Raw genomic sequence first — 113,217 nt, forward strand, 5'->3', positions numbered from 1 at the left:
CGCGGATGTCGTCGAATTCAGCGGGGGTCACGTAACGCTCGACCGGCAGGTGGTGCATGGTGGGTCGCAGATACTGGCCGAAGGTCAGCACGTCCACGCCCGCCGCGCGGCAATCGAGCATGGTCTGCGTGATTTCCTCGCGCGTCTCGCCCAGCCCCAGCATGACGCTGGTCTTGGTGATCACGTCCGGGCGGGCGCGCTTGGCGTGGGCCAGCACCGCCAGGGTCTGGTCATAGTCGGCGCGGATGTCGCGCACCGGGTGGGTCAGGCGGCGCACCGTTTCGATGTTCTGGGCGTAGGTGTCCACGCCGCTGTCCAGCACCAGATCCACGCAGTGGGTGTTGCCGCTGAAGTCGGGCGTCAGCGCCTCAACGCGGGTTTCCGGATTCAGCCGCTTGATGGCTGCCACCGTCTTGGCGAAGTGGTACGCGCCGCCGTCCGGCAGGTCGTCGCGGTCCACGCTGGTCAACACCACGTACTTCAGGCCCATCAGCTGAACGCTCTCGGCCACGCCCTGCGGCTCGTCCAGATCCAGCTTGCCCATCGGGTTGCCGGTGTCCACGGCGCAGAAGCGGCAGCCGCGCGTGCAGATGTGGCCCATCAGCATGAAGGTGGCGGTGCCGCGTGACCAGCACTCGCCGATGTTAGGGCACATCGCCTCCTCGCAGACCGTGTGCAGACGGTGTTCCTTGACGATCTTGCGGACCTCGCCAAACACCTGCCCGGTGGGGATGGTGACCTTCAGCCACTCGGGCTTCTTCTCGCGCACGGGCACGCTGTCCTTGCGGTAGATGCCGTTCTTGATGAATTTGGCCTGTTTTTCGGTGCCCTGGGGTTGTGCGGTCTGATCACTCTGGGTCATGAATTAGCTCCCCGCTCCGGCAAGGGCCGGCAGCGTCCAGTCGTAGGTTGCAAAGGTGGTGACAAAGGCGTCGGACAGCGCCGTGCGGGCCGCGTCCATGTCCGGGCTGTGGCCCAGACCGCGCAGCTCGTATTCACGTTCCACGCTGGTCATCTGCGTGCCGCTCAGGCCGCACGGCACGATCAATTCAAAGTGCTGGAGGTTGGTCTCGACGTTCAGTGCCAGCCCATGCAGCGCCACGTTCTTCTGCACCGCCACCCCAAAGGAGGCGATTTTCTGATGGTAGCTCAGGCCGTTGACCTCGCGCGGATCGACGTAGACGCCCGCGTAGCCGGGATTGGGGCGGGCGTCGGGCAGACCCAGGGTGGACAGCGCGGAGATGGTGGCGGCCTCCAGCAGCCGCAGGAAATCCTGCACGCGCCGGCCCACCGGGAAAATGGCGTAGGCCACCAGCTGACCGGGGCCGTGGTAGGTCACGTCGCCCCCGCGCTCGACTTCCAGCACCTCGATGCCCTGCGCTTCCAGATACCCGCGGGTTACGATGATGTTGCTGCCCTCGCGGGCCTTGCGGCCCAGCGTCAGCACCGGCGGGTGGTCCAACAACAGCAACGCAGGCCTGCCGCCCGCCGCCACCCGCGCGTGGTGTTCCTTCTGCAAAGCCCAGGCGTCGCGGTACGGCACGCGGCCCAGGTCCAGGATGTCGAATGCGGCGGCCTTCATAGCCCGAATTGTACGCCCGGCGCCTCCGCATTCACCGTGTCCTGCGCCGAATTGCAGGCGAAATTGACCAGACGCCGTGGTCAATTCCTGCTGTCAGGCTGGTTATGACGGCCTCTGGCGTGTCCGGCCTGACAGGACGTAACATGCGGGCCATGCCCGAACTTGTTCCCCCCTCCAGCCAGTACAAGCACAGTTTCATCGAGGCCGTGCGCGAGGCCCAGGCGTCCGGCAGCGGACTGGGCGACACCCTGAAGTGGGACGTGGCCGAGATGGAAGCTGACTTTGACCGTGTCCTGACTGAGCTGCGCCGCTACGAGCCGGGCAACGAACTGCCGGACGGCTTTGTGCATTCCGAGGCCCTGTGGCTGGTGGACGGCGAGACGTACCTGGGCCGCGCCAGCCTGCGCCACACCCTCAACGCCAGCCTGCGCGAGTTCGGCGGCCATATCGGCTACGAGATGCGGCCCTCGGCGCGGCGGCAGGGCCACGGCAAGACCATCCTGCGCCTGACGCTGGGGCGGGCGCGCGAGCTGGGCCTGGACCGCGTGATGATCAGTTGCGACACTGACAACCCTGGTTCACGTGGGGTGATCGAGGGTAACGGCGGCGTGCTGGAAGGCGAATTCACGCTGGACTACCACCCCAGAGCGATCCGGCGCTACTGGATCAGGCTGTAACCCCAGCGCTCAGGTCTGGGACGGCATTTCGTTGTCCGCCACCGACGGGGCGGCGCGCAGTTCCCCGACCCGGTCCATCATGTGGTGGGCTGGCCCTTCCAGCAGCGCGGCCGGTGCCGACGGGTGGGTCTGCGCCTGCACGTCCATGCGAGGGGAATGCATGCACTGCTTGCCGCGCCTGCCGGACATCCCGTATACTCCCAAGGTTCGGCCCGGCTGCCAGCGTGCAGCCGAAGTCGGTATCTGGTGTATGAACGCCTCTGCCAGCGCCCGCCCACCGTGGACCGGGAACGCTGGAACGTGGGGTGGTCCGCTCACCTAAGGAGCCTGCAATGAGCAACATCAAAGTGAACCGTGGCGCGATCCTGCGCGCCGTCGAGCAGCCGCACATCAAGACCGACCACCCCGAGTTCCGCCCCGGCGACACCGTCCGCGTGGAAACCAAAGTGGTGGAAGGCAACCGCACCCGCAACCAGGCGTTCGAGGGCGTGGTCATTGCCCTGAACGGCTCGGGCAGCCGCCGCAGCTTCACCGTCCGCAAGATCTCCTTCGGTGAGGGTGTGGAGCGCGTGTTCCCCTTCAGCAGCCCGCTGCTGGCCAAGGTCAGCGTGCTGGAGCGCGGCAAGGTGCGCCGCGCCAAGCTGTACTACCTGCGCGACCTGCGCGGCAAGGCGGCCCGCATCAAGAGCGACCGCAGCCGCGTGATGAAGGACGCCGAGGTCATCAAGGCCGCCAAGGCCAGCAAGCAGGCTGCCGATCAGGCCGCTGCCGTCCAGGCTTCCGAAGCTGCCACTGCCCAGGCCGCTGCGCCCGAAGCCACCCCCGAAACCCAGGGCGAATAAACCCCAGGGTGACGCCTGAAGCGCCTGCCCCTGGGGTGGGCGCTTTTCGTTTGGTCGGCAGGAAGCGGCTGAGAGCGGACGGCAAGAAGACAGCGGGTTCCGGCTGGAAGGCACGGAACCCGCTGCTTTTCGACTCTGTTCTTTGACTCTGTATTGGCTGTCGCCTACCTATGCGCTCAGCTGAACAGGGTGCTCACGCTCGCCCCGGTGTGGATGTTGGCAATGGCGTCGGCGAACAGGGGTGCCACGTCCAGCACCGCCAGCTTGCCGCCCGCCGCCTCGATTTTCTCCGGAGAGACGTGAACGGTATTGCAGCTGGCGACCTGGGTCACGTCCAGCCCCGCGATGCGCTGGATGGCCGGGCCGCTGTAGACGCCGTGGGTCACGGCCACGTACACGTCCCTGGCCCCCATGCTGCGGGCGATATTGACGGTTTCCACCAGGCTTCCGGCGGTGCTGATCTCGTCGTCCACGATAAAGACCGTCTTGCCGTCCACCTCACCGATCAGGGCACGCGGCACCACCTCGGTGTCGGACACGCGCTCCTTGTCGATCATGGCCAGCCCGCAGTCCAGCAGGCGTGCGATGCTGCTGGCGCGCTTGATGCTGCCCGCGTCGGGGGCCAGCACCACGCCCTCGTGGGCATTGTCGACGCAGCCCTGAAAATGCTCGGACAGCACGATATCCGCCGAAAGGTGATCGACCGGCACCTTGAAAAAGCCGTGCACCTGCGGGCTGTGCAGGGTCATGGTCAGCACCCGGTCTGCGCCCGCCGCCTGAATCAGGTCCGCCACCAGACGGCCCGCGATGGAAATGCGGGGGCTGTCCTTCTTGTCGCTGCGGGCGTAGCTGTAATACGGAATCACGGCAGTCACGCGGCCAGCGCTGGCACTCTTGGCGGCGTCGATCATCAGCATCAGTTCCATGATCGAGTCGCTGACCGGGTTGCTGAAGGTCTGGATGATAAAGACGTCCGCCTCGCGCAGCGACTCCTCGTAATGCACGATCAGGTTGTCGTTGGTGAACTTCTCGGTGGTGCTGTGGCCCAGCGGCACCCCCAGGTTGTCGCAGATGGCCTGTGCCAGTGGGCGGTTGCTCTGACCGGAAAAGACCATCAGGGGCGAGCGGCGACTTTCCAGCAGGGTGGTGGGCAGGCGGGGTGAGACAGGCAAGGGGACATCCTCCGGGGATTGGGGGCAGGGCGACAGGCGGCGGCGCAAATCGCCCGAAGCATACCCGCCCGGTATGTGGGATGTCAGGGGCGGGTGTCGTCCCCGGCATGGGAACAGGTGGGCGACGGCGCAGTGTCCGGTTGATTTGGACATCAGGCGGCCCCCGACGCACGCATTAGCATGCGCCCATGACTCTGGACGCCGTGATCGTCGGCGCTGGCCCCAATGGACTGGCGGCGGCCCTGACCCTGGCCCGCGCCGGACTGCGGGTGCAGGTGCTCGAAGCGCACGGCATGGTGGGCGGCGGCATGCGCAGCCTGCCCCTGACCCGGCCCGGCTTCGTCCATGATTACGGCAGCGCCATCCACCCGCTGGCCGCCGCGAGCCCCGCCTTCCGCAAGTGGCCGCTGCACGCCTTTGGGCTGGACTGGGTGCAGCCGGACGCCCCGGTGACGCACCCGCTGGGCCAGGGGTCCGTGACGCTGGAGCGCAGTCTGGACGCCACCGCCGACGCCCTGGGCATGGACGGCCCCGCCTGGACCGCCCTGCTGCGCCCGCTCCTGAACGACTGGGAGGGGCTGCTGCACGACATTCTGCGCCCGCTGCCGCGCGTGCCGTCGCACTTCTTCACGCTGGCACGCTTTGGCATCCGGGGGCTGCCCCCCGCCGGGGCACTGGGCCGACTGCTGTTCCGCACGCCGCAGGCCCGTGCGCTGTGGGGCGGGCTGGCCGCCCACACCGTGCTGCCCTTCAGCGCCCCCGGCACCTCGGCCATGACGCTGGTGCTGGCGCTGCTGGCCCACGCGGTGGGCTGGCCCTTCCCGCGCGGCGGGGCGCAAGCCCTTCCCGACGCCATGCGGGCCTATCTGGAACACCTGGGCGGCTCAGTGGTCACCGGCGTTCAGGTCCGCTGCGCCGCCGACCTGCCCCCGGCCCGCGTGACGCTGGTGGACAGCAGTCCCGCCGTGCTGCTGGGCCTGCTGGGGGACCGCGCCCCCGCCGCCTACCGCGCCGCGCTGGAGAGGTACCGCTACGGCCCCGGCATTCAGAAACTGGACTACGCCCTGAGCGGGCCGGTGCCGTGGACCGACCCGCTCGTGGCCCGCGCCGCCACGGTGCATCTGGGCGGTACGCTGGACGAGGTGGCCCGCTCGGAGGCCGCCGCCCCCACCCATGTCTCACGGCGGCCCTACGTGCTGGCCGCGCAGCACACCCTGTTTGACCGCAGCCGCGCCCCTGCCGGGGGGCACACCTTCTGGGCCTACTCGCACGTTCCCAACGGCAGCGATCAGGATGTTTCAGCCCGCATGGAAGGCCAGATCGAACGCTACGCGCCGGGATTCCGGGAACTGGTGCTGGCCCGCCACCAGACCACCGCGTCCAGCCTGGAGGCCTTCAGCCCGGTGTTCGGCGGCGGCGACGTGAACGGCGGCAGGGGTGACCTGTGGGGGCTGCTGGCCCGCCCGGTGCTGAGTTCTACCCCCTACCGCACGCCGGTCCGGGGCGTCTACCTGTGCTCCAGCAGCACGCCCCCCGGCGGCGGCATTCACGGCATGGCGGGCTACCACGCTGCGCTGGCCGCCTTGAAAGATGAATTCGGCATCCAGGATTCAGAGGGCTGAGGAAGGGCACCTCACCGGCCCAGCTCAAGGCCGCATGAACCCCGCCGCGCCCGGCGTTTCACCGCGCCGCTTTAGCCTGAGCCCCATGACCACACTCAACAGCGTTCCCCTGACCCTCACGGTCAACGGGCAGGCGCACGGGCTGGACATTCCCGTGCAGGCCACCCTGCTGGACGTGCTGCGCGAACGGCTGCACCTGACCGGCACCAAGAAGGGCTGCGACCACGGCCAGTGTGGGGCCTGCACCGTGCTGGTGGACGGCAAACTCCACCTGAGCTGCCTGACCCTGGCCCTGAGTGCCCAGCACCACGAGATCCACACCATCGAGGGCCTGAGCGCCCCGGACGGCGAACTGCACCCCATGCAGGCGGCCTTTATCGAGCACGACGCCTTTCAGTGCGGCTACTGCACGCCCGGCCAGATTCTCAGCGCGGTGGCCTGCGTGGAGGGCGGCCACGCGGACAACGACGCCGAGTTGCGTGACTTCATGAGCGGCAACCTGTGCCGCTGCGCCGCCTACCCGCAGATTTTCGAGGCTGTGAAGAGCGTGGCGGGTCAGCGTGTGGCCGGGGAACGTCCATGAGGCCCTTTGAGTACGCACGGGCGCAGCGCGTCGAGGACGCCGTGGGCCAGCCGGGCAGGTTCCTGGCGGGCGGCACCACTCTGATCGACCTGATGAAGCTGGACGTGGAGCGCCCCGTCCACCTGACCGACATCACACCTCTACGCGACAGTGGGGGGCTTTCGCAGATCGTGGAGGACGGCGCCGGCGTGAAGATCGGCGCCCTGGCCAGCATGTCGCAGACCGCCGAACACCCGTTGATTGCCGGACGGTACCCGGCGCTGCGCGCGGCCCTGCTCGCGGGCGCGTCGCAGCAGATTCGCAACATGGCGAGCATGGGCGGCAATGTTATGCAGCGCACCCGCTGCCCGTATTTCCGTGATCTGGCCTTTGAGGCATGCAACAAGCGCGAGCCCGGCAGCGGCTGCGGCGCACGCGAGGGCCACCACCGCAAGATGGCGATTCTGGGCGGCTCGGAGAGTTGCATTGCCACCCATGCCTCGGACGCTTCGGTGGCGCTGGCGGCTTACGGGGCAGAATTGACCCTGCACGGGCCGGATGGGGAACGCACGGTCAGGCTGGAGGATTTCAACCTGTTGCCCGGCGACACCCCCCAGACCGAACACGATCTGAAAGAGGGCGAACTGATCGTCGCTCTGACATTGCCCGCGCCCATCGCCGGGAACGGCGTGTACCTCAAGGTGCGGGACCGCGAGAGCTACGAGTTCGCGCTGAGCAGTTGCGCCGCCGTGCTGGACGTGCAGGATGGGGAAGTGAATGCGGCCCGTGTTGCGCTGGGTGGAGTCGGGACGAGGCCCTGGCGCTCGCCGGAAGCGGAGACTGCGCTGACGGGCCGGCCCGCCACCCGTGAGACCTTCGAGGCCGCTGCCCGCGCCGCGTTGCAGCACGCGCACCCGCTGCCGCAGAACGCCTTCAAGGTACCGCTGACCGCCCGCGTGATCGTCCGGGCGCTGATGCAGGCGGCGGGACTGGTGGATGAGGCCGGGAATTCAATCGAAGGAGCAGGCGCATGACGGTTCAGAAAGGCCAGCCCCAACACTACGTGGGCCAGCGGGTCAGCCGCGTGGATGGCCCCGACAAGGTGCGCGGCGCGGCGACCTACACCGCCGAATTCGATCTGCCGGAACTGGCGCACGCCGTGCTGGTCAGCGCCACAATTCCCCACGGCAACATTAAAAGCATTGATGAACAGGCCGCCCGCGCCGTGCCAGGGGTGCTGGACATCCTGACCTACAGGTCAGCAGGAATGGAACTGGGGCCGGTCAGGGCGTACCCGCGTGGCCCCGCCGGAACCTCGGTGCTGCCGTTCCAGTCGCCCAAAATAGAATTCCGGGGGCAGCCGGTGGCGTTGGTGGTGGCCGAGTCGCTGGAGGCCGCGCAGCACGCGGCGCAACTGCTGGAGATCGACTATGACGTCTCTGATTTCCGCGCCACCCTGGACCAGGGCCTGCACGGACTACCACTGCTGGACAGGATGCCGATGCCGTCGCTGGGCCACTCGCGCGGGGATGTGGGGAAGGGGCTGAAGCAGGCCGCCAGCACCTTCAAGGCCACCTACGTCACCCCAGTCCACCACCACAACCCGCTGGAAATGCACGCCGTGATTGCCGCGTGGGACGGCGACGAGCGCGTGACCATCTACGAGCCGACCCAATGGATGCAGGCCGCGCAGCACACGCTGGCCGCGATGCTGGGGCTGGAGCCGGACAACGTGCATGTGATCAGTCCCTTTGTGGGCGGGGGCTTCGGCAGCAAGGCCACGTCCTGGCCGCACCTGCCGCCCGTGGTGCTGGCGGCGCGCAAACTGGGCCGCCCGGTCAAGCTGATGCTGTCGCGGGCGCAGATGTTCGCCGCCGTGGGCTACCGCGCCGCGACGAGTTCAGCGTACTCGGTGGGCCTGGACAGCGACGCACAGTTCACGGCCATGCGGCTGGACGCGCAGTTGCAGACCGGCGTGTCGGACATCTACCCGGAGCAGGTGGGCAACATTCCCAAGATGATGTACGCCAACCCAAACATGGACCTGAACTACACCATGATCCGCACCCACGCCGGGCCGAACATCATGATGCGGGCTCCCGGCGAGGCCAGCGGCAGCTTCGGCCTGGAAGTCCTGATGGACGAGCTGGCCGAGGGAGCGGGCCTCGATCCGGTGGAGTTCCGCCGCCGCAACCACGCCCCCGAGAACAGCGACCCGGAGAGCGGCAAGCCCTACAGCAGCAAGCACCTGCTGGAGTGCTACGACCGGGCCGCGCAGGCGTTTGGGTGGGAAAGGCGCAATCCTGAAATCGGCTCCATGCGTGATGGGAACACGCTGATCGGCTGGGGCATGGCGACGGCCACCTACCCGGTCTATGCCAGCGCCGCCACTGCCCGCGCCCGGCTGTGCGCCGACGGGCATGTGGACATCGAGGCGGGCAGCCACGACATCGGCACCGGCACGTATTCCATCCTGGCCGGCATCGCCGCCGATTCGCTGGGCCTGGACATCGGGCAGATCAGGGTAAAACTGGGCGACTCGCGCCTGCCCAAGAACGGCTATTCCGGGGGCAGCCGCACCGCGAGCAGCGTGGGCAGCGCCGTGCTGGCCGCCGCGATGGGCCTGCGCGAGGAACTGCTGGAAGCGGCCACCCACGACGCCGCCTCTCCCCTGTTCGGCGTGGCCGGGCAGGACATTCGCCCGCGGGACGGTGGCCTGTACCTGGGCGACACGGCCCAGGGCGAAACTTACACCGCCATCCTGGGACGCCTGGGCAAAGATCAGCACGAGGTCTACCGCGAGACCATCCCGCATGAGGGCAGCCAGAAGCAGCTGGACCAGCTGAAGGTGGGCAAGGACGGCAGCGTGGCGGCGGTGGCCGAACGCTTCGCCCGGCATTCCTGGGGCGCGGTGTTTGTGGAGGTCCGCATCGATCCCGACTTCATGACCCCGCGCGTCAGCCGGGTGGTGGGGGCCTTTGACATCGGGCAGGTCATCAACGCCAAGACGGCCGAGTCGCAGCTGACCGGCGGCATGGTCTGGGGCGTGGGCATGGCCCTGCATGAGGAAACCCACACCGACCGCCGCACAGGACTGGTCCTGAACAGCAATCTGGCCGAGTACCACATTCCGGTCAACGCCGACATTGGCAGCGTGCAGGCGATTGCGCTGGACCATCCGGATTTCCGGGTCAGTGCCCTGGGCGCACGCGGCGCGGGCGAGATTGGCATCGTGGGCACTGCCGCCGCCGTCGCCAACGCCATTTACCACGCGACCGGCAGGCGGGTGCGCGAGACGCCGATCACGCTGGACAAGCTGCTGTAGCGCCACAGACCAGACTGGAACCCGGCTGTCAGCGCTCCGGCGTGCCGCCCACGCTCTGCTTGGCGCGCGACAGCCACTCGTACAGCACCACCTGCACGGCCCTCAGGCGGTCCGAGGGCAGCGGAAGGGTGTAATCGAAGCGAGTCTCCGGGGCGGGAACGCTGACAACGTTCAAGCCCTGGGCGGCGAAGATACCGGCCGCCCGGCGCGAGTGGCTGGGACTGGTGACCAGCAGAATCCGCGTCCAGTTCCGCTGGCCCGCCAGCTCACGCACGCGCGCCGCCTCGTCGCGGGTGGTGGTGACGCTGGTCAGGGTCAGGACCTCGGGACCGCCCTGCGGGTACAGCGCCCGGATAATCTCGCGTTCAATGTCGCTCATTTTGGGACAGGTGGCCGAAAACACGTCGGACTGTTCGGACACGGTCACCACCGGGGCAAACCCGGCCCGCCACAATTCCAGGCCGGCCAGCAGCCGTGCCTGACTGCTGCCTTCCAGCGTCCGGGTGCCGCACTGCACGCCGCCGCCGAGGATCACAATGGCGTCGGCCTGCTGCGGCAGCTGCGCCAGCACCAGCGCGTTCAGCGGTCCGCGTGACACCGGGGTCAACAGGCACAGCGACAGCAGCAGTGCCAGCCCGCCCGCCCCGACAGACAGGATTCTTCGGCCAACCGCAAAGGCTCCGGCCAGCGCCCCGGCGACAATCAGCAGGAGCAGTAAACCCTCAGGGGCGCGAATCTCGCCCAGAAAGGCGGCCAGCGTGCCCAGGGCTGCGCCGATGGCCGCGCCACCCCGCACGCCCGGCCAGACGGTCTGCTGCCTCAAGGTCCTGTGGGGTAAGACAGGCCGGGTCAATCTTCCTCACGCCGGGGCCGGGCCGGACGCTGCTGCGGTGCGGCAGGCAAGAACGCCTCCAGCCCCTTTGCGCCGTCAATGTGCAGCTGAAGATGCGGAAAGGGAATGTCCATGCCGCCCGCCTGGAGGGCTTCCTTGGCCGCCTCCTGCATTTGCATGGAGATCACCGGATACGAGGCGATACTGGCCTCGCTGACCCAGAAGCGCATGATTACGTCCACACTCGACGCATTCAGCTCTTTGACCAGCACCTGTGGGGCCGGGGATTTCTCTGCTTTGGGGTGCGCGGCCATCACCTCCAGCAGAATGCGGCGCACGTCGTCCACCCGCTCCCTGTATTCCACTCCAACCACCACATTGAGCCGCAGCGGTCCGCCTGCCGAAAGGTTGACAACCACTGCGCCCGCGATGTCCTTGTTGGGAATGGACACGAATTCGTTGTCGCGCGTGCGGATGCGTGTGGTCCGCAGGGTCAGGCCGCTGACCTGGCCCTCCTGCTCTCTGACCCGGATCCAGTCGCCAATACGGAAGGGCCGGTCCAGCAGCAGGGTTATCCCGCTGATCAGGTTGGCGAGAATGTCCTGCGCAGCAAACCCCACCGCCAGCCCCAGCACACCCAGCCCCCCCAGAATGGGCAGCAGGTTCACGCTGAACTGCTGGAAGACCAGGTAGATGCCGGTCAGCGCCCAGACCACGCGCACCACGTTCTTGAGCAACAGCTGCAGGCTGGCGTCCAGGCTCCAGCGTGCGGTCTGGCGGTGCAGCAGGTAATCCAGTACGTTCCAGCCCACGTACAGCAGCAGCAGCAAAGCGTACACCCGGAAAATGGCCGGGCCATACCTTGCCAGCGGCCCGAACAGCGCCGTGACCGAGACCAGCACCAGCATCAGAAAGGTCAGTCGCAGCACCAGGCGCAGGCTGCGGTGCGTGATGGCCCGCGCGTCGGGCGGCACCATCCGCCTGACCGCGCCGTGCAGCAGCCGCGAGAGCGCCCAGAAGATCAGCGTGTACAGGACGGTCAATGTCAGCGCCAGCAGCAATGCCGGACCGTACTGCGCGGCAGTCTGCAGGGCGTCGTTCCACGCGTTGATCACGGTGCCGGAGATGGTGTCCACGCCCAGCAGGCGCGAGGTATCCACTTCGTTCACCATTGTCCGCAGTGTACGGCGGGGGCCATAAGCCTGTGGACACGATTCCTATACTGCCGAGCATGTCCTGGCCTGCCGTCTTCCGCAACCCAGTCATGGCTGCCGCCCTGGCCCTGCTGGCCCTGATCCTCGCGGCGCTGCTGATCGTTCCGCGCCTGACAGACGGTAGTCCCACCGAGGGCAGCCGCGAGGTGCGCTTTGTCCGGCAGATGATCCAGCACCACGCGCAGGCCGTGGACCTGTCCACCCGCGTGCGCGAGCGCGGCAGCGATCCGGCCATACGCACGCTGGCGCTGGACATCATGCTGTCGCAGCAGGAGCAGATCGGGCAGATGCACGGCTGGCTGACCCTGTGGAACCGGCCCTGGGGCGGACCCAGCATGTCCGGGGAACACGCCCGCGCCATGGGCATGGCCACCCCGCAGGAGGCGGCGGGCCTGGACACCCTCCCCCCGGCGCAGGCCGAGACCGCCTTCCTGCAACTGATGATTCGTCACCATCAGGGAGCGCTGGTCATGGCCGCGCCCGCTCTGGAGGCAGGCGTGCGCCCTGAGGTGCGGGCACTGGCCCGGCAGATCGGGGCCAGCCAGAGCGCCGAGATTAAAGCCATGACCGACCTGCTCAAGAGGCGCGGCGCCGAACCCCTGCCCGCGCCGGAGATGACGGATATGACCCACCACTGACCCCGAGCAGCGGCCCGCAATCCGCCTGCCCGCGTCCAGCCGTGTCCTTTGGGTCAGCTGGCTTGAGGGAAAAGACCGCTCAGGCCTCGACGCCTTCCTCTTCCTCCTCTGTTTCCAGCGGAGCGAACAGGCGGTCGAGGTCATGGGCCGTGAGCTGCGTCGCCTCGCTGAGGCCGCCGTCCAGGATGCCCCGCGCCAGACTGGCCTTGCGGGCCTGCAACTCCAGAATGCGTTCCTCCACGCTGCCCGCGGCAATCAGCTTGTATACGAACACCGGCTTGTCCTGCCCGATGCGGTACGCGCGGTCGGTGGCCTGGTCCTCGGCGGCAGGGTTCCACCACGGGTCGTAATGAATCACGGTGTCGGCGGCCGTGAGGTTCAGGCCCACGCCCCCGGCCTTCAGGGTAATTAAAAAGACGTGCGTGTCGCCGCGCTGAAAGGCGTCGATCTGCGCCTGGCGGTCCTGGGTCTGCCCGGTGATCATGGAGTACGGAATGCCCTGATCCTTGATCCACATTTCCAGATGACCCAGCAGCGTGGCAAAGCCGCTGAAGATCAGCACCCGGCGGCCCTCCTCCAGCATCTGCGGCAGGTTGCCCTCCAGCCAGTCGAACTTGGCGTTGCCCTCCACCTTGCGGGCCGCCTCCAGCTTGACCAGCCGCGGGTCCGTGACCGCCTGCCGCAGCTTGAGCAGGGCGTCGAGGATGGCGATGGTGCTGCGGGCCAGTCCGCGTGCCTGCAGTTCCTCGCGCACGCGGCTTTCCATCGTGACGCGCACGGTCTCGTACAGGTCGCGCTGATCGCCATCCAGGGTCACGCGCACCGGAATCTCGGTCTTGGGCGGCAACTCGCGGGCCACGTCGCGCTTCTCGCGGCGCAGGATGAAGGGGCGCACGCGGGCGGCCAGCGCGGCGCGGCGGCCCGCATCCCCGCGCTTCTCGATGGGCGTGCGGTACAGCTCGCGGAAGGTCTTCTCGTCGTGCAGCAGGCCCGGCGACAGGAAGTTGAACTGCGACCACAGCTCGCCCAGATGGTTTTCCAGCGGCGTGCCGGTCAGGCACAGGCGGTGCCGCGCGTCCAGGCTGCCCGCCGCCTTGGCCGCCGCCGTCTTGTTGTTCTTGATGTTCTGAGCCTCGTCCAGAATCAGCAGGTGGTAGCCGAACTGGCGCAGCTCGTCCAGGTCACGCGGCAGCAGCGGGTAGGTGCTGAGGATCAGGTCATGGTCCCCGATCTCGTCGAACAGGTCGCGGCGTTCCTTGCCGTGCAGCGTCAGCACTTTCAGCTGCGGCGCAAATTTGGCCGCCTCGGCCTGCCAGTTGCCAATCACGGAGGTGGGCGCGATCACCAGACTGGGCCGGTCCGCGCGGCCCGCATCCTTCTCGATCAGCAGGTGCGCCAGGGTCTGGACCGTCTTGCCCAGGCCCATGTCGTCGGCCAGGATGCCGCCCAGCTCGTACTCGCGCAGGAATTGCAGCCACGCCAGCCCCTGCAACTGGTACGGGCGCAGTTCGGCGTTCAGACCGGTGGGCGGCTCGACGGGCCGGATGCCGCCAAAATCGCGCAGCTTGCGCCCCAGCTCTAGCAGCCGCTCGGCGCCCACCCAGCGCGCCTTCAACGCCCCTTCCAGCTCGGCCAGTCGGGCGGCGTCCAGCAGCGGCAGGCGCAGCGGGCCAGCCGGCAGATCACGCAGGTTCAGTTCCACCAGCACGCCCAGAATGGCGCGGATGCGTCCAGCGGGCAGGGCCACGCGGCGGCCGTCGCCCAGCGCAGCAAACAGCGTCTCGTCGTCTTCCAGGGCGGCCAGGGCTTCGGGGGAAAACAGCTCCGGCTGCCGGGCGATCAGGTCCGCCAGAACCGGAATCAGGCTGACCCGCTCGCCGTCCACCACGATGCCCAGGTCCAGCGTGAACCAGCCGCCGAAGGAGTCGTCGGCCTCGCCATACCAGTCGCTGATCTCGGCGAAGTTCAGGGGAAAATCCGGATGGATGTGCAGGGTAAAGCCCTGCGCTTCCAGGTCCCCGCGCCCCACGCGCATGAAGTCCATCCAGGATTCCTCGTCGCCCAGGGTCAGCAGGTCGCGCAGCTCGGGCGCAAAGGCCCGGTCCAGAAACGTTTCCCTCAGGGTGTCGAAGCCGGCCCGCCCCAGGGCACGCCCGGCCTCCAGTTCCAGCGCCCGGTCACGCGGAATGCGGGTCAGCACGCCGTCGCGGTACACGGTGGGATTGGGTGTCTCGGACAGGGTACCCACCGCGTCGGGCACCAGCAGGCCGCCGTAGGCGTGCTTCAGCTCGGCCACCGCCAGGGTCTGTTCTTCCTCGCGCATCATCCAGCGGTCCGGCATCTGCACGGTCCCGCGGCGGCCCATCAGATGCAACTGCGGCGTGTAGGGCAGGGTTTCCTCACGCACCTTCACGGTCTGCGGAATCGGCAGCCCCAGGCCCGAGGCGGTGATGGCGTGGGCCAGCGCCGTGGCCTGCGCGGGCTGCAGCGTGGGACCGGACAGAAAGCGGGCGGCCTGCTCGGGCGGGGCGTCGGCCACCACCCGCGACAGCAGGCCGGTGGCGGGCCGCACCGCCCAGGGTTTGGGGGTGGGCAGCAGCGCGGCGTCGGGCGCGCCCGCCATGTCCAGCGAGGGCGACTGCGCCCCCCGGTCATCGGAGGCCCAGGTCAGCGTGCCGCTCAGCTCCGGGCCGCGCTGCAACGTCCGGTCCGGGGTTTCCCAGCACAGCCGTCCACTGTCCAGCAGCGACTCGATCAGCAGGTCTCCCGCCGGATGGCCGCCCAGCGCGTGCAGTTCCTCGGCGTAGCGGCCCGGTTCGCGGGCGGGGGTGGTGGCCAGTTCCAGCAGGCGCAGCAGATCGGCGTCGCGGCGCACGAAGGCGGGAGCGGTGGACAGGCTGCGCGGCACACTGTAGGTCTCGGCGGCGCGCACGTCCGGCACCTCGCCGCGCACCGGCAGACGCATCAGGCGCACCGCCAGCCGCCGCGACGTGGACGTGCCGTTGGAGGGCGGCAGCAGGCGCAGCACGTAACGCAGCTCGAACTGCCGCCCGCGTGACGGGCTGCGCCCCGACGCGCCGAATCCCGACAGCCACTGCTGGGTGCGGGCGTCCAGGGCTTCCTCGGTCTGGGAGGGAGCGGCAGCGGTGGCAACAGGCCGGGGGCCGTCAGGCGGATCGGTGGACAGCACCAGCGCGGCCACGTGGCGGCAGCGGTACCGCCCGCAGGTGCACGACGACGCCCGCAGTTGCGGGTCCGGCGGCGGCAGCAGTTCCACCATCGCCTCGTAGTCCACCCCGCCCTCGGTGACGGTGCCCTGGGCCCGCCAGCCCGCATCGGTCCACTCGCGCCGCACGTTCTGCACCGCCTCCTGCCGCAGCGCCAGCCCCTGCGCCGCCGTGTCGAGGCCGAACCCCGGCGGCAGGCGACTGAGCTTCACGCCTTCACCCGCCACATGGCCCACCGGACCTCAACACCTACCGCAAAGAAAAACACGCCCTCAAGTCTAGCGCATGTCAGAAAAGGGCGCAGGCGAAACCTTCCAATGCAGGCGGTGGCGGGTGCAGCAGCCAAAAAACCCGAACCGCACAGGGGCGATTCGGGTTTCTGCTCGGGCCTGGGCTCAGCCTGAAGTTAGCTCAGGGGCAGACGTTCTTGGGCGAGGCGCTGTTGCGCGGCGGCGAAGTGATACAGCGCAGATACCTGAGCGCTTATTTTGCCGTGACAGCCAAGGTGGCCGTTTCAATCTCCTTGTCGTCGTTGCGTCCAGCCTTCACGGTGATGGTGAAGCTTCCGGCCTTCTTGTAGGTGTGAACGTGCGGGCCGCTGGCCGCGATGGGAATCAGGCGCTCGAAGCCGCCGCCGTCGCCCCAGTCGGCCACCAGCGTGGTGGGGGTCCCGCCAGTGGTCACGTTGATGGTGTAGACCTGATCCACGGTGGCGGTGGCCGGACCCGTCACGCCCACGGTCAGCGGAACGGTGGTTGCGCCGTCCGCGGTGAGCTCCAGGCCCACCAGCACGGGGTCATGGTCACTGCTGCGGTAGGCGTCGGGGGCGTACAGCTCGGCAACCTGGGCCGGCGTCTTGAACTCCGTGTTGTAGTCCAGCACCACCGGCTCGTCGGAGTTGATGTGCCACTCCGTGATGCCCTTGACCTGATCCTTCATCGACATGGTGGACAGGGCGTGGTCCAGATAACCAAACTGGCCGTCGAACTGGTAGGAATAGCGGTCTGCCAGCGGAATGCGCTTGTTCAGGCTCTCGAAGCCGCTCGCCTCCAGCGTCTTGATCGGATCTTCCTCGCCGTAGGCGTTCAGGTCTCCCATCAGCAGCACGTCGGGATCGGTGAGTTTGAGCTTGTCGGCAAAGGCCAGCAGGGCTTTGGACTGCTCGACACGCAGCGCATTCCAGCAGCCCTGACCCTGGTCCACGTCACCTGTGGTGGGGCAACTGCCCTTGCTCTTGAAGTGGTTGGCGACCACCGTGAACACGCCCTTTCCGGCAATATCACGGAAGGTCTGGGCCACTGGCTTACGGGCCTTATCGAAGGCGGGGTTGTCGTCGATGCGCGCGTTGCCCACCGTTTCCACCTTGCCGGGACGGTAGATGATCGCCACGCGGATGGCGTCGGTGCCCACCGTTCCAGTCTTGACGCTGGCATATTCGGTTTTTCCGGCAGCGCTGTTCAGGGCAGCCACCAGATCATCCAGGGCCATTTCGCCGTTGTTCTCGATCTCCATCAGGGTGATCACGTCGGCGTCCAGGCCGCGCAGCCCGGCCACGATCTTGTCTTTCTGGCGCTTGAACTCGTCGGCGCTGTCTGCCCCACGCGCACCGTTCTTGCCGTCGTCCAGCGTGGTGAAGTAGTTCAGGACGTTTGCGCCCGCCACCCTGAGCGTGCCGCCCACCGGCTTGGGCGCGGCGGTGCGGGGGTTGGTATTCGCAAACACGGGCGCCTGGGTAGGCTCGAGCTTGAAGGCGTTGTTGGCGTAATGCATCACGCCCACCAGCCCGGTCACGGTATCCCCGGCACGGCGGGTCTTGTTCGCGTTCAGGTAGGGAATAACGGCCGGGTTCTGCTTGCTGCTGCCGTCATCCAGAATCAGGGTGCGGTTCCGGTTGGCCTCCAGGGTGGCCCCCTGCCCGTTGGTGGGGTTGAACAGCCGTCCGTCACTGGACAGGCCCAGTTCGCCGTAGCGCCCCAGGGTAAAGGTGTTGGTCACGGTCATGGGGGTACTGACCGACACCAACATGCCCTCCACGTTTTCCAGCGCGTCCGGCGAGGACAGCGGATAGGTCAGTGCGGTGGCGGTAGGCAGCGTCGTCTCGCCGCAAGAGGTGACGGTGGTGACGCTGTCCAGCTGGGTGGAGTTGAAGAATTCCTTGACCGTGCCGGTGACCTCCAGCACCTCGCCCACCTTGACGGTGTTGGGCGCGGCGGCGGTGAAGACGAAGACGCCCTCACTGGTTCTGGGATCGCTGTCGGGCTTCAGGTCCTGCACGAAGAATCCGCTCAGGCCCGCCTGCGCGTCCTGCGTCACCACGCCGCGAATGGTCACCACCTTGTTCACCAGCGGGCTGGCCGCGCCCGTGCCCTGCACGGAGGAAATCGGCGTGACAACGGTATCCACCGGGCAGGCGTAGGTGGGAGGTTTGGGCGTGGTGTCGGGGGTGTTGCAGGCCGCCAGCAGCGCAGTCAGGCCCAGCAGCAGTGCGCCGCCTTGCAGGAACTTCATGGTCATGGGAACTCCGTGTGAATAGGGAGAGGGGGTGAAGGATTGTGACGGAGAACCAGTGTAACGAGTTTCTCCCCACGCCGTCATGAGGTACGCGGATGCGGTCCGGGGCTGCGGAGCTTCAGCCCCATCCTGCGCTCACCCTGTCATGGACATTTGCAGGTCATGGACGTGTGCAGTGGGCCAGCGCCCCACGCACCATCCCGGAAGAGACGCGGCCGGCGCCCCATACCTTCAGCAGCAGTTCCAGGCGTAGCCGCCAAAGCAACCCCGTATCGAGTCGCCCGCCCCAGCGGGCCAGCGCGGGTTCCACATGGTCCAGCACGGCGCACTCATGTTCCAGGGTGGCCCAACCCGCGTTGCCCCAGTCCAGCAGCCCGGCGTAACGGCCCGCCGCGTCGGCCAGCAGGTTGTGGCGGTACACGTCGCCGTGCACGAATACGGGCGCGGTCAGCGGATACGGTGTGGACAGCACCCGCCGTAGGGCGGCCCGCTCGGCAGGCGGCCAGTCCGCGCCGCCCGCCAGTAATCTCAGGTCGCCCGCCCACCACTCCGAGGGGCGGGGCAGGTGCGGTTCGGGTGGGGCGGCATGCAGGCGCTCCAGATCGGCCAGCACCGCGTTCCAGAAAGCAGGGGTGAGCTGGGCAGGCGTGGGCATTCTACCCGGCAGCCGTTCCCACAGGCTGGAGTCCGCGTCCCAGAACAGCGGTCTGGCCGTGCGAATCCCCGCCGCCAGGGCGCCCTGCGCCACCGCCGCCTCCCGCGCGTGGTCCACAGCAGGGCCGAGGCGCAGCACCGCCGTGTGGGTCAGCCAGACCTCGTTGGAAAACCCGGCAGCGGCGCGGTGCAGGCCCGCGACGCTCAGGCCGTGGCGAAGAAATTGGGCGGCAGGATCAGCGGTCATGGAGTATTCACGGGACAGTGACAGAAGCGGCCCGGCATCGCCGCAGCGCCATTGCGCTCACGCCGCCGGGCACAGCCATTCGTCCCCCGGAAAACATCCATAGGTAACAGGAGGCCCGAAAAACCGTCGCCCGATGGACTACCCTACCCCGTATGACGCCGCCCATTTCCTCCACCTCCGCGGGACAGGGTCAGGCCCAGGCCCGCCCGGTCAAGCCGCTGTGGGTGGCGCTGGGCTTTGTGCTGTGCGCCTTCGGGTTCCTGGGGCTGGTGCTGCCCGGCTTTCCCGGCACCGTGTGGTTCGTGCTGGCCGCCGCCAGCTTCGCGCGTGGCGATCCGCGCTGGGAGGCGTGGTTGCTCTCGCGCCCGGTGGTGGGCCAGCTGGTCAGCGACTACCGCGAGGGCCGGGGCATGCCGCTGCGCGCCAAGTGGTTCGCCTGCATCTGCATTGTCGTGGCCGTCAGTTTCAGCCTGGGGCGCATCCCGGTACTGGTGGGACAGGTGGGCTGGGTGCTCGTTGGCCTGTTCGGGCTCTACTACATCAGCCTCCGGGTGCCAACGAAACGCTGAGCGGGGCCTTGGCACGCCGTCAAAAACCCCCTCTATCGCAGCAGGGGGTTTGGATGGCCTGCGGTTTTGCGACTAGCGCGCCCGCAGCACCTGCGTCACCCAGGCGTCCACCAGCCGCTGCGGGTTGGCGGTCAGGCCGGGCTTGACGGCGGCCAGCTGCGGCTGATCGGCGAACCTGAACACCGGATCCAGCGGCGTGCCTCCCACCGCCGGGTAGATCCACATGCGGGTAGGAATGTCGGCCTGCACGCCTTTACCCAGCATGAAGTCCACAAATTTTCGGGCCAGGGCCGGCTGCTTTGCACCCTTCAGGATGCCCACTCCTTCCAGTTGCAGCCAGGTGCTGCCGGGCAGGAACAGGTTGGCGGTGGGGGCCTGCGCGGGCAGTTTTCTGGCGTCGTAGTTATCCGCGTAGAACACCTCGGCGGCGGGGCTGCTGGCGTACGACAGCACGATGGGGTAGCGGCCACCGTTGCGCGTGAACTCCTTGTTGTAGGCGTCGCTCCAGCCGCGCGTGACCTTCAGGCCGTTCAGGCGGGCGTCGCGCCACCACTGCCACGCCCCCGCCTCGCCGTAGTGATTGACGGTGGCCAGCAGGAAAGCCAAGCCGGGGCTGCTGGTGGCCGGACTTGCCACCACGGTCAACTTGGCGTATTGCGGGGATTTCAGGTCCTCCAGCGATTTCGGCAGGGCCAGTCCCGCCTTCTGGAAATACGCGCGGTCATAGTTGAGGGCCACGAAGCCGTAGTCCACCGTGTTCAGCAGGCCTGCGTCGTCCAGGCGGTAGGCCGGATCCACCCCCGAGAGTGCGGGCGACCGGTAGGCCTGCAACAGATCGGCGCTGCGGGCGCGGCCCAGCAGGCTGTTGTCCAGGCCGTACACCACATCGGCCAGCGGAGCGCGGTGGGTCAGGATCAGGCGATTCAACAGCTCTCCGGCGTCGCCGCCCTTCACGAAGCGCACCCTGGCGTTGTTGGCCGCCTCGAAAGACGCCACGAGCTTCTTGTCCACGTCGAAGGAATCGTGGGTGATGACCGTCAGGGTGGTCTGGGCCGAAGCCACGCCCGCCACCAGTAAAGCCGCCGTCAACACACTCCTTACACGCATACTGTTTCCAAACACACTTCCAAACATAAAAAAGCCCCCTCGCGTCACGAGGGGAAGCGGGGCCAGACGCCGAACTCTTCGGGGCTGGCCGGTCACGCTCCCTCCGCCGGTATGACCCGGATCAGGTTCGTTGGGGTGTTTCTCAGCCCGCCGGTAAACGGCAGGCACCCCCGGTGACGCAGGCCCAAGGTAGCAGAGCGGCGCGGGCAAGAGCGTGTTTCACTCTGGATTGTGGCCTTCACTCCTGGTCAATGGGCACAGCCGCAGTGGTGGGTGGACGCGCTAGGGTTGGGGGCATGAGCCGTCCTGACCTCGCTGCCCCCGAGTCGCTGGACGCGAACGAACAGACCACGCAGCGCCGCAAGCCCACCGCCGCCCCGCTGCTGATCCTGGGCCTGGTCGTGGTGGCGCTGAACCTGCGCCCGCCCATCGCCGGCTTCGGGCCGCTGCTGTCGCAATTCCAGGCCGAGTTTCAGGTCAGTGCGGCCACCCTGAGCCTGCTGACCACGCTGCCGCTGCTGTGCTGGGGCGTGCTGGCCCCGCTGGCCCCGCTGCTGAGCCGCCGCTACAGCAACGAGACCATCATCCTGCTGGCCACCGCCGTGATCGGCCTGGGCAGCGTGCTGCGCATCGGCGCAACGCTGCCGGTCATCCTGACCGGCACCCTGCTGGTCGGCGCGGGCATCGCGCTGAACAACGTGCTGCTGCCCAGCCTGATCCGGCGCGATTACGCCACGCGGGTGGGGCCCATGACCGGGCTGTACACGCTGGCGGTGGTGGGCGGCGCGGCGCTGGCCTCTGGGGTAGCGGTGCCGCTGATGACCGCGCTGGGCGGAGAATGGCGCTCGTCGGTGGGCGTGTGGATCGGGCTGGCCATGGCGGGCGTGCTGGCGTGGCTGCCCGCCGTGTTCGGGCGGCAGACGCACGCCCGCCCGCTGAGGGGCGAGGGGCCGTCGGTGTGGCGCAACCCCTACGCGCTGTCGGTGACGCTGTACATGGGCTTTCAGTCGCTGGTGTTCTTTACCTGGCTCACCTGGCTGCCCAAGGTGCTGCAGGACGAGGGCTTCACCGAGGCGCAGGCCGGACTGCTGCTGGCCTTTGCCAACGTGGTGCAGCTGCCCTTCACGCTGGCAGTGCCGATGCTGGCGGCCCGGCCCCGCCTGCTGGTGCCGCTGGCGGCGGGCACGGCCCTGATCAGCGCGGCGGGCATCACGGGCCTACTGCTGGCGCCGCTGACGCCGCTGCCGTGGCTGTTCATGATGGGTGCGGGCGCGGGCAGCATGTTTCCGCTGGCCCTGATGTTCATCGCCGTGCGCGCCGCCAGCGTGACGCAGGTGCCGCAGCTCTCGGCCATGGCGCAGGGCTTCGGCTACGTGCTGGCGGCGTCCGGCCCCTTTATCTTCGGGGCGCTGCACGACTGGACCGGCGACTGGCAGGTGCCGCTGCTGTTCCTGCTGGCCATGACCGGGGTGGTGCTGGTCACCGGGGTGGCGGCGGGGCGGGCGCCCCGGGCGTAAGCGGGGGCGGCCCGCCCCACGCCGCCCCCACCCCAGGCACCCACCAACCCGTCACCCCTTCCCGGCCCCGCGCCTACACTGACCCATGCCCCCTTCCCCCCACCGGAGCCGCCCACGTACCACCTGACACTGGGGCACCACCACTTCAGCTTCCCCGACCTGCGGCGGGTGATGGCCTGCGCCAGCCCGCCCAAATCCGGCGACGGGCTGGCCGGACTGGCGGCAGGCAGTGCCCAGGAACGCGAGGCGGCGCGGCAGGTGCTGGCTGACCTTCCCCTGGGCCTGTTTCTGGAAGACCTGCTGATTCCCTACGAGGCCGACGAGGTCACGCGCCTGATCGTGGACAGCCACGACGCGGCAGCCTTCGCGCCCGTATCCCACCTGAGCGTGGGCGGGTTCCGCGACTGGCTGCTGGGCGACGAGGCCACCCCAGAGGCCCTGGCCGCCCTGGCCCCCGGCCTGACGCCGGAGATGGTGGCCGCCGTGAGCAAACTGATGCGCGTGCAGGATCTGGTGCTGGTGGCGTCCAGGGTAGAGGTGGTCACGCGCTTCCGCACCACCCTGGGCCAGCGGGGCCGCTTCAGCACGCGCCTCCAGCCCAACCACCCCACCGACGATCCACGCGGCATCCTGGCCAGCACCCTGGACGGCCTGATGTTCGGCTGCGGCGACGCGGTGATCGGCATCAACCCGGCGCTGGACAGCGTGGACAGTTGCGTGGGCCTGTTGCGCCTGCTGGACGACTTCCGCCAGCAGACCGGCGTGCCCACCCAGAGCTGCGTGCTGACCCACGTCACCAACACCCTGGAGGCGCTGGGGCGCGGCGCCCCGGTGGATCTGGTGTTTCAGAGCGTGGCGGGCACGCAGGACGCCAACAGCGGTTTCGGCGTTGATCTGACGCTGCTGGACGAGGCGCACGCGGCGGCGCTGGAGTTGCGGCGCGGCGCACCGCTGGCCGGGGGCTTCGGCGACAACGTGATGTACTTCGAGACCGGGCAGGGCAGCGCACTGTCGGCGGACGCCCACCACGGCGTCGATCAGGGCACGCTGGAGGCCCGCGCCTATGCGGTGGCGCGGCACTACCGCCCGCTGCTGGTCAATACCGTGGTGGGCTTTATTGGCCCGGAGTACCTGTACGACGGCAAGCAGATCATCCGCGCGGGGCTGGAAGATCATTTCTGCGGCAAGCTGCTGGGCCTACCGATGGGCTGCGACATCTGCTACACCAACCACGCCGAGGCCGACGGCGACGACACCGACACCCTGCTGACGCTGCTGGGCGCGGCGGGCGTGACCTTCATCATGGGCGTGCCGGGCGCGGATGACATCATGCTGAACTACCAGTCCACTTCCTTCCACGACGCGTGGTACCTGCGCCGCATGTTTAACCGACCGCCCGCGCCGGAGTTCGCCGCGTGGCTGGAAACGGTGGGCCTCAGCCGGGATGGAGGGCTGACCTTGCCGGGACGGGCGCAGGTGCGGGAACTGATGAGGGCGGCGGGCGGATGACCGACGAGCTGACCCCCTGGGCCTCGCTGAAAGAGTTCACCGACGCCCGCATTGCGCTGGGCCGGGCCGGAACCTCGCTGCCCACGCGGGAACTGCTGAGGTTCAACGCGGCGCACGCGGCAGCACGGGACGCCGTTCATGCGCCCGCCGATTTTGGGTCACTGGCCGGGGCACTCACGGCTGCTGGAGAAGTGGTTCTGCATGTTCACAGCTGCGCCGCAGACCGCGCCGAGTATCTGCGTCGCCCGGATCTGGGGCGGGCGCTGTCACCTGAATGTCTGGCGGAGCTGGAGGGGCAATCCCCTTGCGACGTGGTGATCGTCGTGGCGGACGGCCTCTCGGCGGGGGCGCTGGCGCATGTGGGGCCGCTGCTGGCGCTGCTGCTCCCTGAGCTGCGCGCCGCCAGCCTGAGCATCGGCCCGGTCGTGCTGGCAAGGCAGGCGCGGGTGGCGCTGGGCGACCCGGTGGCGCAGGCCCTGAACGCACGGCTGGTCCTGGTCCTGATCGGCGAACGCCCCGGCCTGAGCAGCCCCGACAGTCTGGGGGCGTACCTGACCTTCGATCCGCAGCCCCAGACCCGCGACTCGGCCCGCAACTGCGTATCCAACATCCGCCCGGCGGGGCTGGACGTGCGCGTGGCGGCGTGGCGGCTGGCCCACCTGATCCGGCAGGCGCTGCGCCGGGAACTCAGCGGTGTGGCCCTCAAGGACGAGGGCGGCGGGCCTCCACCGGATTTTGCACCCCTGCCGCGCGGCTAGACTGGCCCATGACCCTTCCCCCAGCGCCCTTTTACCTGATCGCCTGGCTCGTCGTGCAGGACGACTCCGGGCGCGTGCTGCTGGGCCGCCGCGACGGCACCGGCTACATGAACGGGCTGTGGGGGCTGCCGGGCGGACGGGTGGAACGCGGCGAGACGCTGGTCACAGCAGCTGTGCGTGAGGTGGAAGAAGAACTGGGCCTGCGGGTGGAGGCCGGCGCGCTGACCGCGCTGGGCGTGTCGCGCTTTGACATCGGCGGAATGCAGGGCACCGATTTCCTGTTCCTGACCCGCGAGTGGGCCGGGGAACTGGCGCCACTGGACAAGACCTCTGAAGTGGGCTGGTTTGCCCCGGACGCTCTGCCTGACGACTGCCTGCCCTGGCTGCCCGCCGTGCTGGAAGCCCACCTGACGCGCGGCGCGTGGCTGACCGAGCAGCTCGACGGGGTGGAGGGAGTCCAGATTCTTGGCCCCTGAAGCCCGCTGTTGGGCCTTCCATCATGTTCCCCGGTCAGGGACGATTTCCGCTTGCCCCCTTCTCTTTCATCTGAAATACTTCCAGATGAAATGAGTTTACCCACCCCCCCCATGGCCGAGGCGCAGACCGACAGTCTCTACGAGATGATCCGGCTGACCCTGCGGCTGTCGCGGCGCTTCCGGCAGGCGCTGGACGAACCGCTGGAAACCGCACTGGGCCTGAACACCAAGGAACTGCTGGTGCTGGCCGCGATCATGGACGGCGAGCAGACGCCGGGCCGGATTGCCAGCAAGCAGAATCTGCCCGCCCCCACCGTGACGCGCATCGTGTCCAAGCTGGTCAGGAACGGTCTGGTGGAACGGGTCAGTGATCCCGCCGATCTGCGCTGCTTCCATCTGCATCTCACCCCCCAGGGCCGGGCCACCCGTGCCCGCACCCGCGAGACCGGGCAGGCCATTGTCGCCTCGCACTTCGGCCACCTGCCGCCGCAGCGCGTCGGGGCGGCGCTGAAGGCCATGCAGGACTTTCACGATGCCCTGAGCCTTCCCCTTCCTGAGGAGGCCAGCGCATGACTGCCCCCGGCCACTCTCATTCCGGCCTCAACGAGCGCGACCGGATCATGGCCTTTGTAGGCATCCTGACCGTGCTGTTCCTGTCCAGCCTGAACCTGACGGTGGTGGGCAGCGCCATGCCGCGCGTGATCAGCGACCTGGGCGGCTTTCACCTGTACGCCTGGGCCTTTACCGCGTACTCGCTGGCCACCACCATCACCATTCCCATCGTGGGCACCATCAGTGACCGCGTGGGCCGCCGCCCGCTGATTCTGCTGGGCATCGCGGTGTTCGCGCTGGGCAGCGTGGGCCTGGGCTTCGCACACAGCATGGATCAACTGATCGTGCTGCGCGCCCTGCAGGGGATCGGCGGCGGCATGCTGATGGCCATGAGCTTCACGGCCATTGCAGACCTGTTCACACCCCTCGAGCGCGGGCGCTACCAGGGCTACACCGGCGCGGTGTGGGGCGTGTCCAGCGTGGTGGGGCCGCTGGTGGGCGGCTTCCTGACCGATCACCTGGGCTGGCGCAGCGTGTTCTTCGTGAACCTGCCGTTCGCGTTGCTGGCGGCGTATTTCATCTGGCGCTACTTCCGGCTGCCCAAACCCGCGCAGACCACGCAAACGGGCCGCCGTTTCGACGCACCCGGCGCGGCGCTGCTGGCGGGCACCGTCACCACGCTGACGCTGGCGGTGTCCTGGGGCGGCGGCACCTACGCCTGGGGCAGCCCGCAGATCCTGGGCCTGCTGGCCGGGGCGCTGGCGCTGGGCGTGGGCTACGCGCTGCACAGCCGCCGTCAGGTGCGGCCCATCCTGGACCTGGGCCTGCTGAAAGACCGCAGCATTGCCACCGCCGCGCTGGCTGCCTTTCTGGTGAGCGCGGGCATGTACGCCGCGATTCTGTACCTGCCGCTGTACATGCAGGGCGTGCGGGGAAGCAGCGCCTCGGGCAGCGGGCTGGCCCTGGCCCCGCTGATGGGCGGCATGATTCTGACCAGCACCCTGGCGGGCCAGTTCGTGAGCCGCACCGGGCGCTACAAACGGCTGATCGTCATCGGGGCGCTGGTGGCCGCCGCCGCGCTGACGCTGGCCTCCACCCTGAGCCTGACCACCCCGATGTGGCTGGCGGTGGGCACCATGGTCCTGCTGGGGCTGGGGCTGGGGCCGGTCAACAGCCAGCTGGTGCTGGCGGTGCAGAATGCCGCCCCCCGCGAGAAGCTGGGCAGCGCCACGGCCGGCAACCAGTTCTTTCAGCAGATCGGCGGCACGCTGGCGGTCAGCCTGTTCGGGGCACTGGTCAACGCGCAGCTGGCCGGCAAGCTGGGGGCCCAGCTGCCTGCCGCCGCCAAGACCCTGCCCGCGCCGCTGCAAGACGCCATTGCCAGCCCCAACCTGCTGACCAGCCCGGACGCCAGCGCGCAGCTGGGCGGGGCGCTGCAACAGCTGGGGCAGCCTGAACTGCTCGCGCAGATCACGGCAGCCCTGAGAAACGTCATGGTGGGCGCCATCAACGAGGTGTTCCTGGTCTCGGCCGCGCTGGTGGGGCTGGCCTTTATCGCGGCCCTGCTGCTGCCCGAACGCCCGCTGCTGGGCCGCCAGCCCCACACGGTGGAAGTGAAGGGGGGCGGTCAGGTCAGCGTTCAGGCCACCGACTGAGCTTCAGGCGCAGCAAAAAGCAAGCCCCCGCCAGTGCCGGGGCTTGCTTTTTGCTGCGTCAAATGATTTGACTGACGTACCAGAGAGTGTTCAGCACCCCCAGGCGCTGACGCCTACTGACCGATCCAGTCAATCGTCTGCTTCGCGTCGCGCAGGTTCTTTACCTCGCCGGTGGGAGCGGTTACCGTCAGCGCGGCGGCGGTACTGGCGGCGGCGTTCAGCAGCAGCGTCACGGTGCCGTCCGCGCCGGTCACCGTCTCATATTTGGCTGTGCCGTCCGGCGCGATGGTGGCCGCAATGTCGGTCATCTTGCCGTCCACCATGCTGGCAATCACGAACACGGGGTTCTTGCCGGTGGTCTTGACCTCCCAGGTCACGGCCACGCCCGCCACCGGATTGCCGTCCTTGTCGGTGGCGAGCACGGGAATCATCACCTCGCCCACATCATCACTGGCCACCGTGGGAGTGGCGTTTGTGCTGACCGGGGCCGTGATCTCCACATCCTGAATCTCCACCCTGGCGACGGGACCAGCCTGGGCAGCGGGGGCCGCAGGCATGGTGGGCGCAGCCGCCGGAGCCTGCGCCGTGACCCCCGGCGGCAGGGCGGGAATATCGGACACGGAGATCTGGGCGGAGGCGAGAGGCAGCAGCAGGGCAGCGGTCAGCAGCAGGTGGCGCATGGGGAAACTCCTTGTGGGCAGGCGAAGAGGGAGACCGGGGATCACGCGGGCAGGATGTACAGGCCGTTGCTGCGGAAATCCAGGTGGATGTCGCTGCCGTTGGGCAGGATGGTGGACTCGGAGGGCGGGGCGATCAGCACTTCCCCGGCCGACGTTTCGATGGTGTACTCGGTCATGGCCCCCAGGTACGCGCCGGAGGTGATGCGCCCGGCCAGCCCCGTCTCGCTGAACGAGATGGATTCGGGCCGCACCAGCACGCGCACGTCGCCGGTGGGCGCGCCGGGCTGGGTGTAGGGCAGAAACACATTGCCGAAGCCCAGTTGCTGGCCGTCATAGGTGGCCTGCAACAGGTTGGCCTCGCCGATAAAATCGGCCACAAAGGCGTTGGCAGGGCGGCGGTACAGGTCCTCGGGGGTGCCGATCTGCTCGATCCGGCCCGCACTCATGACCACCACCACGTCCGAGATCGCCAGCGCCTCGGCCTGATCGTGGGTTACGTATACAGCGGTGATGCCCAGCTGCTGCTGGATGGCGCGAATCTCATTGCGCATCTGGCGGCGCAACTTGGCGTCCAGGTTGGACAGCGGCTCGTCGAACAGCAACACCTTGGGTTTCATCACCAGGGCGCGGGCCAGGGCCACACGCTGCTGCTGCCCGCCCGACAGTTGCGACGGCGCGCGGCTGCCGTAGCCGCCCAGCCCCACCAGCTTCAGGGCCTCCTCGGCGGCCTCGACGGCGTCGGGGCGGCGGGCCACGCGCAGACCGTAGGCGACGTTTTCCAGCACGCTCAGGTGCGGGAACAGCGCGTAGCTCTGGAACACCATCGTCACGTCGCGCTGCGCCGCCGAGAGCTGGGTCACGTCCTCGTGGTCAATCGAGAGTTTGCCCTCGGTGATGGTTTCCAGCCCGGCGATCATGCGCAGGATGGTGGTCTTGCCGCAGCCCGAGGGCCCCAGCAGCGTGATCAGCGTGCCGGGCTGTACCTCCAGGTTGGCGCCTTGCACGGCGATGGTCTTGCCGAAGCGCTTGGTGACACCCTCCAATTTGACCGGAGCGGCCTGACTGTTGGGGGCAGGGTGGGGGGGGCGGGCCTGGGTGGCGGTCATGGGGTCCTCTCAAGAGTGGTGTTCATACGCTTATGCCTGCCTTTGATCCGCCCATCCTGCCCACGCCCCAGGTCATCAAGGCGATGACCACGGCCAGCGTGAAGACCAGCAGCGCGGACAGTGCCGCCGCGTCGCCGAGTTGCCCGCGCTCCACCATGCTCAGCACCTCGCTGGTCACGACCTTGTGGTCCGGCGAGATCAGGAAGATGATCTGCGAGATGGCGGTCATGGCCCGCACGAAGGCGAAGATCAGCGCCGAGATCAGCGCGGGGCGGATCAGGGGCATCACCACCCGCCACAGCGTGGTCAGGCTGCCGGCCCGCAGGGTGGTGCTGGCTTCCTCCAGCGCCGGGTCGATCTGACGCAGGTTGGCGACAGCCGAGCGGATGCCCACCGGCATGTTGCGGAAGATAAATGCGACGATCAGGATCAGCATGGTGCCGGTCATGTACGCAAACCCGCTGTTCAGCGCCAGGATGTACCCGATGCCGATCACGGTGCCGGGCACGGCGAAGGACAGCAGCGAGCCGAGTTCGATAAAGCCGCGCCCGAAGAACTTCTGCCGCGTGATCAGGTAGGCGATCACCACGCTCAGGACCAGCACCGGCAGACTGCTGATGGCCGCGATCCTGAGGGTGTTGAAGAACACGCCCAGCGACCCCACCGACAGGTTGCGGATGTGTTCGGTGGTAAAGGTGTTGTCGAAGCCCCACAGCTTGACCAGCGCGCCGAAGAACATGCTGCCGTACACCGCGCCCACGAACAGCACCCAGACCATGAACACGAACAGCAGGACGCGCTCCAGACTGGCAGGCAGCGGCGTCACCATGCCCGCAGCAGGCTTGCCGGTGATGGTGGTGAAGCTGGTGCGGCCCAGCCACGCCTGCTGCGCCAGGAACGCCGAGACGCTCAGGGCCAGCAGCACCGTGCCGTACACCGACGCCTCGGCGGGGTTGAATTCCACCGCAAAATACACCTGCGTCGCCAGGAACGAGCCGCCCATCACGAACGGGTTGCCGAAGTCGGCCAGGCTCTCGATGATGGTCAGCAGGAAGGCGTTGGCCAGACCAGGGCGGACCAGCGGCCAGATCACGGTTCTCAGGACGTGCCAGCGGCCCGCGCCCAGGGTCACGGCGGCTTCCTCCAGCGTACCGTTCAGGCTTTGCACCACGCCCACCAGCACCAGATAGGCAATCGGCGTGTAGGCCAGCGTCTGCGCGATGCCCACGCCCAGCGGCCCCAGCAAGGCGTCGGTGTCCAGCCCCAGGATGCCGCTGGTGATCAGCCCCTGGCGGCCCAGCAGGAAGATCAGGGCGAAGCCGATCACGAAGGGCGGCGTGATGATCGGCAGCAGCGAGAACACCCCCAGCAGTTTGCCTGCCGTGATGCGCCGCCGGGTCAGCCACCACGCCAGCCCCACCCCGGCCAGCACCCCCACGGCCTTGAACAGCAGGCCCAGGGTGGCCGTTTGTGGTGTGCTGGCCGCCAGCGAACCGATGGCGTATCCGGCCAGCGCCAGCGGCACGAACAGGTACGGCCCGAACGGGGCGCGGCTGCGCGTGCCCAGCAGCGCAAAGGCCAGCGCCAGCGCGGTGGCCGCCGTCGCCACGCTGACCGCCAGCAGCACGCTGTTGCGCAGCGCCCCGAAGCCGAAGTACAGCGCGGCAAAGACGCCCACCCCCAGCGCCGCCAGCACGGTGTTGCGCAGCGTGGCCCAGACCGGACGCCGCCGCCACAGCGACAACCCCAGGCCCGCCACCGCTCCGACACCCGTGGCCACGAGCGCCAGCGCCGCCTCGCTGCGGGCGGTGGTCTCGTTTTCCAGCACGAAGAACGCCGGGGAACTCAAGACGCTGCGGAACGCTTCCAGCGAGAACCCCGTCTCGCCGAAGGCATTGCGCAGCACCCGGAACAGCGGGAACATCACGAACAGGATCAGGAACAGGCCCACCCACAGCGTGGAACTGGCAATAAAGCGGTCCGCCTTGATGATGCCCGTGTCGGACAGCGCCATGCCCGTGACCGACAGCAGCGCCAGCGCGGTGATCAGGGCGCCCAGATCGGCCGGCTCGTTTCTGAACACGATGAAGAAGGCCGTGACCAGGAACCCGACCAGCGCGGCGACCAGCGTGGGCATGGCACGGGCAGCGCGGCCCACGAAGCTCAGGGCCAGGGTGGCGACCAGCGCGGCCAGGGGCACCCACAGCACGGGCAGGCTGCCCAGCAACTCCAGGCCGCTGGGGCCACCGGCCAGAAAGACCCGGCCCTCACGCGCCCAGGGCAAGAAGGCGAAGGCCAGCAGGCCCAGCAGCGGCCACAGCAGCAGCGCTGCCTGGACTCCGGCCCGGTTCCTCTGCGAGGCGGGAGGGGTTACCGCCGTGGTAATGGAAAGACCTCCTTGGTCCAGCGCGAGATGATGCGGGCGCGGGTGGCGCCGTCGCCCCACTTGCCAAAGTCGTAATCAATCAGCTTGATCTTGTCCAGGTTGGGCGAGGCGGCGGCCACCGGCGTCTTGGCGTTGGACTGGATCTGGAACGATTCCACCGTGGCCGCCAGTTTCTGCGTCTCTACCTTCAGCACGAAGTCGATGAACTGCTTGCCCGCCGCCGCGTTGGGGCCGTCCGTGACCAGGCTGACGCCGCCGATCTCGGTGCCTGTGCCGGCCCTAGGCGCCACGGCGCGCACCGGGAAGCCGCGCACGTTCTGGGCCACCGCGTCGTGCAGGAAGGTCACGCCCACCGCCACCTCGCCGCGCGCCGACAGGAACGCTGCGCCGGAGCCGGGGCGGGTGTAGCCGTTGCGCGGCACGTTGTTGTGGATCTTCTTAAGCAGGTCAAAGGCCTTGTCCTCGCCGTAGATCTGGATCAGGGTGGTGATCATGGTGTACGCCGTGCCGGACGTGTTGGGGTTGGGCATGGCGATCAGGCCCTTGTACTTTGGATCGCCCAGGTCCGGCCAGTCGGTGGGGGCGGGCAGGTTGCGCTTCTTGAGCACCGTGTCGTTGACCGCCAGGCCCAGCGCTCCGGTGTACAGCGGAATGTAGGCGTCCTTGACCTGCTTGCGCAGTTCGGGGTACAGCTCGTTCCAGGCCTTGGGCTTGTAGAAGGTCAGCAGGTTTTCCCTGGTGCCGGCCTCGTGGACGTCGCCGGTGCCGCCAAACAGCACGTCGAAACTGGGGTTGGCCTTCTCGGCCCGCAGCCGGGCCAGCGACTCGCCCGCCGACAGCCGCAGGAACTTGGCCTCGCCGCCGGTTTCCTTCTTGTAGGCGTTGGCCACCACCTGACACCAGTCGGCCTGCGCGCCACACACGAAGGTCAGGTTCCCCTGGGCACCGGCTGTGGCCGCCGTGGCAAGAAGGGTCAGGGTGAGCATTCGTCTGGTGGATCGCTGCATGGGGCCTCCTGGTTAAAGCAAGGGGCGAAGACCACGGACGGTCTTCTGGGCGGAAAAAGTAACAGTTGTGCCATTCGAGTCTACGCCACACCGCCCGCCTGTCTCCCGCCGCCTGTCCAGTACCCTGTGGCCCATGCACGACACAGTGGTGGTGGGCGCGGGCCTGGCGGGATTGACGGCGGCGCGGATTCTGGACCGGGCCGGGCAGCGGGTGCGGGTGCTGGAGGCATCGAATGTGCTGGGCGGGCGGGTGCGTTCGCGCGTGCTCGACGGTTTCACGCTGGATGCCGGTTATCAGGTGCTGTTTCCCGGCTACCCGGCCGTGAGGCGCAACCTGGACCTGGAGGCGCTGGATCTGGTGGCCATTCCCCCGTCGGCGGCGGTGCGGCGCGGCGCACGCGAGGATGTGCTGGGCGATCCCCGGCGCGACCCTGCCGCGCTGCCGGGGACCCTCACCACCGGCGTGCTGGGCGTGGCCGACAAGCTGAGGGTGGGCCGGCTGGCGCTGACGCTGCTGGCCCCACCACCCCACACCCTGCTGACCGGCCCCGACGAGACCACCGAGAGCTACCTGCGCCGAGCGGGCTTCAGCGAGGCGGCGCTGAACCATTTCTTCCGCCCCTTCTTCGGCGGCATCTTCCTGCGGCGCGAGCTCGACACCTCGGCGCGGCTGTTCCGCTATTACTTTCGCATGCTGATCGACGGCGGCGCGGCGCTGCCCCGCGCGGGCATGGGCGCCGTTCCCGCCCAGCTGGCGGCGGGACTGGACATTCAGCCCAGCGTGCGCGTCACGGGCCTGAAGGCGCACGGGCCGCACGTCACGTTGCAGACCTCAAAAGGCGAGCTGGACGCCCGCAACGTGATTGTCGCCACCGATCCCAACACGGCAGCCCGGCTGCTGGGCCGGGACGTTTCACGCGGGAGCCTGGGCAGCACGTACCTGTACTACGCCGCCAACCGGCAGGTGGACCGCCAGCCCCGCCTGCTGCTCAATGCCCGCCCCGGCCTGATCAACAACGCCCAGTGGCTGAGCCATGTTCTGCCGGAGCGCGTGCCGCCGGGGCAGCACCTGCTGACCGTCACGGTGCTGGGCCTGCCCGACATGGATGACGGTGAGCTGGACGCCCGGGTGCGCGGCGAACTGGAAGACTGGTACGGCGAGGCGGCGGTGTCGGGGCTGCGGACGCTGGCCACCGAGCGCATCCCGCACGCCCAGTACCCGCAGCCGCCCGGCTACGCGGCCACCCTGCCCGGCCACGCCACCGGCCTGGGCGGCGTGCTGCTGGCCTCGGAGGTCACGTCCATGAGTGGCATCCAGGGCGCGATGGAAAGCGGCGAGAAGGCGGCGGCCATCGTCCTGAACGATCTGGCCGCGTTGAGCCGCCCACGCGGCGGCTGACTGCGGACGCGCTCAGGCTTCCAGGAACTCGGTCACGACGCGGTTGAGCAGCCACCAGCCCGCAGGCGTGGCCCGCAGCCGCGCCCCCTCCAGTTCCAGCCAGCCGCGCGCCACGTTGGCGGCGATGGCCCCGGCGTAGCGTTCCCGCACGTTCAGGCCGCTGCGCCGGGACAGGTCTTCCAGATCCAGCCCGTCCCGCAGCCGCAGTCCCATGAACAGCGCGTCGGTCACATACTCCTCAGCGCTGATGGCCTCAGCCTCTCCGCTGTCGCCGGTCAGCCAGGTGTGCAGGTGCGGGTTGGTGCGTCTCGCGGTCAGCGCGGCCTCAGCCCCCGGTCCAGCCACAGACGACATGGCCGGGTAATGGCCCGCCGCGCCCGGTCCCAGGCCCAGGTACGTGCGGTTGTTCCAGTAGGACAGGTTGTGGCGCGACTGCTGACCGGGGCGGGCGTAGTTGCTGATCTCGTAGCGGGCAAAGCCGTGTGCGGTCAGCAGTTCCTCGGTGCGCTCAAAGCCGGCACGTTCATCGTCCTCCCCCACCGTCACGCCGCGCCGGGCGAACTCGGTGCCGGGTTCGACCGTCAGGGTGTAGGCGCTGATGTGGTCCACGCCCAGCGCCACCAGCCCATGAATATCGCTGTCCAGCGGCTGCCCCGGCACGGCGGTGATCAGATCGCCCGACACGCGCAGGCCCACCCCGATCAGCGTGGTTACGGCCTCGCGCGCCCCCGCCGCGTCGTGTTGGCGGCCCAGGAACTTCAGCGTGGCGTCGTCCAGGCTCTGCACGCCCACGCTGGCGCGGTCAAAGCCCAGGTCCCGCCACAGCGCCGCCCGCGCAGGGCTGACCGTGCCGGGGTTGATCTCCAGGGTGTTTTCCTGGCGGCCCCAGCCCAGATGCCGGCGAACGCTGCCCACCAGCGCTTCCACCTCGGCGTCACGCAGAAAACTGGGGGTGCCGCCGCCCAGGTATACGGTCTCCAGATCGACATCGTACTGGGTGGCCAGCCATGCTGCCTCCTGCTCCAGCCGCTCCAGGTACGCCTCGACCTGTCCGCTCTTGCGCGTCAGGACGTGGAAGTCACAGTACGGGCAGATGCTGGGGCAGAACGGCACATGAACGTAGAGGTGGCGCACCGTCCGGTCAGGAACAGGCACATTGGGCGCGGCAGGGACGGGGGCAGGACGGCTCACTGCCCCGAGTGTATGCGCGGGGGTGGGTTTGGGACCGTGAGGCAGGACGGCGAGGCCCGGACGGTTCAGCGCCCGTGCGGCGTGGCGTCCATCCACTCTTCCAGCATCTTTCGCAGCGTGGCCGCCGTGGTCACCATCACCGGAACGTCCAGCGAGGCCACCGCTGAGGCCGCCGCGCTCTGGCCCTTGCGTTTGCCCGCCCTGAGTCCGGCGGGGGCCGTCCAGGCGGGAAAGGTGCCGCCCTCAGCGTACTCCACGCCCCCAGCGTCGGCCACCACGGCGTCAGGCACCGTCACTTCCGGCCCGGCGGCCAGCGCCTGCCTCCCGATCACCAGCACGCCGCGCGGGGCCGCCTGCTGTACGGCGGCCACCAGCGGGGTCAGGCCGTCGTGAACCACCAGTTCCACGCCGCCCTTGCCATCCAGTGCGGCCAGGGCGGCAGGCAGGTCCGCGGCCAGTTCGGCGGGCGCGGCCACCAGCCAGGGGTGTCCTCCGGCACGGCCCTCGAAGCTGGCGTGGGCGCTGCCGTAGATGTCGGTCCAGGTGCGGGTGTGCTGCATGACGTTCAGGATAGGCGGATTCCGGCCTGCCTTTTACGCGCCGCTTTCCTCACCCAGCGCCACCGCCCGCGCGTCGTCGCTGACCCAGTCGCTCCACGATCCGGCGTACAGGCGATTTGCAGGCCCCAGCGCCGCGCCCGCCAGTTCACGGGCCAGCAGGTTGGCCGCCGCGCTCACGCCGCTGCCGCAGTACGTGATGGTGGGCGAGTGGCCGGTGTCCAGGCGGGCGGCCTGCTCAGCGCCGCCGCGCCAGCGCCCGGCCGCGTCCAGCGCGCCGCTCCAGTCGCGGTTGACCGCGCCCGGAATATGCCCGGCCTTGCGGTCCAGCGGCTCCGTCTCGCCCCGGTAGCGGGCGGGGGCACGCGAGTCGATCAGCAGCGTGGCCGGGGCGCGGCCTGCCACGTCCCCGGCCTCTGCCAGCATCCCAGCCTGCACGTCCGGCGTGAAGGTGACGGGCGCGTGGGTGGGGTCCCCCGCGTCCACCGGGCCGCCCGCCGCCAGATACGCGGGCCAGCCGCCGTCCAGCACGTACACCTGCGTGTGCCCCAGCCAGCGCAGCAGCCACCACGCGCGGGCGGCGTAGAACCCCTGACCCGTGGCGGGATCGTCGTAGGCCACCACCACGCTGCCGTTGCCTATGCCCACGCTTCCCAGCCACGCCGCCAACGCCGCCGGATCGGGCAGCGGGTGACGTCCGCCCGCGCCGTCCTCCCGCACCGGGCCGCTCAGGTCCGTTTCCAGATCAGCGTAGACCGCCCCCGGCACGTGGCCTTCCAGATAGGCAATGCGGCCCACCAGCGGATCACTCAGGGCGTAGCGGCAGTCCAGCACGCGCACATCGGCGTCGTGCAGGTGCCCAACCAGCCAGTCGGCGGACTTCAGCGGCGAGGAAACGTTGGTCATGGGGGCAGGCTACACTGTCCGCCCGCTCGCTCCTCGAGAGATATAAAAAAGAAAAATCCGCCCTTTACGGACGGTGATAGGTCAACTATAGCGTGGCATGCAGCCGCTGTCAAACTCATGCACCGATGTCCATAAACGTTGTACTGGGCGGCATTCCCTGGACATGACGGGAGGTCTGGCTGCATAGCCTGTGGGCTGTACCGGCTCCCGCACTGCCCCGGCCATATTCCCATCGCGCCTGGTCAACCAGACTGTAGACAGGGGAAGGGCGCAACCATGCCGAAGGCGGTGCAGGCGGGCAACTCCTGCACCGGGCACGCGGCGGCGGCACCAGGCGAGGCCAATCCTGAACCCATCAGACAGAGCACTGGACGGGACAAATAGTGGAAATGAGCTATGTCTTTTTCACCGCAGGCTGCTAGACTCTGCTTGTCGGTGAACGCCGACCAACACCTGGGGGTGACCCGGTTTCGACAGGGGAACTGAAGGCGATGTTGCGTGTCGAGGATTCCGTTGGCCTCGTAAAAAAACGGAAAAGCCATTAACTGGCAACCAGAACGAATTCGCTTACGCTGCATAAGCTAAGCCAGTGACCGTGAAGCCCCGCCTTTGGCGTCGCGCGAGCTGAAACAAAAGAAGGCTAGTCCGGGCGATGTTCTGTAGCTCAGGGCGAAACTAAACGGAACTAAGGAAAGGGAAAACCCGCCCGCTGGTGGGCCCTGACCCGACAACTAAACAGCGGGATACACACGTAGACGCACGCTGGATGAACTTTTGGACGGCGGTTCGACTCCGCCCACCTCCACCACACAGAGAAGACCCCGCCCACCCGGCGGGGTTTTTCTCTATATTGGGGCGGCCCCGTACAGGGCACAGGCCGGGATGGCGGAAGGGTAGACGCATTCGACTTAAAATCGAACGGGAAACCGTGCGGGTTCAAGTCCCGCTCTCGGCACCAGACCAGCCTGCACAGGGCTAAAGGCCCCGCCTGACGCGGGGTCTTTCTATTGTCCAGCCCTGACCACAAGCGGACGCCGACCGTAACCCAGGTGCCGGGCATCCGAAAAATCAGGGCCGCAAGACCTGCCCCCCATTGTTCTTGCTGGCCCTGACCGACCTCCCCTGAGGCGGAGGGCCACTGTCCTGGCAGAAATTCAGCGCACCAAGCGGGTCAGAGCGGGAGCGTCCGGCTTTTCCTGCCGGTGGTACCGTAGCCCGCCTGACCTAGGCTAGCGCCACTGCTCCGGCAGCCCGTAGACATGCCACAGGGCGTCCACCCGCTCCACCACCGCCGGGTCCATCGTGATCTTGGGGGGCCAAGGGCGCACAAAGCCTTCCTCGGGCAGTTTGCGGGCGCCGTCCCAGGCCAGCAGTTCGCCGGACTGCACGACATCACGCTCCGGGTCGATGTTGTTGAGGATGGTCCACCACACGTCCTGGATGTTGCCCACGTCGGTGAATTCGTCGCAGATCAGCAGGTGACGCACTCCTGCGGCGGCCGGGTGGGCGGCGAAGACCCGCGCAAGTTCCTGCGCCTGACCGGGCCGGGTCTTTTCCAGGGCGACCAGCCAGTAGCCGTCGCCGGTCTGCCGCTGGGCCACCACGCCCTCAAAGTCGGGCAGTCGTGCGGCGGCATGCGGCACAAAGGTTGCCTCGTGGGCCAGATCGCCCGCCTGAAAGTCACGGCTGGACTCGCCCCCCCCGATTTCCTCGGGGCGCTTGGCCGTGGCATCGATGATCAGCTTGCCGCCGTAGCCCCAGCCCCGGCTGCTGTGGTCCAGCACATCGGTGGGGCCGCGCGTGGTCAGGGTGTCGCGGCCCGGCACGGCCCTGGCGGCCACCTCGCGCCACACCGCCTCAAAGTCGCTGACCGGCACTCCCTCGTCCACCACGACAATCACCTTGGCGAACATCATCTGCCCCAGCCCAAACATCCCGTTTGCCACCTTGTACGCCTGACCCGGATAGCCCTTCCTGATGCTCACGAACACCAGGTTGTGCGCCACGCCGGCGGGCGGCATGTGGTAGTCCACGATCTCGGGAAGAATCAGCTGTGCGGCGGGCAGGAACAACCGCTCGGAGGCCTCGATCAGGTAGGCGTCTTCCATCGGCGGGCGGCCCACGATGGTGGCCGGGTACACCGGCTGACGGCGCATGGTCACGGCGGTGACGTGGAACAGCGGGTACAGGTCCGGCAGCGTGTAGAACCCGGTGTGGTCCCCGAACGGCCCCTCCATCACCCAGTCCTCGGACGGGTCCACGTAGCCTTCCAGGATGAATTCGGCGTTGGCCGGCACGTCCAGATCCACGGTGAGGCCCTTCGTCACCGGGTATCGCTGCCCGCGCAGGTAGCCGGCCAGCGCGAACTCGTCCAGGCCGGGAATGGGGGGCAGAGGCGCAGTGGACGCGTAGATCAGCGCCGGATCGCCACCAATGGCCACGGCCACTTCCAAACGCTGCCCCAGCTTCTTGGCCTTCTCCAGATGCTTCGTGCCCGTCTTGTGGCGCTGCCAGTGCATGCCCGTCGTGTTCCTGCCCATAACCTGCATGCGGTACATGCCCATGTTGCGCTCGCCGGTTTCGGGATCTTTGGTGATCACCAGCGGCAGGGTCACGAACGGTCCGCCGTCCAGCGGCCAGCATTTCAGAATCGGGATGCGCGACAGATCCACCTCGTCGCCGCGCCACACCACCTCCTGCACCGGGCCGGTCCTGACCCGTTTCGGGGGCAGGTTCATGGCGTCTCCCAGCTTGGTGACGTTGCTCAGCAACCCCAGCTTGCTGCCGCCGCCGCCCAGGTCAATCAGGGCGCGGACCTTCGCGGCCAGATCGTCCAGGTCACTGACACCCAGCGCCAGGGCAGTGCGCTCGCGGGTGCCCATCAGGCCGATCACCACCGGAAACTCGCTGCCGCGCACGTTCTCGAACAGCACCGCCGGGCCGCCGGATTTGACCAGCCGGTCCGCGATCTCGGTGATTTCCAGATCGTGGCTGACGGGCGCACTGACGCGCAGCAGTTCGCCGCGGTCTTCCAGCAGGCGCATGAAGCTTTGAATGTCGGGAAAGGCCATACGCGGCAGCATAGGACGGCGGGGGCGGGGCAACCGTACCGGAAGGCGGCAACCAGGAGCCTTGCAAGCATGACGGTTCGCTCAAGGTGCGGTGTGCATAGACACGCCCAAACAGTTGACCTTTCTTGTAAACTACGCTATTGCCCGGACAGGATCCCGGTCCTTCCGGCCCAGATTCCCAACCCCACCCTTTCAAGGAGTCCCATGAAATACCCGTTCCTGATGTCCGCCCTCACCCTCGCCTCCAGCAGCCTCGCCGCACCCAGTAGCAAGGCGCCCAGCACCCTGACCAAGGGCGTGCTGAAGATCGGCATGGAGGGCACCTACGCGCCGTTTACCTACAAGGACGACAAGGGTGTGCTGACCGGCTTCGACGTCGACATCGCCAAGGCGGTGGCGGCCCGGCTGGGCCTGAAAACCGAATTCGTGTTGACTGAGTGGAGCGGCATTCTGGCGGGGTTGCAAGCAGGGAAGTACGACGTGATCGTCAATCAGGTGGGCATCACCCCCGAGCGCCAGAAGAGCATCGCCTTTAGCACGCCCTACGCGTATTCCTCGCCGCAGATCATCGTGAAGAAGGCGGGCAACTCAGCGCCCAGGACGCTGGCGGACCTGAAGGGCAAGCGCGTGGGCGTGGGCCTGGGCAGCAACTTTGAAAAGCAGCTGCGCGACGCGGGCGGCATCAACGTGGTGACCTACCCCGGCGCGCCCGAATACCTTGCGGACCTGGCCTCGGGCCGCCTGGACGCCGCCTACAACGACCGCCTGCTGGTGGGCTACCTGATCAAGTCCCAGAACCTGCCGGTGCGCGGCGCGGGCGTGATCGGTCAGCCCGAGGCAGTCGGCATCGCCCTGAAGAAGACCAACACGGGCCTGAAGACGGCCATCGACAAGGCCCTCCTGCAACTCAAGGCCGACGGCACCTTCGCGAAGATCAGCCGCGAGTGGTTCGGGCAGGACGTCAGCAAACCCTGAGTTGAAATCCATGCCCTCATCAGCGCCGCCCTGCTTCATCAGCGGGCGGCGTTGCTGGTGCTGTCCCCCTTTAAACTCAGGGCGTGAGACAGCACGTTCAGGTTCTGGTGATCGGCGCGGGCGCGGCGGGCAGCGCGGCGGCGTATGCCCTGGCCCGGCGCGGTCAGGAGGTGCTGCTGCTGGAACAGTTTCACGTCGGCCACGAGCGCGGATCGAGTTTCGGGCCGTCGCGGATCTTCCGGCTGGCCTACGAGGAACCCGACTATGCCGGGCTGGCCCAGGCGGCGCTGGCCTCGTGGCAGGCGCTGGAAGTTGCGTCGGGCCAGCCGTTGTACTGGCGCACCGGGGGACTGGATCTCGGCCCCGCCGGAACCCCCAGTCTGGAAGCGGTATATGCCTCTCTGGACGCGCTGGGCGCGGCCCCACAGCGGCTGGCCCGACGCGAACTGGCCCGGCGCTACCCGCAGTGGCAGGTGCCGCCCGACTGGGAGGCGGTCTATTCGCCCGAGGCGGGCATCGTCAGCCCCGAGCGGACGCTGAGGGTCCTGACCACCCTCGGCCGTCAGCACGGGGCGCGGGTGCTGGAAGGCGTGGCGGCGCTGGACATTGAACTGGGGACGCAACCCGCCGTCCGGACCAGCCGGGGGGTGGTGACCTGTGACCATCTGATCGTGGCGGCGGGCGCGTGGCTGCCACGTCTGGTGCCGCAGTTGCAGGCCTCGCTGAGCGTGACGCTGGCGGCCTCCAGCTTCTACCGCCCGGAGGATATATCGGCCTTTGGGCCGGAGCGCTTTCCAGTGTTCATCACCCACGATGAGTTCCAGGCCTACGGCTTTCCCGTCTTCGGCGTGCCCGGCGTGAAGCTGGGCGTGGACGTGGCACGCCCCGTCACCAGCGGCGATGACCGTACGTTCGAGGTTCCGCCACAGGTCAGCGGGGCATCCGACGCCTTTATGCGGCGCTTTCTGCCGGGGGCCAGCGCCGTCATGGAGCGCCATACCTGCCTGATCACCCGTGCGCCGGGGGGCGATTTCGTGCTGGCGCCGCACCCGGCCTGCCTACACATCACGCTGGCCTCGCCGTGTTCGGGGCACGGTTTCAAGTTCACGCCGCTGCTGGGCGAGTTGCTGGCCGCGCGGGCGCTGGGGGAAACGCATCCCTGGCATCTGCCGCGCTTTGCCTTCCCCACCCCGATTGGGCAGACAACGGAGGCCCAGCCGCTGCCCGGAGGCTTATAGTCAATGCTCTCCCTGTTCTGGCCGCTTGACGGGTCTCCGTCGCCACTCCATATTTCGCCCCTTTCAGCGGCGCCTTCACCGGGCCGATCCCAAGGAGAAGCTATGCGCGCATTCCGTCCCACGCTGGTATTAGGCACTGCACTGCTGCTCGGCACCGCCGCGTTCTCGCTGGCCCAGACCGCCACGCCCCCGCCCACCCTGAGCAAGGGCGTGCTGAAGATTGCCGTGGAAGGCACCTACGCGCCGTTTACCTTCAAGGACGACAAGGGCATGCTGACCGGCTTCGATGTGGACGTGGCGCGGGCGCTGGCCGCGAAACTGGGCCTCAAGCCCGAATTCGTGTTGACCGAGTGGAGCGGCATTCTGGCCGGGTTGCAGGCGAACAAGTACGACGTGATCATCAACCAGGTGGGCATCACCGCTGAGCGGCAGAAAAGCATCGCCTTCAGCGACCCCTACGTCTTCAGCCGCCCGCAGATTGCTGTGCACAGCACCAGGGGTCAAACCTACAAGACGCTGGCAGACCTGAAGGGCAAGCGGGTGGGTGTCGGGCTGGGCACGGTGTTCGAGAAAGACCTGCGCGAGGCGGGCGGCATCACCGTGGTGACGTATCCCGGCACGCCGGAGTACCTGGCGGACCTGTCCAGTGGCCGACTAGACGCCATCTACAACGACCGCCTGCTGATCGGCTACCTGGCCAAGTCCCAGGGCCTGCCGATCAAGGGCGTGGGCGACGCCGGGTCGGTGGACAGCATGGGCATCGCGATGAAAAAGACCAACACCGGCCTCAAGGCCGCCGTGGACGCTGCCCTCAAGGGCATGAAGGCCGACGGCACCCTGGCGAAGATCGGGCAGCAGTGGTTCGGACAGGACGTCAGCAAGCCCTGAACCTCCGGCCCGCCCTCCCGCCGCCCCTCCCCGCCAGACTGGGAGGGGTTTGCGCTGGGAGCCTAGAAGCCTGAGTATCCTTGCCTTCTTGCGGGCAGACCGCCGCATTTCTCCGCCCCGGACCGGGCCACCGAAGGAGCCGCCCCCTTGGACACCGAACAACTTCAACTGATTCTCCAGAGTGCCTGGGCCGCCGTCCCCGCGCTGCTCGTAGGGGCGCGGCTGACCATCGGCTTTGCACTCGCGGCGATGGTGCTGGGCCTGCCGCTGGGGTTGATCGTGACCCTGCTGCGGCTGTACGCGCCGGCGCCGGTGCGCGGGCTGGCCACGCTGTACGTGTCGTTTATCCGGGGTACCCCGCTGCTGGTGCAGATCTTCGTAATCTATTACGGCCTGCCCAGTTTCGGCATCATTCTGAGCCCGGTGGTGGGCGGCGTGCTGGCCCTGACCCTGAACGCCGCCGCCTACCTGTCTGAGACCATCCGCGCCGCCATTCTGAGCATCCCGAAAGGCCAGCATGAGGCGGCCTACAGCCTGGGCCTGAGTCGCGCCGAGACCATGCGGCTGGTCATCTTGCCACAGGCTGCGCGGGTGGCGCTGCCCAGCCTGGGCAACAGCCTGATCGGGCTGGTCAAGGACACCTCGCTGGTCTCGGTGATCACGGTCGTGGAACTGCTGCGCAGCGCCCAGCTGGTGATCGCGCGCACCTTCGAGCCGTTCGGCCCGTATCTGGCCGCCGCGCTGATCTACTGGGCGCTGAGCAGCGCGCTGGAAGTGGTGCAGCGCCGGCTGGAGCGCCGGTTCTCACGCGGCAGCTAACGGGGCCTCACGCCGCCCGCCTGCCTCTTCCGATCTTCAATGCCTTCTCGCTTTCCAGCAGGCGCTTGAGGGCCGCCTCGCTGCGGCTCAGCCCCTCCAGTTCAGCGGGCAGACGTCCGGCGCGCGGCTCGTAGTCGTCCAACACCTTGCCCTCCAGATAGCGGTCGAAGATCACCGGACAGATGTAGCTGCCCCGCGTGACGGCGGGCGTGTTGCCCAGGTCCTCGGCCACATGTCTGACGCAGTCCACCAGCACCCGGCGGGCCTCGCGCTCGGTGCCCGCCACCCCCACCTCGGCCAGATACTCGGCGGCCAGCAGTGTGCCGCCCCAGGTGCGGAAATCCTTGGCGGTAAAGGGACCGATCACCTCCTTCAGGTAAGTGTTCAACTCCGGGGCGCGGACGCGGCGGCGGCCCTCCTCGGCCACCGTCTGGAACAGCCACGGACCAGGCAGTTCCAGCAGTTTCGTGATGTTGTTTGCCAGCGTGGAGTTGCGCGTCGCCTTGTTCTGCGTGATGCCGTGCTTGCCCCGGAAGTCGAAGGTGACCAGATTGCCCTCTACCTTCACGTGCCGCTGGCGCAGGGTGCTGAGGCCGTAGGTCTTGTGCTGCTTGGCATAGGCGTCACTGCCCACCCGGAAATGCGCGACGTGCAGCAGCCGGGTCATCAGGGCCATCACCTTGCGCGGCGGCAGACCCTGCAGGCGCAGGTCGGCGGTAGTAACCTCACGTAACGTCGGCAAGGCCGTGGCGAAGCGCGTCAGCCGCTGCCACTTCTTCAAAGCCCCGGCCTGCACGAAATCGGGGTGGTAGCGGTATTGCAGCCGTCCGGCTGCGTCACGGCCAAACGCCTGCAACTCGGCGTCGGCGTCGGGAGAAACGTACACGTCCTCGTAGGCGGGCGGCACGGCCAGACTACTGATGCGCGCAATGCCTTCCTGGTCCTCGTAACGCGTGCCGTCCGGCCAGAAGTACCTGAATTTCCTGGGATCGCTGCCCTCGCGGCGCAGGTATTCCTCCTGCAAGATCTCGGTGCGGCCCGGCATTACTCGACCGCCTTCTCGGGAAGTTGCCAGTCAATCGGCGTTTCTCCGGCCTCCTCCAGCGCGGCGTTCACGCGGCTGAAGGGCCGGGTTCCCATGAATTTGGTCACGCTCAGCGGGCTGGGATGGGCCGATTCCACGATGACGTGGTTGGGGTTGGTGATCAGTTTGGCCTTTTTGCGGGCATACGCGCCCCACAGCACGAAGACGACGCGCTCTTCCCTGGCATTCACGGCCCTGATCACCGCGTCGGTAAACGCCTCCCAGCCCTTGTTCGCGTGGCTGTTGGCCTGCCCGGCCCGCACGGTCAGCACGGCGTTCAGCAGCAGCACGCCCTGTTCGGCCCAGCTTTTCAAATACCCGTGGCGCGGCGGCTGAAAGCCGGGAATATCCGTCTGCAACTCCTTGTAGATGTTCTGAAGGCTGGGAGGCACGCGCACGCCGGGCCGCACGCTGAAGCTCAGGCCGTGCGCCTGACCGGGGCCGTGGTACGGGTCCTGCCCCAGAATAAAGACCTTGACCCGGTCCAGCGGCGTGAAGCGCAGCGCGTTGAACACGTCGGCGGCGGGCGGATAGATGGTCTGCGCGGCGCGTTCCTCCACCAGAAAGTCCTTGAGCTCGTGAAAATACGGCGCGGCGAATTCCCCGGACAGGGCGTCCTTCCAAGACTGTGGCAATCCGGCAGGGATGATGGGTCTGGCAGCTTCGGGGGCGTTGCCGAACAGGTCCGGTTGATCGCTCATGGGGAGTCTCCTGGGGGTGGGGGGGGTGGCGGGTGTCTTTTTGGGGGGTCTGGCGGGCAGTCCTTGCGCGACCCGTTCTGCGCGCATCACGGCCTTCTTGCGGCTGCCGTGCCGGAGGTAGATGCGTCTGGCTTCCGTCTCAAACGCCGGCGAGGCGCGGGCGGCAGCGATGCGGACGCGGGCCAGCCGTCCGGCCCGGTTCTCGTCCACGACTGGCGGCGGGTAATTCAGCCGGGCGGCCCCGCTCCATTCCCAGGGCGCGTGCAGCACATCCCCCGGCACGTCCGCCAGTTCCGGCACCCAGCGGCGGATAAACACCCCGTCCGGGTCCTGCTCCCGGGCCTGCCGGGTGGGGCTGTAGATGCGGACGCGGTTGATGCCCACGGTTGAACTCTGCATCTGCATCTGGGACCAGTGGATGCCGGGTTCGTTGTCCAGCCACTGCCGCGCCAGAAACAGGCCCGGCTGCCGCCAGTGCAACCACAGATGCTGGCTGGCAAAGCTGACCAGCATCGCCCGCATCCGGAAGTTGAGCCAGCCGGTCTGCCGCAGCATCCGCACGCAGGCGTCCACCAGCGGGTAGCCGGTCTGCCCATGCGCCCAGCGGTCATAGAACTCGGGGGTCCAGTCGTCCTCGCGCAGCCCGTCCAGGGCACGGTTGAGATTGCGGAACTCCATGCCGGGCTCGGATTCCAGCCGCTGAATAAAGTGGCAGTGCCAGTGCAGCCGGCTCTCGTAGCTGCGCAGCGATCTGACCCAGCGCGGATCAGCCCAGGTGTCGCCGCGCACGGCGGCCAGCCGCTGCCGGGTGGCCCCCACCACCGTCCGCAGGGACACCGTGCCGAAGGCCAGCGGCGCGCTCAGGCGCGAGCAGGCGTATTCGGCGCTCAGGGGACTGCTCATCTCGCGCATGTAGTTCACGCCGCGCACCGCCAGGAACGAGTCCAGGGTGGCCCGGCCCACTGCCTCGCCGCCCGGGGGAATGGTCTTGTCGTTCGCCGCTACGCCCAGTTCGGCGTGCGACATGGTCCGGCACGGTAAGACCCCGGTGCCGCGCAGCCCTTCCGGCGCAGGCAGGGCCGGCGTGCCCAGCCGCTCCTCCCAGGCATCGGCCCAGCCATCGCGGTTTTTCATGCCGCGCACCACACCGTTTTGCGGCACCTCGGCCAGCGGCAGCCCGCGCGCCCGCGCCCAGGCCCGCACCCGCCGGTCCCGCGCAAAGGACACGCCGTTGCCCGTTTCCTGGTGCGCCCAGATGCCGCCCAGCGGCAGTTCGTGGCTCAGGCGTTCCAGAACCTCCACCGCCTCGCCGTGCCGGATCACCAGCGGCGTGCCCAGCCCGCGCAGGCTGGCGTCCAGCTCGCGCAGACAGTCGTTCAGATACGTCAGGTGCTGCCCGGCAAATTCCTCGTGGCCCAGTTGCTCGGGCTCGTAGATGAACAGCGGCAGGACCGGGCCACGCGCCGCCGCCTCGCGCAGCGGCACGTGGTCCTGCACGCGCAGATCCTTCTTGAACCAGACCAGCTGCACCGGGCCGGGCTGTGCGCCGCCACGTGGCGGGCCGCTGAGTTGTGCAGGGTCAGGCACACCGCAGTCTTATGTACGGCTGCGCCGGGGACGGTAAGAAGAGACCGGTTGGAGCTTTGGGAAACCTGAAGGCGGGCCGCCCCTTTCAGAACGGCCCGCCCGGATGCCCGAAATTATCTGACCCTGACGCGAAACTCCAGTTTCAGGGTCTCGTCCTTCCTTAGCCCGGCGACGGTCCAGCGCACGTGGGTGTAGCTCTCAGGCGGCGCAGGCTGCGACCGGGTCACCGACTTGCCGTTCTCGGTGACGGTCACGTCCTGCATGGGCCTGGGGCTGTAGGTCCGGCCCCCATCCGCGCTGTAGGCTACCGTCCAGCGTGAGCTGTTCGGGGTCACGCCTCCGCTGAAGACCGTTTCGCGCGGAATGGGAATGCCCACGGTCACCTGCGCGATGGTCTGGCCCCGGACGTTACGCACCGTGACCTGCTCTCGCAGAATGTCGCCGGCCTGCACGGCACTGGGACTCTGAATGAACTGCTCGGCGCGCACGCCGTTCTGGACGCTGACCTTTACCAGGTCCTGCGCCATCACGAAGCTCACGCCGTTCCTGATGACTGGCGCCGGTTCGGACGGCCCCTGGGCCAGCGCCGAAGCCGCCAGCAGGGCGGCCAGCAGCGCAGGACGCAGGACGCGAGGGGTGAGCCTCATGCCGGCGTCAGACGCCCAGTCGCCCGGTCAGCGCCTTCTCGGTGGGCGTGCCGGTGGCGCCGTCAAAGGCGTCGATTTCCTCGATGAAGCGGTCAAACAGGTAGCGGCTGTCGTGCGGCCCCGGTGAGGCCTCGGGGTGGTACTGCACGCTGAAGACCGGGTAACGGCTGTGGGCCATGCCCTCCAGCGTGCCGTCGTTGAGGTTGATGTGGGTGGCCACGAAGGCCCCGTTGGGAATGCTGTCCAGGTCCACCGCGTACCCGTGGTTCTGGGCGGTGATCTCCACGTTGCCGGTCAGCAGGTTCTTGACCGGCTGGTTGCCGCCCCGGTGGCCGAACTTCATCTTGAAGGTCTGGCCGCCTGCCGCCAGCCCCAGAATCTGGTGGCCCAGACAGATGCCGAAGGTGGGCAGCAGGCCCATCAGTTCCCAGGCGGTCTTGTGGGCATATTCCAGCGGGGCCGGGTCGCCGGGGCCGTTGCTGAGGAACAACCCATGCGGTTGCAGCGCCATCACCTGCGCCGGGGTGGTGTGCGCCGGGACCACGATGGGCTCGATGCCCACCTCCGAGAGCCGCTCGATGATGGTGTGCTTGATACCGAAGTCCATTAAAACCACGCGCTTGCCGTGCCGCAGCGTGGGAAAGGCGTAGGGCAGGGCGGTGGTCACGTCCTTGGTCATGTCGTGGCCGTCGATGTCCTGATGGTCCAGGGCACGCTGCACGTAGACCTGCTCCTCGGCCGGAGAGAACTCGCCGTAGGCGTCCTCGGGGTGGGTGTACGAGCGGTGGGCGATCACGCCCTTGACCACGCCGCCGGTGCGCAGGCGGCGCACCAGGGCGCGGGTGTCGATGCCCTGGATGCTCACCACGCCGTACTGCTGCATAAATGCTTCGAGGGACTGCTGGGCGCGGTAGTTGCTGTACTCGCCGGAAAATTCGCGCGAGATGAAGCCGCGCACGTAGGGCTTGTTGCTCTCCATGTCGTAGATCGCCACGCCGTAGTTGCCCACATGCGGGTATGTAATGGTCACGATCTGCCCGTTGTAGCTGGGATCGGTCATGATTTCCTGGTATCCGGTCATGGAGGTGTTGAACACCACCTCGCCCACGGTTTCGCCCCGGTGGCCGAAAGCGTAACCCCGGTACACCGTTCCGTCTTCCAGCGCCAGAATCGCGCGTTCTTTTCTGATCATGGTTCTCCCCTCCATCTGCGCCTCACAGGACGCACTTCATGGCGTATGCAGAGCGTGGTGTGTAGCGTAGGGCACGCAGCGCGGCCCCTGGCCCGGTTGCCTATTATCCACGCCTGGCGCTCTTCCGCGCCCGCCCCGGCTCACGTTCTGCCGGGGCGGGCGCGGAAGGGCGCAGGTTACCAGCGGTACCGCACGCTGGTTTTGCCGGCGATCACGTTGCCCTGCACGGCGCTCTGCACAGTGTGGCCGTCGTAGCGGTTGATCAGGTCGGCCATCAGGTCGCTGACGCCGCCGATCATGCCCGACATCATCTCGCCGTCGTCCATCTCGCCATCCTCAGCCGTCATATCCGCGTCCGCGCCGTCTGGCTCCACAGCGTCGGCGATGTCCCCGTCGTCTGCGCCCATGACGCTCAGGATGGCCCGCGACAGCTCCTGGCCGCTGAGGTCTGCGGGGTTGGGGGCGTAGATCCACCCGCCAGAAAACTTCGTGTTCAGCCCGGCGGCAAGAAAAGCCGCGTCCTGGGCCAGCGCCGGGGCAGCGTCGTCCACGGCGGCGTCCAGGGCCGTCTGGCTGAAGGCCGTGACGAGGTACCCGTCTCGGAAGGCGTAGACCATCTTCAGGTGGCCCAGCAGATCGTCCACCATCTTCAGGTGGCCCAGCAGATCGTCCACCATCTTCAGGCTGCCCGCCGCCGCGCCGCCTGCCGCTGCCGCCGCGCTCACCCCGCCGGGCATGACGCGGCCCATGTCGCCCAGCGCGTCGTCCCGGAGCAGCGTCTTCAGGCTGTCCGACGCGCCCGCAATGGCCGCGTTCACGCTGCTGACGTATTCAGGCATCTGCGCCCTGGCAGCGTCCATGTCCGCGACACGCCGGTAGGTCACGGTGTGGTTCAGGCCCGACAGCGGGTTGCTGGCGTCCAACCCCGCCTTGAGGCCGCCTGCCAGCGTGACCTGGGCGCACTCGTTGCCCAGGTAGCGGGCCGAGCGCTCCAGGTGACTGGCCAGCTGGCTGTCGGTCAGGAAGCCCAGCGGGTCAAACAGGTCCACGCGGGTCAGCCAGCGCCCCAGGTACGCGCCGGATTCGGGATGACACGCGGAGGCCACCACGCTCTCGGCGTCGGCAGGAATGACGTTTTGCACGGCGAAATCGGTGCTGCTGGTCAGGATGCGGTACAGCGGCTGGTCCCTGCCCTGCGCGTTGGCGGCGTGCGCGGAGGCGGCAGTCAGCCCCCCGGCGTTGGTGGTGAAGCCCGCCGCGTACTGCCCCAGCGTGTCCAGGGCGTCCACGAGGGGCGACAGCAGGCGCGGCAGCTTGATCGTCTTGCTCAGGGCGCCGCGAATCACCTTGGCGGTGGCCGAGAAGTTGAGAAACAACGACATCTCCTGCTGGCCCACCGCCCGCTGGGGCACGGTGTAGGCCACCGAATTCATCAGGCGGGGGGCCGCCTTGCCGCTCAGGCGGCCCAAGTAGCCCATCAGCAGGTCCTTGTCGGTGGAGACGTAGACCAGCCCGTTGGACATCCCCGCGAAGGCGCTGCCCTGCCGCGAGAAGGTGTAGTTGCCCACCCGGGCGCCTTTTTTTGGCTCCATCAGGTTGGAGAAGAATTCGCCCGACAGTCGGTCCACGCGCGAGACCGCCAGCAGTTCCGGCGAGAAGGTGCCGCCCGCGTTGCCTACCGAGAAGACGCCCGCCACGGCCTCCTGCCCCAGCGAGCCTTTCAGGATCTGCTGAAAGCCGCCGATCATCTGGCTGCCTTCCTCGTCCCCGGCCACGCTGCTGACCACCGAGATCAGCAGCCCGGCGAAGCGGTCGATGGCTCCGCCCGCATTCTTCGTTTCCAGGGTCAGCAACGCCCCGGCAGGCAGTTGTCCGGACAGGGACGCGGCGTGGGCGGTGGAGAACACGCCGCCCAGCAGGGCCATCAGGAGGAATGCGTTTCTCATGGGAACAGCATAAGCACCCTGAAGGGTGAGCGGATCAGCAATTGGGTGGAGGGAACATCCCGCCGGGACCCAACAAGTCGCGGTGCGGCCCTGGCCGGGGGCCACCTGTCTCACGGCAGCACGATCCTCGGCTCCGGCCCCCAGCCGCGTGCCAGACGCTGAACCTCACGCAGGGTCTGTTCCGCGTCCTGCCCGACGTCGTGTTTGCGGAAGGAGGTGGCCAGACTGTGGGCGTCGCGGCGCAGCAACGCCTGAAAGTTGGGGTTCTGGCGGGTGGTCAGTTGCGGAAAGTCAATGATAATCACGGTGTTCTCCCACCACAGCAGGTTGTAGGTGCTGTAGTCGCCGTGCGCGTAGCCCAGCCGCAGCAGATCGGCCAGGCCCTGCACGGCTTGTTGCCACGCGCTCCGGGCTTCCTCGGGGGTCAGGCGGGCGTCGCTCAGGCGCGGGGCCACCTGGTCCTCGGTGCCGATCAGGCGCATCAGCACGGCGGGGGTGGTGGCGTCGTAGTCGAAGGGGCTGGGACCGACCAGGGGCTCGGGCACGCTCAGTCCGGCCCGCCACAGCGCCCACAGGTGCGCGTACTCGGCACTGACCCAGCCGGCTTGCAGCATCTCCAGCCCCTTGCGGCTGCGGCTCTTCATGGCCCGCGCTGCGCGTTCGTCCAGAATGACCTGGCCCTCGCGGTACGCGGCGTCGTTCTTGAAACTGCGGGCTTCCAGTTCACGGTACAGCTTGACCAGCACGCTGCCGCGCGGGCCACGGGCCACATAGGCGGTGGCCTCCTTGCCGCTCTTGAGTTCGGCCACGATCCCGGTGATGTGCCCCAGATCGATCAGACGGCGAATGGTGTCGTCGGCGATCTGCTCCGGGTGTCCAGCGGTCAGGTCATCAAGCCTGCGGCGGCCCAGCAACTTCTTTTTTATGGACCGGCGGCGGCGCTCCGGCGCGGTATCTGCGTCCTCCAGCTCGGCCTCAATCCAGCGGGCGCTCATGGGTGCCTCTGGACGCTAGGCCAGGGTGTATCCGAGGTCAGGGGCGGCACTATGACGTGGTTCAGGACGTGGTTCAGCAAAATTACTCCGATTTGCGGGGAAGAGGATTTCGTTGCGTTGGGCCTTCGGAACATTGATCCTGTTGATTTCGGTCATAGGCGCACCTCCTTTTTCGGTGATGCGAGAAGCGTAGCAGGTCAAGGGCCACAGAGAGACGGCGCTAGGCCATCATGCCTAATAGGCACAACGAAGCCGCGCCCCCTGAAACGGTGGGGGCGCGACCTGCACTGACGCTGTTCTGGTCTATGGAACTGGGGAAGTCGAGGCTTCCTCCGGGCTGGACTGCGAACACACCATCGGCGCTCCCGTTCCGGTGTAAGCATAATACGTCAGAAGCGTAATCGTGTCAAGACTCTCTGTGTATGATGGTTGAGTATAAGCTGGACTGGATACCCAGTGTCTGCGTTCGATGGCGAAGATGATATCTATTCACCCAGCGCATATGCAGGAAGTGCGCCATCTGGCTTACCGGCAACATTCGCCCTAACCTGGCCGCAGGCTCAAGATGACGCCATGAGTGATGCCCACAAACACAGCGCAGCAGGCGGGTTCGCGGTACGCCCCTTCCAGAACGCCGATGCCGCTGCCGTCGCCCACCTCGTCACAGACAGCGTGCGCGGCTGCTGGGCGTAACGCGTGAGGATTTCGGCGAGCAGATGGGGTTCTTCGGGGCGGCAGGCTTCCGCAATGCCTGGCAGTCCTGGGGAGCGCATCTGGACCTGAGCGGTTTCGATTTCACGGCCTTTCAAAGGCTGGAAGAACGCCTCTTCCTGAAGGGATACGAGGTCGAGCAGCTTTCCAATGACGCGCCGGAGGCCGACTGGGCCACCCTATATGCCCTGCACGGGCGCGGGCTGGCCGACGCGCCGCGCAATCCCACCACCACGCCGGACCCCCTGAGCGCCGCCGATCTGCGCGAGATGATCGTGCGTCAGGAAACGGTTTTCGTGGGGCGCTGGCGCGGCGAGATCGTGGCCCTGACCCGGCTGACCCCTGACGGTAACGAGGTCGACAGCGAGGGCACGGTGACCCACCCGGACCACCGCGACCGTGGTCTGGCGACGCTGGTCAAGGCCCGCGCACTGGCCTGGGCCAGGACCGGGGGGTACACGCACGCCGGAACCGGCGGGACGGTGCTGAACCTGCCGCTGCTGCGCGTGAACACCCGGCTGGGCTACCGCGTGGAGCGCATGTGGGTGACCTGGGTGCGGGCGCTGAGGAAGCGGCCTGATGAGGAAGGGATGTGTGATAAATGTAGCGGCGGTCAGTAAGCCCCTCATCTAGGATACGGCCATGCCGGAGACCGCGCTGCGCGAACGCAGGCTCGAGGCCCTGCGCCGACAGGGATATCTGGTGCTGTGCGTGTGTTCGGTGGCGGTTCACGCGGCCATCGCCAGCGGAGAACTGCCGCAGGGCAACTGGCGGGCTGCGCTGGTGGCGGTCCTGAGTGCCGCGCTGCTGCCGGCCACGCTAAGCCGCCGGGTCTCGGCGCACCGGCTGGACATGCTGGTGGTGTGGTGCGCGAACATTGGGGCCAGTTGCTTTCTGTGGGACTTCGCCGCGCGTGGTCTGACCCTGGGCGCACGGGAATCGCTGACCGTGCCACTGTTTTTCGTGATCTGGTTCGGCCTGCTGCCTCTGAAACAGGCCGCCGTGCGCGGCGGCGTGCTGTACGCGGCGCTGATCCTGCTGGTCCTGTAGCAGGGGATGGGCGACCCGGTGCCGCTGCTGTACACGGGTTTTCTGCTGTTCCTGATCGGGCAGATGACTGTGGCCGGGCGGCAGATTCAGCAGGAACTGTCGCGCACGGCGCTGTACGCGGACCTGGCCCTGACCGACCCGCTGACCGGGCTGCCCAACCGCCGCTCGCTGGAACGGCGGCTTGAGGCCCACTACGTCGGTCAGGTGAGGGCGCCACGGACTGGAGCACGGACTGGACCTCCTGCGTCGCCCCTCGGGGTGCTGATGATCGACATCGATCTGTTCAAGCAGGTCAACGACACCCACGGCCACGAGGTGGGCGACCGGGTGCTGGTGGCGCTGGGGCAGACGCTGCGGTCGTGCGCCCGGGCAGGTGATCTGGTGTCACGCTGGGGCGGCGAGGAATTCCTGCTGCTCGCACCGGGAGACCGCGCCCGCCTGACGCGGATCGGCGGGCGCATTCAGCAGGCGCTGGCCGGGCAGGCGTGGCCGGAGACCCTGCCGCGCGTTACCGTCAGCATCGGCGCGGCCCTGTCGGAAGAATCCAGCGACGCGGCGGGGCTGCTGGATCTGGCAGACCGCCGCCTGTACCGGGCCAAACACACGGGCCGCGCCCGGATGAACATGGACCCCGCCGAGACCCTGCACGGTACCGACGGCCTTCACACAAAAAGTGGACGGGCAGGTAGTCACGCCCCCGCAGGGCTCACCCATCGGCCACCGGCAGTGGAGCTGACCGCCTCCAGCTAGCCCCGTGCCGCGCCAGACCACCGCTCCCAGGCCAGCCCTCAGTGGAGTCCGGGAACCCGCGCCGGGTCTTGCCCGTGGGGGCCGCCGGGGGACAATTCAGCCCCCACGGGTGGCCTAGACTGCGCCTGTCTCCAGCAGACGGCCCTCTTTGCTGGCCGCTGCCTTCTCATTCACAAGGAGTTGCCCTATGCCCCAGACCACTTCCCGCCGGACGCTGATCGGCGCGGTCCTCTTGATGACCCTGGGCCTGCCCGGCCTTGCCCAGCACGCAGCCCACCCCATGACCACCACCCCGGCAGCGGGCAAGGCCAGCGCCGCCAGTGCCAGAGCCGGCACGCTGCCGCTGAAGGCCGAGAACGCCACCGTGGTGGCGGTCCCGCCGATGATCAAGGAAACCAGCGTCTTCGGCACACTGACGAATACAGGCAAGACCCCGGTGGTGCTGAGTGGTGTGTCGGCGTCCGTGGCCGACCACGGCATGCTGATGGTGACGCGCAAGGCGTCCGGCGGGATGCAGGGCATGAGCGTGGCCAGGACCCTGACCGTGCCCGCCGGGGGCAGGCTGGTCCTGAGCGACACCGGCGATCACCTGATGCTGATGAAGCTCAAGCGGCCCCTGCGGGTGGGCGAGACGCTGACCCTGATCCTGAGCGCCATGGACGGACGAACCTTTACCTTCCAGGCCGCTGTCAGGAAGCCCTGAGCGTATGACCGAACTGCCCCTCTCCCCCAACACCCAGAGCCCCGAACTTCAGAGCGCTCCGGTCGGGCGCCCGTGGTACGTCTCGGCGCTGCTGGCGGTGGTGGCCGTGGCGCTGCTGCTGGGCGCGGCCTGGCTGTTCGCGCGCATCAAGAGTCCATTTCCCTTCTACGGCACGGCCTACGGTTCCAACACGGCGGCGGCAGGTTTTTCCGGCACCAATCAGGACGGCCAGCCCTACGCCTTCGTGCCGGGACAGGACGGCAAGGTCACGGCGCTGTTCTTCGGCTTCACGCACTGCCCCAACATCTGCCCGCTGACGCTGGCCTACCTGGACCGGGTCAAGGCGGCGCTGCCCGCAGAAGACCGGGACCGCTTTCAGACCGTGCTGGTCAGTGTGGACCCGGCCCGCGACACCCCGGAGCGCCTCAAGGAATACGTGGAGTATTTCGGCAAGGCCACCGGCATCCGTATCCCGGAACCCGCCCTGACCGGGGTGGCCCGCGATTACGGCGTGGGCTACCAGCGGGCCGAGGTCAAGGGCGCGGACTACCAGATGAACCACACCACCGCCACGTACCTGATCGACAGCGAAGGCAGGCTGCGGGTGCTGTGGGACTACACCCAGTTGCCCCAGGTGGAGCGCGTGGTGGCCGACGTGCGCCACGTGCTGGCGACTGCCCGATGAGGACCCGACTGTGAGACAAGTACCGTGAGGACCCCCACCCCCATCAACCTCGATCCCACGCTGCTGGATCTGCTGATCCCGGCCCCTGACCTGCTGTTTCTGGTGCCCACGCTGCTGGTCACGGCGTTCTACCTGTGGCGTCTGTTTCTGGCCTGCCGTACCCCTGAAGGCCGCGCCCGCTGGCCGGTCTGGCGGGCGGTGATGTTCGGGCTGGGCATCCTGCTGCTGCTCATCACCACCCAGAGCCGCGCGGCCACCATGACCGGCAGCAGCATGGCGCTCTACATGGGCCGCCTGATGCTGCTGGCCGAGATCGTGCCGCCGCTGCTGGTGCTGGGCATTCCACGGGGGGTGAAAATCCGTGCGCGCGGCGCAGCGGCCCGGACGCTGGGTGTGCTGCTTGATCCGTGGGTGGCGCTGGCCGTGTGGTCGGCGGTGATCATCTTCTGGAACGTGCCGGCGGGGTTCAATGCCAGCGTGGTGACCAACACCGCCGCCGCCCTGCTGCCCGCGCTGTACCTGCTGAGCAGCCTGATGGTCTGGAGCGTGATCCTGCGCCCCCTGCCGGGCGTGCAGCCCGCCAGCATGGGCTCACGCGGGGGCTTCGGCCTGCTGGCCGCCATTCCCATGATGGCCGTCGCGTCGGTGTGGCTGTACGCACCCAACGTGCTGTACACCCCCTACGTGAACGCGCTGTGCCTGTGGAACCTCTCGCCACTGCAAAACCAGCAGCTGTCCGGCTGGATCATGATGCTGGCCGGGATTCCCGCACTGGCGCTGGCCTTTATCCAGCTGTTTCAGTGGCTGGTGGAGCTGAGCGGGGGCAACGAGGCCGCGCCGCCCACCTGAAGCCTGTCAGAGTACCTGAACCAGCCTGCCCTCTCCCCCATCCGTCAATCGATTGGATGGGGATGTTGATGATGGAAACCCTGTTGTTTAGCCGGCCAATGCGCTGTCATCGGCCCGCGCCCGCAGCCATTCCAGCGCCGCCTCACCGGCCCCCAGGACCGAGATGTGGCCGTCTTCCGGGCAGCACCACAGTTCCGAGGTGGGCAGATGGGCCAGCAGCCACTCGCCGTGGGCCTCCGGCACCACCCGGTCCTGTCCACCGTGCAGCAGCAGGACCGGCGCGCCGATCTGCGACGGCTCAAAGCCCCACGGCGCGACGTAGGCCAGATCGTCGGCGATCAGCCCGCCGGGACCCTGCGCCGTCGCTGGCCCCACCACACGGTGCAGCCACCCCCACGGGCCGGAGAGGGCGGCGTAGTCGGCGGGGGTAAAAGTGTCGGGATCAAAGGCCGGTTCGGACGCCTCGTAGGCCTCCTTGACCGCGCGCCCCGCAGCAGCGACCCGCAGCGACACCGCGCCCGACGGCGTCATGCCCCCGAAGTAATCCAGCCCAGCGGCCCCGTACGGCGCCAACCCGGCCCCGCTGACCACCCCCAGCACCCGCTCCGGCAGCAGCGCGGCGCAGGCCAGCGCGTGCGGGCCGCCGCCCGAATGGCCCATCACCGCGAACTCAGCGATGCCCAGCGCGTCGGCGATCTGCTCGACGTCACCTGCCGCCGAGGCCACATTCCGGTCCGGCAGCGCGGAGGAGCCGCCGTAGCCGGGCCGGTCATGCGACACCCAGCGGATGTTCAGGCGTCTGGCCGCCCCAAACAGCGGCTCGGGGGGCGCACCGATATTGGGCGTGCCGTGATGCCAGAACACGGCCAGTGGGTCAGTCAGCCCCTCCGTGCCCGTGTCGTAGACATGCAGGGTGCGGCCATCTTTCAGGGTCAGGTCCGTTTCGATCATCGGGAAACCTCCTGGTGTGCAGGACAATTCTACATGCCCGGTTCTGCTGCAGGACAAACCGGTCTGGACCACTATTACCTTGATTCTGCTGGATGCGGTGGCCCGGCGCTATCCTTCCGGCATGTCTCAAGCGGCCCCGCACCACAAAACCCTGGCCCCCGCGGCCCAATCCCAAACGGCCCCGCCCTACGCGGTGGTGATTGGCCTGGAAGTTCACCTGCAACTGCGGACGCGCAGCAAGATTTTCAGCGACTGTCCTGCCGACTACCACGGCGCGGCCCCCAACACCTTCACCGATCCCCTGACGCTTGGGCTGCCCGGCACGCTGCCCACCCTAAACCGCGAGGCGGTGGAGCTGGGGATCATGTTTGGCCTGGGCCTGAACTGCGATGTGTCGGGCTTCACGCAGTTTCACCGCAAGAACTACTTCTACCCCGACGCCCCCAAGAACTTTCAGCTGTCGCAGTATGACCGCCCGATTGCGCGGGACGGGTATCTGGACATTGGTGGCACGCGCATCCGCATCAAGCGCGCCCACCTGGAAGACGACGCCGGCAAGCTGATGCACCCGCTGTACGCGCCGTACAGCCTGCTGGACCTGAACCGCGCCGGAACGCCGCTGATCGAGATGGTCACCGAGGCCGACATCACGGGTGCCGAACAGGCCCGCGCCTTTCTGGAAACCGTGCAGGCCATCGCGCAGGCGCTGGGCGTGTCCGACGCCACGCCGGAAGAGGGCAAGATGCGCTGCGACGTGAACCTCAGCATCCACCGGCCCGGCGAGCCGTGGGGCACCAAGTGCGAGGTCAAGAACCTCAACTCGTTCCGCAGCGTGGAGCGGGCCATCGAGTACGAGACGCTGCGGCAGGCCCGCGTGCTGGAGGCGGGCGGGCGCATCACGCAGGACACGCTGGGCTGGGACGAGGGCGGCGGCAAGACCTTTGTCATGCGGACCAAGGAGGGCGAGGCCGACTACCGCTACTTCCCGGAACCGGACCTGCCTCCGCTGGACATCACCCCGGAATGGATCGAGCAGGTACGCGCACGGATGCCCGAATTGCCCGCGCAGAAGCTGGAGCGTTATCTGGCGGCGGGCGTGCGCGGGAACGACGCGGCGACGCTGAGCCTGAACGTGGGCGTGTCACGCTTCTACGACGCGGCGCTGGGGGCCGGGGCAGACGCCCAGAAGCTTGCCAACTGGCTGCTGACCGAGGTGGCAGGCGCACTGGCCGCGTCTGAGCAGAGTCTGGCCCAGTCGGCCCTGCAACCGGCCCACCTCGCGTCCCTGGTGCGGCTGATCGACGCCGGGACCATCAGCGGCAAGATCGCCAAGGACCTGCTGCCCGACGTGCTGGCCGGCCACGATCCCGCCGCGCTGGTGCAGCAGCGCGGCCTGAGCGTGGTCACCGACACCGGCGCCATTGACGCGGCCATCGACGCCGCCATGGGAGCGGACCCGGCCACCGTGGCCAAGGTACGCGCCGGCAACGCCAAGGCCATGAACGCGCTGTTCGGCCCGGTGATGAAGGCGATGGGCGGCAAGGCCAAGCCGGAAGTGGTGCGCGAACGCCTGACCCACAAGCTGGGCCTGTGAGCCTGGGCGCGTGAGGCTCCCGCTTCCGGCAGCGCGGTTGCGGCCGCTGGCGCTGGGTTTCCTGTGGGCGCAGGTGGTGGCGGTGTTCGGCACGGTGGCCTTTGCGCTGTGGCAGGGGCAGTTCGGGCCGCAGGGCTGGATCAACGCCTTCGACGCCTTTCTGGCCGCCCTGGTGCTGACGTGGTGGACGCTGGTGTTCACCCGGCTGAGTGCCGGGCAGGCCACCGCGCCGCAGGACGGCACCCTGCGGGCGCTGGCCCTGGCCTTTCCCTGGCTGACCTCGTTCCGGGCCGCCCTGTGGGGCCTGACCCTGCTGGGCGTGCTGACCGGCGGCGCCCCCGAGGCCAACACGCTGGCCCTGACCGCGTTGATGACCGTGTGGGGCGCGGCGATCCTGGCCAGCAACGCGGTCAACGGCTCGCTGGTGCGCCTGGCCCCGGACCCCGGCGACCCGGCGGGCGCCCGGCGGCTGATGGACTGGTTGAACCTCTCGGCGGCGCTGGCCCTGGGCATGACGGTGCTGAACGTGGTGCCCATCGCGGGCTTTTCCGGAAACGTCACGCTGGCTGCCCAGACGGTGTACGGGCTGGTGGGCGTGCTGGACGTGACCGCCACCGTGCTGGCCCTGTGGGTGCTGCTGGCCCGGCGCGGGCCGGTGAAGGACAGTTCAGTCAAAGACAGCTAGCAGGCCGGTATATAGGCCGTGTGCTCAGCCGCCTGGAGCGTCTCCCGGAATGTCGGGCGTCAGGCCCAGGCGCAGCAGGTAGCGTTCCGGGCCGCGCCGGGCCGCGTAACGGGCGTGCAGTTCGCTCAGCTCACGCTGCAGGGCCTTGGCGTCGGCCGGAGTCAGGTGCAGGGTGTCGGGGATCAGCAGCAGGGCCGGGCGGTCCCGGCGCAGCAGCTCGGCGGAGCGGAACGCCCCGGCCGTGGGGGTCACGTCAACGGTGACCTCGCCGCCCTCCACAAAGACGCGCAGGCCGACGTCACGTTCGTCGCTGACCAGCGGCGCGGCGGCCTGCACCACGGCGTGCAGGAAGCGGGCCGTGAAGTCGCGCTCCTGCACGCCGACAAGCTCCTCCGGGGAACCCAGCGGGGTGGCGTGGTACGGCACCAGATACGCCTGCGAACTGGCGCGGTAGTGCCGGATCGGGCGGCCCCGGCGTCCCTCCTGCCGGGTCTCCCGGACCAGCCCCAGCCGCAGCAGACGGCGCACGCGGTGATGTGTGGCGTTCAGCGGCAGGTGCAGCGAGGCGGCCAGCGGCGCCACCGCCCACTCGCCGGTCATCAGGGCCGACAGCACCGGCAGGTCACGGCCCGACAGAAACACCTTCACGGCGTCCGGATCGGTCACCTGCTGCCAGAACAGGGGCATGGGCCAGCCTACTCGATTCGGGCGCTTGAGCGTCGAGTAGCAGACGGCGCACGCTGGAGCATGACAATTTCCGAGCCCATGAGTGAGGCCCGCGCCGCCGCTGTCGGCAGCGCCATCAACGGCCTGTGGAACCCGCAGGCCGTTGCCGATCCGTACCCCGGCTACGAGCGGGTGCGGGCGCTGGGCGAGGGCGGCGTGCTGGAGGCGCAGTTTCCCGACTGGCAGGCGTTGTTCCTGACCGGACACGCGGCCTGCTCGGCGGTGCTGCGCTCGCCCGCCGCACTGAGCGGCAACGGCATGCAGAACCTGAGCAGCGAGGCGTCCGAGGGCGTGCGCCTGCTGAGGTCCATGATGCTGTTTCACAACGGACAGTCCCACCAGCGGCTGCGCGGGCTGGTCAGCGCGGCCTTCACGCCCAGGGTGGTGGAAGAACAGCGCGAGCTGGTGCGCTCGCTGCTGAACACGCTGCTGGACGACCTGGCGGCGCGTGGGGGCGGCGATATGGTGGCGGACCTGTCCAACCCGCTGCCCGCCCGCGTGATCATGGGCATGCTGGGCCTGGGGGGAGATGACGAGGCCCGCTTCGTGGGCTGGACCCAGAGCGTGGCCGAGCTGATCGGCGGCATGAACCAGTCTCCTGAACTGATGGCCCGTATCGACGCCGACGCCCGCGAGATGCGCGCCTTCTTTCAGGATCTGGCCGAGGAACTGCGCGCCCACCCGCAGCCGGGCCTGCTGAGCGCCATGAGCGCCGCCCAGGACTCAACCGCTCAGCACGGCGGCGAACGCCTCAGCGGCGACGAGCTGCTGTCCAACGCCGTGCTGCTGCTGGCCGCCGGGCACGAGACCACCAGCAACCTGATTCCCGGCGGCCTGCTGGAACTCTCGCGTCAGCCAGACGCCTGGGCGGCACTGGTGGAGCATCCCCGCCACCCCAATGTGGCCGACGAACTGCTGCGCGTGGTCTCGCCGGTGCAGTTCGATGGCCGCACCCTGGGCGCAGACGTGAGCGTGGGCGAAAGAAGGCTGCCCGGCGGCATCCTCGCGCAGCTGATGCTGGGGGCCGCCAACCGGGACCCGGAGGTGTTTGCCGATCCTGACCGCATTGATTGGCAGCGCCCGAACAGTGGCCGCCATCTGGCCTTTGCCGCCGGGCCACACTACTGCCTGGGGGCCAGTCTGGCGCGGCTGGAAATCAGCGAGACATTCGCCGCCATCGCCACGCGCTTTCCCAGGCTGCGCGTCACCGATCCCCACCCGCCGTTCAAACCCAATCCGGTGCTGCGGGGTGTGCAGCGGCTGGACGTGGCGGTGGGCTAAAAAGCCTGCTGGGACCGCACCGGCGGGCACACCCCCACCCACCACTGCAGCTTGTCAATGCCGCGTGTCCAGCTATTCCGGCAGGTTACTGACGCGCCCCCGGACGGACGTTAGACTGCCCGCATGACCAAACAGATGGATTTTGACGTCCTGGTAATCGGCGCTGGCCCCGGCGGCTACCACGCGGCCATCCGCGCCGCACAGCTGGGCCTGAAAGTCGCCTGCGCCGAGCGCGAGTACCTGGGCGGCGTGTGCCTGAACGTGGGCTGCATCCCCACCAAGGCCATGCTGCACGCGGGTGAGCAGATCGCCGCCGCCCGCCACGCCGCCGACTTCGGTCTGACCTTCGGCGAGCAGAACCTCAACATCGCCAAGCTCAACGGCTGGAAGGACGGCATCGTCAAGAAACTGACCGGCGGCGTGGGCGCGCTGTTCAAGGCCAACAAGGTCACGCACCTGATCGGCGAGGCCAGCTTCGTGGACCCCCACACCGTCAAGGTGGGCGACAAGACCTACACCGCCTCCAACTTCATCATTGCCACCGGATCTGAGCCGGCCAAGCTGCCGGGGCTGGACGTGGACCAGCAGGTCATCGTGGACAGCACCGGCGCCTTGGTGATGCCCGATCCGGTGCCGGCGCGGATGCTGTGCGTGGGCGGCGGCGTGATCGGCTTCGAGTTCTCGCACGTGTACAACAACATGGGCAGCAAGGTCAAGGTCATCGAGTTCCTGCCCAACATCATCCCCGGAGCGGACGCCGATGCGGTCAAGGAATTCGCCAAGATCATGAAGAAGCAGGGCATCGAGATTGCCACCGAGACCAAGGCGAACCGGGCCGAGAAGAAGAACGACGGCGTGCATGTGGAGCTGGAAAACGTCAAGACTGGCGAGAAAACCACCGAGGTGTTTGACCGCGTGCTGGTGGCCGTGGGCCGCCGCCCGCGCACCGATGGCCTGAACCTCCAGGCGACAGGGGCCACCGTCACGGACCGCGGTTTTGTTCCTGCCAACACCCGCCAGCAGACCAACGTGCCGCACATCTACAGCATCGGCGACGTGGCCGGCAACCCCATGCTGGCGCACAAGGCCATGAAAGAGGGGCTGGTGGCTGCCGAGGTGATTGCCGGCAAACCCGCCGAGCAGGACGCCGTCGCCATTCCCGGCGTGGTCTACACCAGCCCCGAACTGGCCTGGGTGGGCCTGACCGAGCAGGAGGCCAGGGACAAGGGCTATGAGGTCAAGACCGGCGTGTTCCCCATGAGTGCGTCGGGCCGCGCCATGACGCTGCAAGCCACCGACGGCTTCGTGAAGATGGTGGTGGAAAAGGACACAGATCTGCTGCTGGGCGTGCACATCGTGGGGCCGCACGCCTCTGATCTGCTGGGCGAGGCCGGGCTGGCCCTGGAAATGGCTGCCACCGCCAGCGACATCGCCCTGACCATTCACGCGCACCCCACCCTGGGCGAGGCCGTGCTGGAAGCGGCGGAGGCCGTGCACAAGCAGGCCATCCACATCATGAACCGCTAACCGCCGCCCACCGGGCCGAGCGTAGCGAGAAACGAGAGAACCCCCAGGCTGCCCTGGGGGTTTTTACTGCATTGGCTTACCGGTGAATCCCTGCCTACCCCAGGTACGCCACCAGCAGGTCCACCCCGGAGCGTAGGTCGTCCACGTGCACGGCCTCCACGACGCTGTGGATGTAGCGCGTCGGCAGACTGAGGGTCAGCGTGGGCACCCCGGTCCGGCTGCGCTGGATGGCCGCGCCGTCGGTGCCGCCCTGGGCCAGCACCTCCATCTGAGCGCGGATGCCCTGGCTCTCGGCCAGATCGTAGAACTCGTCCACCAGGCTGCGGGTGGAGATCATGCTGGAATCGAACACCTTGATGCCGATGCCCTCGCCCATGCGCGTGACCGCCTCGTCGGGGCCGACGCCGGGGGTGTCCACCGCCAGGGTCACGTCCAGGCCGATGCCCACCGTGGGTTCGACGCCGTAGGCGGCAGTGTGCGCCCCGCGCAGACCGACTTCCTCCTGAACCGAGAAGACGGCGATCAGGTCATGCTTGGGCGGCGTCTTGCGGAAGTGGCGCAGGGTTTCGAGCAGCATGAAGACGGAGGCGCGGTCATCCATCGCCTTGCCGCAGACCAGCGAGCCGACGCGGCGGGCGACGTGGTCCAGCGTCACCATGTCGCCCACGCGCACGCGCCGCCTGACCTCCTCAGCGTCCAGGCCCAGGTCAATAAAGAATTCCCGGACCTCAGGAATCTTCTTGCGTTCCTCGGGGCTGGCGATGTGCACCGGCTTGCCACCGGGGGTCAGGATGCCCGGCAGCGTGCCGCCGCGCGCATGCACGGTCACGTCCCGCGCAAACAGGTTGCGGGTGTCGAAGCCGCCCAGCGCCTGCACGCGCAGGAAGCCCTTGTCGTCAATGAAACGCACCAGAAAGCCGATCTCGTCCATGTGGGCGCTGACCATCACGCGCTCGCGCCCCTCTTTCTTCTTGCCGCCCTTGCCGCTGCCGGTGCGGGTGGCAATCACGTTGCCCATGGCGTCCACGCGCACGTCGTCGGCCAGCCCGTCAAGTTCGGACAGCACGAAGTCGCGCACGGCGTCCTCCTGGCCGGGCACGCCGGGCAGGTTGGACAGGTGCATCAGTACGTCCAGCCTCAGCTCCGAGTCGGAGGACATGGGCGCTGCGCTGGAAACAGTCTTGGATTTTGCCATGGGGCTCAGGGTAAGCCCTCCACGGGTTTCGCCGGGGAAGGCGCGTCTTGAGGTTCGCTTTCGCTGGACACCGGTTTGCTCAGGGCTGGGGCCGGAGGCCTGGGCCGCAGGTCCGTGCCGTTGAACTGCCCCTGCGCCTCGGCCAGCCCCTGCGCCGCCCAGACCTCTACCGCGTTCGCACCCAGGCGCACCAGTTCGGCCAGGGTGGCGGCCTCGTCGGGGTGCCACTTGCTCAGCACCCAGTCGGCCGGATCGCGGCCCGCGGGCGGGCGAGAAATGCCGATCTTGAGCCGCGCGAAGCTCTCCGAACCCAGCAGGCGAATGATGTCGCGCACTCCGTTCTGCCCGCCGTGCCGCCCGCCCAGCCGGAACTTGAGCAGGCCGAAAGGACTGTCCAGGTCATCTTGCACTGCCAGCAGGGCATTCAGCTCCAGCTTGTAGAACGAGAACAGCGGGGCCACCGCCTTGCCCGATGCGTTCATGAACGTTTGCGGCTTGACCAGCAGCACCTTCTCGCCCGGAGCAGGGCCAATTCTGACCTCGCAGACCTCCGCATCCTTCCCCTTGAGCCACGTTGCCCCGGCGCGGCGGGCCACCTCGTCCACCACCAGCCAGCCCACGTTGTGGCGGGTCTGGGCGTACTTGAGGCCGGGGTTGCCCAGCCCGACAACCAGCTTCACCACGAACCCGGCATCAGGCTTCCAGACTGCCGAGCACTTCGCGCCACTTCGCTTCGGTCTCGCGCACGCGCAGGTCGCCCTTTGCGCGGGTGTACCCGGCACGGAAGTCGGCAAAGCGGGTGTCGCTGTCCGAGAACAGCAGGCCCAGCGCGGCGCGGACGTCCGTGACGTTCTGCCCGGTCAGGGTCCTGTCCCTGGCGTCCAGCACCTCGTCCAGCGTGGCCATCAGGCCCGAGAGCGGGCGCAGCCACTGGAAGTCCGGGTGGTTCATCACCAGCGAGTACAGCTCAAACGGGCTGCCCACCGGGCCGTGCAGGAATTCGTATTCGCCCTTGGCAAAATCCAGCAGCGCCGAGTGAAAATGGCGCAGCGCCGGAACCAGGGCGTCGAGGCGGGCGCGGATGGAGGCGTCGGTCATGGGCCAAGGGTAGCAAGCGGGATGAGGGCCGCCCGTTTGCAGAACGTAGAGACATGGCCTGGAGAGTAAGGTGCCGCGCGCCGTTTCTGCCGCCTACCAGCCCATGGTTCCCGGGCCGCCCTTGAACGGCCCCACCACATCCGGGGTGATCCAGCCGCCGTAGAAGTTGCCTGGCTGCGGGGAGACCGTCTCGCCGTTCACGCAGCATCTGTCCATGCGGCCCGGATAGACGGCAATGAATCCGGCCATGTCGCGGAAGGCGGGGGTGGGATCGTCGTAGCTCCAGCCGGCCGCCTCCGCCACCTTCCCCCCGGCCGAGAGCGTCCAGTACGTCGCCGCACCCTTGAATTCGCAGACGCTGCGGCCCGGCGCAGCGCTCAGGACCCCCGGCGCGAAGGCCCCGGGCGGCAGATAATAGCCCGGCGGGTGGCTGGTCTCCAGCACCCGGAACGCCCCGGTGGTGTCGGCGATCTTCTGGCCGCCCAGCCAGATCTCCAGACGTTTGTGGGTGCGCTCCAGCCGGGGCGGGCGCGGATACTCCCACACGCTCTCCTGGCCGGCACGCGGCGTCTCGGGTCTTGGCCTGGCATGAAACATGGGGCCAGCATCGCGTGAACACGCACGGGGCGCTGTCGGGCAGCACACCAAGCGCGCACCCGCTTGCTACCCTGCACCATGACCACAAGCCTTCCCACGGCGGAGCAGCTCGGGGCGCTGCAGCGGGCCGTCAATCTGGCCGAGATCGAGGCGCTGGGCCGCGCCCGGCTGGACCAGAACGCCCTGGACTACTACGCCAGCGGCGCGAACGACGGCCACACGCTGCGCGCCAACCGCGAGGACTTCTCGCGCCTCCAGCTGCGCCCGCGCATGCTGGTGGACGTGTCGGGGGTAGACACCCGGACCTCGGTGCTGGGCCTGCCGCTGGACTTTCCGGTGGGCATCGCCCCCAGCGCCTTTCACGGGCTCGCGCATCCGGACGCCGAACTCGCCACGGCGCGGGCCGCCGCCGGAATGGGCAGCGTGATGACCCTCAGCACCTTTTCCAACACGCCGATTGACGGGGTGGGACAGGCCGCCGCCGGACGGCTGTGGTTTCAGCTGTACCTGCTGGCCGACCGCGAGCTGAGCCGCGAGATCATCGCACAGGCCGAGGCGTGCGGGGCGCGGGCGCTGGTGTTTACGGTGGACGCGCCGTACCTGGGCCGCCGCGAGACCAACGAGCGCCGCCGCTTTGCCCTGCCCCCGCACCTGAGCGCCCCCAACGTCGCCAGCCGCGAGACGCTGGCGGGAGTGGAGACCGACACCGGCTCGCAGCTGACCAACTACTTCCAGAATCTGGTGGACAAGACCTTCACCTGGGATGACCTGGGCTGGCTGCGGGCGCAAACGCACCTGCCGATTGTGCTGAAGGGCATCCTGACCGCCGAGGACGCTGAACTGGCCGTGCAGCACGGCTGCCACGTCTGGGTCAGCAACCACGGCGGGCGGCAGCTGGACACCGCCATCAGCAGCATTGCCGCGCTGCCCGAGATTGCCGACGCGGTGGCGGGCCGCGTAGAACTCTACCTGGACGGCGGCGTCACGCGCGGCACGGACGTCCTCAAGGCGCTGGCACTGGGGGCACGGGCGGTGTTTCTGGGCCGCCCCGCGCTGTGGGGGCTGGCGGCGGGCGGCGAGGCCGGCGTGCGCCGGGTGCTGGAGCTGCTGCGAGACGAGGTGCGGCTGGCCCTGGCCCTGAGCGGCCGGCAGAATCTGGCGGGGGTAGGGCGCGACCTGCTGAGGCGCTAGGGCCGCCCCCGCCCACCTTCAGGGGCCGCCGAGCCGGGGCAACACCCAGGACGCCGCCTATCTTTGGGCGCTGCCCCGGCTTAGCCTGAAGCCCATGCCCACCCCAGCCCCCCAGTCCCAGGAGGAACTCAAGTCTGCCCGCCTGACCACCCTGGGGTATCTGGACGCGCTGCTGGACGGACCCATGATTGTCCTGAGCTTTGTGTGGCTGGGGCTGCTGGTGCTGGACCTGGTGCAGGGCCTGTCACCGTTTTTCCAGGGCGTCAGCAACGTGATCTGGGGACTGTTCGTGCTGGATTTCGGGCTGTCCATCACGCTGGCCCCCGACAAGTCGGACTATCTGCGGCGCAACTGGCTGACCGCGCTGAGCCTGCTGCTGCCCGCGCTGCGGATTCTGCGGGCCTTCCGGGGCCTCCGGGCGCTGCGCGTCCTGCGGGCCACCCGCGGCACCAATCTGCTGCGAATCCTGACCACCCTGAACCGGGGGCTGCGGACCCTGCAGCGCACGCTGCGCCGCCGGGGACTGGGCTTCGTGCTGGGGGCAACCGCGCTGGTGGCGCTGGCCGGGGCGGCGGGCATGGCGTCGTTCGAGGCGGAGCAGGGCGGCGCCCCGCAGGGCTTCGTGCAGTGGCTGTACTGGGTGGGCATGCTGCTCACCAGCCTGGGATCGGACTACTGGCCGGTCACGGGCGAGGGCCGCACCCTGACCTTCCTGCTGGCGCTGTACGGCTTCGCGGTCTTCGGCTACATTACGGCGGCGCTGGCCAGTCTGTTCGTGGGGGTGGACCAGAGCACGCTGCCCGACGACGACGAGGTCAACAACGAGGCGCTGGGTCGGACGCTGCGCGAGCTGCGCGGCGAGATCGCGGGGCTGCGCGAGGAGCTGCGCCGCGCCCCGTAGGCCTACGCCGCATAATCGGGGGCATGACCTCTCCTGTGGACCGGATGCGTGCCGCCCTTCAGACCACCGATCTGGACGGCTGGCTGATCTACGATTTCCAGAACCTCAACCCACACGCCCGCCGCGTACTGGATCTGCCGGGCGGCGCGTTCCTGACCCGGCGCTTTTTCGTGTACGTGCCGCGCGGGGGCCAGGCCGTGCTGCTGCACAACCACATCGAGGGCGGCACCTGGGGTGAGATCACGCGCGGCTGGGACATCGAGCGGCGGGCCTTCGGCTCCCACGCGGAGCTGGACGCCGCCCTGAAAAAAGTGGTGGCCGGGCAGCGCGTGGCGATGGAATACAGCCCGAACGGGGCCGTGCCCTACGTCAGTCGGGTGGACGCCGGAACGCTGGAGCGCGTGCGGGCGGCGGGGGCCGCAGACGTCGTGAGCAGCGCAGACCTGCTGCAATCCTTCCTGGCGTGGTCTGAGGACGATCTGGCCGCCCACAGACGCGCCGCCGCCCTGCTGATGCGCGCCAAGGACGACGCCTACTGGCTGATCCACGAGCGGCTGAAGGCGGGCGAGGCCATCACCGAACTGGAGGTTCAGGGCAAGATCATGGACGCCATCGCCGGCGCGGGCATGAACGCGGGGCATCCGGTCAACGTCAGTTTCGGCGTGAACGCGGCGGATTCCCATTACGAGCCGGGCGGCGACAAGAACGCCACGCTGGAGCAGGGACAGTGCGTCCTGATCGACCTGTGGGCGCAGGAGCCGGGCCGCCCCTTTGCGGACGTGACCTGGGTGGGTCACGCGGGCCAGCCCTCCGCCGAGTACCGCGAGGCCTGGGCAGCGGTGCGGGCCGCGCGAGACACGGCGCTGGACGTGTTGAACTCAAGGTTCGAGGCCGAGGGCTGGGGCAGACTGCAGGGCTGGGAACTGGACCGCGCCGCGCGCGACGCGATGGGGCCCCACTGGGCGCCGTCCTTCTTCCACCGTACCGGCCACGATCTGGGGGTGCAGATTCACGGCTCCGGCGCAAACCTGGACGACTACGAGACCCGCGACACCCGCACCCTGACGCCGGGGCTGGCCGTCACGGTAGAACCCGGCACCTACCCTGCCGCCAAGGGCTTCGGCATCCGCACCGAGGTGGACGTGTACCTGTCGCCGGACGGCCCCGAGGTCACCACCGACGTGCAGCGTGAGCCGTTCGTGCTGGGCGTGGGCGAGTGGGCGGCGGTGCGGGCTGCCGGGTACGGCGCGCAGTAGGCCCACTGGCACGCGCCTTAGCGTTCCCACAACCCCGCGCGGCCACACCTGCACGCCCAGCGGGTAGGCTGGGGGCATGGCAAACCTCAGCTCCTCGACAGTAATGCTCACGGGGGCGGGCGGGGCGCTGGCCACCGCGATTGCCCAGGAACTTGACGACGCCGGCGCGCAGATGGTGCTGGTGGGGCGCGGCGAGACCCTGGCCCGCGCTGCCGACCGCTTTCCCGCCACCGAAGTGATCGATACCGATCTGTCGGACCCAGCCAGCGTGGCGCAACTGAAGAAGGTCAAGGTGGACATCCTGGTGCACACGGCCGGGGCCTACGCCATGCAGCCGGTACAGAAGGCCACTACCGACGATCTGCGGGCCATGCTGGACGCCAACTTCCTGACGATGTTCCACGCGGTCCAGGGCGTGCTGCCCAACATGCTCAGGAACAAGGACGGCATCATCCTGGGGGTCAGCGCGGCGCAGGCGGCCCGGGGCAGCGGCCCCGGCGCGGCGCTATATACCGCCAGCAAGGCGGCGCTCGGCGCGTACCTCAACAGCCTGAACGACGAGTTGAAGACCAGAGGCGTCCGCGGCTGCGTGCTGTACCCGATGGGCGCGATCGATACCCCGGCCAACCGCGACGCGGGCCTGAAATGGGAAAAGATGATCGACCCGCGCGGCCTCGCCAAGAGTGTGGCCCACATCCTGACCCGCCCGGACCGCGCCCACATCACCGAACTGAAGGTGTACCCGGACGAGGAGGAGTAACCAAACCCGTTGACGCTGAAGACAGTTCCGGATCTCCACACCCACTGTGCAGCGCGACAACTTCGAAAGAATCGGCGCTGGGCAGGCCAGAGAAGAGAAACATGACCACGAAGGCTGACCTGCTGTATGGACCACCCCGGCCACCGTCAGGCTGCTGCTGGCTGACCGCACCGAACATGGCATTTCTGCCGGGGAGTGGACGCCGCTGGTTCAGGCCTTTCTTGGTGGCATGGCGCAGCTCGGAAAAATTGCACAGGATGAACGCGAACCTGAGCGCACGTTCTACCCGCCCACGGCCTCTGCACCCAGCTGGACGGTGGGCTATAAACTCACCATGAGTGTGGCCAAGCACAACGCCTATCATTTCGGGCAGATCGCGCTGGTCCGGCGACTCTTGGGCGCCAGGACCTGACCTGCTCCGTTTCTACTCCAACTTCCCGGTAAAATTTCCCTCCCAGGCATTCAGGATGCGTCCGCCCTGCACCAGCAAGACGGTGGGATAGGCGCTGACCTTCAGGGCGCGGGCGAAGGCGGTGGCCCCGTCGCCGCGCCAGGGGTTGAGACCAGTCGGCGCCGGCGCGGGCGTGCCCTCGGCGTTCACGGCCCGCACCGGCAGGTCGCTGTCCATCACGGCCTGCCACAGCTCGCCCAGGTCGCCGCAGTCGTGGCTGTAGACCACCACCACCTCGCGGCCCCCGGTCCCCTCCGTCCACGGGTGGGCGGGCAGCAGATCACCCAGGCGCACGCGGGCCTCGGCGCTGCTCAGGGAGGGCACTGTTCCCAGCGCAAGAAGCAGCGTCAGCAGCGGGGCATGTCGGTGGCTCATGGGCCGCATCATGCCTCGCCGCCCCGCCCCTTTGCATGACGGGGCGGTGAGGACGGCTCCGGACGATACCCAGCCCAGCCGGAGAGGGTCAGGGGCTGTCCGGCTTCGGGGCGGCTTCCTTGGGCGCGTCCGGGGCAGGCACCTGCGGCACGGCGCTCTGGTTGGTCACAGACCGGACGGCGGCGGGATCGGCCTTCTGATCAGTCAGGGGGACGGGGCTGCTGTCGGGGGCGTAGGCAGGCAGCTGCTCGATGTACACCCGGCGGCGAACGACGTTCTCGGGCGGGGTGAACTCGGTGGCCTGCTGGTTGGTGGTGCGGTCCACGTTGATCAGGACGGTGCGCGGATCGTTGTAGGCCGCCGTGTAGCGGGACTCGGTGTACTGCACCGGGGGCGGAGCGTTGTCCTCCAGCGCCGTGTTGGCCGCGTCGCGGTAGTTGGGGTCCAGCACGGCCAGCTTCACGCCCGGCAGGTAACCGGGGTCCGGCGCGTCGGCGTACAGGATGCCGGGAGGCTCGCTGTAGGCCCGCACCGTCTGGCCCTTGTGCGCCAGTTCCATCATGCGCCGCCAGATCGGGCCGTTCACGTAGCCGGAATAGTAGCCGCGCACCGGCATGTCGCCGCCCTGCTGCTTGCCCACCCACACGGCCCCGGTGTACAGCGGCGTGGTGCCCACGAACCAGAAGTCCTTGGGGCCGTTGCTGGTCCCGGTCTTGCCCGCCACCGGCCAGTCGCCAAACTTGGCCGACCACGCCAGACCGCCCTGCGCCTCGGTCAGGTCGTTGACCACGCCCCGGATCATGTCCAGCCCCAGCCACGCGATCTGCGGGGTCCACACGCGCGTGGCCTTGACCGGATTCAGGCCGTCGTCGTACAGCACCTCGCCGCGCGCCGTGGTGACCCGCGTGATGTAGCGGGGCGCGCGGTACAGCCCGCCGTTGGCAAAGGGCGCGTAGGCCGCCGCCATCTTGACCGGGGTGGTCTCCACCGCGCCCAGTGCCGCCGCCAGTCCGGTGCCGTCGTTGGGCGGAATGCCCAGTTCGCGCAGCTTGCCGAAGAAGGTCTGCAGGCCAATCCGGTCCGCCAGCCGCACGGTGACCAGGTTCAGCGAGCGGTCCAGCGCCTCACGGATGGTCATGCTGCGGTAGGTGGTCTGGCTCTCGAAGTTCTGCGGCGCGTACACGCCGTCCTTGCAGGTGGGACACGGGAAGGTGATGGGCCGGTCTTCCTCACGGTGATCCTGGGGCAGCCCGGTGGACAGCGCCGTGGTGTACAGCAGTGGCTTGATGGTGGAGCCGATCTGCCGCTGACCCTGCGCGGCGTTGTTCCAGGCGTCGGGCGGCGCCGAGCCGTACAACTTCTGCCCGATCATGCCCAGCACCTCGCCGGTAAACGGATCAATGATGGTGGCCCCCAGCGTTGCGCCGGGCGGCAGGCCGGTGGCCTCGCGGCTGGCGGTTTCCACGGCGGCCTGCACGCGGGGATCCACGGTGGTGTAGACCCGCAGGCCCCCGCTGCCGTACACCTTGTCACGCCCGAACCGGCGCACCAGTTCCTGCTCGACCTGGCCCATGAAGTGTGGGTAGAGCACGGTCGTCACGGCCTTCAGCTCTTTCTGGGTGCGGTCCACCAGCTTGGCGCTGGTAATCTGGCCCTGCTTGTCGTACAGCACCTTCCAGCCGCGCGGTTGCAGGTCCTCGGCCAGGGCCGCGTCCATCTGGGTCCGGGTGATCCACTTGTCTTCCACCATGCGTGACAGCAGCGTCCGCATCAGGGGCCGCATGGCCTTGTAGTCGAAGTAGCGGCCCGCACTAGGAACCAGCACCGTCAGGTAGGCGCTCTGGGCCAGGGTCAGGTCCTTGGGGGTGGTCCGGAAGTACGCCTGGGCCGCCGAGTAGATGCCGTACAGCTCCACCGGGCCGCCGTCACCCCAGTAAATAGTGTTCAGGTAGTTCTGCAGAATCTCGGCCTTGGTGAAGCTGCGCTCGACCTGCACGCTCAGCAGCCACTCCTTGATCTTGCGGTCTGGCGAGCGCGACTGCTGATACTCCTCGAGCAGCAGCGTGTTCTTGATCAACTGGTTGGTCAGGGTGCTGCCGCCCTGCACGCTCTCGCCCGCTGCCAGACGCTGCACCTGCCGCCCCAGCCCGTAGGGATCGATGCCGTAATGCTCGAAAAAGCGCCGGTCCTCGTTGCTGACCAGCGCGGCCACCATAAAGGGGCTGATCTCGTTCAGGTTGACCAACGTGCGGCTGATGGCCTGCTCGCCGATCTTGGGAATCAGGCTGCCCAGCGGCGTGTTGTCGCGGGCAAACACCCGTGTTTCGGCCCCCAGCGACAGGCTGTCCAGCTGGCGGTAGTCCGGCAGCTCGCGCCACCACTTCAGGCCGTAGGTGGCCGCCACCCCCGCCCCGGCGAACAGCGCGGCGATCAGAAACGACGACAGGAATTTCAGGAAGCGAACGAAAAAGATCATGGGGAGGACTCCACGGGGGCGGGGGGCGGCTGGGGGACGCGGGGTCAGGGGCGGCGGGCCGCGACAAGCTGGTTGACGCGTCCACGCAGGTTCTTGCCGGACAGCGGCTTGTACACGATGTCGTCGGCACCCACCAGCTTGGCGTGATCGCGCGTCTGATCGTCATCGAAGCCGGTCAGCAGCAGCACCGGCGTGTCGCGCAGCCGCTTGACGCGCTTGACCCGCGAGCAGATCTCGAAACCGTCCATGTGGGGCATCTTGATGTCCAGCAGCATGGCGTCGGGGGTGTGGTCCCGCAGGTAATCCAGCGCCGCCTTGCCGTCGGCCACCGCCACGATCTCGTGTCCATCGGCGGACAGAATGACTTCCAGCATGGTGCGGATGGCTGGCTCATCGTCGGCGACGAGGATCGTATACGGCATATGCCGCCCATGATAGTGCAGCCTGCATGAAAAAAAGAGAACCTGGAGGGTTTCTGACTGCCCTGCCTGCGCAATTGCCGCTCGCCTCACCGCGCCGGGTGGGGGCAGGCTGGTAGGGTCTGTGGTTGGTATGACGGCCCTGACGACAGCATCCCCCAACCCCACCACGCCTCCCACCGGCGAGCGCGTGCTGTGCGCCATGTCCGGCGGCGTGGACAGCAGCGTGACGGCGGCGCTGCTCAAGGACGCCGGCTTTCACGTGGTGGGCGCGATGATGCGCTTCTGGCCCGACGACAAGCGCACCGACACCTTCGACAGCTGCTGCTCGCCCGACGCCGCCTACGAGGCCCGGCGCGTGGCCGAACAGGTGGGCGTGCCGTTCTACCTGCTCGACTACCGCGAGCAGTTCCAGCGTCACATCGTCGGCCCGTTTCTCGAGGAATACGCGCAGGGGCGCACGCCGAACCCGTGCGTGAACTGCAACACCAAGGTCAAGTTCGACGAGCTGGTCAAGAAGGCCAAGATGCTAGGCTGCCGTTACGTGGCGACCGGCCATTACGTCAAGCGCGTGGACACGGCAGATGGCGGCGTGGAATTCTGGCGGGGCGACGACCCGCAAAAGGACCAGACCTACTTTCTGTGGGGAACGCCCAGAGACGCCCTGCCGTACATCCTGTTCCCGGTGGGTGAGCTGGAAAAGCCCCGGGTGCGCGAGATTGCCGAGGAGCGCGGCCTGCTGACCGCCCGCAAGCCCGAAAGCCAGAACATCTGCTTCGTGCCGGGCAAGGTGCAGGACTTCGTGGCCGAACATCTGCCGCAGGCCACCGGCTTGATCCGCGAGATCGCCACGGGCGAGGTGGTCGGCGATCACCTGGGCACGCAGTTCTACACGCTGGGCCAGAAGCGCGGCATGGGGCTGTACCAGTCCCACAAGGTGCGCCATATCGTGCACCTGGACCCGAAGACCAACACGGTCTGGGTGGGCGATTACGAGGACTGCCTGTGGGGCGGCCTACGGGCGTCGGGCGCCAACTACCTGTGCGATCTGGCCGACTTGCCGCGCGAGGTGGAGGTGCAGGTGCGCTACCGCACGAAGCCGGTGCGTGCCACTGTGACCCACGCCGACGAGCACGGCTTCGAGTTGCAGTTCCATGAGCCGCAGTTCGCCGTGGCCCCCGGCCAGAGCGCCGTGCTGTACAGCGGCCCCCGCCTGCTGGGCGGCGGGTTGATTGATGACCACGCGCGGGACCTGCCAGCGATCTGACGCTTAACCGTCAAAGGGGCTCAGGAGGCACTGAAATCTCTTGAGCCCCTTTGACCTTTCGCGCCGTTACCCCTTGACGCTCCCGGCCAGCAGACCACGCACGAAATATCGCCCCAGCACGATGTAGACCAGCAGCGTAGGCAGCGCTGCAAGAATGGCCCCGGCCATCGGCAGGTTCCACGACACCGCCTGACCGCCCGCGAGTTGCGACAGCGCATAGGTCACCGGCTGGCTGCTGGTGTTGGTCAGCGTGGCCGCGAACAGGAACTCGTTCCAGACTTGGGTGAACTGCCAGATGATCACCACCACGAAGCCGGGAATGCTGATCGGGAAAATCACGCGGGCATAGATCTGCCAGAAGCCTGCGCCGTCGATGGTGGCGGCCTCCACCAGCGCATCCGGCACGTCGGCGTAGAAGTTGCGGAAGATCAGGGTGGTGATGGGAATGCCGTACACCACGTGCGCCAGGATCAGGCCCCAGATGCTGCCGTACAGGCCCAGCGACTTGATGAACTGGAACAGCGGAATCAGCACCGCCTGATACGGGATGAACATGCCGAACAGCATTAGCGCGAACAGGGTGTTGGCCCCGCGGAAGCGCCATTTGCTCAGGGCGTAGCCGTTCAGGCTGCCCAGCAGGGCGCTGAGGATGGTGGCGGTCACGGCCAGAAACAGGCTGTTGAGCATGTTGCCGCCCACCTTGTCCCAGGCCTCCGCGAAGCTGGCCCAGTTGAGACGGGCAGGCCAGTGCCACGCGGTGGCCAACTCGATGGCGTTCGGGGTTTTGAGGGCAGTGGCAAACACAAGATAGATGGGCACCAGGAAAAACAGCGCTGCGACGATCAGCAGCAGGTAGGTCAGGACGCGGCCCAGGCCCAGCGAACGGCGCGGGGGGGCGGTGTGCGGAACGGCGGTCATGGGTGTCCCTCCTCGCCCCGGAACTGGTTGGCCAGGTACGGCACGATCACAAAGGCCACCAGAATCAGCAGGATGGTGCCGATGGCCGCGCCCAGCGCGAACTGGTTCTGGCGGAAGCTGGTCAGATACATGTTCAGCGCCGGCACGCTGGCGGCAATGTTGTCCGGCCCGGCCATCGCGTACACCAGATCAAAGATCTTGAGACTGATGTGGCCCAGGATGATCATGGCGCTGAGGGTGATAGGCGAGAGCAACGGGAAGATGACGAAGCGGTACATCTGGGCGTCCCGTGCGCCGTCCACCTTGGCGGCCTCGCGCAGTTCCTCGGGGATGCCGCGCAGCCCGGCCAGATACAGCGCCATGGTGTAGCCGCTCATCTGCCACACGGCGGCGATGATGATGCCGATCATGGCGAGGTTAAAGCCGTGCAGCTCCGGCGCGGCCAGCAGCTTGACATTCGGCCCGACAAACACTGCCCAGCCGATCAGCAGCGCGGCGCAGACGGCGGCCACCAGTGTGCGGACGCGGTTGCCCTCGCGGGCGGCGCCCACCGCCAGAAACAGCAGCACCACGCCCACCACCGAGGCGGTGATCAGCGGCAGGGTGTTCCAGTCGAATTTCAGGACCGAGTCGTTGCTGGACAGCCACGCGAAGGTGGAGGGCGGGGCACCCAGCAGCGTGGGGGCCTGGTTCACGCCGCCCTGCGGCTGCAGCATCCAGCGCCAGATGGTGCCGGTCACGATGAAGCTCAGGCTCATGGGAAACAGGAAGATGGTGCGCCACAGGCCCTCACCCCTGGGGTTGCGGTCCAGGATCAGCGCCAGCCCCAGGCCCAGCCCCAGGCAGCCCAGAATGAAGAACACGGTGAAGAACAGTGTGTTGACCAGTTCCTGCCGGAAGCGCCCCTGCAGGAAGCCGCTGAACAGTTCAGAGTAGTTCTGCAGGCCTACCCAGCGGATGATGGGATCAAGTGCCAGCGCCTGCGCCGGGTCGTTGCCCCAGTCGGTCAGGCTGACGTACACCGTCCGCCCGATGAAGTAGTACACGAAAATGCCGATCAGGATGACGCTGGGCGCCAGCACGGCGACGGCCCACAGGCGGTCTTTGCTCATGCCTTTCAAGAGGGGCCTCCTTTACATGAACGAGAGGCGGCGGTGCGCGGCACGCAGTTGTTTCCACCGCGTGCCGCGCACCGCCTCCGGCGTGCTGAGGGTCTTACTGCCCGATGCCCGCGCGCGTGGCCAGGGCCTGCGCCGCGGCGGCGGCGCCCGCACTGTTCCTGGTGGCGACGAACTGGTCAATCACGGCCCCGAAGGCGCTCATGAAGCTCTCGGGGGCGACGGCGCCGTGGGCCATGCTGCCGACGATCTTGCTGTTCTTCCAGTCGGTGGCCGCACTCTTGGAGTAGGTGTTGTACTTGCTCAGGTCACTGTCGGTGCGCGCGGCGATGCTGCCCTTAAGGGGATTGAAGGCGTCCTGGCCCTGCTTGCTGCCCAGCAGCTTGAGCCAGTTGATGGCCTCGGCGCGGTTCTTGGCGCCCTTGGGCAGACCGAAGGAGTCGGCCAGCATCACGAAGGTCTTGCTGGTGCCGGGGGCAGTGGCCCAGCCGAAGCCCTGACCGGGGGCCAGCTTCTTGGTGGTGGTGTAGTATCCGGCCGCCCAGTCGCCCATGATGTTAAACGCGCTCTGGCCGCTGATGATGCGGTCACTGGCCTGTTGCCAGCTCAGGCCCGAGGCGTCCTTGTTGGCGCAGTCCATGACCTTGCCGAAGGTGGTGAAGGCCCCCACGACCTTGGGATCGGTGAACTTGGTCTTGCCGGCCCACAGGTTTTCCCAGCCCTGCGCGCCCAGCGTGCCGATCATCACGTTTTCCCACAGGTGCTGCTGGGTCCAGTTCTCGCCCACCACCAGCGGCGCGGCCACGCCCTTTTTCTTCAGGGTGGCGCAGGTGTTGATGAATTCCGGCCAGGTCTTGGGCACCGTGACGCCCCACGCCTTGAGTTTGGCCGGGTTGTACCACATCACGTTGCTGCGGTGGACGTTGACCGGCACGCTCCAGATCCCGCCCTTGGAGCTGATCAGCTTGACCACGTCAGCCGGGAACGCCTTGGTCCAGCCCTCGGACTTGAACAGGCTGCTCAGGTCCTCCATGCGGCCCGCCACCACCCAGGTGCCGATCAGTTCCTGGCCGGCGTGGGCCTGGAAGGAGTCGGGCGGCGTGCCGCCGAGCATGCGGGTCTTGAGCACCGCCTTGGCGTTGGTGCCCGCGCCGCCCGACACTGTGGCGTTGTCCACCGTCACGCTGGGGTACTTCTCCTTGTACAGCTTGACCAAAGCCTCCAGGGCGGGGCCCTCGTCCCCGGCCCACCACGAGAAGATTTCCAGCTTGCCGGCGGCCAGCGCACTGGTCGTGGTGGCGAGGGCAGCGGCGATCAGCAGCGCTTTCTTAAACGGTGACTTGCTCATGGGTTCCTCCGTGGTGGCTGAGACGGGAAAAGGCGACAGAAGAGAAAGAGGCGGCGGCGCAGATCGGGTGCGGGAGCCTCGTGGACGAACTGGGTTCGCATGTCTGTCTAACAGGTACGGACCTCATGCTGCGCCAATTGCGACATGTTTGTCAATTGACGTCGACTGGATGACCCTAGGCCGGTTGAACATGGTTCTGGCCAGCCAGAAAAGACTGCGGGCCTAGTCCTGCGCCTCAGCCTCGCCGGAGTGACCCTCGGGGCGCAGCAGCGGAAACAGCAGCACGTCGCGGATGCTGTCACTGTCGGTCAGCAGCATCGCCAGACGGTCCATGCCCATGCCCATGCCCGCAGCGGGCGGCATGCCGTATTCCAGCGCCAGCAGGAAGTCCTCGTCCTGCTCGTGGGCCTCGTCGTCCCCGGCGTCGCGGCGGGCACTCTGGGCCTCAAAGCGGGCGCGCTGGTCCAGTGCGTCGTTCAGCTCCGAGTAGATGGGGGCCAGCTCGAAGCCGGCCACGAACAGGTCCGCACGCTCGGCCAGATCGGGGCGGCTGCGGTGCGCCTTGACCAGCGGGCTGATGGCCAGCGGCACGTCCGTGACGAAGGTGGGCTGGATCAGCGTGTCCTCCACGTAGGTGCCGAACAGCTTGTCCAGCAGCTTGTAATCCGGCACCTTGCGCAGTTCGGGGTGCTTCACGTCCGTCCACTCGCGCAGGCGGGCGAGGTCGGTAGGCTCGAAATCCAGCCCTGCCGCTTCCTTCAGGGCAGTCACGAAATCCAGCCGCTTGAACGGCAGCGCGAAGCTGATTTCCTTGCCCTGGTAGGTCAACGTGTCTGTCCCCTTGACCTCCTGCACCAGCCCGGAAAGCATCTCCTCCACCAGCCGCATCATGTCCTGATAGTCGCCGTAAGCGAAGTAGGCTTCCAGCATGGTGAATTCGGGGTTGTGGGTGCGGTCGATGCCCTCGTTGCGGTAGTTGCGGCCAATCTCGTAGATGCGCTCGAAGCCGCCCACCAGCAGCCGCTTGAGGTACAGCTCCAGGCTGATACGCAGGCTGAAGTCGTGCGACAGCGCGTTGTGGTGGGTCTTGAACGGCTTGGCCTCGGTGCCGCCTGCCACAACCTGCAGCGTGGGGCCTTCCACCTCCATGAACTCGCGGGTGTCCAGATAGTTACGGATATAGCGGATGGCCCTTGAGCGGATGCGGAAGGCCGCGCGGCGCTCGGGATTGATCATCAGGTCCAGGTAGCGGCGGCGGGCGCGCAGTTCCTCGTCTTGCAGGCCGTGAAACTTGCTGGGCAGCGGGTGCAGGCTCTTGACCAGCGGCTGCCACGAGGTCACGCGCAGCGTCAGCTGCCCGGTGCGGGTCACGAAGGGAAACCCGCGCACGCCGACGATGTCGCCCAGGTCGATCTTCTTGGTGGGATCAAAGTTCCCGGTGTCCTGCTTGGAGAAGTGCAGTTGCAGGCTGCCGTGCTCGTCGGTCAGGTCAGCAAAGGCCGCCTTGCCCATGTGCCGCAGCAGCGTGATGCGCCCGGCCAGCGCGTAGGTTTCCTCCGGCCACTCCTGCCCCGGTTCCAGCTTGCCCTCGGCGTCGGCGGGGTGGGCGGCCAGCGCGTCGCGGGTGTGGTGCGTGCGCGGGTATGAGTACGGCGAGGCCTCGAAACCGGCGGCCACCTGCGCGTCCAGGTTGTTCAGGCGGCTGACGGTCTGTTCATGCAGGTTATCGGGGCGTGGCGGCCCAGCGGGGGCAGGCGTGGCGGGAACATCAGACATACGCGCGAGTATAGACGCCGCCCCCCGGACGCGCCGTGTGGCGGGACCGGTTGCCGCCCGTCACATTGAACGGTGGCCTGCGGGCGCTGAGTTCTGGGGTGAAGCTGGGCGGTGGCCCTGACCGACCGTTTCCCGCCGCGTTGCTGAACCGGGCAGGACACTGCCGCCCAAGGGCGGAGGGCAGCGGGCCTGATCACGCGCCCGCTGCCCCCTGTTTTCCCTCTGAGTTTTCCCTCTGCCCTCAGTACTCGATGCTCTTGACCTTGTATTTCATCTGCTTGCCGTTGTCCAGATTGACCACGAAGGCCTCGCCCTTCTTGCGGCCCATCAGTTCCTTGCCCACCGGGCTGTCATCGCTGACGCGGGGCAGGCTTCCGCCGGTGACGCTGGCCTCGGGGGCACTGACCACCATCACCTTCATGTCCTTCTTGGTGGTCTCGTTGCCCAGGACCACAATGGCGCCCAGTTCCACGCGGCCATCGTTCTCGTGTTCCTCGATGATGGTGGCCAGGCTCAGGGTGTCTTCCAGCTCATCGATGCGCGCCTCGATGTTCATCTTCTCGCGCTTGGCGTCTTCCAGGCCGGTGTCCTCGGTGTCGGCGCTGGTTTCCATCTGTTCTTGCAGGATGCGGGTGGCCTCGGCGAGGCGGGCCTGCTCCTGGCCAAGGGCACGCTGCAGGCGGTCGTAGCCTTCGCGGGTCAGTCGGACTGTCTTGTTTGCTTGCGTCACTGTGGGGCCTCCGTTACGCCGCTGGGCTTGACCGGCGGGACTGTGTGCAGATCGGGGATGAATCCATGAATGTGAGAGGTAGCGCGCATTGTGGCACAAGCCCCCGCCCCTGACAATCCATGTTCAGGTGACCGGGACCAGGGGCTGGGCCGGGCGCGTCACGCGCAGGGTCCCCCACGTCACCGCCACGAGCACGGCGGCCAGCGCGGCCAGCGACAGCGGAATGGCGCCGGGGCCGAAACGTCCGGCCAGCACCCCCAGCACGTAGGGCGCCACGATGCCGCCCACGCTGCCCGAGGTCAGCAGGAACGGCACCCAGCGTGCGGGCAGACTGCGGGTGCTCCACACCAGCGTGGTCCCGAACACCGGCCCCAGCACCAGCCCCGCCGCAATGTACGCCGCCGGGGCCAGCGCCGTCTGGGTGGCCGCCAGCCCGGCCACGATGGTCAGGGCCGCGCACCCCAGCACCAGCCGCTCCGGGCGCACCCGCGCGCCGAAGATGCTCATCAGAACGCGGGCCACCGTCATGCCGCCCCAGTACCCGGCGACGATCACGGCGAACGAGGCGTACCCCAGACTTTGCAGGTGGCGCCCCGCCCACGCCCCGAAGCCCACCTCCAGCCCCACGTAGCACGCGATCAGGGCCAGAAAAAAGGCCACCCGCACCCCGGCCCGGCCCGGTGCCGGAGGCAGGGGCTGCTCGTGCATGGCCGGAAACCCCCACACCCGCGCGCTGAGCAGCGTCAGTGCGCACAGGGCAGCAACGGTGAGGAAGGGAACGGACAGATTGCCGCCCGCCCCGGCCACCAGCAGCGGTGACAGGATGCTGCCCAGCCCGAACACGGCGTTGACCAGATTGACCGCCCGCGTGCCAATACTGGCGTAGGCCGCGTTCAGGCCGCCGCTGACGCCGCCCAGACCGAAGCCGCCCAGCAGCGCCCCGGCCACCGCCAGCGGCCAGGTGGGGGCCAGCGCCACCAGCGTGACGCCCAGTGCCAGCGTCAGCAGCGCGGCCACCACCACCCGGCGCAGGCTCAGGCGGATGAGAAGAATGCCCACCAATGGCGGGGCCAGCGCAGACCCCACGAAATGCGCGCTGGCGATGATGCCCACCCCAGCCGTGGATACCCCAAAGCGGTCCTGAAACAGCGTGAAGGCGGGGCCATACATCGCCTGAATGACGCCCAGCGTGAAGAACGCCACCGTGCCCGCCGCCAGCAGGGTCACGGTCAGGGGCGGCGGGCCAGGCGGGCTCTGGGCAGTCACGGGGGAGAAGGTAGCACGCCGTCCCCGCGCCCCCCGCCAGCTATTTGGGCAGCGAGACCAGGCTGATCAGCCAGTGGCTGTCCTTGCCGTCTGGCCCCCACTGGTAGCCGACGCTGGGGCCGAGCATGCTGGGAAGCGCGGAACTGCTCAGAAACACGTCACCGTGGACGTAGGTGTACTTCCCGGTCCAGTTGCGGACCACCCGGCTGCGTACCGCCCCCAGCCGGAAGGCCGAATCCGCGCCGGACAGGCGGTAGGTAATGTTGAGGGTGCTCTGGCGGTAGTGGCCCAGGCCGAAATCGGGAATCGGGGTGCTGCCCGCCGCCTGCCGCTCCAGGTACAAGGTCTCCAGCAGCATGCCCGGCACGGGCGAGTAATTGGCGCTGAGGCTCAGGTCGAAACTGGCCTGGGCGCTCCGTTCACTGGGAAAGGTGTACAGCCGCCCGGTCATGCCCACGGCGGTGTTGATCTTGCCGAAGCGGCGGGGGGCCACGCCGCTGACCTCGCTGTGGCTGTAGGGGGCACTGACCCCCGCCTGCTGCGCCAGCCCCAGTGCGTTGAACAGCCGGAAGCGCCCCGCATTCTCGCTGTGGGTGTAGCCCAGTGCAAAACGCGACAGCGCCCCCCGGCCCTGAACGAGCCCATTCCACTGGAAGCCCGAGGCAAGCCACTGGTTCATCTCGGCCCTGGGAACGCCGTTAAACACGCCCACCTGCACCCCCAGGTTCCCGATCTGGGTGCCAATGCCGTACTCCAGCGCCGTGGGCGTCTTGACCAGCGTGAGGCGCAGGTCTGTGGAAATCGGCATCGGCAGAAAGCGAACGCCAGTGCCGCCGGTGTTGGAGGCCAGCACCTCGATACGGTCAAAGCGGTTGAGGTAGCCGGGCGGCAACTTCAGGCCGAACAGAACGGTGTCCTGGGCGGCGGCGCTGGACACTGCGCCCAGGCCGAGCAGGCAGGACCCCAGCAGGACGCTCTGAACACTGAAGCGCCGTGAGACACGGGAGGGGAAAACCGGGCGGCGGAAAATCACACCCCCCATCTTGCCAACTTCTCCTTGCGGCTGCATGACAGTCTGCGCACTGCAGGCGCAAAAACTCACACCCGGATGTTCACCACAGTCACCCCATGCCCGCCCTGGTTGGGTTCGGCGTCGTGGTAGGACTCCACCTTCTTGTCGTTCTTGAGGTACTCGCGCAGCAGCCGGCGCAGCACACCCTGGCCCTTGCCGTGGACCACCCGCAGCGGCGTTTCCTTGAGGGCTGAGGCTTCCAGGATCGCGGTGCGCAGTTCCTCGACGGCTTCCTCCACACCCAGGCCGCGCAGTTGCAGTTCTGCGGCAAAGTTGCTGGGGGTGGTGCCCGCAAAACCGCTGCGCATGCCCTTGCCCTTGGGGGCCGAGGCCTTGACCTCGGGGCGCAGGCGCACGTCGCGGCGCTTGACGCCCACCTTCATGACGCCCAGCTGCACCACCAGATCGTCGCCGCGCAGTTCCAGCACCTGTCCGCCCGCGTTGTAGGCCGGCACGTCCACCATGTTGCCCACCCGGATCGGATCGCCGCGTTCCTCACGCACAGCGGGAGCAGGGCGGGCCTTCTGAGCGGCGGTTCGCAGTTCGCGCAGCTCCTGCATGACGCGGGGGCGGGCGCTGTCCTCCTGGGCACGCGCCCGCAGGGTCCGGACCCGCTCGATGGCGTCGGCGTACAGCGATTCGGCCTTCTGGGCAGCCTCGGCCAGCATCTCGCCCCGGCGGACATCCAGCGTCTCGCGCTCCTGCCTCACGCGGCCCAGTTCGGCCTCGGCCTCGCGGCGGGCGGCGGCGGTACCCTCCAGCTGGGCAGCCAGCTCGGCCCGCTCGCGCTCCAGGCCCTCCAGCATGCGCTCCATGATGCCGGCGTCCTCGCCCAGAAGCGAGGTGGCGCGTTCCAGCACGTCTTCCGGCAGGCCCATGCGCTGGGCAATCGCCAGCGCGTAGCTGCGGCCCGGCTGTCCCACCTGCAGGGCGTAGGTGGGGGCCAGGGTTTCCAGATCGAAGCCCATGCTGGCGTTTTTCAGGCCCGGCGTTTCCAGCGCGAACAGCTTCAGGGGTGACAGGTGCGAGGTCACGATGCCGCGTGCGTCCTGCGCCAGCAGCGTCTCGATGATGCTCTGGGACAGCGCCGCGCCCTCGTTGGGATCGGTGCCGCTGCCCAGCTCATCCACCAGCACCAGCGTGTCCGGCGAGGCATACCGCAGCACGTAGCGCAGATGCTTGAGGTGACTGGCGAAGGTACTCAGGGACGCCTCAATGCTCTGCTCGTCGCCGATGTCCACCAGCACGTCCGACACGACGGGCAACTTGGCGCTGGCAGCGGCCACGTACAGCCCGCACTGGTGCATCAGAACGGCCAACCCCAGCGTCTTGAGGGTGGCCGTCTTGCCCCCCATGTTGGGACCGGTGATCAGCAAAACCTTGGTCTCGCCCAGCCGGATGTCGTTGGGAACGGGATTGTCGATCAGAGGATGCCGCGCCTCGCGCAGGTCGTAGGTGCCATCCGTCACGGCTTCCGGGCGGTTCAGGCGCCAGTCGCGGGCCAGCCGGGCACGGGCGGCGATCAGGTCCAGCTCGCCAATGGTGGTCAGGGTCATCGGCACGTCGGCGTCGGCGGCCAACAGGCCCGACAGCTCAATCAGGATGCGGCGGACCTCAGCTTCCTCGTCCAGAATCAGGCGGGTCAGCTCGTTGTTCAGCTGCGTGACCGCCGCCGGTTCCACGAAGTAGGTCTGGCCGGTGGCACTGGCGTCCACGATGATGCCCTGCACCTGCCCCACGCGGCTGGCCTGAACGGGCAACACGTAGCGGTCCCGGCGAATGGTGACGATATTTTCCTGCAGGATATCGGCCCATTTTTCCAGCGTGGCGGCCAGCCGCTCGCGGATGCGCCCGCGCAGCGGCTCGATGCGCTTGCGAAGGTCGCGCAGACGGTGGCTGGCATCGTCGCGCACGCCGCCGTCGCGGTCCAGCGCCGACAGCACCCGCCGGATCAGCTCGGAGTGTTCGCCCAGGCCGAGGGCCACCTCGCGCAGCGGGCCGCGTGAATTGGCGTTGATGGCCCGCTTGACGGTCATCGCGCCGTCCAGGGAATACGCCGACGTCAGCAACTCCTGACCGCTCAGCACGCGCCCGTCCTGCGTGCGGGCGTGCAGCTCACGGATGTCCTGAATGCCGCCCAGGGAGAGGCTGACGCCGAACAGGGCGTCTTCCACCTCGTCAAGCTCGCGGGCTATGCGGCCTGGATCGCCGGAAGGCGACAGCGCCCGCGCCCGCTCTGCGCCCAGCGACGTGCTGCTGCGCTCGGCGAGGGCGTCACGGATACGGGGAAAATCCAGGGCGGTCAGGGCACGGGCATCGAACGGCATCTCAGGAAGGAGCATAACAACGCGGGGGCCACCAAATCGTGCGCCTTGTGGCTTAGAGGGCCAGACTGCGCTTTAAGTTGCCGTCATGAAACTGGCCGAGGCCCTGATCGAATGCGCGGCCCTGTAAATAACGCGCCGCCCGGCTTGAGGAGCGCATCGTCAGGAACATGCTGGCGCAGGAAGGTCAGACGCCACCCTAAGACCCGGCCCCCTTGCTTGCGGAGTTCATGGCAATGACGGAGACGCAGGAACTGCTAATTGCGGGCATTCACCGGGCCAACCTGAGCGCCACGCTGCCGGACGGAATGGGGGCCTGACCACCGCCCTGACCCGCCGCCACAGCGTCCGAGCGCCAGGCCCGCTACAGCAGCAGCGAGGTTCGCATTCTGTTCGTGGTGTTCAGTTTCCCCTGAGCCGCTCCGCCAGACTGAAGGCCCCCTGCCTGATCTCGTCTGCGCCCGGCGCACGCCCCAGCCGCAGCAACTCCTCGAAGGCGGCCAGGTCCTTGTCCATACCCATGCCGCTGGCCGCCACGGCCAGGCCGTCCTTGAAGGCAAACTCGATGAACTCCAGTTCGTCCAGATTGCCCCAGAGGTGAGTGTCGTCCAGGCTCTCGGCGTGGCCCACGTAGCGCAGGCTCTTGCCGTGCTGCTGCGTCCAGAAGAACGGCACGCGCCTGTCCATCGGTTCCAGACCAGAAGATTCCAGAATGCTCTGCGCGGCAGTCATGCCCTCCTGCAGGGCCACGCGCCAGTGTTCCACGCGCATCTCGCCCAGCACGGTGGGGGTCAGGGCAATGTCGCCCACAGCGTAGACACCCGGCGCGGCCAGCAACTCTGCGTTCACCGGTACGGCTCCCCTGTCATTGGCGAGGTCTGAGAGCAGCCCCGAATTGGGCTTCACGCCAATGCCCAGCAGTACCAGATCGGCCCTGACGCTCTCGCCGCTTTTCAGGCACACGGCCTCGGCCTTGCCTGAACCTTCGATGGCCGTCACCCTGGCGTCCAGATGGAACTTTACGCCGTTGTCCTCGTGCAGCTTGCGGATGGCGCGGCCCACTTTCGGCGTGACGGCGCGCCCCATAATCTCGGCGTCCAGTCCGATCACCGTGACTGAGGCTGCGCTCTGGGCCAGACTGGACGCCGCCTCCAGACCAATGAAACTGGAGCCGATGATCACGACGTTTTTGCCCTGGGCCGCCGCCTTCAACACTTCAGCGTCGTGGAAGGAGCGCAGATGGTACTGGCCGCCCAGCTCCGCGCCTGGGATGTTCAGGGTGTTGGGCGTCGCGCCTGTTGCCACGATGACGGTGTCAAAGCCCAGAGTCTCGCCGCCCAGCTGCACCTCGCGGGCGTCCCGGTCCAGCCCCGAGACCTTGACGCCCTCGCGCAGGTCAATGTCGTTGTCCTGCGCCCAGTCGGCCCCTCCCAGCGCGAGCCTGTCGGCGGGCCTCCTGCCGCCCAGATACCCCTTGCTCAGGGCGGTGCGGTCATAGGGAGCGCGGTTCTCGGCGCTCAGCATGGTGACCTTGCCCGCGTAGCCGCCGTCTCGCAGCGTCTGTGCCGCCATGAAGCCCGCCGCGCCTCCACCGACGATGACGGTGTGGTGGTCGTCGTGACTGGGTCTGGGCGCTGGCGGTTTGATTTCCTCGTTCAACTCGACGCTCAGGCTCTCGCCGTCACGCTTCACCCGGTACTGCTTCAAGCCTTCCAGGGCAGGCGGCTCAATCAAGGAACCGTCGCCCGCGTGGAAGGTCGCGTGGTGCCACGGGCAGACGATGCGGGCGCCGCAGCGCACCCCCTGGCCCAGATCGGCCCCGGCGTGGGGGCACAGCGCATCGAAGGCACGGACCTCGTCGCCGTCGCGGGTTACCAGGACTTTCTGCTCGCCCAGCTCGAAGGTGTGCATCCCGCCGTCCGGTACGTCACGGGCCTTGAAGGTCAGGGTCATGGTCGTTCCTCCGTGGCTTGAAGAAGCTCCAGCACGGCCTGCGGGTCTTCCAGCGGAATCAGGTGGCCGCTGCCGCGAATGGCCACCGCGCGGGCCTGGGGCCACCGTGCCAGCACTTCCGCGCGGATGGTCCCGGGCGAGATGGCCGGGTCGTCTTCCGAATACAGGACGGTGATAGGCAGATCGAGGCCGCCGAGTTGGCCGGAGATGTCCTCGCGGCTGCCCACGTCGGGCCAGGCCACCCAGGCGTCGTGGCTGGCCCGCAGACCATCCGAGATGAGGTGCGCGAAATCCTGTTCGGGAACGGGTTGGCGGGTGATGTCGTGATACTGGGTGCCCAGGGCAGCGCGGTCCCCGTGGGCGGCGCGGAGCGTTGCGCGGGCTGGCGGGTCCATCGGTTCGGGCGTGGGCGGCGAGGGAGCGATCAGAACCAGTTCGGATATCAGTTCGGGATGCCGGGCGGCCAGCCGCAGGGCCACCTTGCCGCCCATCGAATGCGCCGCCACGCGGTAAGGCCCGCCACCTGCCTCGCGCAGCGCTCCGGCGAGAGCCTGCGCCATGTCTTCTACCGTCTGTCCAGCCTTGCCAGCGTCAGCCGCGTCCCCGAAACCGGGCAGGTCAACGGCCTGCGCCTCCAGGCCTTCCAGCACCCGCCGCCAGACGTGGCGCGAGGTGCCGAAGCCATGAACCAGAACGAGGGGCGTCATGCTACGCCCGATCGGCGAAATCCCGGTTCGGCAGCGGGCCCCGAAAGGCGTCCTTTTTCTCTACCGCTTCAAGTTTGATGGGTCTGCCCTCGCGCGCCGACTGGTAGATGGCGGCCATCAGCCGCTGGTCCTGCAGCCCCTCCTCGCCGGGGGTGAACGGCTCACGGTCCTCCTTGATGCAGGCCGAGAAATGATCGATTTCCAGGGCGAACTGATCGGTTTCAGGCAGGCGGTGTTCGGTGATGGTGTCGGCGCGGCTGACCAACAGGCGCAGGTTGGTGTAGTCGAAAGCGGGGTCCAGCGTCAGGCGGGCGTCTGCGCCGAACACGTCCAGCGTGCGGGCATGCGCCGCGCCGTAGGAGCACGAGCAGTGCGCGATCACGCCGCTGGGAAAGGTCATCTGCCACGCCACCGTTTCCTCGACTTCCGCGAAGCGTTCGTCTCCAGGCGTGCTGAAGGTCTGGGCGTAGACTTCAGACGGCTCCTCGGCCAACAGGAAGCGGATGGTGTTCAGGCAGTACAGGCCCACGTCCAGCAGCGAGCCGCCGCCGGCCAGCGCGTCCTTGAGGCGCCACTGCCCGTCGTTCGGCTCCACCTGCACGTTGACCGAGTGGATCAGCTTGATCTGGCCCAGGTCGCCCCCCTGAATCAGGTCACGCGCCCGCCAGTGGTGCGGGGTGTACTGGCAGCGGTAGGCCGTCATCAGCCGGACGCCGTGTTCGGCGCAGACCCTCACCATCGCCTCCGCATCCTCGGAGGTGGCGGCCAGCGGCTTCTCGCACAGCACATGCTTGCCGATTTTTGCGGCCCGCTCGGTGTACTCGCGGTGCAGGCTGTTGGGCAGCACGATGTAGACGGCGTGCACGTCGTCGCGGGACTGGAGTTCCTCGAAGCGGTCATAGTCGTAGGCGTCGGCGTCGGTCAGGCCGTAGGCGCGGGCCGCCGCCACCGCCTTCTCGTGGTCATCGCTGACCACCGCTGCCAGCCTGGAGCGCTGGCCCACCGCGAAGGCGGGCAGCAACTCGTCGATGGTCAGCGTGCCGATGCCCAGCACGGCGTAGCCCACCTGCTGCGTCCTGGCATCGGGCAGCGGCTGGAGGTCTTTGCGTTCGGCGCCGTTCTCACTGGTCTTTTCACTGGTCATGGGACTCCTTTCTTGGGCTTCTGGAGAGAAGAGGGTGGGGGACCTGGGCACAGGCAGGACGCGAGAGCCGCCCTATCCTTTCAACCCGCCCAGCAGGGCGTCTGCCGTCCGCAGGCTCAGGGCCATCTGGGTCAGGGCGGGGTTGACGCTCAGGGAACTGGGGAAGGTGGAGTTGTCGCAGATCCACAGGTTCTCTATGTCGTGCGTGCGGCCATCCGGGTTCACGACGCTGGTGGCGGGATCGGTGCCCATGCGGGCCGTGCCCAGCGTGTGCGCGGCGCGCGGCAGCGCCCACACGTCCCGCGCGCCAATGCGGCCCCACAGGTCACGCATCAGCGCCTCGGCGTGGACGGTCATGCGCTTCTCGTTCTCTCCAAAGGAGAAGTGCACGCGTGGTTTGGGCAGCCCGCGCCCGTCAAGCTCGTCCGAGAGTTCCAGACGGTTGTGCTCATAGGGCAGACACTCCCCCAGCACGTTGATACCGGCGACGTGGTTGTAGCCGCTCAGGTGCTGGATTAGCTCTGGCCCCCACGTCAGCGTGCCGCGTGCGTACTGGGTGGCGTAGGTCACGGGCATCACGCCCAGCGACTGCAGCAGGTAACCGCCGATCAGCCCCGGCACGCGGTGGGTGTCCTCGCTGATCAGGCCGCCGGGAATGCCCTTGTAGGGGCGCAGGTCATCGTCCACCTGCCCCCAGACCTGCACGCCCACATGCGCCATGAAGTTGCGCCCCACCTGCCCGCTGCTGTTGGCCAGCCCGTTCATCAGCAGCAGGCGCGGCGTTTCCACCGCCCCGGCGGCGAGGATGACCGTTCTGGCAGACAGGTGTTCCAGCCGGTCTCCGCGCACGAACTCCGCGCCGGTCACGTGCCCGCCCCGCATGGTCAGAGATGTGACCTGAGCGCCGTCCACGATCTGCGCGCCAAGCGATTCGGCCAGCGCCAGAAACGTCACGTCCATGCTGGCCTTGGCCCCCACCGAGCAGCCCGCCTGACAGAACCCCCGGTTGGTGCAGGTGTGGCGCGTGCCGTAGCCGGGCTGCTCCTGCGGGCGGCTCAGGGCGGCGTTGGCAGCGGGCGAGGTCCGCATGCCGATCTCGGCGCAGGCCCGCTGCATCAGCCGGGCGGCCCCGTTCAGTGGCAGCGGGGGGTGGCGGTAGGGACGCCTGCGCTGCGGTCCCCAGGGGTACTCGGCTGGACCGGACACGCCCAGAAAGTACTCCAGCTCGTCGTAGTAGGGCTCCAGCTCGGCAAATTCCAGCGGCCAGTCCTCGCCCTGCCCGAACTCGGTTTTCAGCCTCAAGTCGTCCGGCTGGGCACGCGGCGTGTAGGCGGTGTAGTGCAGGGTGCTGCCGCCCACGCCGCGCCCGCTGTTGTTGCGCCCGAAGGACACCGGGTCCTTGCCGGCCGCCAGCCGCTCGTCCATCCAGAACAGCCCGGCCTGCGCGACCTCGTCGGTGGCAATGCCTTCCGGAGGATGGCGCACGCCCGCCTCCAGCGCGGCCACCTTCAGGCCCGCCGACGCCAGCCGCGCCAGGAGCGGTGCGCCGCCCGCGCCCGTACCAATCACCAGCACGTCCAGATCGGTGGGCAGCGCGTCAGTGGGGGCCATACGCAACCTCGCGTGGTTCCAACTCATTGGGGCCAACGTGGGGCCACTGGGGTGCGTCCGCAAAGCCCACGTAGCCAAAGCGGTACTGCGTCAACGGGTGGGCCATGAACGCCTCGGTCAGCTCGGCCAGCAGGTCCTCAAAGGCGTGCGGGTGAGAGGCCTGAACGGCGGGGATGGCGGTGTCCTGGGCCTCGGCGTCCAGCGTCTCAAAACCGTCCGGCAGGGCGGCCAGCAGCGCCCGGTAGGCGTCCCCGTCCGGCGGCGCGTCGGCGTAGCGCCAGCCGTCACCCGCGCCAGCGTGCAGGCGGTGGTCCACCGTTCCGGTCAGGTCCATGTCGGCGGGATCGTGGGGCACGAGGCGCACGGCCAGCGCCCGCAACTGCCCAAATTCCGCCTCGTCAAAAAACTGACGCTCATATCTGGCATCCAATCTTTCCAGCAGCGCCCGCCGCGTCGGCTCCGTGACATGCGCCGAATGCAGCAGGGCGAGCACGGCACTTCGCTCTTCGGGCGTCACCAAGACCACCCCTGACCTTCGGCAACATTGCACATGCCCTCCAGTCTAGGGACGTGGCCCCATCGGTTCGGAATGATGGCCTACCGGGAGGCTTTAGACAGCCTCCACAGTCGCGGCCAGCAAAAAGCCCTCTCCGTGCGGGAGAGGGCCTGTCAACGACACCGGGAAGCAGGGCTGGCCGTGCAGTGCTAGCGCCCGGCCAGCAGCTGCCAGATGGCGGGGTTGGCCACCCAGCCGTACCACACGTTGGGCAGAATGCCCAGTACAGTCACGCCAGCCACGCCCAGCGCGACCGTAAAGGTGGTGGGGAAGCGCTGGCCGTGTGCGTATTCGCGGGCCGGGGTACGGTCGGGCATGAACATCAGCATGGCGGGCCGCAGGTAGTAGACCAGCGCGGCCACGCTGGTGACGGCGGCCAGCACCGACAGCCACACGTACCCGTTCTGGAACGCCGCCTGGAACGCCAGGTACTTGCCGAAGAAGCCCGCGAAGGGCGGCAGGCCCGCCAGCGACGCCAGGCACACCGACAGGGCGATGGCGTAACCGGGATGGCGGTAATACAGCCCGCGCATGTCATTGATCTCAAAGCCGGCCTCGGTGCGCTGCAGGGCGGCCACCACGGCCAGGGCCGCGCCGGTCATCAGGGTGTAGACCAGCAGGTAGTAGCCCAGCGCCGCGCCGCCCAGTGCCGGGGTGCCCAGCAGGCACATCGCCAGGAAGCCGGTGTGGGCCACCGCCGAGTACGCCAGCAGGCGCTTGAAGTTGGTCTGGAACAGCGCCGCCGTATTGCCGATGATCAGCGTGGCCGCCGTCAGGATCTGCAGGGTACTGGCCCAGCCGGGCGCGTCGGTCAGCGCGCCGCCAAACACACGCAGCATGCCGGCAAAGGCGGCCACCTTGACCACCGTGCTGAGGAACAGGAAGGTGGTGGTGGGGGCGCCGCTGTACACGTCGGGCGTCCACTGGTGAAAGGGCACCAGGGCGATCTTGAAGCCGAAGCCCGCCAGCAGCAGCAGGCTGCCGCCCACCAGAATCCCCACGTTGTCGGGGGTCAGGTTGCTCACGCTGCCCACCTTCGCGGCAATGGCGGCGTAGTTGAGGCTACCGGTGGCACCGTACACAAAGGCGATGCCGTAGATCAGGATGGCGCTGCCCACCGCGCCCAGCAGGAAGTACTTCAGGCCCGATTCCTCGGCGCGGCGCGACCCCTGGAGGGTGGCCAGCACGTAGCCCGCCAGGCTCATGATCTCCAGCCCGATCAGCATCACGACCAGGTCACCGGAAAACACGATCAGCAGGCAGCCGGTCACGGCGTACATCAGCATCGCGTCAAACTCGGGAAACGACACCCGCTCGCGCCACGCGGTGTCCAGCGACACCAGCAGGGTCATCAGGGTGCCCACCAGCACAGTCAGGCCCAGCAGAATGGCGGCGTTGTCGGCCTGCAGACCGCCGCCAAAGGAGGTCAGCCCCCCGTTCCAGAGGAACATCATGCTCGCGCCCGACAGGACCACGGCGGCGATGTTGATTACAGTCAGCGTGCGGCGGCCCACCCAGAAACCCAGCAGGGTGCTGAGCAGCGCGCCCGCCAGCACCAGCAGGATGGGCAGCAGCGGCAGAAAGGCGACATCAGGCGGAACAAGTTGAGGCATATCAGTTGCCTCCGAGGGCAGCGAGAACGGATTTCACGGCCGGCTGCATCAGGTTCAGCGCCGGGGCGCTGTAGACGCCGAAGAAGATAGCGACCACCAGCGGCAGCCCCAGGATCAGCCACTCGGTGTGCACCAGGTCACGCACCACCACCCCGCCCAGCGGACGGGCCTGCCAGAAGGTGGTCTGAAAGGCGGTCAGGGCGTAGGCGGCGGCGGCGATGGTGGTCAGGCCCGCCACGAAGGCCAGCCACGGCGACACCTGATACGCGCCCAGCAGCACCGAGAACTCGCCGATGAACCCGGCAAAGCCCGGCACGGCAATCGAGGCGAACCACAGCGCCATGGTCAGGCCGCCCAGCGCGCCGGCTCCGGTCATCAATCCACCCACACGGGTGTCCAGGCTGCCGATGCGTTCCTGCACCATACCCACGCTCAGGAACAACGCCCCGGTGTACAGGTTCTGGAAGGCCAGCAGGTACATCGCGCCGATCACGGCGGTCTCGTTCAGGGAAAAGACGCCCAGCGCCACGAAGCCCATGTGAGACAGGCCCGCGTAGGCCAGCAGCCGTTTCCAGTCCTGCTGCCCGAAGGCGATCCAGGCGGAATACAGGGCCGTGAAGGCCGCCAGTCCCATTAAAATCGGGCGCAGTTCCAGCGAGGCGTCGGGGAACAGCGGGATGGCGAAGGTGAACAGCCCGTAGCCGCCCACCTTGTACAGCGTGCCCATCACGTCGGGAATACCGCTGTCGTGGTTCTGCTCGTGAAAGTCGGGCAGCCACGCGTGCAGCGGCCACAGCGGCAGCTTGACCGCCATCGCGGTCAGGAAGCCCAGGTACAGCCACGTCTGCGCCGGACCGGTCACCAGATTCTGTTTCAGGTCCACCAGGGCAAACGTCGGGCTGCCGCCCAGGTAGCGCACGCCGATGATTGAGACCAGCATCAGCAGGCTGCCGAACAGCGTGTAGGCCGCGAACTTGACCAGCGCCCGCATCCGGTGCGCCTTGCCGTAGATCGCCAGCATCAGCAGGGACGGCAGCAGGGCGTCCTCGAAGAAGACGTAGAACAGGATCAGGTCACGGGCGGCAAAGATGCCCAGCAGCCCTGTTTCCATGGCCAGGATCAGCGCCAGCATGGTGCCGGGGTTGGGAATGCGCCGCGCCGCGTACAGCACGGCGATAAACGACATGAAGGCCGTGACCATTGCCAAGGCCAAGCTGACGCCCGACAGTTCCACGCTGTAGGTGATGCCCAGCGCGGGAATCCAGTTGAGGCTCAGCAGCCCGGAGCCCCCCGCGTACCAGATCATCAGCCCCAGGCCCAGCGTCACGGCAGCCATGAATCCGGCCATCTCGTCGCGCCAGCGGTTGGGGGTCACGAAGATCAGCAGACTGCCCAGCAGCGGCAGGAAAATCATGAGGGTGGGAAGCCATTTGGGATCAAACATGGGGGGCCTCCGGGGCGAGTGGGGCAAGAGACGGGCCGAGGTCAGCGCACTGCGGTGCAGCGCCGGTCAGGCGGCAGGACAAGGTGCGGCTCACGCCCCGCTCCCGATCATCTTCAGCGCCCAGTACCCGATGATCGCCGCCGTGCCCAGCAGCATGCTGACCGCGTAGGCCCGCACGAAGCCGCTCTGCCACAGCGTGAACAGCCCGCCAGGGGCCGCCGTATTGCGGGACACGCTGCCGATCAGGCCATCGGTGCCGCGGTCTACCGTGTCCAGTGCCCCGGCAATCGCCCGGCTGGGGGCACCCACTACACCGTCGTACACGTTGTCCAGGTACAGGGCGCTGGCGCTGAACTGCCCCAGCGGCCCATTGTCCAGGCTGCGGGCGCGGTGCTGCGCGAAGGCCCACAGCAGCCCCGCCACCCCGGCGGCCACGGCCAGCACGGTCAGCAGCCACTCGGTGGAAACGGCGATCTCGTGCGCCTCCTGCGGAATGGCGCGGCCCAGGTAGCTGTCGAAGGCGTGCCCGCCGCCCAGGAAGGTGGGAATGTTCAGGAAGCCGATCAGCGTGGCGCCAGCAGCCAGAATGCCCAGCGGAATCTTGGTGATGGTGTCGGCCTCGTGCGGGTGCGCGACGCCGGTGGCGGCGGCCCCCCGGTACTCGCCGCGCCACACCAGGAAGTACCAGCGGCCCATGTAGAAGGCGGTCAGCAGCGCCACAATCAGGCCGATGGCGTACAGCACCGGCTGGGACTCGAAGGCGGCGGCCAGAATGGCGTCCTTGGAGAAGAAGCCGCTCCAGATGGGGATGCCGCTGATGGCGAGAACGCCCGCGATGGACACCAGATGCGTGAACGGCATGAACCGCCGCAGGCCGCCCATGCGCCGCACGTCCTGTTCGTCATGCAGGGCGTGAATCACCGCGCCCGCTGCCAGGAACAGCAGCGCCTTGAAAAACGCATGGCTCAGCAGGTGGAACACCCCCGCCGAGTATGCCCCCAGCCCCACGGCCAGGAACATGTAGCCCAGTTGCGAGACGGTGGAGAACGCCAGAATCTTCTTGATGTCGTGCTGGTTCAGGGCCGCCAATGCGCCGTACAACGCGGTCAGGCCGCCCACCCAGGCCACCCACAGCGAGGCGTTGGGGGCCAGTTCGTACAGGAAGTGGCTGCGGGTGATCAGATACACCCCGGCCGTGACCATTGTGGCGGCGTGAATCAGCGCCGAGACGGGCGTGGGGCCGGCCATCGCGTCGGGCAGCCAGGTGGTCAGCGGCAACTGACCGCTCTTGCCAATCGCGCCCACCAGCAGGAACAGGCAGGCCAGTTCCACCCCGGCGGTGGCGACGCTCACGCCCTCCACCCGCGTGGCCAGTTCGGGAATGCTCAGGGTGCCGTACAGCTTGTACAGCAGGAACATGCCCAGCATGAAGCCCAGATCACCGATGCGGTTCATGATGAACGCCTTGCGGGCCGCATTGGAGTTGTTGACGCCCTCCTGCTCGCCCGCCGCGCGGATGTCCTTGTCTGAAGACTCGCTGCCGCGCCCGCTGAACCAGAAGCCGATCAGCAGGTAAGAGGCCATGCCCACGCCTTCCCAGCCCACGAACATCAGCGGGTAGGAGTCGGCCAGCACCAGAATCAGCATCATGGCGACGAAGAAGTTCAGGAAGGCGAAAAAGCGCGTAAACCGGGCGTCGTGCGCCATGTAGCTGATGGAATACAGGTGGATCAGGAAGCCGATACCGGTGATGATTAAAGCCATCAGGGCGCTCAATTGATCCAGATAGAAGCCGACGCTCAGGTTGGCGTTCAGCGCCATGTTGGGCAGCCACGTCCACAGGGTTTCCTGCGCGGGCACGTCGGTCTGGCCCAGGTAGCGGATGACGGCCACGACAAAGGCCGCGCCGATGAGACCGGTCGCCAGCCAGCCGCCGGTTTTCCCGGGAAAGAGTCGTGGAAGGACCATCAGCAGGGCAAAGCCTATTAAAGGCAGCAGGGGCAGCAGATACAGAAGAGGCACGCTCAGCACTCAGCCTTTCATCGCCGCGAGATCGTCCACGTTGGTGGTCTCGCGCTTGCGGAAGATGGCGACGATGATGGCCAGGCCAATCGCCACCTCGGCGGCGGCCAGGGTCATCACGATAAACACGGCGGTCTGCCCGGTCAGGTCACCCCAGGAGCGGGCAAAGGCCACCAGCGCGATGTTGGCGGCGTTCAGCATCAGCTCCACGCTCAGGAAGACCATGATCGCGGTGCGGCGGGTCAGCACGCCGATCATGCCCAGGGCAAAAAGAATGCCCGACAGGGCGATGTAATAACTGGTGGGCACCATTACGCGCGCACCTCCCCTTCGTCGTCACGGTGCTGCAAGACAGGTTGCGGGCCGCTCCTGGAAGCCGAGCCCACCGGCGGGGCCAGCAGTTCGGCCTCACTGTCGGGCACGTTGTCCGGTTGCGGCACGGACCGCTGCACCAGCGCCACCGCGCCCACAATGGCGACCAGCAGCAGAATGCTGACCGCCTCGAACGGCAGCAGGAAGCGGGTCAGCAGGGTCTCCCCCACCACCGACGCCGAGCCACCGCCCAGCGCCGCCGTCGCCTCGGCCAGCGGGCGCGGCTCCGTGTAGGAAAAGGCCAGGACCGTGAACGATCCGGCCAGCACCACACCGCCCAGGCCCGCCAGTTCGCGCACGTAGGGAATCGGATCGCGCCCGGTGATGGGCGTGTTGGCGTTCAGCAGCATGATCACGAACAGGAACAGCACCATGATCGCCCCGGCGTACACGATCACCTGCGTGGCCGCCAGGAACGAGGCGTTCAGGGTGGCAAACAGCCCCGCCACGCTGATCAGGGTGCCCACCAGGCCCAGCGCCGCATGCACCGCGTTCTTCGCCGAGATGGTAATGATGCCGCCCACCAGGGAGAGCGCGCCGAGGAGAATAAAGGCGATCATCATGGCCTGTTACCCGTAGCGCACGTGACGGCAGATGGAGCGTTCAGGCCCTCAGACACTTTCACTTTCTGACCCTTGTTCAGGCAGTTCACGGATACTCCACCCCCTCCAGTTCCGCGCGTGGCGGACCGTCCAGCTGAAAGCCCAGGCGGACAGGCTTGCCACTCTTCGCGGCCTCGCGGCGCTGGGGCAGGCTGCCGGTCACGCCCACCAGCATGTCTTCCTTGGCGTACACGAAGTCGCCGTACCGGTAGTCGGCCATCTCGAACTCGTTGCCCATCACCACCGCGCCGGTGGGGCAGGCTTCCTCACACATGCCGCAGAAGATGCAGCGCAGCATGTTGATCTCGTAGACCTTGGCGTAACGCTCGCCGGGGCTGTGCGGGGCGGCCGGATCGTTCTCGGCGGCCTCCACGTAGATGGCGTAGGCCGGGCACGCGGCGGCGCACAGCGAGCAGCCGATGCACTTTTCCAGGCCGGTGCCGGGATGCCGGGTCAGGACGTGCCGTCCCCGGAACCGGGGTTGCAGGGTCGCCCGCTCTTCCGGGTAACTGACGGTCACGGGCTTCTGGAACAGCTTGCCCAGTGTCAGGCCCATGCCCTTGGCAATGTCAAGAACGCCCATGTGGATCTCCTTCGGGGGGTGAGTGAAGCGTGGTCCGGCGTAGGGAAAGCGGCGAGGGGACGCGCACAGAACCGTCCATCTCAATCCCCTCCGACGGGACGCGCAGGCTTGACGGGCACTTTCGGCGCGGCAGGCGCGCTCCACAGCGCCCGCACGCGGTCACTCATCAGGAATAGGCCCAGCAGCCCAGCGAGGCTCAGCAGGCCCAGGAACCACAGGCCCAGGCCAGCGGGCTTCAGGAACGCCAGGTAAAAGGCCACCAGCATGGTGTTGGTCAGCGCCGCCGGCAGCACCAGCTTCCAGCCCAGACGCATCAGCTGGTCATAGCGGAAGCGCGGCAGGGTGGCGCGCACCCAGATAAACAGGAACAGGAAGAAGGCGATCTTGACCACCAGCCAGATGATCGGCCAGCCGCTGATGCCGGGAATCAGCCCGTCCAGAAACACCGGCCCACGGTAGCCGCCAAAGAACAGCGTCGCCATCAGGGCCGAGGCGGTGATCATGTTGACGTACTCGGCCATCTGGAACAGCGCCCACTTGATGGCGGTGTACTCGGTCAGGTAGCCGGCCACGATTTCCTGCTCGGCTTCCGGCAGGTCAAAGGGCGTGCGGTTGACCTCGGCAAACGAGCTGAGCAGGAACAGCGCGAAGGCGAACACCTGAAATAGCACCGTCCAGCCGGCCAGCGCCTGCCACTCCACTATCACGCGGAAGTTCAGGGAGCCGATCAGCATCAGCGTGCCCAGGATGCTCAGGCCCATGCCGAGCTCGTAGCTGATCATCTGCGCGCTGCTTCTCAGGCCGCCCAGGATCGGGTACTTGCTGCCCGAGGCCCAGCCGCCCAGGAAGATGCCGTACACGCCCATGCTGGTCAGCGCCAGCAGCGCCAGCAGCCCGGCGTCCAGGTTGTAGACCCAGGGATCGGCCCCGAACAGGCTGCCGGCCGGGCCCGCCGGAATACCGCCGAAGGCGGTCAGCGCCATGCCAATCGCGATGATCGGCGCCAGGGTATACACCAGCTTGTCGGCCATGGTGACCTGCAGGTCTTCCTTGAAGATGCTCTTGATGGCGTCGGCCAGGGGTTGCAGCAGGCCCATCGGCCCCACGCGGTTTGGCCCCCAGCGAATCTGCATGCGCGCCAGCAGCCGGCGCTCGACTAAAGTCATGTACGCGAAGGTGGTCAGCAGCGCCAGCGCCACCAGCACCGCTTTGAGCAGGGTAATCAGGGCGGCAATCAGCCAGTCGGGCATCAGTCATCCCCTCCTGCGGGGGCCGCGCCCAGCATCGGCAGCGGCTGGAGGGTGGCGGGAATCAGGGTCTGGACCGAGGGTTGCATGCGCTCGGTCCACAGCTTCGGGGTGTGGGTCTGTTCGGTGGGGGCGACGTGGGTGGTGCGGAACGCATGGATCACGCCGCGCTCCGGCAGGCCGCCCAGCTTGATCCCCAGCTTCTGCGCGGCCAGCGCCTGCGCCGACTTCAGGCCGCGTGCGGGGGCGCGCAGGCCCAGCGCCTCGGCCACGGCGGTCAGGGTGCGGATCAGGTCGGCGGCCTCGCCCGCGCTCAGGGCGGCCTGCTCCAGCGGGAGCAGGCGCCCTTCCAGGTTGACGGTGGTGCCGCGCTTCTCATAATTGGTGACGGCAGGCAGCACCACGTCCGCCAGCCGCGCGGTGGCGGTCAGGTGCGAGTCGTGAACGATGGTCAGCCCCCGCGCCCGCACGCCGGGGTCCAGGCGGCTGATGAAGGCGGCGGGCGCCTCGGCCACGCGGGCAAACGGCAGACCGCCGTCACGCGGCACCAGATTCAGCGCGGCCAGCCCCTTGCTGTTGGCCGCCGCAGGAATCGCCATGACCCTCGCGCCGGTGCGGGCGGCCAGTTCGCTGAGCTGCGCGGCAAACGACCCGGAAGCGCCGTTCAGTACGTCGGCCCCCAGCACAATCACGGCCTTCTCGGCGTCCGTGAGCAGCCGCAGCGCGGCGTGCAGTTCGGCGGTGTCGGGCTGGCCCAGCCGTTCCAGGGCGTTGTGCCCGTTGGAGGAGGCGCGGATGCCTGCGTGCGCCCACAGCCGCGATTCCCGGCCGATCACTGCCAGCTTCTGCGGGTTACGGGCCGGACGTTCCACCAGCCGCAGGTCGGCGATGGCGGTGCCGTGCGCGTATTCGGGCGGCAGCAGCCCGCCGCGCAGCATTTCCAAGATGCGCAGCTCCAGAATCGGGGCCTCCTCGCCCAGATCCGCACCAATCACCACCACGGCGTCGGCGGTGGCCACGTCGTCCAGGGTGGCCGCGCCGTTGGGCATGGCGTCCAGCGACACCTCGTAGCGGGGCCAGTGGTCCACATGTCGGGTGCCCAGGGCGTCGGCCAGGGCTTCCAGCGCCACGCCCTCTTCCAGCGTGCTGTCGGCGTTCAGGTATAAGCCCAGATCGGCGACGCTGTGGTGGGCCATGCCGGCCCGGATGGCGGCAATCGCCGCGTCCCAGCTGGCCTCCTGCAACTCGCCGTTCACGCGCAGCAGCGGCACGGTCAGCCGCCGCTCGGAGGCAAACGCATGACCAAAGCGGCCCGCGTCGCAGATCCAGGCCTCGTTCACCTCGCGGTTCTCGCGGGCCACGATGCGCTCCAGGCGACCGTTGCGGGCGTCCACCGTGATCGAGCAGCCCACCGGGCAGAGGGTGCAGGTGGTGGGCGTGTGGTCGTATTCCCAGTTGCGCCCCCGGAAGCGCGCCACGTTGTCCAGCAGCGCCCCCACCGGGCAGATGTCGGCGATGTTGCCCTGAAAGCCCAGAGGCAGACCGCCCTCTTCGGTATCGATGAAGGTGTGCCCGCCCCGCTCGATGAAGTCCAGCACTTCCTGGCCCGGCACTTCCTCGAAGTAGCGCACACAGCGCTTGCAGTGAATGCAGCGCTCCTGATCCAGAATGATGAAATCGGACAGGGGGTAATGCTTGTCGGCGTGGCGGCGGTCAAAGCCGAAACGGCTGGCCCCGTAGCCGTACTCGAAGGCGCGGTCCTGCAGCTCGCATGCGCCGCCCTTGTCGCAGGTGGGGCAGTCCAGCGGGTGGTTCAGCAGGGTGAACTCCATCATGCCGGCCTGCGCTTTGGCCACCACCTCGCTGCTGCGGGCGGTCTTGATGTGCATGCCGTCGGTGGCCTGCATGGTGCAGGAGGCCATCGGCTTGGGGAACCAGAAGATCTTGGGCTGGCCCGTGGCGTCGTCCATGACGAACGAGCCGTCCTTTTCCTTGCGCGGCGAACCGGTTTCCACCAGGCACATGCGGCACGCACCCACCGGGCTCAGGTACTTGTGGGCGCAGAAATAAGGCACGTCGCCGCCCGCCTCGAACACCGCGTCGATGGCGGAGGTTCCGGCAGGAAGATCGAGTGATACGCCGTCTACGTGGACTTTCATGCGTCTCTCCAGCGGTTGCGGGGCGGATAGGTGGGCGTCTGGAGCTGCGCCAGCGAGTCGTATTCCTCGCGGAACAGCTCAATGCTGCTCAGCACCGGCCCCAGGCAGGCGTCGGCCAGCGCGCAGAAGCTGCGGCCCCCGATGTTCTCGGACATATCCAGAATCAGCTGCACGTCGCCGGGCTGGCCGTGGCCGCGCACCAGCTTCTCGTACATGCGGGTCATCCAGCTGGAAATCCCCTCGCGGCACGGCGTGCATTTGCCGCAGGACTCATGGCCGTAAAAGCGCACCATGTTCCAGGTGGCGTTCACGATGCAGTCGGCCTTCGGGATCACCGTCACGCCCCCGGTACCCAGCATGGACCCGGCAGCGGCGATGCTCTCGTAATCCATCGGCGTGTCCAGAATGGCGTCGGTGTACGGAAGCAGCGGGCAGCTGGAGCCGCCGGGGATGATGGCCTTCATTTCCTCCAGGGGACCGCCCGCCCAGTCGTAGATCAGCTCGCGGAAGGTGGTGCCTAGCGGCAGCTCGTACACGCCGGGCCGCGCCACCGGGCCGGACACCTGGAACAGCTTCATCCCCTTGCTTTTCTCGGTGCCCATTTCCGCGTGCCACTCCGCGCCAAATTTCAGGATCTGGGTGGCGGCGCAGAAGGTCTCCACGTTGTTGATGGTGGTGGGCAGTCCGTACAACCCGGCGGCAGCGGGAAACGGCGGTTTCAGGCGGGGGTTGGCCCGCAGGCCCTCCAGGCTGTTCATCAGCGCCGTTTCCTCGCCGCAGATGTACGCGCCCGCACCCCGGTGCAGGTGCAGCTGGAAATCGAACCCGCTGTTCAGCACGTTCTGGCCCAGCAGCCCGGCGACCCGCGCCTCCTCAATGGCGGCCTGGATGCGCTGGGCGGCGTGGACGTACTCGCCCCGGATGTAGATGTAGCCGACAGAGGCCCGCATGGCGTAGGCAGCGATGAGCATGCCCTCGATCAGCTGGTGGGGGTCTTCCGAGAGCAGGTAGCGGTCCTTGAAGCTGCCCGGCTCCGACTCATCGGCGTTGCAGATGATGTAGTGGGGCTTGCCGTCGTTGAGCGGCATGAACGACCACTTGAGGCCAGTGGCAAAGCCCGCGCCGCCGCGTCCGCGCAGGCCGGACTTCTTGACCTCCTCGATCACGGCGTCCGCGCCCATGCCAAAGGCGCGCTTGACGGCCTCATAGCCCCCGTTGCGGCGGTAGTACGCCAGCGTCCAGCTGTCCGGCTGCCCCACGTGAGCGTACAGGGTGGGGGCAAAACGCGGGTCCTTGCCGCTGGTGATGGGTTTGGGCGGGGTGGGGGCCACGGCGGTCATGCTTCGCCTCCAGGGGCAAGAAAGGGCAGCTGGCTCAGGCCGGTCATGCTGGCCCCGACGGCCTCGCCGCTGGCCAGCACCTGACGGCCCTCGGCATTGATGGTCACCGGGACCGGGTTGTCGGGCAGCGGCTGAAGGTCCGCGCGCAGCGATTCCAGAATGCGGGCGCACTTGCCCGGCGTTACCCGCTCGTAATAGCCGTCATCGTTGATCTGCATCATCGGGGCGGTGCCGCACGAGCCCAGGCATTCCACCTTCTGCACGCTGAAGCGCCCGTCCGGGCTGACCTCGCCCGGCTGCACGTCCAGTTGCGCGACCAGATGGTCCCACAGCTCGTCGGACCCGGCCAGCGAACACATCACCGTGCTGCATACCTGAAGATGGTATTTGCCGGTGGGCAGCGTGTGGTACGTGGAATAGAAGCTCATGACGCTGCGGACCTCGGTGGCGGTGGTGCCGCACAGGGCCGCGATCTCGTCCATACGCGAGCCGCTCACGAAGCCCTCGGCGTCCTGAACCTCACGGATCAGGGGCATCAGCGCCGAGCGGCGGCCCTGCGGGGAATCGGGGTAACGCGAGAAGATGTCGGCCACGAGGGGTTGTTTATCGGCGAAGTAACTCAAGCTGTGGCTCCTTACCGGTCCACGTCCCCGAGCACGGGGTCGATGGTGGCGAGAATGGTGATCAGATCGGCGAACTGCGCGCCCACACAGGCGTACTCCAGCGCTTGCAGGTTCACGAAGCTGGGGGCGCGGATCTTGACCCGGTACGGCATGCTGCCGCCGTCACTGACGATGTAATACCCGACCTCGCCGCGCGCCGACTCGGTGGGCACGTAGACCTCGCCCACGGGCGGGTGGAAGCCCTCGGTGACCAGTTTGAAGTGGTGGATCACCGCCTCCATGCTGGTTTCCAGCTCGTGCCGGGGCGGCAGACTGATCTTACGGTTGGGATCCCGGACCGGGCCGGGCCGCAGGCGTTCCAGCGCCTGCCGGATGATCTTGATGCTCTCGCCGAATTCCCACAGCCGCATGTTGAAGCGCGCGAGGCTGTCGCCGTCCTGGCTGGTCACGACGTTGAAGTCGTAGGTCTCGTAGCCGCAGTACGGGTTGTCCTTGCGGTTGTCGAGTGGCACGCCGGACGCGCGCAGGTTCGGCCCGGTCAGGCCCAGGTCCAGGGCCACGTCCGGCGGAATGATCCCGACCCCACGCGCCCGGTCCTGGAAGATGGGATTGTTGGCGAACAGCGTGGTGTACTCCTCCACGCCCTTTTCCATCTGGACCAGAAAGCGCGAGACCATCGCGGGCCAGTCGTCGGGAATATCGCGGTACAGGCCGCCCACCCGGAAGTAGCCCTGGTTCATGCGGTAGCCACAGACGGCCTCGAACAGATCCTGGCAGCTTTCCTTCTCGCGGAAGGCGTAGAAGAACGGCGTCAGCGCACCCAGGTCCAGCAGGCCGGTGCCCACGAACACCAGATGGCTGTGGATGCGCCCCAGCTCGTGCAGGATCACGCGGACGGTGGTGGCGCGTTCCGGCACCTCGGCCCCCAGCAATTTTTCCACGCTGAGGACATAGGACAGCTCGTGACTGAAACTGTGCAGGTAATCGGTGCGCGGCGCGTAGGTCACGCCCTGCTGGTAGGTGCGGTTCTCAAAGGTCTTCTCGAAGCCGGTGTGCAGGTAGCCCATGTGCGGCGTGACCTTGATCACGTACTCGCCGTCCATGTCCACCACCAGCCGCAGCACACCGTGCGTGCTGGGATGCTGCGGCCCCACATTCAGTGACATGATCTCGGTGTGCATCAGGGCGCCGGACTCTCTGTTGAGACGCCCGTCGACAGTGGATTCCTGATGATCGCCGGTCATCTGGCGGCGCGGCAGGGTGCCGGAACTGGGGTCCTGCCGCAGGTCGCGCAGGGCCTCGCGCTCCTTGACGGTGGTGCGGTCCTTGCTGGTCATGCAAACCCTCCTTGCAGATAATGCAGAACGCGTTTGCCCCTCACTTCGGCCCTCCCTCTGGCATCACCGGCGGCAGACGGTCCTCGCCGCGCCCGCGCCGCAGTTCGCCCCGGTAGCCGGTCAGGCCAGACTGCTGCCCGGTCACGCCGGCCCGGAAGGCGGCAGGGTCCAGAAAGCGCCCGTCGCGGAACAGGGTGGGCGTCTCGCCCAGCGGAAAGTCCTTGCGCAGGGGATGGCCTTCGAGATCGTCGGGGGTCAACACCTTGCGCAGGTCCGGGTGACCGACAAAGTTCACACCCACCAGGTCGTAGACCTCGCGCTCCAGGTAATTGGCCGCCTTCCACACCGGGTACAGGCTGTCCAGCGCCTCGCCGTCGTCCAGCCACACCCGCAGGAACAGGCGGCGGTGATCGTAGGGGTGGTAGATGTTGTGCAACACGGCAAAGCGTTTGGGGCGGGGCTGGGTGTAGGTCAGGTAATCCAGCCCCACCGTGTCCATCAGCATGAAGCCGCGCTCCTTGAGGGCCTGTGCCACCTCCTGCAGCCGCTCGGGGGGCACAAGGGCGGTGGGTTCGGCCGAGTCGTCCTCGGTCAGGCCAAGTTCGGCCATCAGGCCGGTCACGTCACGCGGGTCTGCCGGCGGAGCAGGCATGGGGGCCGGAGTCCGGCCAATGGCCGCGCCGCTGGCCGTGACCGCCACGGGCGGGACCGCATCCGGCGTCACCGTGATTGCGGGCGACTCGGTGCGGATGACGGTCTGCGAGGGCTGGGGCTGCGACTGTGAGGACTGCATGCCCGCGTTCCGCCCGGTCAGGCGGTCAGGCTCCGGGGCGGGCGTCTTGTCGTCCTTCCCATCCGTCATCGCGTCCACGCATCCACCATCGGCAGCTGGTGGCCCAGCTGATCAAAGGCCTCGCCGCGCACCTTCTTCTGCAGCTGCATCACGGCGTAGATCAGCGCCTCGGGGCGCGGCGGGCAGCCCGGCACGAAAATGTCCACTGGCACCACGCTGTCCACGTTCTGCACGATGGCGTAGTTGTTGAACATGCCGCCCGAACTGGCGCACGCGCCCATGCTGATCACCCACTTGGGATCGGGCATCTGGTCGTAGACCCGGCGCATGATCGGGGCCATCTTCTTGCTCAGGCGTCCGGCCACGATCATCACGTCGGCCTGCCGGGGCGAGGCGCGGAACACTTCCGAGCCGAAGCGGGCCATGTCGTTGCGTCCGTTGGTGCTGCTCATCATCTCAATGGCGCAGCACGCCAGCCCGAAGGTGGCCGGCCACAGCGAGTTGCTGCGCCCCCAGGCCACCAGTTTCTCCAGACTGGAAAACAGGATGCCCTCGGATTCCAATTCCTGCCAGTCGCGGTCGATCAGTTCTTTCAGTGCCATGGGCCTGTCTCCTGAACAAAGTTGGAAAGCTTGAGGGGCTGGGAAGCGGCGGGGCTGAGCACACGGGCTGCGCCGGTGCCCGGCCGCCTGAAGCTACGCAGCGCTGGACGGCGTACAGCGCCCACTACGCCCATTCCAGCACCCGCTTTTTCAGCACGTACACGTAGCCCACCAGCAGCAGCAGCACGAAGGTCAGGGCCTCGAAGAAGGCAAAGGGAATCAGCTTCTGGTAGGCCACCGCCAGCGGGTAGAAGAAGGCGGTCTCGATGTCGAAGATGATGAACAGCATCGCCACCAGATAGAAGTGCACCGGGAAGCGCTGGTTGGTGCCGACGCCGCCGTGCTCGGGATCGTTGCCCGACTCGTAGGCCATCAGCTTGGCGCGGCTGGCCTTCTTTGGCCCCAGGATGGCGCTGACAATCACGGCCAGCACGCCAATGCCAACCGCCACAAGCAACATGATGACGAAGTTGAGGTATTCGATAACGATGCTCCTTTCTGCCCCGGACCTTTCTCAACTGCTCGTGAAAAACGGCACGAGTAGCTTCAAAAAAAGAGAGGGCAAATGAATAAAACGGTGGGTTAGGTTACGGCCCTGTTTTACCACGTTTACGCCTTCGCGGAGCCCTTCCTGCCTGCATTGGCCGCCGCCATGTTGCGGCGCTTACCGGGCCGGGCGAGACGGCATCTGGCCCCGTGAGCACAGTACGGAAATCAAGACCCCTTCCGGCCCCAGTGCACCGCCATCGGCTTCAGGTGCCGTCCGGTCCAGACGCCTTCACGGCCCTGTCCACGGAATGCCGGAGAACCCATACGGCTTCCGCCCCATGACGCAACAATTGAGAGAGCACCGCAAGGCGGCTCCATACCGCAGAACCCGCACCTTTCCTTCTGCTCGCTCCGCTTGGATTTCAGGTTCACACGTAAACCTTTCTATCGGAGTCGGTATCAGTTCAACAGTTCCACAAAATCGTCGTCGTCCGCGTCGTGCGCCAGGGGCAGCGTGAAAATGAAGGTGGCCCCGTGTCCGCGCACGGACTGCACGCTGATCGCGCCGCCGTGTTCCTCCACGGCCAGCTTGCAGAAGGCCAGACCCATGCCGGTGTCGAAGCGCCCGTGCAGCGTCAGACGCGACTGCTCAAAGGCGGCGAATAGGTTGGGAATGTCCTCGGCGGGAATGCCCTCGCCGTCGTCCTTCACGCTGAGCTGCACCGCGTCCTTGACTGCCCGCACCGTGACGGCGATCTGGCCGCCGCCGGTGGTGTGCTTCATGGCATTGCTGAGCAGGTTGGCCATGACCCGGCGCAGAATCTCGGGGTCGGCGCTGGCCGGGCTGAGGTTGCTCTCGACCTCGGTCCTGATCACGCGGTCGCGCATGCCGCTGCCCACATCGCCGCAGGCCAGCGCAATCACCTCCTGAAACATGGGCGAGAACATCAGCTCGCGCCTGAGGTTCATCTTGCCGGCCTGAATCTTGCGGATGTCGAGCATGTTGACCGCCAGATGCAGCAGGTGCTGGGTCTCGTCGCGGGCCACCTTGAGCAGCTCGCGCGAGTCGTCCGGCACGCGGGCGTCGTCCTGCACGATCTCCAGCAGGCCCATCACGGCGGCAATCGGGTTCTTCAGGTCATGCACCAGCATGTGAATCAGCTGGTCACGCACCTTTTCCTCGTGGTCCCAGTCGTCGCTGCGGCGTTGCAGGGCCGCCACCCGGCCGTGCAGGTCCCGGCTCTGCTGGGCGCGGGCCAGCATGTTGCCCACCTGCAGGGCCACGGCCTCCGGCGCGGTGGTGTCGCTGATCAGGGCGTCGGCCCCGGCGGACAGCAGCGCGCCCAGCCCCTTGGTGCCCACCGCCAGCCACTGGGTCCCGGCCAGTTCAGCGCGCTGGCGCAGCATCGGCAGTACCTGGGCCAGCGGCACCCCCGGAACGTCGGTGTACAGCAGCGCCACGGCAGGGGGCTGGACATGCGCCTCGCGCAGCAGGGCCTCGGCACTCCCGACATGCACGACAGTGGCCTGCGGCAGCAGCGACGCAAGTGGCCGGACGCGGGCACGGTCCGCGGACACCACGAAGACGGTCTGGGCATCAGGAAGGGTCATTGAATGAGCGCTAGTGTAGCGTGTGCGTCTCGCCAGGCGGGAAGGGGTTGTGCCGCAGCCTCTATCCCCGGATCACCGGGTGAATGTGGAGCCACAAGAATCAGCCGGCCCGGCTCTTCAGAACGACATCAGGTCGCGGGCCGCCCCGGTCAGATCGCCGCTGCCCGCCAGACTGCTGCCCACCAGCACCGCGTCGGCCAGGCCGCGAATCTCCGCGATCTGCGGCGGGGTGCGGTAGCCGCTCTCGGCCACCAGCATGCCCGCGAAGCCGCGCTGCCGCGCCAGCCGGATCAGACGCGGGCTGACCGCCAGATCAATCTCCAGCGTCTTCAGGTCACGGTTGTTCACGCCGATGATGCGCGCGCCACAGGCCAGGGCCACCTCCAGTTCGGCCTCGTCGTGGACCTCCACCAGGGCGTCCAGCCCCAGGTGGTGGGCCATTTCCAGGTACGCGCCCGTGGCCTCGCCCAGCACGCTTACCATCAGCAGCGCCGCCGCCGCGTTCCACTCGGCAGCCTCGCGCAGCATGGCGGGATGCACCACGAAGTCCTTTCGCAGGACCGGCAACGTCACGGCGCCGATCACCCCATGCAGCGCCTGCGGATTGCCGTCGAAGTGCCGGGGCTCGGTCAGCACGCTGATGGCCGCTGCACCTCCCGCCTCGTAGGCCCGCGCCGCCGCCGCCGGGTCTAGCGGGGCAATCGCGCCCTGGCTGGGGCTGGCCCGCTTGACCTCGGCGATTAGAGCCAGGGCCGGGCCGCTCAGGGCTGTCTCGAACCGGCGGGAGGCGGGCCGCGCGGGACCGGGATCCAGGCTGGCCCCGCGGTAATCCCCGGCCCGTTCCTGCACGATGCGGCCCAGGACGCCCGGCACGCGGCTCAGCTCAGGAAGAAGGAGGCCATTCACGCGCCGGAGTATACGGGGCGCAGACCGCCCATCAGGCCAGGGGCGTGTTAGCCTGACGGCCATATGAGTCCCGCTTCCGGCTCCCCTTCCGTTCCCGGCCTTGTCCCCGGCCCCGGCCCGGTCCAGATCACGCGGGAGCAGCTTCAGGCCCGCGTGGGTGAACTGGCCGCCAAGATCCGCGAGGAATACCGGGGGCGCGAACCGCACCTGATCTGCGTCCTGAACGGCGCGTTCATGTTCCACGCCGATCTGGTCCGCGCGCTGGACATGCCCTGCACCATGGATTTTCTGCAGGCCAGCAGCTACGGCAACGCCAAGCAGAGCAGCGGCGAGGTCCGGCTGGTCAAGGACCTGCAGTTCCCCATCAGCGACCGCCACGTGATTCTGGTCGAAGACATCGTGGACACCGGCATCACCATGAATTACCTGCTGCACTACCTGGAAGGGCGCGGCCCGGCCACCATCAAGATCGCCGCCCTGCTGAGCAAGCCCAGCCGCCGCAAGGTGGAGGTCCCGGTGGAATACCTGGGCTTCACCATCCCCGACGCCTTCGTCTACGGCTACGGGCTGGACCGGGCACAGTACGACCGCAACCTGCCGTTTATCACCAGTCAGGAGTAAGCAGGCCGAGGTCCACAGGCCGGGAACCTGTCTGAGTCTCCCGATCATCGGGCCGGACGGCGACGCTACCCTGGGGCATGACCGACACCGCCAAGACGCGCAGGCTCAACTGGAACTCTTACCATGTCACGCAGGGCGACGAACGCGCCCCGAACCGGGCCATGCTGCGGGCGGTGGGCTTTGGTGACGGCGACTTCGAGAAGCCGATCATCGGCGTGGCGCACGCGCAGAGCAACATCACGCCGTGCAACAACGGGCTGGGCGAGCTGGCCGGACACATCACCGACGCGATCCATGAAGGCGGAGGGATGCCGCAGGTCTACGGCACCATCACCGTCTCGGACGGGATTTCAATGGGCACCGAGGGCATGAAGTGTTCGCTGGTGTCGCGCGAGGTGATTGCCGACAGCATCGAAACCGTGTCGCGTGGGCAGTCTCACGACGGCGTGATCGTGGTGGGCGGCTGCGACAAGAACATGCCGGGAGCCATGATCGGCATTGCCCGCCTGAACATTCCGGCCATCTTCGTGTACGGCGGGACCATCAAACCCGGCCATTACAACGGCCAGGACCTCACCATCGTGAGCGTATTCGAGGCGGTGGGCGCCTTCGGCGCCGGCAAGATCAGCCGCGAGGACTTCACCCAGATCGAGAAGAAGGCCTGCCCCGGCAACGGCTCCTGCGGCGGCATGTACACCGCCAACACCATGAGCAGCGCCTTTGAAGCGATGGGCATGAGTCTGCCGTTTAGCAGCACCATGAGCGCGGTGGACGCCGAGAAGGCCACCTCCAGCGCCGACAGCGCCCGCGCCCTGCTGCGGCTGATCGAGGCCGACATCCGCCCGCTGGATATCCTGACCAGGAAAGCTTTCGAGAACGCCATTACCGTGATCATGGCCGTGGGCGGCAGCACCAACGCCGTGCTGCACCTGATGGCGATTGCCCACGCCTGCGACATCGACCTGACGCTGGCGGACTTCGAGCGTATCCGTGAGCGCACCCCGGTGTTCTGTGACCTGAAGCCCAGCGGGCAGTACGTTGCCACCGATCTGCACGAGGTGGGCGGCATACCGCGCGTGATGAAGATGCTGCTGAAAGAGGGTCTGCTGCACGGTGACTGCCTGACCGTAACCGGCAAGACCGTCGCCGAGAACCTGAAGGGCGAGCAGGATACACCTGACGCCGGACAGGACGTGATCCGCCCCTACGCAGAGCCGCTGTACACGCAGGGCCACCTGGCCATCCTGCGCGGCAACCTGGCCCCGGAAGGAAGTGTCGCCAAGATCAGCGGCCTGAAAAGCATCAAGATCACCGGCCCGGCGCGCGTCTTTGAGTCCGAGGAACAGTCGATGCACGCCATCATGGATGACCAGATCAACCCCGGCGACGTGCTGGTCATCCGCTACGAGGGACCGAAAGGCGGCCCCGGCATGCGCGAGATGCTCTCTCCCACCAGCGCGATCATCGGTAAGGGTCTGGGCGACAGCGTGGGTCTGATCACCGACGGACGCTTCTCGGGCGGCACCTTCGGGCTGGTGGTGGGCCACGTTGCCCCCGAAGCCTACGTGGGCGGCCCGATTGCCCTGGTCCACGAGGGCGACACCATCGAGCTGAATGCCGAGACCTGTGAACTGACCCTGCATGTGGACGAGGCGGAGATTGAGCGGCGCCGCGCCGCGTGGGTGCAGCCCGAACCGCGTTACAAGCGCGGCGTGCTGGCAAAATACGCCAAACTGGTGAGCAGCGCGGCGGTGGGGGCGTATACGGACTGACAAGCACGTTTACCGGCGCCCCAATCCCTGACATCCCAGGCCCGCGCCAACACCACACCGACCGCCGGATCGTCGGCGTGGTGCTGTAGCAGGACACCATAGTGACGTGCCAGACATCCGGTATGCCGATCTCCTGGCAGGACGTGTGGACGCAGCCGCTACAGTCTCGCGGCCTCTGGGCGCTGCTGGGATTTCTCCGGAGTGAAGTGGCCGTCAGGGCCGGGAGACCTCCACTCGGGCGATCTCGTCCCAGCACCAGAACCCGGACCGGGCCATGCTGTGCAGGCGGCGGCGGAACGCCTGATGCTCGCGCAGATAGGCATCGAACTCGGCGGCGGAGCGCAGCGGCAGCCCGGCCTCGCAGAGGGGTTGCAGGTCAGGGGGCGGCGGGACGGGGGCGTCCAGCCCGCTGTGCACACGGCTGTACGAGCGGGTCAGGCTGTCCACACTCTCCAGGCTGCGGCGCAGGCCCCGCGGGGTCTCCATGTCCAGGGCGCCGCCAATGATCATCAGGGCCTCGCCCAGCATGGGGAGGGCGGCGTCCAGCGCCTGCCCCCGCTGATGCTCGTGAAACCGGTGCAAGTTGGGCGTACTGAGATGCTGCGCGTCCAGCGTGTTGAGCTGGGTGTGCAGGTCTGTCAACAGGCCCTGGACCCCGTCCGGATACCCCTGCACAGCGTCCAGGACAAGCGCCTGGACATCGGGTCCGGCGCGGTGCAGCAGCAGGGCAAACTCTCGGCGGGCGCTGCGGGCCTGGGCCACCGGAACGATGAAGGTGATGGCGAAGGTCAGCAGGAAAAAACCGGAGATGGCCGTGATGTCCGTCAGCACGCGCCACACGGTACTGGTGGCAACGATGTCCCCCAGACCCAGCGTGCTGACGCTGTAACCCACGAAATACACCACCTCGCCGAAGCTGGCGGGCTGGCCCGTCTTTGCGACTTCCAGTGCGCCGGGCCACGCCCAGAACACCAGGCTCCAGCCCAGCCACAGCAGCGCCGTCCAGATGTTCAGCGTCCCCGAGATCAGCGCCACCGTGCTGTAGGCCAGCACCGAGCGGCGACCGCTCACGCGGGCCAGCCCGCGGACGGCAGCGTAGACCCGCCGGTGAATCCAGCGGCTCAGGTGACCCTCGCCGGCCTGTAACCCCGACAGCAGGGCGTCCAGCAGCACGGCCAGCAGCAGCGCCGCACCGGGCACCCACAGCAGGGAGCGCAGGGCGTCCATCACGGGACCGTCAACTCAGGCTGACCGCTCAGCCCTCCAGCTCCGCAAACACGGCCCGGCTGATCACCAGTTGCTGAATCTCAGAGGTGCCCTCGTAGATCTCGGTGACCTTGGCGTCACGGTACAGCCGCTCGACAGGGTAGTCGCGGCTGTAGCCGTTGCCGCCGAAGACCTGAATGGCGTCCCGCGTGCAGTCCACCGCCGCCTCGG

General features: G+C 67.8%; 101 protein-coding genes, 1 tRNA gene, 1 other RNA gene and 1 riboswitch (2 of these 104 only partly in view). Of the genes, 39 read left to right on the top strand and 64 right to left on the bottom strand.

Features of this window, described 5'->3' with window-relative positions; genetic code table 11:
• Together lipA and lipB are read right to left on the bottom strand one after the other, a co-directional pair.
• Positions 1-862, bottom strand: partial view of a lipoyl synthase gene (gene lipA / locus IEY31_RS01615; RefSeq protein WP_188968333.1) — the 5' portion only. The gene continues 152 nt to the left of window position 1, outside the view; 862 of the gene's 1,014 nt are visible here — the first part of the coding sequence; the start codon lies at positions 860-862; the stop codon falls past the left edge of the window.
• A 3-nt stretch (positions 863-865) separates the two neighbouring features.
• Positions 866-1,582, bottom strand: coding sequence for a lipoyl(octanoyl) transferase LipB (gene lipB / locus IEY31_RS01620; RefSeq protein WP_188968335.1), 717 nt, complete (start codon positions 1,580-1,582; stop codon positions 866-868).
• Between the two features lie 152 nt (positions 1,583-1,734).
• On the opposite strand from lipB, the gene IEY31_RS01625 reads away from it, so the two are divergent.
• A complete protein-coding gene (locus tag IEY31_RS01625; protein WP_188968337.1) occupies positions 1,735-2,259 on the top strand; it encodes a GNAT family N-acetyltransferase in 525 nt (174 codons plus the stop codon).
• Between the two features lie 9 nt (positions 2,260-2,268).
• Here IEY31_RS01625 and IEY31_RS01630 read toward each other — a convergent pair whose 3' ends face one another.
• Positions 2,269-2,421: a hypothetical protein gene (locus IEY31_RS01630; RefSeq protein WP_188968339.1), complete on the bottom strand. Its 153-nt coding sequence runs from the start codon at positions 2,419-2,421 to the stop codon at positions 2,269-2,271.
• Positions 2,422-2,591: 170 nt separating this feature from the next.
• Between IEY31_RS01630 and rplS the strand changes: the two genes are divergently transcribed.
• Entirely contained in the window at positions 2,592-3,101 is a 510-nt protein-coding gene (gene rplS / locus IEY31_RS01635; RefSeq protein ID WP_188968341.1) for a 50S ribosomal protein L19, read from the top strand.
• Positions 3,102-3,277: 176 nt separating this feature from the next.
• On the opposite strand, the gene IEY31_RS01640 is transcribed toward rplS, so the two are convergent.
• Positions 3,278-4,216, bottom strand: coding sequence for a ribose-phosphate diphosphokinase (locus tag IEY31_RS01640; protein WP_188968813.1), 939 nt, complete (start codon positions 4,214-4,216; stop codon positions 3,278-3,280).
• 245 nt (positions 4,217-4,461) lie between these two features.
• On the opposite strand from IEY31_RS01640, the gene IEY31_RS01645 reads away from it, so the two are divergent.
• The 4 genes from IEY31_RS01645 to IEY31_RS01660 all read left to right on the top strand — a co-directional run bounded on the left by IEY31_RS01645 (position 4,462) and on the right by IEY31_RS01660 (position 9,782).
• A complete protein-coding gene (locus tag IEY31_RS01645; RefSeq protein ID WP_188968343.1) occupies positions 4,462-5,895 on the top strand; it encodes a phytoene desaturase family protein in 1,434 nt (477 codons plus the stop codon).
• Positions 5,896-5,980: 85 nt separating this feature from the next.
• Positions 5,981-6,478, top strand: a complete 498-nt coding sequence (locus IEY31_RS01650; protein WP_188968345.1) for a (2Fe-2S)-binding protein — start codon at positions 5,981-5,983, stop codon at positions 6,476-6,478.
• Entirely contained in the window at positions 6,475-7,491 is a 1,017-nt protein-coding gene (locus IEY31_RS01655) for an FAD binding domain-containing protein (RefSeq protein ID WP_188968347.1), read from the top strand. The genes IEY31_RS01650 and IEY31_RS01655 overlap by 4 nt, the downstream gene beginning before the upstream one ends.
• Positions 7,488-9,782, top strand: a complete 2,295-nt coding sequence (locus tag IEY31_RS01660) for a xanthine dehydrogenase family protein molybdopterin-binding subunit (protein ID WP_188968349.1) — start codon at positions 7,488-7,490, stop codon at positions 9,780-9,782. The genes IEY31_RS01655 and IEY31_RS01660 overlap by 4 nt, the downstream gene beginning before the upstream one ends.
• A gap of 28 nt (positions 9,783-9,810) precedes the next feature.
• Here the strand turns inward: IEY31_RS01660 and IEY31_RS01665 are convergent, their stop codons facing one another.
• Positions 9,811-10,605 carry a YdcF family protein gene (locus IEY31_RS01665; RefSeq protein ID WP_229723246.1) on the bottom strand — a complete coding sequence of 265 codons (795 nt, stop codon included), beginning with the start codon at positions 10,603-10,605 and terminating at the stop codon, positions 9,811-9,813.
• 26 nt (positions 10,606-10,631) lie between these two features.
• Positions 10,632-11,786, bottom strand: coding sequence for a mechanosensitive ion channel family protein (locus IEY31_RS01670; protein ID WP_188968351.1), 1,155 nt, complete (start codon positions 11,784-11,786; stop codon positions 10,632-10,634).
• Between the two features lie 59 nt (positions 11,787-11,845).
• Between IEY31_RS01670 and IEY31_RS01675 the strand changes: the two genes are divergently transcribed.
• Complete coding sequence (locus IEY31_RS01675) at positions 11,846-12,466, top strand: DUF305 domain-containing protein (protein WP_188968353.1); 621 nt, start codon at positions 11,846-11,848, stop codon at positions 12,464-12,466.
• A 79-nt stretch (positions 12,467-12,545) separates the two neighbouring features.
• Here IEY31_RS01675 and IEY31_RS01680 read toward each other — a convergent pair whose 3' ends face one another.
• From IEY31_RS01680 to IEY31_RS01690, 3 genes are all read right to left on the bottom strand, one after another.
• Entirely contained in the window at positions 12,546-15,905 is a 3,360-nt protein-coding gene (locus IEY31_RS01680; RefSeq protein ID WP_188968355.1) for a DEAD/DEAH box helicase, read from the bottom strand.
• A 271-nt stretch (positions 15,906-16,176) separates the two neighbouring features.
• A complete protein-coding gene (locus IEY31_RS01685; RefSeq protein ID WP_188968357.1) occupies positions 16,177-18,207 on the bottom strand; it encodes an ExeM/NucH family extracellular endonuclease in 2,031 nt (676 codons plus the stop codon).
• A gap of 157 nt (positions 18,208-18,364) precedes the next feature.
• The gene (locus tag IEY31_RS01690) at positions 18,365-19,105 is read right to left on the bottom strand and encodes a phosphotransferase family protein (RefSeq protein WP_188968359.1); all 741 of its coding nucleotides are present in this window, start codon (positions 19,103-19,105) and stop codon (positions 18,365-18,367) included.
• A 152-nt stretch (positions 19,106-19,257) separates the two neighbouring features.
• Here IEY31_RS01690 and IEY31_RS01695 point away from each other — a divergent pair, with 152 nt between their 5' ends.
• The gene (locus tag IEY31_RS01695) at positions 19,258-19,674 is read left to right on the top strand and encodes a YbaN family protein (protein WP_188968361.1); all 417 of its coding nucleotides are present in this window, start codon (positions 19,258-19,260) and stop codon (positions 19,672-19,674) included.
• A 72-nt stretch (positions 19,675-19,746) separates the two neighbouring features.
• Here IEY31_RS01695 and IEY31_RS01700 read toward each other — a convergent pair whose 3' ends face one another.
• Positions 19,747-20,781 (bottom strand): thiamine ABC transporter substrate-binding protein, encoded by a 1,035-nt coding sequence (locus IEY31_RS01700; RefSeq protein ID WP_188968363.1) that lies wholly within the window; start codon positions 20,779-20,781, stop codon positions 19,747-19,749.
• Between the two features lie 80 nt (positions 20,782-20,861).
• Positions 20,862-20,963: riboswitch (TPP riboswitch) on the bottom strand.
• Positions 20,964-21,077: 114 nt separating this feature from the next.
• Here IEY31_RS01700 and IEY31_RS01705 point away from each other — a divergent pair.
• The 6 genes from IEY31_RS01705 (at position 21,078) to IEY31_RS01730 (ending at position 27,248) form a co-directional block, all read left to right on the top strand.
• Positions 21,078-22,298: a CynX/NimT family MFS transporter gene (locus IEY31_RS01705; protein WP_188968365.1), complete on the top strand. Its 1,221-nt coding sequence runs from the start codon at positions 21,078-21,080 to the stop codon at positions 22,296-22,298.
• A 129-nt stretch (positions 22,299-22,427) separates the two neighbouring features.
• On the top strand, positions 22,428-23,807 hold the full coding sequence (locus IEY31_RS01710) for an ethanolamine ammonia-lyase subunit EutB (protein WP_268238915.1): 1,380 nt from the start codon (positions 22,428-22,430) through the stop codon (positions 23,805-23,807).
• Positions 23,804-24,565: an ethanolamine ammonia-lyase subunit EutC gene (gene eutC, locus IEY31_RS01715; protein WP_188968367.1), complete on the top strand. Its 762-nt coding sequence runs from the start codon at positions 23,804-23,806 to the stop codon at positions 24,563-24,565. Before IEY31_RS01710 ends, eutC begins: the two co-directional genes overlap by 4 nt.
• 8 nt (positions 24,566-24,573) lie before the next feature.
• Positions 24,574-25,041, top strand: a complete 468-nt coding sequence (locus IEY31_RS01720; RefSeq protein ID WP_188968368.1) for an NUDIX domain-containing protein — start codon at positions 24,574-24,576, stop codon at positions 25,039-25,041.
• 90 nt (positions 25,042-25,131) lie between these two features.
• A complete protein-coding gene (locus IEY31_RS01725) occupies positions 25,132-25,614 on the top strand; it encodes a MarR family winged helix-turn-helix transcriptional regulator (RefSeq protein ID WP_188968370.1) in 483 nt (160 codons plus the stop codon).
• On the top strand, positions 25,611-27,248 hold the full coding sequence (locus tag IEY31_RS01730; protein ID WP_188968372.1) for an MDR family MFS transporter: 1,638 nt from the start codon (positions 25,611-25,613) through the stop codon (positions 27,246-27,248). Before IEY31_RS01725 ends, IEY31_RS01730 begins: the two co-directional genes overlap by 4 nt.
• A gap of 113 nt (positions 27,249-27,361) precedes the next feature.
• Here the strand turns inward: IEY31_RS01730 and IEY31_RS01735 are convergent, their stop codons facing one another.
• Genes IEY31_RS01735 through IEY31_RS01750 form a run of 4 tightly spaced genes read right to left on the bottom strand, consistent with a single transcriptional unit; the run spans position 27,362 to position 32,427 of the window.
• Positions 27,362-27,928 carry a hypothetical protein gene (locus IEY31_RS01735; RefSeq protein ID WP_188968374.1) on the bottom strand — a complete coding sequence of 189 codons (567 nt, stop codon included), beginning with the start codon at positions 27,926-27,928 and terminating at the stop codon, positions 27,362-27,364.
• Positions 27,929-27,969: 41 nt separating this feature from the next.
• Entirely contained in the window at positions 27,970-29,034 is a 1,065-nt protein-coding gene (locus IEY31_RS01740) for an ABC transporter ATP-binding protein (RefSeq protein WP_188968376.1), read from the bottom strand.
• A 22-nt stretch (positions 29,035-29,056) separates the two neighbouring features.
• On the bottom strand, positions 29,057-31,480 hold the full coding sequence (locus IEY31_RS01745) for an iron ABC transporter permease (RefSeq protein WP_188968378.1): 2,424 nt from the start codon (positions 31,478-31,480) through the stop codon (positions 29,057-29,059).
• Entirely contained in the window at positions 31,405-32,427 is a 1,023-nt protein-coding gene (locus IEY31_RS01750; protein WP_188968380.1) for an ABC transporter substrate-binding protein, read from the bottom strand. Before IEY31_RS01750 ends, IEY31_RS01745 begins: the two co-directional genes overlap by 76 nt.
• A gap of 133 nt (positions 32,428-32,560) precedes the next feature.
• Here IEY31_RS01750 and IEY31_RS01755 point away from each other — a divergent pair, with 133 nt between their 5' ends.
• On the top strand, positions 32,561-33,826 hold the full coding sequence (locus IEY31_RS01755) for an NAD(P)/FAD-dependent oxidoreductase (RefSeq protein ID WP_188968382.1): 1,266 nt from the start codon (positions 32,561-32,563) through the stop codon (positions 33,824-33,826).
• A 12-nt stretch (positions 33,827-33,838) separates the two neighbouring features.
• On the opposite strand, the gene hemW is transcribed toward IEY31_RS01755, so the two are convergent.
• The 3 genes from hemW to IEY31_RS01770 form a co-directional block, all read right to left on the bottom strand.
• Complete coding sequence (gene hemW, locus IEY31_RS01760) at positions 33,839-35,017, bottom strand: radical SAM family heme chaperone HemW (RefSeq protein WP_229723248.1); 1,179 nt, start codon at positions 35,015-35,017, stop codon at positions 33,839-33,841.
• Between the two features lie 65 nt (positions 35,018-35,082).
• Positions 35,083-35,577 carry a hypothetical protein gene (locus IEY31_RS01765; protein ID WP_188968384.1) on the bottom strand — a complete coding sequence of 165 codons (495 nt, stop codon included), beginning with the start codon at positions 35,575-35,577 and terminating at the stop codon, positions 35,083-35,085.
• A 33-nt stretch (positions 35,578-35,610) separates the two neighbouring features.
• On the bottom strand, positions 35,611-36,480 hold the full coding sequence (locus tag IEY31_RS01770) for a sulfurtransferase (RefSeq protein WP_188968386.1): 870 nt from the start codon (positions 36,478-36,480) through the stop codon (positions 35,611-35,613).
• 455 nt (positions 36,481-36,935) lie between these two features.
• Between IEY31_RS01770 and ssrA the strand changes: the two genes are divergently transcribed.
• Positions 36,936-37,288: a transfer-messenger RNA gene (gene ssrA / locus IEY31_RS01775) on the top strand.
• Positions 37,289-37,356: 68 nt separating this feature from the next.
• Positions 37,357-37,438 (top strand) — tRNA-Leu (locus tag IEY31_RS01780).
• A gap of 271 nt (positions 37,439-37,709) precedes the next feature.
• Here the strand turns inward: IEY31_RS01780 and IEY31_RS01785 are convergent.
• A complete protein-coding gene (locus tag IEY31_RS01785) occupies positions 37,710-39,551 on the bottom strand; it encodes a menaquinone biosynthesis decarboxylase (protein ID WP_188968388.1) in 1,842 nt (613 codons plus the stop codon).
• A gap of 204 nt (positions 39,552-39,755) precedes the next feature.
• On the opposite strand from IEY31_RS01785, the gene IEY31_RS01790 reads away from it, so the two are divergent.
• The 4 genes from IEY31_RS01790 (at position 39,756) to IEY31_RS01805 (ending at position 43,471) form a co-directional block, all read left to right on the top strand.
• Positions 39,756-40,526 (top strand): transporter substrate-binding domain-containing protein, encoded by a 771-nt coding sequence (locus tag IEY31_RS01790; protein WP_188968390.1) that lies wholly within the window; start codon positions 39,756-39,758, stop codon positions 40,524-40,526.
• 83 nt (positions 40,527-40,609) lie between these two features.
• The gene (solA, locus tag IEY31_RS01795; protein WP_188968392.1) at positions 40,610-41,764 is read left to right on the top strand and encodes an N-methyl-L-tryptophan oxidase; all 1,155 of its coding nucleotides are present in this window, start codon (positions 40,610-40,612) and stop codon (positions 41,762-41,764) included.
• A gap of 102 nt (positions 41,765-41,866) precedes the next feature.
• The gene (locus tag IEY31_RS01800) at positions 41,867-42,652 is read left to right on the top strand and encodes a transporter substrate-binding domain-containing protein (RefSeq protein ID WP_188968394.1); all 786 of its coding nucleotides are present in this window, start codon (positions 41,867-41,869) and stop codon (positions 42,650-42,652) included.
• 147 nt (positions 42,653-42,799) lie between these two features.
• The gene (locus IEY31_RS01805; protein WP_188968396.1) at positions 42,800-43,471 is read left to right on the top strand and encodes an amino acid ABC transporter permease; all 672 of its coding nucleotides are present in this window, start codon (positions 42,800-42,802) and stop codon (positions 43,469-43,471) included.
• 7 nt (positions 43,472-43,478) lie between these two features.
• On the opposite strand, the gene IEY31_RS01810 is transcribed toward IEY31_RS01805, so the two are convergent.
• The 6 genes from IEY31_RS01810 to IEY31_RS01835 all read right to left on the bottom strand — a co-directional run bounded on the left by IEY31_RS01810 (position 43,479) and on the right by IEY31_RS01835 (position 51,623).
• Positions 43,479-44,516: a DNA topoisomerase IB gene (locus IEY31_RS01810; RefSeq protein WP_188968398.1), complete on the bottom strand. Its 1,038-nt coding sequence runs from the start codon at positions 44,514-44,516 to the stop codon at positions 43,479-43,481.
• Positions 44,516-46,843, bottom strand: coding sequence for a uracil-DNA glycosylase (ung, locus tag IEY31_RS01815; protein WP_229723249.1), 2,328 nt, complete (start codon positions 46,841-46,843; stop codon positions 44,516-44,518). Before ung ends, IEY31_RS01810 begins: the two co-directional genes overlap by 1 nt.
• A gap of 113 nt (positions 46,844-46,956) precedes the next feature.
• Positions 46,957-47,490, bottom strand: a complete 534-nt coding sequence (locus IEY31_RS01820; RefSeq protein WP_188968400.1) for a hypothetical protein — start codon at positions 47,488-47,490, stop codon at positions 46,957-46,959.
• A gap of 7 nt (positions 47,491-47,497) precedes the next feature.
• Positions 47,498-48,682: a glutamine-hydrolyzing carbamoyl-phosphate synthase small subunit gene (gene carA, locus IEY31_RS01825; RefSeq protein ID WP_188968402.1), complete on the bottom strand. Its 1,185-nt coding sequence runs from the start codon at positions 48,680-48,682 to the stop codon at positions 47,498-47,500.
• Positions 48,683-48,858: 176 nt separating this feature from the next.
• On the bottom strand, positions 48,859-50,628 hold the full coding sequence (locus IEY31_RS01830) for a hypothetical protein (RefSeq protein ID WP_188968404.1): 1,770 nt from the start codon (positions 50,626-50,628) through the stop codon (positions 48,859-48,861).
• A 110-nt stretch (positions 50,629-50,738) separates the two neighbouring features.
• Positions 50,739-51,623: an RIO1 family regulatory kinase/ATPase domain-containing protein gene (locus tag IEY31_RS01835; protein ID WP_188968406.1), complete on the bottom strand. Its 885-nt coding sequence runs from the start codon at positions 51,621-51,623 to the stop codon at positions 50,739-50,741.
• A gap of 716 nt (positions 51,624-52,339) precedes the next feature.
• Here IEY31_RS01835 and IEY31_RS01840 point away from each other — a divergent pair.
• The 6 genes from IEY31_RS01840 (at position 52,340) to IEY31_RS01865 (ending at position 56,371) form a co-directional block, all read left to right on the top strand.
• Positions 52,340-52,954: a GNAT family N-acetyltransferase gene (locus IEY31_RS01840; RefSeq protein WP_229723250.1), complete on the top strand. Its 615-nt coding sequence runs from the start codon at positions 52,340-52,342 to the stop codon at positions 52,952-52,954.
• 22 nt (positions 52,955-52,976) lie between these two features.
• Positions 52,977-53,384, top strand: a complete 408-nt coding sequence (locus IEY31_RS01845) for a hypothetical protein (protein ID WP_188968408.1) — start codon at positions 52,977-52,979, stop codon at positions 53,382-53,384.
• A 6-nt stretch (positions 53,385-53,390) separates the two neighbouring features.
• Complete coding sequence (locus tag IEY31_RS01850; RefSeq protein ID WP_188968410.1) at positions 53,391-54,134, top strand: GGDEF domain-containing protein; 744 nt, start codon at positions 53,391-53,393, stop codon at positions 54,132-54,134.
• Positions 54,135-54,321: 187 nt separating this feature from the next.
• On the top strand, positions 54,322-54,837 hold the full coding sequence (locus tag IEY31_RS01855) for a copper chaperone PCu(A)C (protein WP_229723251.1): 516 nt from the start codon (positions 54,322-54,324) through the stop codon (positions 54,835-54,837).
• A 4-nt stretch (positions 54,838-54,841) separates the two neighbouring features.
• A complete protein-coding gene (locus IEY31_RS01860; RefSeq protein WP_188968412.1) occupies positions 54,842-55,522 on the top strand; it encodes an SCO family protein in 681 nt (226 codons plus the stop codon).
• A gap of 24 nt (positions 55,523-55,546) precedes the next feature.
• On the top strand, positions 55,547-56,371 hold the full coding sequence (locus tag IEY31_RS01865) for a cytochrome c oxidase assembly protein (RefSeq protein WP_188968414.1): 825 nt from the start codon (positions 55,547-55,549) through the stop codon (positions 56,369-56,371).
• 87 nt (positions 56,372-56,458) lie between these two features.
• On the opposite strand, the gene IEY31_RS01870 is transcribed toward IEY31_RS01865, so the two are convergent.
• Positions 56,459-57,322: an alpha/beta fold hydrolase gene (locus IEY31_RS01870; RefSeq protein WP_188968416.1), complete on the bottom strand. Its 864-nt coding sequence runs from the start codon at positions 57,320-57,322 to the stop codon at positions 56,459-56,461.
• A gap of 121 nt (positions 57,323-57,443) precedes the next feature.
• Between IEY31_RS01870 and gatB the strand changes: the two genes are divergently transcribed.
• Both gatB and IEY31_RS01880 read left to right on the top strand, forming a co-directional pair.
• Positions 57,444-58,916, top strand: a complete 1,473-nt coding sequence (gatB, locus tag IEY31_RS01875; RefSeq protein ID WP_188968418.1) for an Asp-tRNA(Asn)/Glu-tRNA(Gln) amidotransferase subunit GatB — start codon at positions 57,444-57,446, stop codon at positions 58,914-58,916.
• A 10-nt stretch (positions 58,917-58,926) separates the two neighbouring features.
• Positions 58,927-59,601 carry a hypothetical protein gene (locus tag IEY31_RS01880; protein WP_229723252.1) on the top strand — a complete coding sequence of 225 codons (675 nt, stop codon included), beginning with the start codon at positions 58,927-58,929 and terminating at the stop codon, positions 59,599-59,601.
• 24 nt (positions 59,602-59,625) lie between these two features.
• Here IEY31_RS01880 and IEY31_RS01885 read toward each other — a convergent pair whose 3' ends face one another.
• On the bottom strand, positions 59,626-60,288 hold the full coding sequence (locus tag IEY31_RS01885) for a hypothetical protein (protein ID WP_188968420.1): 663 nt from the start codon (positions 60,286-60,288) through the stop codon (positions 59,626-59,628).
• A 60-nt stretch (positions 60,289-60,348) separates the two neighbouring features.
• On the opposite strand from IEY31_RS01885, the gene IEY31_RS01890 reads away from it, so the two are divergent.
• Both IEY31_RS01890 and lpdA read left to right on the top strand, forming a co-directional pair.
• The gene (locus tag IEY31_RS01890) at positions 60,349-61,608 is read left to right on the top strand and encodes a cytochrome P450 (RefSeq protein ID WP_188968422.1); all 1,260 of its coding nucleotides are present in this window, start codon (positions 60,349-60,351) and stop codon (positions 61,606-61,608) included.
• A gap of 123 nt (positions 61,609-61,731) precedes the next feature.
• Positions 61,732-63,135, top strand: a complete 1,404-nt coding sequence (gene lpdA / locus IEY31_RS01895; RefSeq protein WP_188968424.1) for a dihydrolipoyl dehydrogenase — start codon at positions 61,732-61,734, stop codon at positions 63,133-63,135.
• A 94-nt stretch (positions 63,136-63,229) separates the two neighbouring features.
• Here the strand turns inward: lpdA and IEY31_RS01900 are convergent, their stop codons facing one another.
• From IEY31_RS01900 to IEY31_RS01915, 4 genes are all read right to left on the bottom strand, one after another.
• Positions 63,230-64,330 (bottom strand): M42 family metallopeptidase, encoded by a 1,101-nt coding sequence (locus IEY31_RS01900; RefSeq protein WP_229723253.1) that lies wholly within the window; start codon positions 64,328-64,330, stop codon positions 63,230-63,232.
• Between the two features lie 5 nt (positions 64,331-64,335).
• The gene (gene pth, locus IEY31_RS01905; RefSeq protein ID WP_188968826.1) at positions 64,336-65,010 is read right to left on the bottom strand and encodes an aminoacyl-tRNA hydrolase; all 675 of its coding nucleotides are present in this window, start codon (positions 65,008-65,010) and stop codon (positions 64,336-64,338) included.
• A gap of 13 nt (positions 65,011-65,023) precedes the next feature.
• Positions 65,024-65,428 carry a hypothetical protein gene (locus tag IEY31_RS01910; RefSeq protein ID WP_188968426.1) on the bottom strand — a complete coding sequence of 135 codons (405 nt, stop codon included), beginning with the start codon at positions 65,426-65,428 and terminating at the stop codon, positions 65,024-65,026.
• 93 nt (positions 65,429-65,521) lie between these two features.
• Positions 65,522-66,025: a DUF427 domain-containing protein gene (locus IEY31_RS01915; RefSeq protein ID WP_188968428.1), complete on the bottom strand. Its 504-nt coding sequence runs from the start codon at positions 66,023-66,025 to the stop codon at positions 65,522-65,524.
• Positions 66,026-66,103: 78 nt separating this feature from the next.
• On the opposite strand from IEY31_RS01915, the gene IEY31_RS01920 reads away from it, so the two are divergent.
• The 5 genes from IEY31_RS01920 (at position 66,104) to IEY31_RS01940 (ending at position 70,545) form a co-directional block, all read left to right on the top strand.
• Positions 66,104-67,216: an alpha-hydroxy acid oxidase gene (locus IEY31_RS01920; protein ID WP_188968431.1), complete on the top strand. Its 1,113-nt coding sequence runs from the start codon at positions 66,104-66,106 to the stop codon at positions 67,214-67,216.
• A gap of 94 nt (positions 67,217-67,310) precedes the next feature.
• The gene (locus IEY31_RS01925; RefSeq protein WP_188968433.1) at positions 67,311-68,117 is read left to right on the top strand and encodes an ion transporter; all 807 of its coding nucleotides are present in this window, start codon (positions 67,311-67,313) and stop codon (positions 68,115-68,117) included.
• 23 nt (positions 68,118-68,140) lie between these two features.
• Complete coding sequence (locus IEY31_RS01930; RefSeq protein WP_188968435.1) at positions 68,141-69,373, top strand: M24 family metallopeptidase; 1,233 nt, start codon at positions 68,141-68,143, stop codon at positions 69,371-69,373.
• A gap of 76 nt (positions 69,374-69,449) precedes the next feature.
• Positions 69,450-70,133, top strand: coding sequence for an SDR family oxidoreductase (locus tag IEY31_RS01935; RefSeq protein WP_188968437.1), 684 nt, complete (start codon positions 69,450-69,452; stop codon positions 70,131-70,133).
• 229 nt (positions 70,134-70,362) lie between these two features.
• Entirely contained in the window at positions 70,363-70,545 is a 183-nt protein-coding gene (locus IEY31_RS01940; protein WP_188968439.1) for a hypothetical protein, read from the top strand.
• A 12-nt stretch (positions 70,546-70,557) separates the two neighbouring features.
• Here IEY31_RS01940 and IEY31_RS01945 read toward each other — a convergent pair whose 3' ends face one another.
• From IEY31_RS01945 to IEY31_RS01955, 3 genes are all read right to left on the bottom strand, one after another.
• Positions 70,558-70,968, bottom strand: a complete 411-nt coding sequence (locus IEY31_RS01945; RefSeq protein WP_188968828.1) for a penicillin-binding protein — start codon at positions 70,966-70,968, stop codon at positions 70,558-70,560.
• A gap of 79 nt (positions 70,969-71,047) precedes the next feature.
• Complete coding sequence (locus tag IEY31_RS01950; RefSeq protein ID WP_188968441.1) at positions 71,048-73,435, bottom strand: transglycosylase domain-containing protein; 2,388 nt, start codon at positions 73,433-73,435, stop codon at positions 71,048-71,050.
• A gap of 44 nt (positions 73,436-73,479) precedes the next feature.
• Positions 73,480-73,857 carry a response regulator gene (locus IEY31_RS01955; protein ID WP_188968443.1) on the bottom strand — a complete coding sequence of 126 codons (378 nt, stop codon included), beginning with the start codon at positions 73,855-73,857 and terminating at the stop codon, positions 73,480-73,482.
• 130 nt (positions 73,858-73,987) lie between these two features.
• Here IEY31_RS01955 and mnmA point away from each other — a divergent pair, with 130 nt between their 5' ends.
• Positions 73,988-75,121 (top strand): tRNA 2-thiouridine(34) synthase MnmA, encoded by a 1,134-nt coding sequence (gene mnmA / locus IEY31_RS01960; RefSeq protein WP_188968445.1) that lies wholly within the window; start codon positions 73,988-73,990, stop codon positions 75,119-75,121.
• Between the two features lie 66 nt (positions 75,122-75,187).
• On the opposite strand, the gene IEY31_RS01965 is transcribed toward mnmA, so the two are convergent.
• From IEY31_RS01965 to trpC, 29 genes are all read right to left on the bottom strand, one after another.
• Complete coding sequence (locus tag IEY31_RS01965) at positions 75,188-76,039, bottom strand: carbohydrate ABC transporter permease (RefSeq protein WP_188968447.1); 852 nt, start codon at positions 76,037-76,039, stop codon at positions 75,188-75,190.
• Positions 76,036-77,151 carry a carbohydrate ABC transporter permease gene (locus IEY31_RS01970; RefSeq protein ID WP_188968449.1) on the bottom strand — a complete coding sequence of 372 codons (1,116 nt, stop codon included), beginning with the start codon at positions 77,149-77,151 and terminating at the stop codon, positions 76,036-76,038. Before IEY31_RS01970 ends, IEY31_RS01965 begins: the two co-directional genes overlap by 4 nt.
• 103 nt (positions 77,152-77,254) lie before the next feature.
• Positions 77,255-78,505 carry an ABC transporter substrate-binding protein gene (locus tag IEY31_RS01975; RefSeq protein ID WP_188968451.1) on the bottom strand — a complete coding sequence of 417 codons (1,251 nt, stop codon included), beginning with the start codon at positions 78,503-78,505 and terminating at the stop codon, positions 77,255-77,257.
• 222 nt (positions 78,506-78,727) lie between these two features.
• Positions 78,728-80,281 carry a lysine--tRNA ligase gene (gene lysS / locus IEY31_RS01980; protein ID WP_188968453.1) on the bottom strand — a complete coding sequence of 518 codons (1,554 nt, stop codon included), beginning with the start codon at positions 80,279-80,281 and terminating at the stop codon, positions 78,728-78,730.
• A 241-nt stretch (positions 80,282-80,522) separates the two neighbouring features.
• Positions 80,523-81,011: a GreA/GreB family elongation factor gene (locus IEY31_RS01985; RefSeq protein ID WP_188968455.1), complete on the bottom strand. Its 489-nt coding sequence runs from the start codon at positions 81,009-81,011 to the stop codon at positions 80,523-80,525.
• Between the two features lie 123 nt (positions 81,012-81,134).
• Positions 81,135-82,277: an MFS transporter gene (locus IEY31_RS01990; protein ID WP_229723254.1), complete on the bottom strand. Its 1,143-nt coding sequence runs from the start codon at positions 82,275-82,277 to the stop codon at positions 81,135-81,137.
• A gap of 40 nt (positions 82,278-82,317) precedes the next feature.
• The gene (locus IEY31_RS01995; protein WP_188968457.1) at positions 82,318-83,319 is read right to left on the bottom strand and encodes a hypothetical protein; all 1,002 of its coding nucleotides are present in this window, start codon (positions 83,317-83,319) and stop codon (positions 82,318-82,320) included.
• A gap of 56 nt (positions 83,320-83,375) precedes the next feature.
• Positions 83,376-85,676 carry an endonuclease MutS2 gene (locus tag IEY31_RS02000; protein WP_188968459.1) on the bottom strand — a complete coding sequence of 767 codons (2,301 nt, stop codon included), beginning with the start codon at positions 85,674-85,676 and terminating at the stop codon, positions 83,376-83,378.
• A 399-nt stretch (positions 85,677-86,075) separates the two neighbouring features.
• Positions 86,076-87,626 (bottom strand): FAD-dependent oxidoreductase, encoded by a 1,551-nt coding sequence (locus IEY31_RS02005; protein ID WP_188968461.1) that lies wholly within the window; start codon positions 87,624-87,626, stop codon positions 86,076-86,078.
• Positions 87,623-88,333 (bottom strand): alpha/beta fold hydrolase, encoded by a 711-nt coding sequence (locus tag IEY31_RS02010; RefSeq protein WP_188968463.1) that lies wholly within the window; start codon positions 88,331-88,333, stop codon positions 87,623-87,625. Before IEY31_RS02010 ends, IEY31_RS02005 begins: the two co-directional genes overlap by 4 nt.
• Position 88,334: 1 nt before the next feature.
• Complete coding sequence (locus tag IEY31_RS02015; RefSeq protein WP_188968466.1) at positions 88,335-89,477, bottom strand: Gfo/Idh/MocA family protein; 1,143 nt, start codon at positions 89,475-89,477, stop codon at positions 88,335-88,337.
• Between the two features lie 72 nt (positions 89,478-89,549).
• A complete protein-coding gene (locus IEY31_RS02020; RefSeq protein WP_188968468.1) occupies positions 89,550-91,088 on the bottom strand; it encodes a GMC family oxidoreductase in 1,539 nt (512 codons plus the stop codon).
• Entirely contained in the window at positions 91,075-91,605 is a 531-nt protein-coding gene (locus tag IEY31_RS02025) for a gluconate 2-dehydrogenase subunit 3 family protein (RefSeq protein ID WP_188968862.1), read from the bottom strand. The genes IEY31_RS02020 and IEY31_RS02025 overlap by 14 nt, the downstream gene beginning before the upstream one ends.
• Positions 91,606-91,793: 188 nt before the next feature.
• Positions 91,794-93,257: an NADH-quinone oxidoreductase subunit N gene (locus tag IEY31_RS02030; RefSeq protein ID WP_188968470.1), complete on the bottom strand. Its 1,464-nt coding sequence runs from the start codon at positions 93,255-93,257 to the stop codon at positions 91,794-91,796.
• A 1-nt stretch (position 93,258) separates the two neighbouring features.
• Positions 93,259-94,701 carry an NADH-quinone oxidoreductase subunit M gene (locus IEY31_RS02035; protein WP_188968472.1) on the bottom strand — a complete coding sequence of 481 codons (1,443 nt, stop codon included), beginning with the start codon at positions 94,699-94,701 and terminating at the stop codon, positions 93,259-93,261.
• Positions 94,702-94,791: 90 nt separating this feature from the next.
• Entirely contained in the window at positions 94,792-96,723 is a 1,932-nt protein-coding gene (nuoL, locus tag IEY31_RS02040; protein WP_188968474.1) for an NADH-quinone oxidoreductase subunit L, read from the bottom strand.
• Positions 96,724-96,732: 9 nt separating this feature from the next.
• Complete coding sequence (gene nuoK / locus IEY31_RS02045) at positions 96,733-97,035, bottom strand: NADH-quinone oxidoreductase subunit NuoK (RefSeq protein ID WP_029474846.1); 303 nt, start codon at positions 97,033-97,035, stop codon at positions 96,733-96,735.
• The gene (locus IEY31_RS02050; protein WP_188968476.1) at positions 97,035-97,658 is read right to left on the bottom strand and encodes an NADH-quinone oxidoreductase subunit J family protein; all 624 of its coding nucleotides are present in this window, start codon (positions 97,656-97,658) and stop codon (positions 97,035-97,037) included. Before IEY31_RS02050 ends, nuoK begins: the two co-directional genes overlap by 1 nt.
• 85 nt (positions 97,659-97,743) lie before the next feature.
• Positions 97,744-98,280, bottom strand: coding sequence for an NADH-quinone oxidoreductase subunit NuoI (gene nuoI, locus IEY31_RS02055; protein ID WP_188968477.1), 537 nt, complete (start codon positions 98,278-98,280; stop codon positions 97,744-97,746).
• An 80-nt stretch (positions 98,281-98,360) separates the two neighbouring features.
• Positions 98,361-99,530, bottom strand: coding sequence for a complex I subunit 1/NuoH family protein (locus IEY31_RS02060; protein WP_188968479.1), 1,170 nt, complete (start codon positions 99,528-99,530; stop codon positions 98,361-98,363).
• Positions 99,530-101,686 (bottom strand): NADH-quinone oxidoreductase subunit NuoG, encoded by a 2,157-nt coding sequence (gene nuoG / locus IEY31_RS02065; RefSeq protein WP_188968481.1) that lies wholly within the window; start codon positions 101,684-101,686, stop codon positions 99,530-99,532. The genes IEY31_RS02060 and nuoG overlap by 1 nt, the downstream gene beginning before the upstream one ends.
• Entirely contained in the window at positions 101,683-103,026 is a 1,344-nt protein-coding gene (gene nuoF, locus IEY31_RS02070; protein WP_188968483.1) for an NADH-quinone oxidoreductase subunit NuoF, read from the bottom strand. The genes nuoG and nuoF overlap by 4 nt, the downstream gene beginning before the upstream one ends.
• On the bottom strand, positions 103,023-103,649 hold the full coding sequence (nuoE, locus tag IEY31_RS02075; protein ID WP_188968485.1) for an NADH-quinone oxidoreductase subunit NuoE: 627 nt from the start codon (positions 103,647-103,649) through the stop codon (positions 103,023-103,025). Before nuoE ends, nuoF begins: the two co-directional genes overlap by 4 nt.
• 11 nt (positions 103,650-103,660) lie before the next feature.
• Complete coding sequence (gene nuoD, locus IEY31_RS02080; protein WP_188968831.1) at positions 103,661-104,893, bottom strand: NADH dehydrogenase (quinone) subunit D; 1,233 nt, start codon at positions 104,891-104,893, stop codon at positions 103,661-103,663.
• Between the two features lie 133 nt (positions 104,894-105,026).
• Entirely contained in the window at positions 105,027-105,638 is a 612-nt protein-coding gene (locus tag IEY31_RS02085; RefSeq protein ID WP_188968832.1) for an NADH-quinone oxidoreductase subunit C, read from the bottom strand.
• Positions 105,639-105,844: 206 nt separating this feature from the next.
• Entirely contained in the window at positions 105,845-106,381 is a 537-nt protein-coding gene (locus IEY31_RS02090; protein WP_184131912.1) for a NuoB/complex I 20 kDa subunit family protein, read from the bottom strand.
• Positions 106,382-106,505: 124 nt separating this feature from the next.
• Entirely contained in the window at positions 106,506-106,841 is a 336-nt protein-coding gene (locus IEY31_RS02095; RefSeq protein ID WP_188968487.1) for an NADH-quinone oxidoreductase subunit A, read from the bottom strand.
• 488 nt (positions 106,842-107,329) lie between these two features.
• Positions 107,330-108,481: an ATP-binding protein gene (locus IEY31_RS02100; RefSeq protein WP_188968489.1), complete on the bottom strand. Its 1,152-nt coding sequence runs from the start codon at positions 108,479-108,481 to the stop codon at positions 107,330-107,332.
• 117 nt (positions 108,482-108,598) lie between these two features.
• Positions 108,599-109,387, bottom strand: coding sequence for an indole-3-glycerol phosphate synthase TrpC (gene trpC / locus IEY31_RS02105; protein WP_229723255.1), 789 nt, complete (start codon positions 109,385-109,387; stop codon positions 108,599-108,601).
• Positions 109,388-109,450: 63 nt separating this feature from the next.
• Between trpC and hpt the strand changes: the two genes are divergently transcribed.
• Both hpt and ilvD read left to right on the top strand, forming a co-directional pair.
• The gene (hpt, locus tag IEY31_RS02110; RefSeq protein WP_188968493.1) at positions 109,451-110,008 is read left to right on the top strand and encodes a hypoxanthine phosphoribosyltransferase; all 558 of its coding nucleotides are present in this window, start codon (positions 109,451-109,453) and stop codon (positions 110,006-110,008) included.
• 77 nt (positions 110,009-110,085) lie between these two features.
• Positions 110,086-111,780 (top strand): dihydroxy-acid dehydratase, encoded by a 1,695-nt coding sequence (ilvD, locus tag IEY31_RS02115; RefSeq protein WP_188968495.1) that lies wholly within the window; start codon positions 110,086-110,088, stop codon positions 111,778-111,780.
• Between the two features lie 213 nt (positions 111,781-111,993).
• Here the strand turns inward: ilvD and IEY31_RS02120 are convergent, their stop codons facing one another.
• Together IEY31_RS02120 and IEY31_RS02125 are read right to left on the bottom strand one after the other, a co-directional pair.
• Complete coding sequence (locus tag IEY31_RS02120) at positions 111,994-113,007, bottom strand: potassium channel family protein (RefSeq protein ID WP_188968497.1); 1,014 nt, start codon at positions 113,005-113,007, stop codon at positions 111,994-111,996.
• A 28-nt stretch (positions 113,008-113,035) separates the two neighbouring features.
• A protein-coding gene (locus IEY31_RS02125) for an acyl-CoA dehydrogenase (RefSeq protein WP_373289089.1) crosses the window boundary here: on the bottom strand, positions 113,036-113,217 show its 3' portion. Its footprint extends 1,018 nt past the window's final position; 182 of the gene's 1,200 nt are visible here — the last part of the coding sequence; its start codon lies beyond the right edge, outside the window; it ends in the stop codon at positions 113,036-113,038.

The organism is Deinococcus aerolatus (genome assembly GCF_014647055.1).
GTDB lineage: Bacteria > Deinococcota > Deinococci > Deinococcales > Deinococcaceae > Deinococcus > Deinococcus aerolatus.

Excerpts from the sequence above, each read along its gene's own strand:
- lipB (WP_188968335.1), bottom strand. The coding sequence starts at position 1,582 with ATGAAGGCCGCCGCATTCGACATCCTGGACCTGGGCCGCGTGCCGTAC.
- IEY31_RS01625 (WP_188968337.1), top strand. The coding sequence starts at position 1,735 with ATGCCCGAACTTGTTCCCCCCTCCAGCCAGTACAAGCACAGTTTCATC.
- IEY31_RS01630 (WP_188968339.1), bottom strand. The coding sequence starts at position 2,421 with ATGCATTCCCCTCGCATGGACGTGCAGGCGCAGACCCACCCGTCGGCA.
- rplS (WP_188968341.1), top strand. The coding sequence starts at position 2,592 with ATGAGCAACATCAAAGTGAACCGTGGCGCGATCCTGCGCGCCGTCGAG.
- IEY31_RS01640 (WP_188968813.1), bottom strand. The coding sequence starts at position 4,216 with ATGGTCTTTTCCGGTCAGAGCAACCGCCCACTGGCACAGGCCATCTGC.
- IEY31_RS01645 (WP_188968343.1), top strand. The coding sequence starts at position 4,462 with ATGACTCTGGACGCCGTGATCGTCGGCGCTGGCCCCAATGGACTGGCG.
- IEY31_RS01650 (WP_188968345.1), top strand. The coding sequence starts at position 5,981 with ATGACCACACTCAACAGCGTTCCCCTGACCCTCACGGTCAACGGGCAG.
- IEY31_RS01655 (WP_188968347.1), top strand. The coding sequence starts at position 6,475 with ATGAGGCCCTTTGAGTACGCACGGGCGCAGCGCGTCGAGGACGCCGTG.
- IEY31_RS01660 (WP_188968349.1), top strand. The coding sequence starts at position 7,488 with ATGACGGTTCAGAAAGGCCAGCCCCAACACTACGTGGGCCAGCGGGTC.
- IEY31_RS01670 (WP_188968351.1), bottom strand. The coding sequence starts at position 11,786 with ATGGTGAACGAAGTGGATACCTCGCGCCTGCTGGGCGTGGACACCATC.
- IEY31_RS01675 (WP_188968353.1), top strand. The coding sequence starts at position 11,846 with ATGTCCTGGCCTGCCGTCTTCCGCAACCCAGTCATGGCTGCCGCCCTG.
- IEY31_RS01685 (WP_188968357.1), bottom strand. The coding sequence starts at position 18,207 with ATGACCATGAAGTTCCTGCAAGGCGGCGCACTGCTGCTGGGCCTGACT.
- IEY31_RS01690 (WP_188968359.1), bottom strand. The coding sequence starts at position 19,105 with ATGACCGCTGATCCTGCCGCCCAATTTCTTCGCCACGGCCTGAGCGTC.
- IEY31_RS01695 (WP_188968361.1), top strand. The coding sequence starts at position 19,258 with ATGACGCCGCCCATTTCCTCCACCTCCGCGGGACAGGGTCAGGCCCAG.
- IEY31_RS01700 (WP_188968363.1), bottom strand. The coding sequence starts at position 20,781 with ATGCGTGTAAGGAGTGTGTTGACGGCGGCTTTACTGGTGGCGGGCGTG.
- IEY31_RS01705 (WP_188968365.1), top strand. The coding sequence starts at position 21,078 with ATGAGCCGTCCTGACCTCGCTGCCCCCGAGTCGCTGGACGCGAACGAA.
- eutC (WP_188968367.1), top strand. The coding sequence starts at position 23,804 with ATGACCGACGAGCTGACCCCCTGGGCCTCGCTGAAAGAGTTCACCGAC.
- IEY31_RS01720 (WP_188968368.1), top strand. The coding sequence starts at position 24,574 with ATGACCCTTCCCCCAGCGCCCTTTTACCTGATCGCCTGGCTCGTCGTG.
- IEY31_RS01725 (WP_188968370.1), top strand. The coding sequence starts at position 25,132 with ATGAGTTTACCCACCCCCCCCATGGCCGAGGCGCAGACCGACAGTCTC.
- IEY31_RS01730 (WP_188968372.1), top strand. The coding sequence starts at position 25,611 with ATGACTGCCCCCGGCCACTCTCATTCCGGCCTCAACGAGCGCGACCGG.
- IEY31_RS01735 (WP_188968374.1), bottom strand. The coding sequence starts at position 27,928 with ATGCGCCACCTGCTGCTGACCGCTGCCCTGCTGCTGCCTCTCGCCTCC.
- IEY31_RS01740 (WP_188968376.1), bottom strand. The coding sequence starts at position 29,034 with ATGACCGCCACCCAGGCCCGCCCCCCCCACCCTGCCCCCAACAGTCAG.
- IEY31_RS01750 (WP_188968380.1), bottom strand. The coding sequence starts at position 32,427 with ATGCAGCGATCCACCAGACGAATGCTCACCCTGACCCTTCTTGCCACG.
- IEY31_RS01755 (WP_188968382.1), top strand. The coding sequence starts at position 32,561 with ATGCACGACACAGTGGTGGTGGGCGCGGGCCTGGCGGGATTGACGGCG.
- IEY31_RS01765 (WP_188968384.1), bottom strand. The coding sequence starts at position 35,577 with ATGCAGCACACCCGCACCTGGACCGACATCTACGGCAGCGCCCACGCC.
- IEY31_RS01770 (WP_188968386.1), bottom strand. The coding sequence starts at position 36,480 with ATGACCAACGTTTCCTCGCCGCTGAAGTCCGCCGACTGGCTGGTTGGG.
- IEY31_RS01785 (WP_188968388.1), bottom strand. The coding sequence starts at position 39,551 with ATGGCCTTTCCCGACATTCAAAGCTTCATGCGCCTGCTGGAAGACCGC.
- IEY31_RS01790 (WP_188968390.1), top strand. The coding sequence starts at position 39,756 with ATGAAATACCCGTTCCTGATGTCCGCCCTCACCCTCGCCTCCAGCAGC.
- IEY31_RS01800 (WP_188968394.1), top strand. The coding sequence starts at position 41,867 with ATGCGCGCATTCCGTCCCACGCTGGTATTAGGCACTGCACTGCTGCTC.
- IEY31_RS01810 (WP_188968398.1), bottom strand. The coding sequence starts at position 44,516 with ATGCCGGGCCGCACCGAGATCTTGCAGGAGGAATACCTGCGCCGCGAG.
- IEY31_RS01820 (WP_188968400.1), bottom strand. The coding sequence starts at position 47,490 with ATGAGGCTCACCCCTCGCGTCCTGCGTCCTGCGCTGCTGGCCGCCCTG.
- carA (WP_188968402.1), bottom strand. The coding sequence starts at position 48,682 with ATGATCAGAAAAGAACGCGCGATTCTGGCGCTGGAAGACGGAACGGTG.
- IEY31_RS01830 (WP_188968404.1), bottom strand. The coding sequence starts at position 50,628 with ATGAGAAACGCATTCCTCCTGATGGCCCTGCTGGGCGGCGTGTTCTCC.
- IEY31_RS01835 (WP_188968406.1), bottom strand. The coding sequence starts at position 51,623 with ATGAGCGCCCGCTGGATTGAGGCCGAGCTGGAGGACGCAGATACCGCG.
- IEY31_RS01840 (WP_229723250.1), top strand. The coding sequence starts at position 52,340 with ATGGGGTTCTTCGGGGCGGCAGGCTTCCGCAATGCCTGGCAGTCCTGG.
- IEY31_RS01845 (WP_188968408.1), top strand. The coding sequence starts at position 52,977 with ATGCCGGAGACCGCGCTGCGCGAACGCAGGCTCGAGGCCCTGCGCCGA.
- IEY31_RS01850 (WP_188968410.1), top strand. The coding sequence starts at position 53,391 with ATGGGCGACCCGGTGCCGCTGCTGTACACGGGTTTTCTGCTGTTCCTG.
- IEY31_RS01855 (WP_229723251.1), top strand. The coding sequence starts at position 54,322 with ATGCCCCAGACCACTTCCCGCCGGACGCTGATCGGCGCGGTCCTCTTG.
- IEY31_RS01860 (WP_188968412.1), top strand. The coding sequence starts at position 54,842 with ATGACCGAACTGCCCCTCTCCCCCAACACCCAGAGCCCCGAACTTCAG.
- IEY31_RS01870 (WP_188968416.1), bottom strand. The coding sequence starts at position 57,322 with ATGATCGAAACGGACCTGACCCTGAAAGATGGCCGCACCCTGCATGTC.
- gatB (WP_188968418.1), top strand. The coding sequence starts at position 57,444 with ATGTCTCAAGCGGCCCCGCACCACAAAACCCTGGCCCCCGCGGCCCAA.
- IEY31_RS01885 (WP_188968420.1), bottom strand. The coding sequence starts at position 60,288 with ATGCCCCTGTTCTGGCAGCAGGTGACCGATCCGGACGCCGTGAAGGTG.
- IEY31_RS01890 (WP_188968422.1), top strand. The coding sequence starts at position 60,349 with ATGACAATTTCCGAGCCCATGAGTGAGGCCCGCGCCGCCGCTGTCGGC.
- lpdA (WP_188968424.1), top strand. The coding sequence starts at position 61,732 with ATGACCAAACAGATGGATTTTGACGTCCTGGTAATCGGCGCTGGCCCC.
- IEY31_RS01900 (WP_229723253.1), bottom strand. The coding sequence starts at position 64,330 with ATGGCAAAATCCAAGACTGTTTCCAGCGCAGCGCCCATGTCCTCCGAC.
- IEY31_RS01910 (WP_188968426.1), bottom strand. The coding sequence starts at position 65,428 with ATGACCGACGCCTCCATCCGCGCCCGCCTCGACGCCCTGGTTCCGGCG.
- IEY31_RS01915 (WP_188968428.1), bottom strand. The coding sequence starts at position 66,025 with ATGTTTCATGCCAGGCCAAGACCCGAGACGCCGCGTGCCGGCCAGGAG.
- IEY31_RS01920 (WP_188968431.1), top strand. The coding sequence starts at position 66,104 with ATGACCACAAGCCTTCCCACGGCGGAGCAGCTCGGGGCGCTGCAGCGG.
- IEY31_RS01925 (WP_188968433.1), top strand. The coding sequence starts at position 67,311 with ATGCCCACCCCAGCCCCCCAGTCCCAGGAGGAACTCAAGTCTGCCCGC.
- IEY31_RS01930 (WP_188968435.1), top strand. The coding sequence starts at position 68,141 with ATGACCTCTCCTGTGGACCGGATGCGTGCCGCCCTTCAGACCACCGAT.
- IEY31_RS01935 (WP_188968437.1), top strand. The coding sequence starts at position 69,450 with ATGGCAAACCTCAGCTCCTCGACAGTAATGCTCACGGGGGCGGGCGGG.
- IEY31_RS01940 (WP_188968439.1), top strand. The coding sequence starts at position 70,363 with ATGGCGCAGCTCGGAAAAATTGCACAGGATGAACGCGAACCTGAGCGC.
- IEY31_RS01945 (WP_188968828.1), bottom strand. The coding sequence starts at position 70,968 with ATGCGGCCCATGAGCCACCGACATGCCCCGCTGCTGACGCTGCTTCTT.
- IEY31_RS01950 (WP_188968441.1), bottom strand. The coding sequence starts at position 73,435 with ATGATCTTTTTCGTTCGCTTCCTGAAATTCCTGTCGTCGTTTCTGATC.
- IEY31_RS01955 (WP_188968443.1), bottom strand. The coding sequence starts at position 73,857 with ATGCCGTATACGATCCTCGTCGCCGACGATGAGCCAGCCATCCGCACC.
- mnmA (WP_188968445.1), top strand. The coding sequence starts at position 73,988 with ATGACGGCCCTGACGACAGCATCCCCCAACCCCACCACGCCTCCCACC.
- IEY31_RS01965 (WP_188968447.1), bottom strand. The coding sequence starts at position 76,039 with ATGACCGCCGTTCCGCACACCGCCCCCCCGCGCCGTTCGCTGGGCCTG.
- IEY31_RS01970 (WP_188968449.1), bottom strand. The coding sequence starts at position 77,151 with ATGAGCAAAGACCGCCTGTGGGCCGTCGCCGTGCTGGCGCCCAGCGTC.
- IEY31_RS01975 (WP_188968451.1), bottom strand. The coding sequence starts at position 78,505 with ATGAGCAAGTCACCGTTTAAGAAAGCGCTGCTGATCGCCGCTGCCCTC.
- lysS (WP_188968453.1), bottom strand. The coding sequence starts at position 80,281 with ATGTCTGATGTTCCCGCCACGCCTGCCCCCGCTGGGCCGCCACGCCCC.
- IEY31_RS01995 (WP_188968457.1), bottom strand. The coding sequence starts at position 83,319 with ATGGGGGGTGTGATTTTCCGCCGCCCGGTTTTCCCCTCCCGTGTCTCA.
- IEY31_RS02000 (WP_188968459.1), bottom strand. The coding sequence starts at position 85,676 with ATGCCGTTCGATGCCCGTGCCCTGACCGCCCTGGATTTTCCCCGTATC.
- IEY31_RS02005 (WP_188968461.1), bottom strand. The coding sequence starts at position 87,626 with ATGACCCTGACCTTCAAGGCCCGTGACGTACCGGACGGCGGGATGCAC.
- IEY31_RS02010 (WP_188968463.1), bottom strand. The coding sequence starts at position 88,333 with ATGACGCCCCTCGTTCTGGTTCATGGCTTCGGCACCTCGCGCCACGTC.
- IEY31_RS02015 (WP_188968466.1), bottom strand. The coding sequence starts at position 89,477 with ATGACCAGTGAAAAGACCAGTGAGAACGGCGCCGAACGCAAAGACCTC.
- IEY31_RS02020 (WP_188968468.1), bottom strand. The coding sequence starts at position 91,088 with ATGGCCCCCACTGACGCGCTGCCCACCGATCTGGACGTGCTGGTGATT.
- IEY31_RS02030 (WP_188968470.1), bottom strand. The coding sequence starts at position 93,257 with ATGCCTCAACTTGTTCCGCCTGATGTCGCCTTTCTGCCGCTGCTGCCC.
- IEY31_RS02035 (WP_188968472.1), bottom strand. The coding sequence starts at position 94,701 with ATGTTTGATCCCAAATGGCTTCCCACCCTCATGATTTTCCTGCCGCTG.
- nuoK (WP_029474846.1), bottom strand. The coding sequence starts at position 97,035 with ATGGTGCCCACCAGTTATTACATCGCCCTGTCGGGCATTCTTTTTGCC.
- IEY31_RS02050 (WP_188968476.1), bottom strand. The coding sequence starts at position 97,658 with ATGATGATCGCCTTTATTCTCCTCGGCGCGCTCTCCCTGGTGGGCGGC.
- nuoI (WP_188968477.1), bottom strand. The coding sequence starts at position 98,280 with ATGGGCGTTCTTGACATTGCCAAGGGCATGGGCCTGACACTGGGCAAG.
- IEY31_RS02060 (WP_188968479.1), bottom strand. The coding sequence starts at position 99,530 with ATGCCCGACTGGCTGATTGCCGCCCTGATTACCCTGCTCAAAGCGGTG.
- nuoG (WP_188968481.1), bottom strand. The coding sequence starts at position 101,686 with ATGAAAGTCCACGTAGACGGCGTATCACTCGATCTTCCTGCCGGAACC.
- nuoF (WP_188968483.1), bottom strand. The coding sequence starts at position 103,026 with ATGACCGCCGTGGCCCCCACCCCGCCCAAACCCATCACCAGCGGCAAG.
- nuoD (WP_188968831.1), bottom strand. The coding sequence starts at position 104,893 with ATGACCGGCGATCATCAGGAATCCACTGTCGACGGGCGTCTCAACAGA.
- IEY31_RS02085 (WP_188968832.1), bottom strand. The coding sequence starts at position 105,638 with ATGCCTGCTCCGCCGGCAGACCCGCGTGACGTGACCGGCCTGATGGCC.
- IEY31_RS02090 (WP_184131912.1), bottom strand. The coding sequence starts at position 106,381 with ATGGCACTGAAAGAACTGATCGACCGCGACTGGCAGGAATTGGAATCC.
- IEY31_RS02095 (WP_188968487.1), bottom strand. The coding sequence starts at position 106,841 with ATGTTGCTTGTGGCGGTTGGCATTGGCGTGCTGGCCGTGATTGTCAGC.
- IEY31_RS02100 (WP_188968489.1), bottom strand. The coding sequence starts at position 108,481 with ATGACCCTTCCTGATGCCCAGACCGTCTTCGTGGTGTCCGCGGACCGT.
- hpt (WP_188968493.1), top strand. The coding sequence starts at position 109,451 with ATGAGTCCCGCTTCCGGCTCCCCTTCCGTTCCCGGCCTTGTCCCCGGC.
- ilvD (WP_188968495.1), top strand. The coding sequence starts at position 110,086 with ATGACCGACACCGCCAAGACGCGCAGGCTCAACTGGAACTCTTACCAT.
- IEY31_RS02120 (WP_188968497.1), bottom strand. The coding sequence starts at position 113,007 with ATGGACGCCCTGCGCTCCCTGCTGTGGGTGCCCGGTGCGGCGCTGCTG.